Annotated in this window: 116 protein-coding genes, 3 pseudogenes and 2 other annotated features (2 of these 121 running past the window's edge); of the genes and pseudogenes, 34 read left to right on the forward strand and 85 right to left on the reverse strand. The window is 46.9% G+C overall.

What is annotated here, in order from left to right:
- Together citZ and MHH91_RS14560 are read right to left on the reverse strand one after the other, a co-directional pair.
- Window positions 1-798: the 5' portion of a citrate synthase gene (citZ, locus tag MHH91_RS14555; RefSeq protein WP_013353157.1), read on the reverse strand. It extends 321 nt beyond the left edge of the window; only the first 798 of its 1,119 coding nucleotides appear in the window; its start codon is at window positions 796-798; its stop codon lies off the left edge, out of view.
- Between the two features lie 335 nt (window positions 799-1,133).
- Window positions 1,134-1,598: a DUF441 domain-containing protein gene (locus MHH91_RS14560; RefSeq protein ID WP_007408072.1), complete on the reverse strand. Its 465-nt coding sequence runs from the start codon at window positions 1,596-1,598 to the stop codon at window positions 1,134-1,136.
- Window positions 1,599-1,695: 97 nt separating this feature from the next.
- On the opposite strand from MHH91_RS14560, the gene ytvI reads away from it, so the two are divergent.
- The gene (ytvI, locus tag MHH91_RS14565) at window positions 1,696-2,811 is read left to right on the forward strand and encodes a sporulation integral membrane protein YtvI (RefSeq protein ID WP_013353158.1); all 1,116 of its coding nucleotides are present in this window, start codon (window positions 1,696-1,698) and stop codon (window positions 2,809-2,811) included.
- 31 nt (window positions 2,812-2,842) lie between these two features.
- Here ytvI and MHH91_RS14570 read toward each other — a convergent pair whose 3' ends face one another.
- The 7 genes from MHH91_RS14570 to dnaE form a co-directional block, all read right to left on the reverse strand.
- Window positions 2,843-3,226, reverse strand: a complete 384-nt coding sequence (locus tag MHH91_RS14570; protein ID WP_013353159.1) for an FxsA family protein — start codon at window positions 3,224-3,226, stop codon at window positions 2,843-2,845.
- A 110-nt stretch (window positions 3,227-3,336) separates the two neighbouring features.
- Window positions 3,337-5,094 carry a pyruvate kinase gene (gene pyk, locus MHH91_RS14575; RefSeq protein WP_013353160.1) on the reverse strand — a complete coding sequence of 586 codons (1,758 nt, stop codon included), beginning with the start codon at window positions 5,092-5,094 and terminating at the stop codon, window positions 3,337-3,339.
- A 39-nt stretch (window positions 5,095-5,133) separates the two neighbouring features.
- Complete coding sequence (pfkA, locus tag MHH91_RS14580) at window positions 5,134-6,093, reverse strand: 6-phosphofructokinase (protein ID WP_013353161.1); 960 nt, start codon at window positions 6,091-6,093, stop codon at window positions 5,134-5,136.
- 192 nt (window positions 6,094-6,285) lie between these two features.
- Window positions 6,286-7,263 carry an acetyl-CoA carboxylase carboxyl transferase subunit alpha gene (gene accA, locus MHH91_RS14585; protein ID WP_007408067.1) on the reverse strand — a complete coding sequence of 326 codons (978 nt, stop codon included), beginning with the start codon at window positions 7,261-7,263 and terminating at the stop codon, window positions 6,286-6,288.
- Complete coding sequence (accD, locus tag MHH91_RS14590; RefSeq protein ID WP_013353162.1) at window positions 7,248-8,120, reverse strand: acetyl-CoA carboxylase, carboxyltransferase subunit beta; 873 nt, start codon at window positions 8,118-8,120, stop codon at window positions 7,248-7,250. The genes accA and accD overlap by 16 nt, the downstream gene beginning before the upstream one ends.
- A gap of 327 nt (window positions 8,121-8,447) precedes the next feature.
- The gene (maeB, locus tag MHH91_RS14595) at window positions 8,448-9,680 is read right to left on the reverse strand and encodes an NADP-dependent malic enzyme (RefSeq protein WP_013353163.1); all 1,233 of its coding nucleotides are present in this window, start codon (window positions 9,678-9,680) and stop codon (window positions 8,448-8,450) included.
- Window positions 9,681-9,819: 139 nt separating this feature from the next.
- On the reverse strand, window positions 9,820-13,158 hold the full coding sequence (gene dnaE / locus MHH91_RS14600; protein WP_014470817.1) for a DNA polymerase III subunit alpha: 3,339 nt from the start codon (window positions 13,156-13,158) through the stop codon (window positions 9,820-9,822).
- A 144-nt stretch (window positions 13,159-13,302) separates the two neighbouring features.
- Between dnaE and MHH91_RS14605 the strand changes: the two genes are divergently transcribed.
- From MHH91_RS14605 to MHH91_RS14615, 3 genes are all read left to right on the forward strand, one after another.
- The gene (locus tag MHH91_RS14605; RefSeq protein WP_013353165.1) at window positions 13,303-13,644 is read left to right on the forward strand and encodes a YtrH family sporulation protein; all 342 of its coding nucleotides are present in this window, start codon (window positions 13,303-13,305) and stop codon (window positions 13,642-13,644) included.
- Window positions 13,641-14,144, forward strand: coding sequence for a sporulation membrane protein YtrI (ytrI, locus tag MHH91_RS14610; RefSeq protein WP_013353166.1), 504 nt, complete (start codon window positions 13,641-13,643; stop codon window positions 14,142-14,144). Before MHH91_RS14605 ends, ytrI begins: the two co-directional genes overlap by 4 nt.
- A 105-nt stretch (window positions 14,145-14,249) precedes the next feature.
- Window positions 14,250-14,441, forward strand: a complete 192-nt coding sequence (locus tag MHH91_RS14615) for a hypothetical protein (RefSeq protein ID WP_013353167.1) — start codon at window positions 14,250-14,252, stop codon at window positions 14,439-14,441.
- 17 nt (window positions 14,442-14,458) lie between these two features.
- On the opposite strand, the gene MHH91_RS14620 is transcribed toward MHH91_RS14615, so the two are convergent.
- On the reverse strand, window positions 14,459-15,400 hold the full coding sequence (locus MHH91_RS14620) for a DHH family phosphoesterase (protein WP_013353168.1): 942 nt from the start codon (window positions 15,398-15,400) through the stop codon (window positions 14,459-14,461).
- A 116-nt stretch (window positions 15,401-15,516) separates the two neighbouring features.
- Between MHH91_RS14620 and MHH91_RS14625 the strand changes: the two genes are divergently transcribed.
- The gene (locus MHH91_RS14625; protein ID WP_013353169.1) at window positions 15,517-15,819 is read left to right on the forward strand and encodes a YtpI family protein; all 303 of its coding nucleotides are present in this window, start codon (window positions 15,517-15,519) and stop codon (window positions 15,817-15,819) included.
- 28 nt (window positions 15,820-15,847) lie between these two features.
- Here the strand turns inward: MHH91_RS14625 and MHH91_RS14630 are convergent, their stop codons facing one another.
- The 14 genes from MHH91_RS14630 to sppA all read right to left on the reverse strand — a co-directional run bounded on the left by MHH91_RS14630 (window position 15,848) and on the right by sppA (window position 28,403).
- Window positions 15,848-17,164, reverse strand: coding sequence for a CBS domain-containing protein (locus MHH91_RS14630; RefSeq protein ID WP_013353170.1), 1,317 nt, complete (start codon window positions 17,162-17,164; stop codon window positions 15,848-15,850).
- 137 nt (window positions 17,165-17,301) lie between these two features.
- A complete protein-coding gene (locus tag MHH91_RS14635; protein WP_013353171.1) occupies window positions 17,302-17,988 on the reverse strand; it encodes a metal-dependent hydrolase in 687 nt (228 codons plus the stop codon).
- Between the two features lie 60 nt (window positions 17,989-18,048).
- The gene (locus MHH91_RS14640; protein WP_013353172.1) at window positions 18,049-18,816 is read right to left on the reverse strand and encodes an SDR family oxidoreductase; all 768 of its coding nucleotides are present in this window, start codon (window positions 18,814-18,816) and stop codon (window positions 18,049-18,051) included.
- Window positions 18,817-18,952: 136 nt separating this feature from the next.
- Window positions 18,953-19,081 (reverse strand): hypothetical protein, encoded by a 129-nt coding sequence (locus MHH91_RS14645; RefSeq protein ID WP_013353173.1) that lies wholly within the window; start codon window positions 19,079-19,081, stop codon window positions 18,953-18,955.
- Window positions 19,082-19,154: 73 nt separating this feature from the next.
- Window positions 19,155-20,531: an argininosuccinate lyase gene (argH, locus tag MHH91_RS14650; protein WP_013353174.1), complete on the reverse strand. Its 1,377-nt coding sequence runs from the start codon at window positions 20,529-20,531 to the stop codon at window positions 19,155-19,157.
- Entirely contained in the window at window positions 20,528-21,739 is a 1,212-nt protein-coding gene (locus MHH91_RS14655) for an argininosuccinate synthase (protein WP_013353175.1), read from the reverse strand. Before MHH91_RS14655 ends, argH begins: the two co-directional genes overlap by 4 nt.
- Before the next feature lie 151 nt (window positions 21,740-21,890).
- On the reverse strand, window positions 21,891-22,403 hold the full coding sequence (locus MHH91_RS14660) for a MogA/MoaB family molybdenum cofactor biosynthesis protein (RefSeq protein WP_013353176.1): 513 nt from the start codon (window positions 22,401-22,403) through the stop codon (window positions 21,891-21,893).
- 100 nt (window positions 22,404-22,503) lie between these two features.
- A complete protein-coding gene (locus MHH91_RS14665; protein ID WP_013353177.1) occupies window positions 22,504-23,691 on the reverse strand; it encodes an acetate kinase in 1,188 nt (395 codons plus the stop codon).
- A 313-nt stretch (window positions 23,692-24,004) separates the two neighbouring features.
- Window positions 24,005-24,991: a class I SAM-dependent methyltransferase gene (locus MHH91_RS14670; protein WP_013353178.1), complete on the reverse strand. Its 987-nt coding sequence runs from the start codon at window positions 24,989-24,991 to the stop codon at window positions 24,005-24,007.
- Window positions 24,992-25,052: 61 nt separating this feature from the next.
- Window positions 25,053-25,556, reverse strand: coding sequence for a thiol peroxidase (gene tpx, locus MHH91_RS14675; protein WP_007408050.1), 504 nt, complete (start codon window positions 25,554-25,556; stop codon window positions 25,053-25,055).
- 114 nt (window positions 25,557-25,670) lie between these two features.
- The gene (gene ytfJ, locus MHH91_RS14680; protein ID WP_013353179.1) at window positions 25,671-26,111 is read right to left on the reverse strand and encodes a GerW family sporulation protein; all 441 of its coding nucleotides are present in this window, start codon (window positions 26,109-26,111) and stop codon (window positions 25,671-25,673) included.
- A gap of 12 nt (window positions 26,112-26,123) precedes the next feature.
- Complete coding sequence (locus MHH91_RS14685) at window positions 26,124-26,813, reverse strand: DUF2953 domain-containing protein (protein ID WP_013353180.1); 690 nt, start codon at window positions 26,811-26,813, stop codon at window positions 26,124-26,126.
- Between the two features lie 77 nt (window positions 26,814-26,890).
- Window positions 26,891-27,382, reverse strand: coding sequence for an RDD family protein (locus MHH91_RS14690; protein ID WP_013353181.1), 492 nt, complete (start codon window positions 27,380-27,382; stop codon window positions 26,891-26,893).
- Window positions 27,383-27,395: 13 nt separating this feature from the next.
- Window positions 27,396-28,403, reverse strand: coding sequence for a signal peptide peptidase SppA (gene sppA, locus MHH91_RS14695; protein ID WP_013353182.1), 1,008 nt, complete (start codon window positions 28,401-28,403; stop codon window positions 27,396-27,398).
- 183 nt (window positions 28,404-28,586) lie between these two features.
- Here sppA and MHH91_RS14700 point away from each other — a divergent pair, with 183 nt between their 5' ends.
- Complete coding sequence (locus tag MHH91_RS14700) at window positions 28,587-29,393, forward strand: NAD kinase (RefSeq protein WP_014470819.1); 807 nt, start codon at window positions 28,587-28,589, stop codon at window positions 29,391-29,393.
- 16 nt (window positions 29,394-29,409) lie between these two features.
- On the opposite strand, the gene MHH91_RS14705 is transcribed toward MHH91_RS14700, so the two are convergent.
- From MHH91_RS14705 to MHH91_RS14725, 5 genes are all read right to left on the reverse strand, one after another.
- Window positions 29,410-31,005 (reverse strand): amidohydrolase, encoded by a 1,596-nt coding sequence (locus MHH91_RS14705; RefSeq protein WP_013353184.1) that lies wholly within the window; start codon window positions 31,003-31,005, stop codon window positions 29,410-29,412.
- A gap of 22 nt (window positions 31,006-31,027) precedes the next feature.
- Window positions 31,028-32,614 carry an acyl-CoA synthetase MbcS gene (mbcS, locus tag MHH91_RS14710; protein ID WP_014470820.1) on the reverse strand — a complete coding sequence of 529 codons (1,587 nt, stop codon included), beginning with the start codon at window positions 32,612-32,614 and terminating at the stop codon, window positions 31,028-31,030.
- Between the two features lie 148 nt (window positions 32,615-32,762).
- Complete coding sequence (locus MHH91_RS14715) at window positions 32,763-32,984, reverse strand: alpha/beta-type small acid-soluble spore protein (protein WP_013353186.1); 222 nt, start codon at window positions 32,982-32,984, stop codon at window positions 32,763-32,765.
- Between the two features lie 80 nt (window positions 32,985-33,064).
- Window positions 33,065-34,270 carry a tRNA uracil 4-sulfurtransferase ThiI gene (gene thiI, locus MHH91_RS14720; RefSeq protein WP_013353187.1) on the reverse strand — a complete coding sequence of 402 codons (1,206 nt, stop codon included), beginning with the start codon at window positions 34,268-34,270 and terminating at the stop codon, window positions 33,065-33,067.
- A gap of 3 nt (window positions 34,271-34,273) precedes the next feature.
- Window positions 34,274-35,419, reverse strand: a complete 1,146-nt coding sequence (locus MHH91_RS14725) for a cysteine desulfurase family protein (protein WP_013353188.1) — start codon at window positions 35,417-35,419, stop codon at window positions 34,274-34,276.
- Between the two features lie 194 nt (window positions 35,420-35,613).
- Here MHH91_RS14725 and brnQ point away from each other — a divergent pair, with 194 nt between their 5' ends.
- Window positions 35,614-36,954, forward strand: a complete 1,341-nt coding sequence (gene brnQ, locus MHH91_RS14730) for a branched-chain amino acid transport system II carrier protein (protein ID WP_013353189.1) — start codon at window positions 35,614-35,616, stop codon at window positions 36,952-36,954.
- 113 nt (window positions 36,955-37,067) lie between these two features.
- On the opposite strand, the gene ezrA is transcribed toward brnQ, so the two are convergent.
- A complete protein-coding gene (ezrA, locus tag MHH91_RS14735; RefSeq protein WP_013353190.1) occupies window positions 37,068-38,759 on the reverse strand; it encodes a septation ring formation regulator EzrA in 1,692 nt (563 codons plus the stop codon).
- A gap of 195 nt (window positions 38,760-38,954) precedes the next feature.
- On the opposite strand from ezrA, the gene hisJ reads away from it, so the two are divergent.
- Window positions 38,955-39,767, forward strand: a complete 813-nt coding sequence (gene hisJ / locus MHH91_RS14740) for a histidinol-phosphatase HisJ (protein WP_013353191.1) — start codon at window positions 38,955-38,957, stop codon at window positions 39,765-39,767.
- On the opposite strand, the gene refZ is transcribed toward hisJ, so the two are convergent.
- Entirely contained in the window at window positions 39,757-40,380 is a 624-nt protein-coding gene (gene refZ / locus MHH91_RS14745; protein WP_013353192.1) for a forespore capture DNA-binding protein RefZ, read from the reverse strand. The genes hisJ and refZ overlap by 11 nt on opposite strands.
- A gap of 124 nt (window positions 40,381-40,504) precedes the next feature.
- On the opposite strand from refZ, the gene MHH91_RS14750 reads away from it, so the two are divergent.
- Window positions 40,505-40,987, forward strand: a complete 483-nt coding sequence (locus tag MHH91_RS14750; protein ID WP_013353193.1) for a GAF domain-containing protein — start codon at window positions 40,505-40,507, stop codon at window positions 40,985-40,987.
- Window positions 40,988-41,022: 35 nt separating this feature from the next.
- On the opposite strand, the gene MHH91_RS14755 is transcribed toward MHH91_RS14750, so the two are convergent.
- Window positions 41,023-42,771, reverse strand: a complete 1,749-nt coding sequence (locus MHH91_RS14755) for a sensor domain-containing diguanylate cyclase (RefSeq protein WP_013353194.1) — start codon at window positions 42,769-42,771, stop codon at window positions 41,023-41,025.
- Between the two features lie 294 nt (window positions 42,772-43,065).
- On the opposite strand from MHH91_RS14755, the gene rpsD reads away from it, so the two are divergent.
- Complete coding sequence (gene rpsD / locus MHH91_RS14760; RefSeq protein WP_003152406.1) at window positions 43,066-43,668, forward strand: 30S ribosomal protein S4; 603 nt, start codon at window positions 43,066-43,068, stop codon at window positions 43,666-43,668.
- Window positions 43,669-43,840: 172 nt separating this feature from the next.
- On the opposite strand, the gene hmpA is transcribed toward rpsD, so the two are convergent.
- Complete coding sequence (gene hmpA, locus MHH91_RS14765) at window positions 43,841-45,031, reverse strand: NO-inducible flavohemoprotein (RefSeq protein WP_014470822.1); 1,191 nt, start codon at window positions 45,029-45,031, stop codon at window positions 43,841-43,843.
- Between the two features lie 269 nt (window positions 45,032-45,300).
- Here hmpA and MHH91_RS14770 point away from each other — a divergent pair, with 269 nt between their 5' ends.
- The 3 genes and pseudogenes from MHH91_RS14770 (at window position 45,301) to MHH91_RS14780 (ending at window position 46,155) form a co-directional block, all read left to right on the forward strand.
- The gene (locus tag MHH91_RS14770; protein ID WP_014470823.1) at window positions 45,301-45,450 is read left to right on the forward strand and encodes a hypothetical protein; all 150 of its coding nucleotides are present in this window, start codon (window positions 45,301-45,303) and stop codon (window positions 45,448-45,450) included.
- A gap of 163 nt (window positions 45,451-45,613) precedes the next feature.
- Window positions 45,614-45,742: pseudogene (locus MHH91_RS14775) on the forward strand (cysteine protease); the annotation flags it as partial.
- A gap of 284 nt (window positions 45,743-46,026) precedes the next feature.
- A complete protein-coding gene (locus MHH91_RS14780; protein ID WP_014470824.1) occupies window positions 46,027-46,155 on the forward strand; it encodes a hypothetical protein in 129 nt (42 codons plus the stop codon).
- Between the two features lie 15 nt (window positions 46,156-46,170).
- Here the strand turns inward: MHH91_RS14780 and MHH91_RS14785 are convergent, their stop codons facing one another.
- From MHH91_RS14785 to MHH91_RS14795, 4 genes and pseudogenes are all read right to left on the reverse strand, one after another.
- Complete coding sequence (locus MHH91_RS14785) at window positions 46,171-46,926, reverse strand: SGNH/GDSL hydrolase family protein (protein ID WP_013353197.1); 756 nt, start codon at window positions 46,924-46,926, stop codon at window positions 46,171-46,173.
- Between the two features lie 165 nt (window positions 46,927-47,091).
- A complete protein-coding gene (locus tag MHH91_RS14790; RefSeq protein WP_014470825.1) occupies window positions 47,092-47,313 on the reverse strand; it encodes a hypothetical protein in 222 nt (73 codons plus the stop codon).
- A gap of 13 nt (window positions 47,314-47,326) precedes the next feature.
- A pseudogene (locus MHH91_RS20855) lies at window positions 47,327-47,401 on the reverse strand (hypothetical protein); the annotation flags it as partial.
- 187 nt (window positions 47,402-47,588) lie between these two features.
- The gene (locus tag MHH91_RS14795; protein ID WP_013353198.1) at window positions 47,589-48,461 is read right to left on the reverse strand and encodes a cation diffusion facilitator family transporter; all 873 of its coding nucleotides are present in this window, start codon (window positions 48,459-48,461) and stop codon (window positions 47,589-47,591) included.
- A 218-nt stretch (window positions 48,462-48,679) separates the two neighbouring features.
- Between MHH91_RS14795 and MHH91_RS14800 the strand changes: the two genes are divergently transcribed.
- The 3 genes from MHH91_RS14800 to MHH91_RS14810 all read left to right on the forward strand — a co-directional run bounded on the left by MHH91_RS14800 (window position 48,680) and on the right by MHH91_RS14810 (window position 50,610).
- Entirely contained in the window at window positions 48,680-49,486 is an 807-nt protein-coding gene (locus MHH91_RS14800) for a TrmB family transcriptional regulator (protein ID WP_013353199.1), read from the forward strand.
- A gap of 72 nt (window positions 49,487-49,558) precedes the next feature.
- Entirely contained in the window at window positions 49,559-50,290 is a 732-nt protein-coding gene (locus MHH91_RS14805; RefSeq protein ID WP_013353200.1) for an AzlC family ABC transporter permease, read from the forward strand.
- Window positions 50,287-50,610 (forward strand): AzlD domain-containing protein, encoded by a 324-nt coding sequence (locus tag MHH91_RS14810; RefSeq protein ID WP_013353201.1) that lies wholly within the window; start codon window positions 50,287-50,289, stop codon window positions 50,608-50,610. The genes MHH91_RS14805 and MHH91_RS14810 overlap by 4 nt, the downstream gene beginning before the upstream one ends.
- 41 nt (window positions 50,611-50,651) lie before the next feature.
- On the opposite strand, the gene sr7p is transcribed toward MHH91_RS14810, so the two are convergent.
- From sr7p to acsA, 3 genes are all read right to left on the reverse strand, one after another.
- Window positions 50,652-50,777, reverse strand: coding sequence for a small protein SR7P (gene sr7p, locus MHH91_RS14815; protein WP_014470826.1), 126 nt, complete (start codon window positions 50,775-50,777; stop codon window positions 50,652-50,654).
- A 120-nt stretch (window positions 50,778-50,897) separates the two neighbouring features.
- A complete protein-coding gene (gene tyrS, locus MHH91_RS14820; protein ID WP_013353203.1) occupies window positions 50,898-52,163 on the reverse strand; it encodes a tyrosine--tRNA ligase in 1,266 nt (421 codons plus the stop codon).
- Window positions 52,164-52,213: 50 nt separating this feature from the next.
- Window positions 52,214-52,450 (reverse strand) — a binding site (T-box leader).
- A gap of 53 nt (window positions 52,451-52,503) precedes the next feature.
- The gene (gene acsA / locus MHH91_RS14825) at window positions 52,504-54,222 is read right to left on the reverse strand and encodes an acetate--CoA ligase (protein WP_013353204.1); all 1,719 of its coding nucleotides are present in this window, start codon (window positions 54,220-54,222) and stop codon (window positions 52,504-52,506) included.
- Between the two features lie 158 nt (window positions 54,223-54,380).
- On the opposite strand from acsA, the gene MHH91_RS14830 reads away from it, so the two are divergent.
- From MHH91_RS14830 to MHH91_RS14840, 3 genes are read left to right on the forward strand one after another with little or no spacing between them, the layout of a single operon-like run.
- Window positions 54,381-55,013, forward strand: coding sequence for a GNAT family N-acetyltransferase (locus tag MHH91_RS14830; RefSeq protein WP_013353205.1), 633 nt, complete (start codon window positions 54,381-54,383; stop codon window positions 55,011-55,013).
- 24 nt (window positions 55,014-55,037) lie between these two features.
- Window positions 55,038-55,685, forward strand: coding sequence for an acetoin utilization AcuB family protein (locus MHH91_RS14835; RefSeq protein WP_014470827.1), 648 nt, complete (start codon window positions 55,038-55,040; stop codon window positions 55,683-55,685).
- The gene (locus tag MHH91_RS14840) at window positions 55,682-56,848 is read left to right on the forward strand and encodes an acetoin utilization protein AcuC (protein ID WP_014470828.1); all 1,167 of its coding nucleotides are present in this window, start codon (window positions 55,682-55,684) and stop codon (window positions 56,846-56,848) included. The genes MHH91_RS14835 and MHH91_RS14840 overlap by 4 nt, the downstream gene beginning before the upstream one ends.
- Window positions 56,849-56,857: 9 nt before the next feature.
- Here MHH91_RS14840 and motS read toward each other — a convergent pair whose 3' ends face one another.
- The 12 genes from motS to MHH91_RS14900 all read right to left on the reverse strand — a co-directional run bounded on the left by motS (window position 56,858) and on the right by MHH91_RS14900 (window position 68,449).
- The gene (gene motS, locus MHH91_RS14845; protein ID WP_041481663.1) at window positions 56,858-57,547 is read right to left on the reverse strand and encodes a flagellar motor protein MotS; all 690 of its coding nucleotides are present in this window, start codon (window positions 57,545-57,547) and stop codon (window positions 56,858-56,860) included.
- On the reverse strand, window positions 57,537-58,352 hold the full coding sequence (motP, locus tag MHH91_RS14850; RefSeq protein WP_013353209.1) for a flagellar motor protein MotP: 816 nt from the start codon (window positions 58,350-58,352) through the stop codon (window positions 57,537-57,539). Before motP ends, motS begins: the two co-directional genes overlap by 11 nt.
- Window positions 58,353-58,421: 69 nt before the next feature.
- On the reverse strand, window positions 58,422-59,426 hold the full coding sequence (gene ccpA / locus MHH91_RS14855; RefSeq protein ID WP_013353210.1) for a catabolite control protein A: 1,005 nt from the start codon (window positions 59,424-59,426) through the stop codon (window positions 58,422-58,424).
- Between the two features lie 277 nt (window positions 59,427-59,703).
- Window positions 59,704-60,780: a bifunctional 3-deoxy-7-phosphoheptulonate synthase/chorismate mutase gene (locus tag MHH91_RS14860; protein ID WP_013353211.1), complete on the reverse strand. Its 1,077-nt coding sequence runs from the start codon at window positions 60,778-60,780 to the stop codon at window positions 59,704-59,706.
- Window positions 60,781-61,015: 235 nt separating this feature from the next.
- Window positions 61,016-61,342, reverse strand: a complete 327-nt coding sequence (gene ytxJ / locus MHH91_RS14865; protein WP_013353212.1) for a bacillithiol system redox-active protein YtxJ — start codon at window positions 61,340-61,342, stop codon at window positions 61,016-61,018.
- 25 nt (window positions 61,343-61,367) lie between these two features.
- On the reverse strand, window positions 61,368-61,781 hold the full coding sequence (locus MHH91_RS14870) for a YtxH domain-containing protein (protein ID WP_013353213.1): 414 nt from the start codon (window positions 61,779-61,781) through the stop codon (window positions 61,368-61,370).
- Window positions 61,782-61,813: 32 nt separating this feature from the next.
- A complete protein-coding gene (locus MHH91_RS14875) occupies window positions 61,814-62,236 on the reverse strand; it encodes a DUF948 domain-containing protein (protein ID WP_013353214.1) in 423 nt (140 codons plus the stop codon).
- Between the two features lie 156 nt (window positions 62,237-62,392).
- On the reverse strand, window positions 62,393-63,691 hold the full coding sequence (gene murC, locus MHH91_RS14880) for a UDP-N-acetylmuramate--L-alanine ligase (RefSeq protein ID WP_013353215.1): 1,299 nt from the start codon (window positions 63,689-63,691) through the stop codon (window positions 62,393-62,395).
- A gap of 239 nt (window positions 63,692-63,930) precedes the next feature.
- Complete coding sequence (locus MHH91_RS14885) at window positions 63,931-66,513, reverse strand: DNA translocase FtsK (protein WP_013353216.1); 2,583 nt, start codon at window positions 66,511-66,513, stop codon at window positions 63,931-63,933.
- 167 nt (window positions 66,514-66,680) lie between these two features.
- A complete protein-coding gene (ytpR, locus tag MHH91_RS14890) occupies window positions 66,681-67,286 on the reverse strand; it encodes a YtpR family tRNA-binding protein (RefSeq protein ID WP_013353217.1) in 606 nt (201 codons plus the stop codon).
- A 14-nt stretch (window positions 67,287-67,300) separates the two neighbouring features.
- Window positions 67,301-68,110: a DUF1444 domain-containing protein gene (locus tag MHH91_RS14895; RefSeq protein ID WP_013353218.1), complete on the reverse strand. Its 810-nt coding sequence runs from the start codon at window positions 68,108-68,110 to the stop codon at window positions 67,301-67,303.
- Window positions 68,111-68,125: 15 nt separating this feature from the next.
- Window positions 68,126-68,449, reverse strand: coding sequence for a thioredoxin family protein (locus tag MHH91_RS14900; RefSeq protein ID WP_013353219.1), 324 nt, complete (start codon window positions 68,447-68,449; stop codon window positions 68,126-68,128).
- Window positions 68,450-68,641: 192 nt separating this feature from the next.
- On the opposite strand from MHH91_RS14900, the gene MHH91_RS14905 reads away from it, so the two are divergent.
- Entirely contained in the window at window positions 68,642-69,088 is a 447-nt protein-coding gene (locus MHH91_RS14905; protein WP_014470831.1) for a YtoQ family protein, read from the forward strand.
- 33 nt (window positions 69,089-69,121) lie between these two features.
- Here MHH91_RS14905 and MHH91_RS14910 read toward each other — a convergent pair whose 3' ends face one another.
- Entirely contained in the window at window positions 69,122-70,195 is a 1,074-nt protein-coding gene (locus MHH91_RS14910) for a M42 family metallopeptidase (protein WP_013353221.1), read from the reverse strand.
- A gap of 158 nt (window positions 70,196-70,353) precedes the next feature.
- Between MHH91_RS14910 and MHH91_RS14915 the strand changes: the two genes are divergently transcribed.
- A complete protein-coding gene (locus tag MHH91_RS14915) occupies window positions 70,354-70,671 on the forward strand; it encodes a PepSY domain-containing protein (protein ID WP_003152366.1) in 318 nt (105 codons plus the stop codon).
- Window positions 70,672-70,726: 55 nt separating this feature from the next.
- On the opposite strand, the gene MHH91_RS14920 is transcribed toward MHH91_RS14915, so the two are convergent.
- From MHH91_RS14920 to trmB, 3 genes are all read right to left on the reverse strand, one after another.
- A complete protein-coding gene (locus MHH91_RS14920) occupies window positions 70,727-72,424 on the reverse strand; it encodes an NAD-dependent malic enzyme (RefSeq protein ID WP_014470832.1) in 1,698 nt (565 codons plus the stop codon).
- Window positions 72,425-72,503: 79 nt separating this feature from the next.
- On the reverse strand, window positions 72,504-73,349 hold the full coding sequence (locus MHH91_RS14925; RefSeq protein ID WP_014470833.1) for a YtnP family quorum-quenching lactonase: 846 nt from the start codon (window positions 73,347-73,349) through the stop codon (window positions 72,504-72,506).
- 58 nt (window positions 73,350-73,407) lie between these two features.
- Window positions 73,408-74,061, reverse strand: coding sequence for a tRNA (guanosine(46)-N7)-methyltransferase TrmB (trmB, locus tag MHH91_RS14930; protein WP_013353223.1), 654 nt, complete (start codon window positions 74,059-74,061; stop codon window positions 73,408-73,410).
- Window positions 74,062-74,246: 185 nt separating this feature from the next.
- Here trmB and MHH91_RS14935 point away from each other — a divergent pair, with 185 nt between their 5' ends.
- Window positions 74,247-74,525: a YtzH-like family protein gene (locus MHH91_RS14935; protein ID WP_013353224.1), complete on the forward strand. Its 279-nt coding sequence runs from the start codon at window positions 74,247-74,249 to the stop codon at window positions 74,523-74,525.
- On the opposite strand, the gene MHH91_RS14940 is transcribed toward MHH91_RS14935, so the two are convergent.
- The 4 genes from MHH91_RS14940 to thpR form a co-directional block, all read right to left on the reverse strand.
- Window positions 74,526-75,323 (reverse strand): phosphotransferase family protein, encoded by a 798-nt coding sequence (locus MHH91_RS14940; protein WP_013353225.1) that lies wholly within the window; start codon window positions 75,321-75,323, stop codon window positions 74,526-74,528.
- Window positions 75,324-75,594: 271 nt separating this feature from the next.
- Window positions 75,595-76,524: a YegS/Rv2252/BmrU family lipid kinase gene (locus MHH91_RS14945; RefSeq protein ID WP_013353226.1), complete on the reverse strand. Its 930-nt coding sequence runs from the start codon at window positions 76,522-76,524 to the stop codon at window positions 75,595-75,597.
- Between the two features lie 52 nt (window positions 76,525-76,576).
- Window positions 76,577-77,509, reverse strand: a complete 933-nt coding sequence (locus MHH91_RS14950; RefSeq protein ID WP_013353227.1) for a hypothetical protein — start codon at window positions 77,507-77,509, stop codon at window positions 76,577-76,579.
- A 26-nt stretch (window positions 77,510-77,535) separates the two neighbouring features.
- Entirely contained in the window at window positions 77,536-78,087 is a 552-nt protein-coding gene (gene thpR / locus MHH91_RS14955) for an RNA 2',3'-cyclic phosphodiesterase (protein ID WP_013353228.1), read from the reverse strand.
- Window positions 78,088-78,163: 76 nt separating this feature from the next.
- On the opposite strand from thpR, the gene cysK reads away from it, so the two are divergent.
- Window positions 78,164-79,147 (forward strand): cysteine synthase A, encoded by a 984-nt coding sequence (cysK, locus tag MHH91_RS14960; protein ID WP_014472174.1) that lies wholly within the window; start codon window positions 78,164-78,166, stop codon window positions 79,145-79,147.
- Window positions 79,148-79,183: 36 nt separating this feature from the next.
- Here cysK and pepV read toward each other — a convergent pair whose 3' ends face one another.
- Window positions 79,184-80,578: a dipeptidase PepV gene (pepV, locus tag MHH91_RS14965; protein ID WP_013353230.1), complete on the reverse strand. Its 1,395-nt coding sequence runs from the start codon at window positions 80,576-80,578 to the stop codon at window positions 79,184-79,186.
- A 95-nt stretch (window positions 80,579-80,673) separates the two neighbouring features.
- Between pepV and MHH91_RS14970 the strand changes: the two genes are divergently transcribed.
- On the forward strand, window positions 80,674-81,978 hold the full coding sequence (locus MHH91_RS14970) for an NCS2 family permease (RefSeq protein WP_013353231.1): 1,305 nt from the start codon (window positions 80,674-80,676) through the stop codon (window positions 81,976-81,978).
- Window positions 81,979-82,012: 34 nt separating this feature from the next.
- Here the strand turns inward: MHH91_RS14970 and MHH91_RS14975 are convergent, their stop codons facing one another.
- Together MHH91_RS14975 and MHH91_RS14980 are read right to left on the reverse strand one after the other, a co-directional pair.
- Window positions 82,013-83,173, reverse strand: a complete 1,161-nt coding sequence (locus MHH91_RS14975) for an ABC transporter permease (protein WP_014470836.1) — start codon at window positions 83,171-83,173, stop codon at window positions 82,013-82,015.
- On the reverse strand, window positions 83,170-83,874 hold the full coding sequence (locus MHH91_RS14980) for an ABC transporter ATP-binding protein (protein WP_013353233.1): 705 nt from the start codon (window positions 83,872-83,874) through the stop codon (window positions 83,170-83,172). The genes MHH91_RS14975 and MHH91_RS14980 overlap by 4 nt, the downstream gene beginning before the upstream one ends.
- Window positions 83,875-84,153: 279 nt before the next feature.
- Here MHH91_RS14980 and MHH91_RS14985 point away from each other — a divergent pair, with 279 nt between their 5' ends.
- Entirely contained in the window at window positions 84,154-84,375 is a 222-nt protein-coding gene (locus MHH91_RS14985; protein WP_003152337.1) for a DeoR family transcriptional regulator, read from the forward strand.
- A gap of 128 nt (window positions 84,376-84,503) precedes the next feature.
- Here the strand turns inward: MHH91_RS14985 and MHH91_RS14990 are convergent, their stop codons facing one another.
- Together MHH91_RS14990 and MHH91_RS14995 are read right to left on the reverse strand one after the other, a co-directional pair.
- Window positions 84,504-85,223 carry a pseudouridine synthase gene (locus MHH91_RS14990; protein ID WP_014470837.1) on the reverse strand — a complete coding sequence of 240 codons (720 nt, stop codon included), beginning with the start codon at window positions 85,221-85,223 and terminating at the stop codon, window positions 84,504-84,506.
- A 56-nt stretch (window positions 85,224-85,279) separates the two neighbouring features.
- On the reverse strand, window positions 85,280-86,917 hold the full coding sequence (locus MHH91_RS14995; protein ID WP_013353235.1) for a putative polysaccharide biosynthesis protein: 1,638 nt from the start codon (window positions 86,915-86,917) through the stop codon (window positions 85,280-85,282).
- A gap of 207 nt (window positions 86,918-87,124) precedes the next feature.
- Here MHH91_RS14995 and MHH91_RS15000 point away from each other — a divergent pair, with 207 nt between their 5' ends.
- Both MHH91_RS15000 and opuD read left to right on the forward strand, forming a co-directional pair.
- A complete protein-coding gene (locus MHH91_RS15000; RefSeq protein WP_013353236.1) occupies window positions 87,125-88,390 on the forward strand; it encodes a BaiN/RdsA family NAD(P)/FAD-dependent oxidoreductase in 1,266 nt (421 codons plus the stop codon).
- A gap of 179 nt (window positions 88,391-88,569) precedes the next feature.
- The gene (gene opuD / locus MHH91_RS15005) at window positions 88,570-90,108 is read left to right on the forward strand and encodes a glycine betaine transporter OpuD (RefSeq protein ID WP_013353237.1); all 1,539 of its coding nucleotides are present in this window, start codon (window positions 88,570-88,572) and stop codon (window positions 90,106-90,108) included.
- 34 nt (window positions 90,109-90,142) lie between these two features.
- Here the strand turns inward: opuD and MHH91_RS15010 are convergent, their stop codons facing one another.
- The gene (locus MHH91_RS15010) at window positions 90,143-90,325 is read right to left on the reverse strand and encodes a sporulation protein Cse60 (RefSeq protein WP_013353238.1); all 183 of its coding nucleotides are present in this window, start codon (window positions 90,323-90,325) and stop codon (window positions 90,143-90,145) included.
- A 199-nt stretch (window positions 90,326-90,524) separates the two neighbouring features.
- Here MHH91_RS15010 and MHH91_RS15015 point away from each other — a divergent pair, with 199 nt between their 5' ends.
- The 5 genes from MHH91_RS15015 to melA are packed head-to-tail and all read left to right on the forward strand — an operon-like array spanning window position 90,525 to window position 95,919.
- Window positions 90,525-91,550 carry a LacI family DNA-binding transcriptional regulator gene (locus MHH91_RS15015; protein ID WP_014470838.1) on the forward strand — a complete coding sequence of 342 codons (1,026 nt, stop codon included), beginning with the start codon at window positions 90,525-90,527 and terminating at the stop codon, window positions 91,548-91,550.
- Window positions 91,551-91,591: 41 nt separating this feature from the next.
- Window positions 91,592-92,869, forward strand: coding sequence for an ABC transporter substrate-binding protein (locus MHH91_RS15020; protein WP_013353240.1), 1,278 nt, complete (start codon window positions 91,592-91,594; stop codon window positions 92,867-92,869).
- Window positions 92,866-93,780 (forward strand): carbohydrate ABC transporter permease, encoded by a 915-nt coding sequence (locus MHH91_RS15025; protein WP_013353241.1) that lies wholly within the window; start codon window positions 92,866-92,868, stop codon window positions 93,778-93,780. The genes MHH91_RS15020 and MHH91_RS15025 overlap by 4 nt, the downstream gene beginning before the upstream one ends.
- A complete protein-coding gene (locus tag MHH91_RS15030) occupies window positions 93,777-94,598 on the forward strand; it encodes a carbohydrate ABC transporter permease (RefSeq protein ID WP_013353242.1) in 822 nt (273 codons plus the stop codon). The genes MHH91_RS15025 and MHH91_RS15030 overlap by 4 nt, the downstream gene beginning before the upstream one ends.
- Before the next feature lie 22 nt (window positions 94,599-94,620).
- Entirely contained in the window at window positions 94,621-95,919 is a 1,299-nt protein-coding gene (melA, locus tag MHH91_RS15035) for an alpha-galactosidase MelA (protein WP_013353243.1), read from the forward strand.
- 38 nt (window positions 95,920-95,957) lie between these two features.
- Here the strand turns inward: melA and MHH91_RS15040 are convergent, their stop codons facing one another.
- The 4 genes from MHH91_RS15040 to MHH91_RS15055 all read right to left on the reverse strand — a co-directional run bounded on the left by MHH91_RS15040 (window position 95,958) and on the right by MHH91_RS15055 (window position 100,127).
- A complete protein-coding gene (locus MHH91_RS15040; protein ID WP_172800830.1) occupies window positions 95,958-96,437 on the reverse strand; it encodes a GNAT family N-acetyltransferase in 480 nt (159 codons plus the stop codon).
- Between the two features lie 87 nt (window positions 96,438-96,524).
- Entirely contained in the window at window positions 96,525-96,836 is a 312-nt protein-coding gene (locus MHH91_RS15045; RefSeq protein WP_007613212.1) for a rhodanese-like domain-containing protein, read from the reverse strand.
- 116 nt (window positions 96,837-96,952) lie between these two features.
- Window positions 96,953-99,367: a leucine--tRNA ligase gene (gene leuS / locus MHH91_RS15050; RefSeq protein WP_013353245.1), complete on the reverse strand. Its 2,415-nt coding sequence runs from the start codon at window positions 99,365-99,367 to the stop codon at window positions 96,953-96,955.
- Between the two features lie 108 nt (window positions 99,368-99,475).
- Window positions 99,476-99,689 (reverse strand) — a binding site (T-box leader).
- A gap of 102 nt (window positions 99,690-99,791) precedes the next feature.
- Entirely contained in the window at window positions 99,792-100,127 is a 336-nt protein-coding gene (locus MHH91_RS15055; RefSeq protein ID WP_015418038.1) for a DUF4257 domain-containing protein, read from the reverse strand.
- A 389-nt stretch (window positions 100,128-100,516) separates the two neighbouring features.
- Between MHH91_RS15055 and MHH91_RS15060 the strand changes: the two genes are divergently transcribed.
- The gene (locus tag MHH91_RS15060) at window positions 100,517-101,302 is read left to right on the forward strand and encodes an STAS domain-containing protein (RefSeq protein WP_013353246.1); all 786 of its coding nucleotides are present in this window, start codon (window positions 100,517-100,519) and stop codon (window positions 101,300-101,302) included.
- A gap of 37 nt (window positions 101,303-101,339) precedes the next feature.
- Here the strand turns inward: MHH91_RS15060 and MHH91_RS15065 are convergent, their stop codons facing one another.
- From MHH91_RS15065 to MHH91_RS15135, 15 genes and pseudogenes are all read right to left on the reverse strand, one after another.
- Window positions 101,340-102,524 carry an MDR family MFS transporter gene (locus MHH91_RS15065; protein ID WP_013353247.1) on the reverse strand — a complete coding sequence of 395 codons (1,185 nt, stop codon included), beginning with the start codon at window positions 102,522-102,524 and terminating at the stop codon, window positions 101,340-101,342.
- A gap of 193 nt (window positions 102,525-102,717) precedes the next feature.
- The gene (locus MHH91_RS15070; RefSeq protein WP_014470840.1) at window positions 102,718-103,437 is read right to left on the reverse strand and encodes a YwaF family protein; all 720 of its coding nucleotides are present in this window, start codon (window positions 103,435-103,437) and stop codon (window positions 102,718-102,720) included.
- A gap of 106 nt (window positions 103,438-103,543) precedes the next feature.
- Window positions 103,544-105,484: an ABC transporter permease gene (locus MHH91_RS15075; RefSeq protein WP_014470841.1), complete on the reverse strand. Its 1,941-nt coding sequence runs from the start codon at window positions 105,482-105,484 to the stop codon at window positions 103,544-103,546.
- Window positions 105,477-106,236, reverse strand: a pseudogene (locus MHH91_RS15080) (ABC transporter ATP-binding protein); the annotation flags it as partial. The pseudogene MHH91_RS15080 and the gene MHH91_RS15075, both read right to left, overlap by 8 nt.
- Before the next feature lie 103 nt (window positions 106,237-106,339).
- A complete protein-coding gene (locus MHH91_RS15085; protein WP_014470842.1) occupies window positions 106,340-107,344 on the reverse strand; it encodes a sensor histidine kinase in 1,005 nt (334 codons plus the stop codon).
- Entirely contained in the window at window positions 107,337-108,032 is a 696-nt protein-coding gene (locus tag MHH91_RS15090; RefSeq protein ID WP_013353252.1) for a response regulator transcription factor, read from the reverse strand. The genes MHH91_RS15085 and MHH91_RS15090 overlap by 8 nt, the downstream gene beginning before the upstream one ends.
- 67 nt (window positions 108,033-108,099) lie before the next feature.
- Window positions 108,100-109,413: an ABC transporter permease gene (locus MHH91_RS15095; RefSeq protein ID WP_013353253.1), complete on the reverse strand. Its 1,314-nt coding sequence runs from the start codon at window positions 109,411-109,413 to the stop codon at window positions 108,100-108,102.
- Window positions 109,403-110,098, reverse strand: a complete 696-nt coding sequence (locus tag MHH91_RS15100) for an ABC transporter ATP-binding protein (RefSeq protein ID WP_013353254.1) — start codon at window positions 110,096-110,098, stop codon at window positions 109,403-109,405. The genes MHH91_RS15095 and MHH91_RS15100 overlap by 11 nt, the downstream gene beginning before the upstream one ends.
- Window positions 110,099-110,113: 15 nt before the next feature.
- Window positions 110,114-111,094, reverse strand: coding sequence for a hypothetical protein (locus tag MHH91_RS15105; RefSeq protein WP_014470843.1), 981 nt, complete (start codon window positions 111,092-111,094; stop codon window positions 110,114-110,116).
- A 36-nt stretch (window positions 111,095-111,130) separates the two neighbouring features.
- On the reverse strand, window positions 111,131-112,117 hold the full coding sequence (locus MHH91_RS15110) for an ABC transporter permease (RefSeq protein WP_013353256.1): 987 nt from the start codon (window positions 112,115-112,117) through the stop codon (window positions 111,131-111,133).
- Window positions 112,118-112,132: 15 nt separating this feature from the next.
- The gene (locus tag MHH91_RS15115) at window positions 112,133-113,113 is read right to left on the reverse strand and encodes an ABC transporter permease subunit (RefSeq protein WP_014470844.1); all 981 of its coding nucleotides are present in this window, start codon (window positions 113,111-113,113) and stop codon (window positions 112,133-112,135) included.
- Window positions 113,107-113,985, reverse strand: a complete 879-nt coding sequence (locus tag MHH91_RS15120; RefSeq protein ID WP_013353258.1) for an ABC transporter ATP-binding protein — start codon at window positions 113,983-113,985, stop codon at window positions 113,107-113,109. Before MHH91_RS15120 ends, MHH91_RS15115 begins: the two co-directional genes overlap by 7 nt.
- The gene (locus MHH91_RS15125) at window positions 113,978-114,370 is read right to left on the reverse strand and encodes a GntR family transcriptional regulator (RefSeq protein ID WP_013353259.1); all 393 of its coding nucleotides are present in this window, start codon (window positions 114,368-114,370) and stop codon (window positions 113,978-113,980) included. Before MHH91_RS15125 ends, MHH91_RS15120 begins: the two co-directional genes overlap by 8 nt.
- Window positions 114,330-114,524, reverse strand: a complete 195-nt coding sequence (locus MHH91_RS15130) for a hypothetical protein (RefSeq protein WP_014470846.1) — start codon at window positions 114,522-114,524, stop codon at window positions 114,330-114,332. Before MHH91_RS15130 ends, MHH91_RS15125 begins: the two co-directional genes overlap by 41 nt.
- A 191-nt stretch (window positions 114,525-114,715) precedes the next feature.
- On the reverse strand, window positions 114,716-114,988 hold the full coding sequence (locus MHH91_RS15135) for a YtzC family protein (RefSeq protein ID WP_013353260.1): 273 nt from the start codon (window positions 114,986-114,988) through the stop codon (window positions 114,716-114,718).
- 237 nt (window positions 114,989-115,225) lie between these two features.
- Between MHH91_RS15135 and MHH91_RS15140 the strand changes: the two genes are divergently transcribed.
- Window positions 115,226-115,343, forward strand: partial view of a TIGR01212 family radical SAM protein gene (locus MHH91_RS15140; protein ID WP_013353261.1) — the 5' portion only. It continues 851 nt past the right edge of the window; 118 of the gene's 969 nt are visible here — the first part of the coding sequence; it begins with the start codon at window positions 115,226-115,228; its stop codon lies beyond the right edge, outside the window.

Genomic DNA, 115,343 nt, shown 5'->3' on the forward strand with positions numbered 1-115,343 from the left:
GCGCGGGTCCCCATGCTTATACACGCGGTGCCCAAAGCCCATTACTTTTTCCTTTTTCTCCATTTTGCTGCGGATATAAGGCTCGGCATTTTCCACTTCGCCGATTTCTGTCAGCATTTTCATGACGGCTTCATTGGCTCCCCCGTGAAGCGGCCCTTTTAAAGCGCCGATGGCGGCTGTGATGCCTGAGTAAATATCGGATAAGGTGGCGACGCATACTCTCGCCGTAAATGTTGATGCATTCAGCTCATGATCCGCATGAAGAATGAGCGCTTTGTTAAACGCTTCCACTTCGATCGGAGAAGGCTCTTCACCGTTTAAAGTGTATAGGAAATTCTCCGCGATTCCGTACTCTTCCTTCGGTTCAACGGGATCAAGCCCTTTACGGATTCTTGAGAAAGCGGCGACAATGCCCGGCACCTTCGCCTGCAGGCGGATGGCTTTTCTGTAGTTCGCTTCCGGATTCATGACATCGGCTTCACTGTCAGTCAGACCGAGTAATGAAATCGCTGTCCGAAGCGCCGCCATTGGATGTACGTTATTGAGGGGATAGGATTTGAAGTGCTCAATGATTTCTTGTGGAACGGCAGCTTCTTTCGCAAGCTGTTTTTTCAATTCAGCAAGTTCCGTTTTATTCGGCAGGCGCAGATGCCACAGCAAATAAATGATTTCTTCAAAACTTGCATTCTCTGTCAAGTCGTCAATATCGTACCCTACATATGTAAGGGTATCGTCGATAATAGAGCTTACAGATGATGTTGTTGCTACAACCCCTTCAAGACCGCGTGTTGCTGTCATATTCAACCTCTCCTTTTCAATCAAAATTCCCCTTTAAAGAGTATATAAAACATACGGCTTACTTAAAATGAGTCATGCAAACAATCCCTTTCCCCTTTAAGAAAATGCTTACATTTCACTGGTTGCGGTTACATAACCGATATGCTTATAGAGGAACATAACAAATTCTTATAAGCTTATTTAAGTTTAAGCCTATTCTTATTATAAACAATAATCAGACATTTGTTAAATGTTTACCTATAATTTTTTTTTCTTTCTCGCACATTTTCTTGATTTTACGCGGTTTTTTCATCTTTTTCCGCAAAAAAAAAGCAGCTTTCAGCCGCTTTTTTACTTTACGAAGTGAATATTTTAACGATTTGCATGGCCAAGTAGGCGATTCCGGCGCCGATTAACGGACCGACGGCGACGCCTCCGAAAAGCGCGACGGCAAGTATCGTGCCGATGACCAGCGCCGTTGTAATATGAGGATCGTTTTCCAATAGGGTGAGACCGTTTTTGGCGATTAAGGCAACGGCGATCCCGGCACCGAGCGCGATCCACGCGTAATACGATTTCATCGCTTCTCCGAGCTGTTTAAAACCGATATCACCCGTAGCAATCGGCACTAAAACGGCGATTGTAATGACAGTAACCCCCCAGTTGATTCCTTTTGACTGAATAACCGGAAACAGTTTCTGGTCAAGACCGACAGCTTTTATCACGATAAGAAAGCCGACGGCAAAAAGCAATGACTGATTTTTGGCTATCAATGCGATGGCCAGCAATAATAGTAAAAATAAATTCGCCTGTGTAAACATCCTGAAAGCACCATCCTTTATCATAACTGTATTCATATCCTTTTTTTTGACGAATAAACTAATGTAATAGGACGTGCCGACCGAGAGGAGGATCGATGTGAATCCGCACTATGCAACTGTTTTTTTCCGCGCGCTGTTTGTACTCGCTGCGGCCGGCGGCGCTTTAGCGGCCGGTTACGCCTCATTCCCGTTAACTTATCCGTTTCTGATCGCCCTTATTCTGTCATCGGCGATCATACCGGTTGTTGACTGGCTGGACAAACTGACGGGTCTGCCCCGGTCAGTCAATACAGTCATTGTCCTGGTCTTCTTTTTGCTGATCCTTCTTGGCGCGGCGACCTTTCTGGTTGCGGAAATCATTTCGGGAACCGCTTATCTGGCTAAAACGCTCCCTCCCCATATCAGCGCCTTTATGACATATTGCGAAGAGCTGTTCACTTCCCGCATTCAGCCATTGTACCACGAGCTGACCGTCTTATTTAACGGGCTGGAAACCAATCAGCAGGCATCAATCGTGACGCATATCCAGACGCTCGGTGATACAGCCGCTAAAAATGCGGGGCTGATGCTTTCACATCTTTTGGAACTGGTGCCGAAATGGATTGCCTTCCTTCCCAATACAGCAGCCGTCTTCGTTTTCGCAATGCTGGCCACCTTTTTTATGACAAAGGACTGGCACAAGCTGAAAGCGCTGCTTTATTCCATTCTTCCGGAACGGGTTTCGGCAAACGCCAAGGCCGTATCGGGAGAGCTGAAAAAAGCGATGGCAGGTTTCATTAAGGCGCAGGCCGTGCTCATCCTTTTTACGATGATCATTGTCTTTATCGGACTTTTTCTTTTAGGGATTGAGCATGCGGCAACCATTGCCTTTTTTATCGGACTGGTGGATCTTCTCCCGTATCTCGGCGCCGGATCGGTATTTGTTCCTTGGATTATGTATTTGGCCATTGCCGGACAGCTTCCTCAAGCGATCGGCCTCGGTATTTTATATATTGTGGTTCTCATTCAGCGCCAGCTGACGGAGCCGAAAATTCTAAGCAAGTCGATCGGTCTTGATCCGCTTGCGACCTTAATCGCCCTGTTTGCCGGCTTTAAGCTGTTCGGAATTTTAGGACTGGCTGCGGGGCCTGCACTGCTTGTTTTCATTCAGGCATTTATCACAACGGGCGCTTTAAAAGAAATATGGGCCTATATTACTGTTCAGTCCAAATAAAAACAGCAGCCCTGTAAAAAGGCTGCCGTTTTTATTTGATAATGATCCGCTTGTTTTTTGACATTCCTCTCAGCCATTTGAACAAAAGCGGCTTCATGCGGTTCCGAGTGAACGGAATCAGAAGACAGGCCCCTGCAATATCGGACAAAAAACCCGGAAGCATCAAAAGCAGGCCTCCGATAAAGACGCATATCCCGTCCAGAAGCGCTTCCCCCGGCATTTTGCCGTGCTGCAGATCGCGCATCACCCGATGATACACATCAGTTCCCTGTCTTTTTGCCACCAAGGCGCCTAACACACCTGTCAAAATGATGAGAAGGACGGTCGGAAAAACGCCGAGCCATTTTCCCGCCAGCAGAAACAAGCCGATTTCAATCGCCGGACACACGATAAACAGTAAGAATAAAACTCTCATTTTTCTGCCCTCCTGCCCTTCTAAAAAGCGTGTCACCGCCCGCATGGGAATAGGAAAATCAGCCTAAAGACAAAAGAGAAGGGCAAATCCCCTCTCTTTTTTAAAGCTGTTTAAAGAACGCTTGCGCGGCCTTCATACACAGCGCCGCGGGCAGCGTCAACTGTGATAACCTGTCCTTCTGTTAAAACTGAAGTTGCGTTCTCCAGGCCTACGATAACCGGAATGCCCAAGCTTAAACCGACCACGGCAGCATGGCTTGTCAGACCGCCTTCTTCAGTGATGAGCGCGGATGCTTTTTCAAGTGAAGCGATCATGTCGCGGTCAGTGCTTGAGACAACCAATACCGCGCCGTCTGTCATTTTTTGTTCAGCTTCTTTCGCATTTTTTGCAACTACGACAGGACCGAAAGCGGATTTGCGTCCGATGCCCTGCCCTTTTGCGACAATGCTGCCGACAGTGTGGACTTTCATCAGATTCGTCGTGCCTGATTCACCGACAGAACCGGCTGTAATGACAATCAGATCACCGCGTTTCACGATGCCGCTGTCAAGTGATTTTTGTACCGCATCTTCAAGCATTTCATCTGTTGAATTTGCGTTTTGTCCGCTTGCTGGGAATACACCGAATACAAGACCGAGTTTGCGTGATACAGACTCGTTCACCGTAACGGCTACAATCGGAGCCTGAGGACGGTATTTCGCGATCATACGCGCCGTATGGCCGCTTTCTGTAGGCGTAACGATAGCTGCTGCATTCAGGTTGATCGCCGTATGCGCAACTGATTGGCCGATCGCATCGGTAATCGTCATGCCGACCTGATCTCTGCGTTTAGACAGAATTTCTTTGTAGTTCAGAGATTCTTCCGTGCGTGTGGCGATGTTAAACATTGTTTGAACCGCCTCAACAGGATATTGTCCCGCAGCTGTTTCACCGGAAAGCATGATAGCATCTGTGCCGTCGAAAATGGCGTTGGCAACGTCACTTGCTTCAGCGCGTGTCGGACGAGGGTTGCGCTGCATGCTGTCAAGCATTTGTGTCGCAGTGATAACCGGTTTGCCGAGCGCGTTGCATTTTTTGATCATTTCTTTTTGCACGAGCGGCACTTCTTCAGCCGGAATCTCAACGCCGAGGTCTCCGCGCGCTACCATTAAGCCGTCAGAAACTTCCAGGATCGCATCCAGGTTGTCCACGCCTTCCTGGTTCTCGATTTTAGGGATGATTTGAATGTCAGACGCGTTGTGCTCTTCAAGCAGTTCGCGGATTTCCAGGACATCCGTAGAACGGCGCACAAATGACGCAGCGATGAAATCTACGCCTTGCTCAATACCGAATACGATATCTTTGGCGTCTTTTTCAGTAATTCCCGGAAGGTTGACGCTGACACCCGGAACGTTTACGCCTTTTTTATTTTTCAGCGTGCCGCTGTTTAAGATTTTTGTTTTGATTTCGTGTTTTTCCGGATTTGATTCAAGCACTTCCAATCCGATTAAACCGTCATCCAACAGGATGATAGATCCTGCTGACACGTCGTCTGCCAGGCCTTCATAAGAAACAGAGAACTTTTCAAGTGTTCCCAGCACCTGTTTCGTAGAAACGATAATTTCATTTCCCGCCTGAAGCTCAAGCTCGCCGTTTTCCATATCGTGCGTGCGGATTTCCGGGCCTTTCGTATCAAGAAGAATTCCCACGTTTTTGCCGAGCTTTTTGCTTGCTTCTCTGATGTTTTTGATTCTTGCGCCGTGCTCTTCGAAATCACCGTGTGAAAAATTCAGACGAGCAACGTTCATACCCGCTTCCATCAACTTTGTCAGCATTTCTACACTTTCACTGGCCGGACCGATTGTACAAACGATTTTTGTTTTTTTCAACTCGTTCACTTCCTTCTGAAATCTTCAGCTTCTACCGTCTTAAATAGACAGTTCTTTTGAAAGCTGATACATGTTTGGTTCAACAGTATGTTTTGTCTCTAAAATTTCTATAATATCATGGTCTACAAGCTTGTTGTTTTGTATACCTACGCAGCGTCCGCCTTTTCCTTCAAGCAGAAGCTCAACCGCGTAAGCGCCGAGGCGGCTTGCAAGAACCCGGTCAGAAGCGCTTGGAGATCCGCCGCGCTGGATGTGCCCTAAAACGGATACCCGTGTTTCAAGGTTCGTCTCTTCTTCGATGCGTTTTCCGAATTCAACCCCGCTGCCTACCCCTTCTGCAACGATGATGATACTGTGTTTTTTGCCGCGGTCATGCCCTCTCTTCAAACGGCCGATAATTTCCTCCATATCGTAATCCGCTTCAGGAATTAAAATTGATTCCGCTCCGCCTGCAAGCCCTGCCCATAAAGCAATGTCGCCTGCATGGCGCCCCATAACTTCAATAACGTATGTACGCTCATGCGACGTAGCGGTGTCACGGATTTTATCAATCGCATCAATTACGGTGTTTAACGCCGTATCAAATCCGATCGTAAAATCAGTTCCCGGGATGTCATTATCTATCGTACCCGGTACACCTACACATGGAAACCCGTGTTCCGTTAATTTTTTCGCACCCATGTATGAACCGTCTCCGCCGATAACGACAAGACCTTCGATGCCGAGTTTCTTTAAATTTTCGATTCCTTTTTCACGGCCTTCAACTGTTTTGAATTCAGGACATCTGGCCGTGTACAGCTTTGTTCCTCCGCGATGGATGATGTCGCCGACCGAACCCAGCTCCAGTTTCTCTATTTTTCCGCTGATTAATCCTGAATAACCGTTATAAATTCCGTATACTTCTACATCGTGGTAGATAGCTTTCCGCACAACCGCGCGCACCGCTGCGTTCATCCCCGGGGAATCCCCGCCGCTCGTTAATACTCCTATACGCTTCATTTTCCTATTCACCTCAGCAACATATATATGTTAAACATATCATGATCATTGCCCTAAAACAATGAAAAGGGACGCCTGAGCTCCCATGAAACCTTACCTATTATACAATTAAATAAATTGTTTTTAAATAAAATTTAAGGAATATCACAAAAAACACAAAAAATAAACGTGAGCCATAGGCTTCACGTCTATTCAGTTTACCCCGATATATTGATCCTCAACCGAAACTTTTCCGATTGCTTTATATTTTTCGTAGCGCTGTGAGATCAATTCTTCGGCGTTCAATTGAAGAAGAGATTTTAATGTTTCTTTAAGAATGCCGTCAATGTAGCCCGCCTGCTGCTTGATATCATGGTGAGCTCCGCCCTTCACTTCTTTAATCATATCATCTATAATTCCTAATTCTAATAAATCGGGCGCAGTAATCTTCATGGTTTCAGCCGCTTTTTTGGCAAGGCTGGAATCTTTCCACAAAATGGACGCGGCTCCTTCAGGAGAAATAACGGAATACGTCGAGTTCTCAAGCATCAGCATGCGGTTGCCGACACCTAATGCAAGCGCGCCTCCGCTGCCGCCTTCCCCGATGACGATACAAACGACAGGCACTGTCAGGCCGGCCATTTCGAACAGGTTCTTGGCGATGGCTTCACTTTGTCCCCGTTCTTCCGCCGCTTTGCCCGGATACGCTCCCTTCGTGTCGATGAAGCAGATAATCGGGCGGTTAAACTTATCCGCCTGCTTCATGAGGCGGAGCGCTTTACGGTAGCCCTCCGGATGAGGCATCCCGAAATTGCGGACAAGGTTTTCTTTCGTGTCTTTTCCGCGCTGATGACCGATAACGGTGACCGGCATGCCGTGATATTTGGCAACTCCGCCGACAATCGCCGCATCGTCTCCGTACGTTCTGTCTCCGTGGCACTCAAAAAAGTCAGTAAACAGGTATTGAATGTAATCAAGCGTCGTCGGCCGGTCGGGAAGGCGTGCGATCTGCACTCTGTCCCACGGTTTCAGGTTTTTATAAATCTCATCCTGGAGCTTGCTGAGCCGGTCTTCAAGCCTTGCGATTTCAGCGCTTAAATCCATCTCCGAATCCTGGGTGAATTTTTTCAGTTCGGCGATTTTCGTCTGGAGTTCAATTACCGGTTTTTCAAATTCTAATCTTGCAGCCACTCATGCTCACCTCCTGTTTGGTGCATGTCCAGCAGAAATGCGAGTTTGTCTTTCATGTCGTTTCGGTGAATCACCGCATCAAGCTGGCCGTGCTTTAATAAAAATTCTGCCGTCTGGAAATCTTCCGGCAGTTTTTCCCCGATCGTCTGTTCAATAATACGTCTTCCGGCAAATCCGATCAAGGCGCCCGGTTCAGCGAAATTATAATCACCGAGAGACGCGAAACTCGCCGATACGCCGCCTGTCGTCGGGTGGGTCATGACCGAAATAATCAGGCCCTGCTCCTCACTGAACAGTTTCAGCGCAGAGCTTGTCTTTGCCATCTGCATAAGGCTTAAGACCCCTTCCTGCATACGTGCGCCGCCGGAAGCGGTAAAGATGATGAATGGGACTTTTTCCTCTTTTGCTTTTTCAATTGCCAGCGTGATTTTTTCGCCGACAACCGATCCCATGCTGCCCATACGGAATGTCGAATCCATGATCGCGATCACGGCAGGGAATCCGCTGATGGTTCCTTTTCCGGTAACAACCGCTTCATTCAGCGATGTTTTCTCGCGGTCTTTTTCGACTTTTTCTAAATATCCCGGGAAACCGAGCGGGTTTTCAGATATCATTCCCTGGTTGAATTCTTCGAATGAATCTTCATCCAGGAGGCTTTCAATGCGCTGCTTTGCATTCATCGGGAAATGGTGCCCGCAGTTCATGCAGACGCGCAGGTTTTTATCTAACTCTTTTGTGAGCATGATTTTTTTACATTTCGGGCACTTTGTCATAATGCCTTCCGGAACATCATGTTTTGCCTGCTCAGACGGCACGGAAGCATATTTTTTCTTTTTTGTGAATATATCCTTTAACAAATGATTACCTCCCTTTTGTGAAGGGTTCTCTTCACTGCATGTCTTCCGATTAGATAGACTTAATAATAACTTTACCGAAACTATTGTACTTTTTTTGTCAAACGGTGTCATCCTCCATTCGACATTTTTTGCTGTAAAACAGACGGAAACAGGAGGATTCCGGACCGCAAAAAGCGTTGCTCAGCCTTATCTGTCAGCGTTTTCAAAAGAAATAAGGATTCTGCTGAATTTTTTTTAAGACCTGCCCTTAAAAAAATGCCAGCAGTCCGTATATTGAACAGCAGCGCGTTGTTTTTCCCAACGCGCTGCCATTTCATTTTTGTGTTATTATTCGCCGATGACCGTCAGCTGTCTTGTTTTTTCAGCCACTTCCTCAGGGTCGACCGTAATTCTGGCGACACCCGTTTCCATCGCTGCTTTCGCAACAGCTTTCGCAACGGCAGGAGCCACGCGTTTGTCAAATGGAGCCGGGATGACATAATCCGCGCTTAATTCATCCTCTGAAACGAGGGAAGCGATCGCTTCAACCGCAGCAATTTTCATTTCTTCGTTGATGTGAGTCGCGCGAACGTCAAGCGCTCCGCGGAAAATGCCTGGGAATGCCAGTACATTGTTTACCTGGTTCGGGAAATCAGAACGGCCTGTTCCGATTACGCTTGCGCCGGCTGCGCGCGCGTCTTCAGGCATGATTTCCGGATTCGGGTTGGCCATTGCGAAAATAATCGGATCTTTCGCCATGCTTTCCACCATTTCTTTCGTTAGAGCGCCTTCGACTGAAACGCCGATAAAGACGTCTGCATCTTGGATGACATCCTTCAGCGAACCGTCTTTGCGGTCTTGGTTTGTAAACTTCGCCACTTCGTTTTTCACCGCGTTCATGCCGGCCGGACGCCCTTCGTAAATGGCTCCTTTAGAGTCGCACATTACGATATCGCGTACGCCGAAATGGTAAAGAAGCTTGATGATCGCGATGCCTGCCGCTCCCGCTCCGTTTGCAACGACTTTAATGGATGACATGGATTTTCCTGATAATTTCAGCGCGTTTACAAGTCCGGCAACGGTTACGATGGCTGTGCCGTGCTGATCATCGTGGAACACAGGAATGTTAGTTTCTTTTTTCAGGCGTTCTTCAATGATAAAGCAGTTCGGCGCCGCAATATCCTCAAGGTTGACACCGCCGAATGTCGGTTCAAGCAGCTTCACCGTGTCAATGATTTTGTCCACATCGTTTGTGTCAAGCGCGATCGGGAATGCATCCACACCCGCGAAGCTTTTGAAAAGCACCGCTTTCCCTTCCATAACAGGAAGAGATGCTTCAGGTCCGATATTTCCGAGACCGAGAACGGCTGATCCGTCTGTTACGACTGCTACCATGTTCCCCTTCATTGTATAATCATATACTTTATTTTTATCGTTATAAATTTCTTTACAAGGCTCAGCTACCCCCGGAGAGTAGGCAAGGCTTAAATCGTCTGCATTTCTGACTTCTACCTTTGCTTTTGATTCGAGTTTTCCTTGGTTTACTTTGTGTAAATGTAATGCTTCTTCTCTTAATGACATTCTAAACACTCCTTTTAAGTACTTTGTTACATATTCTGCCGCATAGACTGGTACAATCTCTGGAGGTGAAAAATTTCAGAATCTTTAAATAAGATAGCACAATTGTTTCAATTGTATAACAAAACTATTGTTGTTACCACTATTTTAACACGACGTTTTCGCGGCCCAGCAGCTCTTTTAAACGGTATAACGCCTGATGGTCGGCCTGAATATGAAAAGTATCGGGCAGCCTGATGGTCTGCTTGTCCTTTTCGTAATAAAGATAAACGCCGGTTTCCCCTTTATGCTCCAGTAAAATACGCTTCATCTTTTCCAGAAACTCCTGATTGTGCCGGCTGCCTTCGATTTTGATGTAAACAGACGGCGCTCTGTCTGCCTCCGTCTGCTCAAGGAGAGAGGCGGATGACATAATAAATTGTATCTTCTCCTGCCGCTCTTCCATTTTTCCGGACGCGAATAAAAGCGCGCCTTCTTTTAACAGCGGAGACAGCCTTCTATATTGGTCAGGAAACACGACGGCTTCCATTTCTCCCGTTTCGTCGCTTAATGTGAGAAACGCCATATGCTGACCTGTCTTTGTCCGAATCGTTTTGATGCCTGCGAGCAAAGCGCCGATTGACAGCTGTCCTTTCGGCATCTGCAGCGCTGTTGCGATCGCTTGCGCCCCCCGTTTTTTCAAGAGATTCCTGAAAGCTGACAAAGGATGGCTTGAGAAATAAACACCGAGAGCTTCTTTTTCAAACCGAAGCTTGTCCACGAGCGGAAATTCCTCTGCCTCTACATATTTTGGCTTAATGGAGAACGATTCTTCCAAAAACAATCCCATTTGGTCATCGTCTGCACGAAAAAGCTCAGCGTGCTCTAAAGCCACATCAACGGAGGCCAGCAAGGCGGCGCGATTTTGATTGAATTCGTCCATGGCGCCAGAAAATATAAGGGCTTCGATTGTTTTCCGATTAACGCTTTTGGCAGGAACGCGAAAGCAGAAATCGAAAAGATCCTCGAACGGTTTATGTGTTCTTGCTTTATAAATATCTTTCACTGCCGAGACGCCTACGTTTTTTATGGCCCGCAAACTGTATCTGACGGCGCCGTTTTCAGGTGCAAACGGAAAACCGCTCTTATTGACAGACGGCGGAAGGACTTGGAGCCCGCTCCCCTTTGCTTCGTGCAGATATTGCGATATTTTGTCCTCATTGCCGATGACGCTCGTCAAAAGCCCGCACATAAAATATAAAGGATAGTGAGCTTTTAAATAGGCGAGCTGATAGCCGATCATGCTGTATGCGACAGCATGGCTTCTGTTGAATCCGTAGTTAGCGAATTTGACAATCAGATCGTAGACCTCGTTTGCAGTGACTACAGAATACTCCTTTTTTAAGCACCCTTCAACAAAATGGCTTCGCTCTCTGTCCAAAATGTCCTTTTGCTTTTTGCTGACAGCCCGTCTGAGCAGATCCGCTTCACCTAATGAAAAACCTGCCATGCGCGAGGCGATCATCATAATCTGCTCTTGATAGACGATGACGCCGTACGTGTCACTGAGAATATTTCTTACATCCTCGTGCGGGACTTCCACACGCGCCCGCCCGTGCTTCCGGTCGATAAATAGCGGAATATTTTCCATCGGCCCCGGCCTGTAAAGCGCGTTTACCGCGACAATGTCTTCAAGCCTTGACGGCTTCAGACGCTTCAGCACATTCCTCATTCCTGATGATTCCAGCTGAAAAATCCCCGTCGTATCGCCATTTGATAATAGCGAGAACGTTTTTTCATCCTGATAAGAAATCTCGGAAAAATCAATTTTCGTATTTGTCTCTTTTTCAATCATCGTCTTAATGGATTCGATAAGCGTCAGGTTGCGCAAACCTAAAAAGTCCATTTTCAAAAGGCCGAGATCTTCCAAGTGATCCATCGCATACTGCGTTAAATACACGCCGTCATGCCCTTCCTGCAGAGGGACAACTTCAGAAAGCGGCTCTTTGCTGAGAACAACGCCGGCCGCGTGTGTAGACGTATGCCTCGGAAGACCTTCGATTTTCCTTGCGATCTGAAACACTTTATGAAGAACGGCGGATTCAGACAGCCGCCTGTTCAGCTGAGCGGACTGCCGTCTCGCCTCCTCAAGCGTCATTCCCGGCTTAGACGGAATCAGGCGGGCAAGCTGGTCGGCTTCTTTCGGGCTGATTCCGAACACTCTGCCGGTATCCCTTAACGCCGCCTTTGCGGCCAATGTTCCGAAGGTGATAATCTGGGCGACGTGCATGCTCCCATACTTATTTTGCACATACTGAATGACCTCATCCCTTCTCGTATCAGGGAAATCGATATCAATATCGGGCATGCTGATCCGCTCGGGATTAAGAAACCTCTCGAATAACAAAGAATGTTTAAGCGGGTCCACGTCTGTAATGAAAAGGGAGTAAGCGACAAGCGAGCCTGCCGCAGACCCCCTTCCCGGACCTGTCACAATGCCCTTTTCATGCGCGTACTTCATAAAGTCCCATACGATGAGAAAGTAATCACTGAATTTCATGCGCCTGATGACATCCAGCTCATATTCAAGACGGCGGACAGCACGCTCATCAGGAGTGCCGAAACGGAGACGAAGCCCCTCATGACAGACTTCCGCCAAATAGTCATCAGCTGATTTGCCGTCCGGCGCCGGGAAAGACGGAAGCTGTGTCTGTCCGAGGCTGACATCGACTTGGCATTGCTGAGCGACACGTGCGGCTGCTTTGACCGCTTCCGGATTCTTCATATAAATATTTTCCATTTCTTCAGGCGGCCTCAAGTATAAGTCCGGCAGGTCCCCGCTCTGATCCTCCCATTTCTCCCCGGCTTTAATGGCGCACAGACAGCGGTACGCATCTTGATCTTCTTTCTTGATATAACGGACATCCCCCGCCGCGCAGACAGCGATTTCCGTCTCGGCTGACAGGCGGAGAATTTCTTCTGATAATGTCTCATGTCCTTTAAACGGCTGGTACCCTAAATAAAAACGGCCTTCTCCGAACAATTCCCGGAATCCTTCGGCAACCCGAACCGCTTCTTCAAACTCTCCTGCTTGAAGCAGGCTTTCAATGTACCCGTTTTCACCGGGCGTAATGGCGATCAGCCCTTCATGATAGCTCTTCATCCATTTTCGCTTCATGCCGCCCTTTGCTATGGATTGCAGCGCACTTGAGATTTTCAGCAGGTTCTGATATCCGGTGTTTGTCTCCGCCAAAAGAACAAGCGGGCGTGCTTCAAGCTCAGTTTCGTCCGTGTATATTGAAGCCGTCAGACCGATAATCGGCTTTATTCCGTGTGACTTGCATGCTTTATAAAACTCAATGGCGCCGTACATCACATTTTCGTCCGTGAGCGCCAATGAAGAATATCCGAGCTCCTTCGCTTGTGTAACAATCTCTTTTACAGAAGCGGCGCTGTTTAACAGGCTGTAGCCGCTACGTACTTGAAGGTGAACAAAAGACAATGCCGCCACTCCTTTCCCGTATACGTTCAATTTGCCTTTCTACATTATAAGACGGGTTTTCTTAAGAAACAAATGTTCTTTTTTGACTCATCATCATACTTGTCCGTTTCGCTCAATATGATAGAAAAGTGAGGTGGTGTATATATGGATCAGGAAGCCGGCTTTATGGCGAATTTTATCAGCAGTTATTTTATCGCCCTCGGTGTTTTGCTCGGCGGAGCGCTCATCGGCGGCGTCGGAGCTTATTTATCAGGCGAGCCTCCGCTTACAGCGATTACAAAATTGGCGAACAGGCTGAAGATCTGGGCGCTTGTCGCGGCCATCGGAGGAACGTTTGACGCGGTATACAGTTTTGAGCGGGGGCTGCTTGAAGGCAACACACGCGACATTTTCAAACAGCTTCTTTTAATTATTTCAGCAATGGGCGGCGCACAGACCGGGTGGCTGATTGTTTCATGGCTGGCACAGGAGAATATTTCCTCATGAGAATTCCCGAGTATTATAAAAAACCGGGATGGCAGCGTTTTTTTGCGGGAATGATGTGCGGAGCCATCGTCAGCTGGCTGTTCTTTCTGTTTACATACGGAACGTTTCAGGAAGAACAGGTGACGTTAATTCAAAAACAGCGGGAGCACGCACGGGATTTGAAAAACCAGATCTCCATCTATCAGAAGGATCTTCATAAATTAAATGAGGATAATAAGCAAAGACTGCTTATCCAAAGCGTCGATGTGAAGCTGATCAATGGAGAAAAATACAGAATCGCCCAGCCCGATAAGATGAAATTTGAAGAACAGGTGAAAGATAATATTTCGGAAGTCATCACAAAGGATATTGAAAGTGTGTATAAAACAAAGGAACTTTTAAAACGGACGATTGAAAACAAGGTGTACACCATAAATGAGAAGGAATATAAAGCTGAAGTAAAGGAACTGACGATTTATACGAGATTGTCTGTCGAAATTCATATTTCTTTTGCGACGTAATTATGTCATTTTTAAAAATTTTCCATAGATCTGTCGCTTTTTTCTCCGCTTTTTTATAAACTGTAAATGAGACATTTTCAATGATTCTGAAGGGAGGAAGGGAAAATGGAGGTTTTTAGTGAACGCCGCTTGGCAAAAGATCATGCAGACCGAATCAGAAAAGGCTATTCCGCATATGCAGAAACAGACACACTCGCTTCCCTCATAAAAAAAGAACTCCAAATCTGTAATCTCCGCGTCTACGAAGACCTGACTGAATTCGGCTGCTGGTTCATCCCCGTGACAGATGAACACTAAGAAAGAGGGTCTCCCCTCTACTTGTGTTCGTTACATACCTCTTCAAGATCAGCAAGAATCGGACCGGTTTCATCCCAGCTGTAGATGGATGCGCCGGCCGCCAGCGGATGTCCGCCGCCATTGTATTTCCGGGCAATTCCATTGATGACCGGACCTTTTGAACGGAACCGGACTCTGATTTGATCGTCTTCTTCTATGAAGAATACCCAAGCGCGAATACCCGAAATATTTCCGAGTGTTCCGACAAGCTGCGATGCTTCTGAAGCGGTGGTTCCGTATGTCTCCAAAATGTCTTTTTTAATGAAAACGGAAGCGACGCCGTTGTCAGACAATGACACATTTTGATAAATAAAGCCATTCAGCTTCACCACATTTAATTTTGTTTCATACAATTGATTGAAAAGCTCTGACGGTGAAAAAGGGAACTCAATGAGCTCTCCCGCGTATTTGAATGTCTTTTTTGTGGTGTTCGGGAATAAAAAGCGTCCCGTATCACTGACGATACCCGCGTAGATCAGCTTAGCCGCTTTCGTATTCAGCTTCCAGCCGTGCTCTTTTCCTTCCAGGTACAGCTCATAGATCATTTCGCTTACGGAGCTTGCATTCGTATCGACCCATAACAGATCGCCATATGGATCTTCATTTGGATGGTGGTCTATTTTCATGAGCTTTGCGCCGGAATGATAGCGCTGATCGTCGATCCGTTCTTGGTTTGCGGTATCGCACACGATGACAAGAGCATCTTTATAGGTTTCGTCATCCACCTCATCGAGGGAATATAAGAAAGACAAGGACGGCTCAGGCTGTCCGACGGCAAAAATATTTTTTTCGGGATACGTTTCCCGCAGGATTTCCGTAAGGCCGCACTGTGATCCGTAAGCGTCTGGGTCAGGCCTCACATGTCTATGTAAGATAATGGTGTCATATAATGATATGGTTCTGATCAGTTCGGATTTCATCGTTTTCTCCTTTTTGTTTTTATTCATTTAATCATACTCTTTATCCGCGGAAAAGGAAAATCTTTCAGGAACGGTATAAACAGTTTTGCAAACTCATATAATGGAGGATTTCATTTATGCTGGTTTTTGTTTTTCTCATCGGGCTTTCTGCCTGCTTTTACGTGTATTACAAAGTAAAAGGCATCCAGACGAAACGGGCGCTGGAGAAGGAATTCTTTTCGGCTAAATCAAGTATGGCGTTAGGCGCGCTGGTGCTTTTGTACGGAGTAAATCAAATGATTCTGTTTCACTCCGTCCTCACCCTTGTCATCGGCGGCGTTTTCATTTTAATCGGAGCAGGCAGCGCATGGGCCGGGTATAAAGCCTATAAGCATTATGAACCCATCCATGCAAAGGAAGCGGAGAGGGACCACGCATAATGAATGTCAAGGGACCGAGATGCGTCCCTTAGCTTCTCTCCATCAGCTGCACCATCAGCATCGCTTTTGAAACGATGCCGCTTTGGCTTGACACTTCCACTTCCATTTTCCCGAATTTCCGGCCCGCTTCTAAAATGCGCGGTTTCACTTCAATGACCGATTCCATCTGAACGGGTTTTAAGAAGAAAATCGTAATGCTTTCAATGACCAGCTCGCCGCGTTTGCGGGAACGTAAAAATCGGCTGGCGGCCTGGGTTAAAATCGTTGTAAACACCCCGTAAGAAATCGTCCCGAGCTGATTGGTCATCTGCGGCGTGACTTCATATTGATAAACGGCCGGCGTTTTATCATCTTCCTCTTCTTTAAATCCCCTTGAAACGATATCATCAAGCTTCTCCCCGACCTGAGGCTGCTTTTGAACCATTTGAAGCGCTTTTAAGACATCCTGGCGGCTGATCATCCCGATCAGTCTGTGGTGCCCGTCTGTCACCGGAAGCACTTCGATTCCTTCCCAAACCATCATTTGAGCCGCTGAGGCGACAGACGTTTTCCCGATCACCGTGACAGGGTTTTTGGTCATTACTTTTTCAATCGGAACTGATCGGTCATGCCCGGCGATATCTTTCGATGTGAGGATTCCGTGGATTTTCATCTGCTGATCGATGACCGGAAAGCGTCCGTGTCCGGTTTCATAGTTTTTTTCGTACCATTTCTCCAGCTTATCCTTAGGAGACAGCGTCACTGTCCGATCTGCGGGCGTCAAAATGTCCTCCACGAGCACAATTTCTTTTTTTATGAGCTGATCATAAATCGCCCGGTTGATCATTGCGGCTACCGTGAAGGTATCATAGCTCGTGGAGAGAATCGGAAGCTCAAGCATATCGGCCAGCTCGATAATGCTGTCATCGGTATTAAACCCTCCGGTTACCAAAACAGCCGCACCCGCTTCAAGCGCCTGGCGGTGAGCGTTGATTCTGTTCCCGACGATTAACAGGTTCCCCGCCGCTGTATAACGCATCATCGCGTCAAGCTCCATCGCGCCGATCACAAACTTGTTCAACGTTTTATGCAGACCGGCTTTTCCGCCGAGCACCTGGCCGTCTATCACATTGACGACTTCGGCGTATGTCAGCTTTTCAATATTTTCTTTTTTCTTCTGCTCAATTCGGATCGTTCCCACACGTTCAATAGTGGAAACAAACCCTTTATTTTCGGCTTCCTTAATGGCTCTGTAAGCCGTTCCTTCACTGACTTTCATTTCTTTCGCAATTCGTCTGACCGAAATTTTTTCACCGACAGGAAGCGAATCTATGTATGATAGGATTTGTTCATGCTTTGTTGCCAAGCGTTTCACCTCTAAGGACAGTCTTCTGCTTTTATTATAAGGGCACGGGGGATTCATTCGCAATGAGACGCCCGAAAAAAGACGGCACCGCAAAAAGACCTTCTGAATGCGTGATTCAGAAGGTCTTTGACATTATGTCAGGCAAGCTCAATGGTCTCGCCGACCGCCATGACTTTGCCGACGCCACCGGGCAGACTTTCGGCGAAAGCGTCAGGGTCCTGTTCAATGACAGGGAATGTATTGTAATGAACGGGAACGACTTGTTTCGCCCTCAGCCATTCAGCCGCGAGTTTCGCATCTTCAGGGCCCATGGTGAAGTTATCACCGATCGGCAGAAACGCCAGGTCAATGTGATTCAGTTCCCCGATCAGTTTCATATCTGAGAACAGCGCCGTGTCCCCGGCGTGGAAAATCGTTTTGCCGTCAATCGTCAATAAAATCCCTGCCGGCATCCCTGTGTATGTGATGGTTTTGTTTTCTTCATCAGTGACTGCCGATCCGTGGAATGCCTGTGTCAGTTTCACTTTGCCGAAATCAAATTGGCGCGCCCCGCCGATATGCATCGGGTGGACGTTTAAACCTTTAAAGCCGAGATAAACGGCCAGCTCATTCGGCGCAATAACGAGCGCATCGTTTTGTTTGGCGATCTGCTCTGTATCTCCGACATGGTCATTGTGTCCGTGAGTAAGCAGGATGACATCCGCTTTCACTTCTTCCGGCTTCAGATTTGTCAGGCTGTTTCCGGTAATAAACGGATCGAAAATAATGTTATGGGTTTTCGTTTCCACATGAATGACAGAATGTCCGTGATAAGTCACTTTCATCGTTTTCACCTCATAAAAAGTTAATATTTATCAAGTTCCCTTTTCGACAAACGAAAAAACTTACAGGGATTGATGCCTGTTAATCACATTCAGCCCGCCTGTTGCTTCTATGACCGTTCCGGTTACAAGATCGGAATCTTCTTCACATAAAAAGGCGATGATTCTCGCAATGTCCTCTCCGGTTCCGGACCTGCCGATCGGCGTGTTTTCTTTGCCGATCTTCCGTCTTGCTTCTTCTATAGACGCTTCTTTCATATCTCCTACAATATCACCCGGGCAGACCATGTTGGCCGTAATGCCTGATTCGGCTTCTTCAATCGCAATGGTTTTGGTTAGCGAAGCCAATCCGACTTTAGCCGCTCCGAAAGCGGAACGGTGCAGCCAGCCCGGAGCATGGTCAGCTCCTTGAAAGCCGTATGTAATAATCCGGCCGAACCGCTGCTGTCTCATTACCGGGATAACCGCTTTAAACAGATGAAAAACGGCGCTTAAATTCCCTTCAAGCATGTCATACCATTCGTGATCGGAATAATCGGCAAGCTTTTTGCGCTCAAATATGTACGGCCCGGCATTGTTAATCAGTATGTCAATCCTTCCAAACCGCTGAAGGGCTGCATCGGCGATCCGCATGAGATCTTCTTTTCGGGTTACATCGCCCTTAACGAATTGCAATCTGTCATGGCACCGGGGATAATCGGCCTTCAGACAAGCGACCGCTTCTTCGTCCTGTCTGTAATTCACTGTGACCGAAAAGCCTTTTTCCAGCAGCATTTCAGTCACTTTTCGGCCCAATCCCTTCGTACCGGCAGTGATTAGAGCATGTCGCACATTGAATACCCTCCCCAGGCAACGTTGCCGCTTCAATAGAATAAAGTCGTTTCTCCCTCTACTTTACTATAAACAAGCGGCAATATCACTTTTTTGCACTTCAATCGCACGAAAAAAAGCCGTCTTTACAGACAGCTTAATTTTCTGAAGGGGCTGAGGCTTCCTCCAGGCCGATATAACCGCTTTGATATGCCTCTGAGATGAGCCGGGCCGTTTCTTCACTTTCTTTTTCATCATAAATGTAACGGTCTTGTTCTTTGCGCATTCCTTCTACCTCCCATCATTATAGATGTAGGGTGTCTGATATGACGGGAAAATATGAAGGTAATTTTAGCAAATTAAACGCCGGCGCAGGCTTTTGCTTTTACAAGTGCCTGTTTTACCTGCTGAAAACCCGTTCCGCCGGCGCTCATTCTTTTTTCAACCGCGTGATGCGGATCGAGCACGGTATAGATATCTTCTTCAAAGAGACTGCTGGCTTGAAGGAATTCTGCAAACGCCATATCACTTAAATAAATTCCTTTTTCAATGCAGCTGTACACAAGCTTGCCGACCACTTCATGCGCTTCTCTGAACGGCATGCCTTTTTTGGCTAAATAATCGGCAAGTTCGGTGGCGTTTGAAAAATCTTGTTTTGTCGCCTGTTTCATGATGTCTTTGTTTACGGTCATTGTCTCAATCATGCCCGTGAAAATCTGAAGGCTTCCTTCAACGGTCTTCACCGTGTCAAACATGCCTTCTTTATCTTCCTGCAGGTCTTTGTTGTAAGCGAGCGGGAGCCCTTTCATAATCGTGAAAAGACCCATCATATCGCCGTATACGCGACCGGTTTTCCCGCGGATCAGCTCCGCCATGTCTGGATTTTTCTTTTGCGGCATCATGCTGCTTCCCGTCGCGTACGTATCATCCAGTTCAATGAATCTGAATTCCTGCGAGCACCAAAGGATGATTTCTTCTGAGAAACGTGAAAGGTGCATCATGAGCATGCTGCTGCTGCTTAAAAACTCGAGAATAAAATCTCTGTCGCTGACTCCGTCAAGACTGTTCTCATAAATGGAATCAAAGCCGAGCAGCTCCGCCGAATAATTACGGTCTATCGGAAACGTAGTTCCGGCAAGCGCCCCGCATCCGAGCGGCGATATATTTATCCGCTTCATGGCGTCACGGAAACGCTCTTTATCCCGTTCAAGCATCCAAAAATAGGCGAGCAGATGGTGGGCGAAAGAAATCGGCTGGGCCCGCTGCAAATGGGTGTACCCCGGCAGAATTGTCTCGACATTGGCCTCCGCTTTTTCGATCAGCGCTTTCTGAAACTGTTCAATCAGCACGATGATATGCGAGACATGGTCTTTCAAATATAAATGCATGTCGGTCGCCACCTGGTCATTCCGGCTTCTCCCTGTATGGAGCTTGCCGCCGAGCGGTCCGATTTCTTCGATCAGCATTTTTTCAATATTCAAATGGATATCTTCATAATCAACAGAGAATTCAAGCGTTCCTTCCTCTGCTTTTTGCAGGAGGGTCTGCAGGCCCTGACGGATGGCGCTTTCTTCTTCTTCCGTCAGAATGCCGCATTTTTTCAGCATTGCTGCATGAGCGAGAGACCCTGTAATATCCTCTTTGACTAAGTTTTGGTCGAATGTGATGGATGCGCCGAACTCATCGACCCACTTTTCCGGTGTTTTTTGAAAACGGCCTCCCCAAAGCTTTTTCATGCTTCAATCTGCTCCTTCTTTTTCACAATGCTGTTTACTTTTGTCGGCAGCCCCCAGAGCTCGATAAAGCCGATTGCCGCGTGATGGTCAAAAGCATCGTCTTTTGTATATGTGGCAAGTTTTTCATCATAGAGAGAATATTCCGACTTACGTCCTTCTACAATGGCATGGCCTTTAAACAGCTTGACGCGCACAACGCCGGTGACGTGTTTTTGGGTTTCTTTCAGGAATGCAAGCAGTGCGTCTTTTAACGGTGAGAACCATAAACCGTTATAAATGATTTCAGACAGTTTTTGTTCAATTGCCGGTTTGAAATGAGCCACTTCTTTCACCAACGTCAGATCCTCAAGCTCTTTGTGAGCCGTAATCAAAGTCATTGCGCCCGGGCACTCATAGACTTCCCGGGACTTAATGCCGACCAGGCGGTTTTCGACATGGTCAATCCGGCCGATTCCGTGCTTTCCTGCAGTCTCGTTCAGCTTGAGAATTAAATCAGCAAGCGGGTAGGATACGCCGTCGATTGAAACCGGAACACCGGCTTCAAATGCGATTTCGATGATTTCAGGAACGTCCGGCGTGTTTTCAAGAGATGCTGTCAGGTCATATGCCCCTTCAGGAGGCGCCGCCCACGGGTCTTCTAATATACCGCATTCATTGGCGCGGCCCCACAGATTCTGGTCGATGGAATATGGGCTGTCAAGGTTGATCGGAATCGGGATGCCTCGGCTTGCGGCATATTCGATTTCTTCTTCACGTGACCACTGCCACTCACGGACCGGAGCGATGACCTCCAGATCAGGGTTTAATGATTTGATGGATACTTCGAAACGAACCTGGTCGTTGCCTTTTCCCGTGCAGCCGTGCGCTACGGCCACCGCGTTTTCTTTTTCCGCCACTTCGACGAGTTTTTTCGCGATTAATGGACGGGATAATGCAGATACGAGCGGATACTTGCCTTCATACATTGTATGAGCCTGCATAGAAATGAGCGCGTACTCCCGGGCGAATTCTTCTTTCGCATCAATCACATAGGAGTTCACGGCGCCTACTTCCAGCGCTTTTTGCTGAACGAATGCCAAATCCTTTCCTTCACCTACGTCTAAGCAGCAGGCAACAACATCGTACCCCTGCTCTTGCAGCCATTTTATCGCTACAGAAGTATCAAGTCCTCCTGAGTATGCCAATACAACCTTTTTTTGTTCTGCCATGTTAAAAGCTCCCTTTGTATAAAAATTAGTTTTAATTAATAAAAATGCATTTTGTATGTATACACTGTAACAAGTAACTTTTGTTTTTTCAAGCCTTTTATAAAAAAAACTCCACCCAATTTTTTGAGCGGAGCAGAGCCTTTTTATACGTTTATAAATCTTTTCGGATTTCCCGGAGCACATGAGGCAGTTCAGGAATAATCAGTTTACTCATTGCAAGCCTGACGGCGCCTGAGGAGCCCGGTGTGCAGAAGACCGCGGTATTTTGGATTACACCCGCCGCGGCTCTGGACAAAATGGCGGCGGAACCGATGTCCTCTGTATAGCTCAGCATGCGGAACAGCTCGCCGAATCCCGGGAGCTCTTTTGAAAACAGCGGCGTGACCGCTTCAATCGTGACATCCCTTTCGGCAATGCCCGTCCCTCCGTTTAACAGCACCGCATCTGTATATTCATCCATACAGCCGGATAAAACGGCTTTCTGCAATTCATCTTTTTCATCTTTCACAATGTCATAAGCGACCGTTTCAAATCCAGCTTCCCTGATGAAATCCATCATGACGCGTCCGCTTTTATCGGTTTCTTTCGTTCTCGTGTCGCTGACCGTGATCACCTTGCAGCGAACCGCTGACGGGGCTTCTTGTTTATGTTCATGCACACTCATTGTTTCACCTCATCATTTATGTAATAAACATATCGTAACGTTTGATTGTGCGGCATTCAATAAAAAAGCACACCCCTTGGGATGTGCTTTCTTTCGATTATTACTGTGCAAGGCGGACAACGTCGCGTGCGATCATGACCTCTTCATCAGTCGGAATGATGATGACTTTGACAGGAGAGTGAGGATAGCTGATAAACGCTTCCTCGCCGCGCACGTTGTTCAGCGCAGGATCCCAATAAACACCCATGAATTCTAAGCCGCGAAGTACGCGTTCTCTGACTTCAACGCTGTTTTCACCGATACCGGCCGTGAAAATAATGGCGTCAACGCCGCTCATTCTCGCCGCGTAAGAACCAATGTATTTATGGATTCTGCTTGCGAACACTTCAAGAGCCGTTTCCGCTCTTTCGTTGCCTTCTTTTGTAGCTTCTACAATATCGCGAAGGTCGCTTGAGAAGCCGGATATGCCAAGCAGTCCGCTCTTCTTATTTAATGTATTTAATACTTCATCCGCCGTCTGATCTGTTTTTTCCATAATATACGGAATCAAGGCAGGGTCGATGTTTCCTGAACGTGTTCCCATCGCCACACCCGCAAGCGGGGTGAAGCCCATTGACGTATCAATGGATTTTCCGCCTTCAACGGCTGCGATACTTGCTCCGTTACCCAAGTGGCAGGAAATCAGGCGCAAATCTTCAAGCGGACGGCCGAGAAGCTCAGCTGCGCGCTCTGTCACGTATTTATGAGACGTGCCGTGGAAACCGTATTTGCGAATGCCGTATTTCTCGTAGTATTCATACGGAAGGCTGTACAGATAAGATTGCTCAGGCATCGTTTGGTGGAACGCCGTATCAAACACTGCAACCGCAGGCACATTCGGAAGCACTTCTTTAAAGGCTTTAATGCCGACGATGTTTGCCGGGTTGTGAAGCGGCGCAAGTTCTGAAATCTCTTCAATCTCACTGATTGTTTCATCTGTAAGCAAAACAGAATCGCTGAATTTTTCTCCGCCGTGCACAACACGGTGGCCGATTCCGTCAATTTCATTTAAATCCTTTATAATACCGAATTCAGTCAGCTTGTGAAGCAGCATCTTCACCGCAACCGCGTGATCCGGAATATCTGTGACTTCTGTATTTTTTTCGCCGTTAACAGAGATAGTGAAAACGCTGTCGGCGATACCGATCCGTTCTACTAAACCTTTTGTTAGCACCTTTTCTGAAGGCATTTCGAATAACTGAAATTTTAAAGATGAGCTTCCTGCGTTAATTGCAATAATTTTAGACATAAATGACGCTCCTATCAAAATTCTTCTTCGTTTGTTTCGTTCTTTTTTCCCAGACCGTAACTGCAGTCCAAAAAATATCTGACTTTTCCATTTAAACATTGTCAACTCAGCATTTCAAGTCAACATCCATATTGGTACCGCTTACAATATGAAGTCGTTATTTTCTGATAAATTCTTCTTGTGCCAAATGGACGGCACGGACTTACGGAATTTTATTTTCTTTCCTTAATTTGTGTTATTTCCCTGATTTCCATTCATTTTAAACAGCAAAAAGGCAGCGCGGATTCTGGGTCACGCGCTGCCTGTTCGGCCATTATTTTTCTTTTTGAATCCATTGATCCAATTTTGCCATCATCTCCCGCATCGCCTGCTGGTTCGCGAAGGAAGGAAGATTCGCCAAAAGCGTTTGTTTCGGCGGGTTTGCGTCTCCGCCTTTTTTCTGCAAAATTAAAATGCTCTTTGCCTGCGCTTCGTCTTTAAACAGAGTAGCCGGCAGCTGAAGAAGAGCGTTAATATACACTTTTTCCGCCAAAAACTGCTTCAGTTTATCGCTTTGGGCGCTGTCAAACAAATGATTCGGGATCATAAAAAATAAGTATCCGCCCGGTTTTGTATGCTTGACGCTCTGCTCAATAAATAAGTGGTGGGCAAATGAGTGGCCTTCATCTGCTTTCAGCTCAAACGCTTCAGCGCCTTCGTCATTCGGATAGTAGCCGACCGGCAGATCGCAGATGACCGCATCAGCCTGTTCGATAAATAACGGCTGAAGACTGTCCTGGCAGAACAGCTCCATTTCTTTTTCCTGCAGATTCGCTTGGGCATAAGCAATCTTCAGAAGGACATCATCAATATCAATGCCGAAGCTTTTTGCCGCTTTGTCAGAAAGCTGGTTTGCCGCGGTCAGCAGAAGATTTCCGGTGCCGCAGGCGGGGTCCAGCAATGTCAGGCCTTTTTGGCTGCCCGTAAATTTATTCACGAGGTAACTGATGAAAAGGCCGATCGTATCAGGCGTCATCTGTCTGTTCGGATGGGATTTATCTTTCAGCCCTTTTAAAATGGCGAGCTGGAACGCCTTGCGGATCCATTCATGCTCCCATTTTTTGAAGTCTGCTTTCGCAAGCAGGCTTTTAAGCTCGCCGGTTTGCTTTTCCTGAAGCGGCAGCTGTTCGGCCGTTTCGAGAAAATACATCTCTCCCGCTTCCGCAAGCCCCTCAATATAGGACAGCTGAAGGCCTTCTGCTATCACTTTGGCGGCTTCATCTAAAAGTTCATAAATCTGACCGACATGGTCGTGTTGCATACTGTTTCCTCCTTGCCATGAAAAGAGCTCCGCGGCAGCACCCGGAGCTCTTTCTCACTCTTTACTTGATTAACGCTTTTGCAGCTTCGATAGGCTTTTCATAATTCGGGTGGTTTGTCGCTTCACTTACATATTCAGCGTAAACGACTTTTCCGTCTTGGTCGAGAACGAAAACGGAACGTGCCAAAAGACGAAGTTCTTTGATGTAAACACCGAATGCTTCACCAAATGACATCTCTTTATGATCCGATAATGTTTCAACTTTATCAATTCCGTTCGCTCCGCACCAGCGCGCTTGTGCAAACGGGAGGTCGGCACTGATTGTATAAACGTTCACATCACCGAGTTTTGCTGCTTCTTCGTTGAAGCGGCGCGTCTGTGCATCACATACGCCTGTGTCAATGGAAGGAATAACAGATATGATCGTTACTTTTCCTTTCATATCTGCTAATGTCTTCTCTTCTAATCCGTTTGTCAAAACCGTAAAGTCAGGAGCTTGGTCACCCGGTTTCACTTCTTGTCCGATCAGCGTCACGGCTCCGCCTTTAAATGTAATTTCAGCCATTCTGATTCCTCCCTTATCTATGTATAGCTCTATCATAGTCGAGTTTCAGGCAAACTGCAAAGGTTATGCCGCATCGTAAAAAAAGCTAACTGCGGGCGGCAGTTAACTTTTCTCTTATAAATCGATATCCGTTCTTTTTTGGTTCCGGCCTTTTTCATTCTTTTTAAACATATGCTGGATGCGTTCAATCGTTTGAGGCGCGGAGTCTAACAATTTATCAATCAGATGGGTGTTTTCGTCTAAATGAAGCATACGCACGCCGTTTGTTCCGACAATCAGAAACGCAATCGGCGTAATGGATACTCCGCCGCCGCTTCCGCCGCCGAACGGGAGCTTCTGCTCTTTTCTTTCATCGTCCTCGGTTCTTTTTTCAGCCGGCTTTCCTCCAAACTCGCTTCCGCCCGCCGCAAATCCGAAGCCGACTTTTGATACCGTTAAGATTACGCTGCCGTCAGGCGTTTCAACCGGATCGCCGATGATTGTATTTACGTCAATCATTTCTTTTAAATTTTCCATAGCGGTTTTCATTAAACCTTGAATGGGATGGTCTGCCATATGCGCTCCTCCTTAAACTGATGAATCATTCTTTGAAGCAACCGGAACCGGCTGTTTCTTTCGTATGATAGAAAGTCCGTTCCGCCCGTATTTGAGCAATTTGAAAGCTGCACCTATAAGATGTCCAAAACGAAAAAAGAATATACACTGCAAATGCGTCTTGGAAGCAGGCACTTGAAAAGACGGAATGACTTCGCACACCGGTTTATGTATAAAACGCAGATGGTCGTACAGCATCGCCGTAAGGCCCCCCTTTACGGCCCACACGCCTCCGGCGGCGATTCCCGTAACGGCAGCGTCCTTTATTCCGATAACCGTCACCCATTCGAACTTCGTCACACGGACTCCCGCAAGAAACGAAGCACCGATTTGGCGCATCCTGACGACCTGTTGCAGAATCATTTCTATTCTGTCAATGGTCTGTTTGACATCTTCAAATGTGATTTTTTTCTTCTTTTTCTGCTGGCCTTTCATTTCGGATTTCGTGTCCTGTTTAACATCAATTGACGCATCTTCGCTGTTTATTTTAATGACGGGCCACGTTTTTTTTATACGGATCAGCCCGTATAAGGCCGAGAGTTTAAACGTCATTTTGTCGTTATCTTTATCATGCAGATATTCGAAAGTCAGATGGATTTTCATCCTCATGAGCAGCCAGGCCAAAATGAGAATGAGAATAACAGCTGCTGCGGCATATCCCATAAGCTTCACTTCCTTAGCTGCATTATCGCCAAATCCAAAAAAAATAAACCCGGACGTTTCTCCGGGTTTACTGCTTTTTATTTACGGTACAGCGCTTCGTGAATCACCGTGGTGTCAGCAATCAGATCGTGAATTCCCTGCTTTTTGGGCGTAAACGCAATGACGATGTAAAGAATCCAGATTTTATCGATATAACGCCCCACCGCTTCTCTGAAAATGACGGTGCCCCATGTCAGCGGCTTTCCGGGCGCCAAAGGAGTGACCTTTAACCCGAAAACCATTTTGCCGAGTGTCTGATGAAACCATTTTGTCATGAACACAAAATAGGCGAGGTAGACGATCAGGGTTGTGACGGAATAGACTGAGATTGTAAACATTCCGCTTGTTTTCGGGAGATTCATCAGCGTGAAAACCGGTGAAACGATGAGATGGTTAAGTCCCCAGATCACCAGCCAATCGAGAAGAAACGCCCAAAATCTGATCCAAAAGCCCGCGTATGCCGGCTCGAGCGCCTCCTGTTGTGCGGCTTCCTCTTCTTTGCCTTGAAAGCCTTCGTAAATCGCGTCCATTCTTTCTTCCCCCCTACTTTGCATAGAGATACATCATCCGCGGCGAACCGGATTGCGAAATAAGCTCTTTCATATTCAGAAAATCAATTTCGCTTTTAAACATTTTCGCTGCGCTCATCGAAAAGAGCGAGCCTAATCCGAATCCTTCTTCGTATGTGATGACTGAAGCGTTTTTCATATTTTTATGATCCTTTTTCATCGCGCTGATCGTATCATCGTAAAAACCGAGTTCATCAACAAGGCCGATTTTTTTAGCCTGTCTGCCGTCATAGACACGGCCGTCGGCAATTTTTTTCACATCAGCTTTTGACATGTGCCGCCCTTTTGAAATGACATTGACAAATCCTTCATAAGAATCGTTGACCATCGTCTGCATGATCTTTCTTTCTTCCTTCGTCATGTCGCGGGTCGGAGACATGATGTCTTTATGCGCGCCGCTTTTAATCGTTTCAAATTTGATGCCGAGTTCATCGGCAAGCTTAGAGTAATTGACGCTTTCCATAATGACGCCGAGTGAGCCTGTGAGCGTTTCCGGTGAAGCATAGATCTTATCGGCGGCGGTTGAGATATAGTAGCCTCCCGATGCCGCCATGGAGCCCATGGATACGTATATCGGTTTCTTCGTTTCTTTCTTTAGTTCTTCCAGTTTTTTATGTATTTCCGCGCTTTCGTATACGCCTCCGCCAGGGGAATTGATTTTCAGGACAATTCCTTTGACGTTTTTATCTTCTTTCGCACGCTCAATATGTTTTAAGAACGATCTGTGATCATACCCGCCTGAGCTGAGCAGGCCTGCGGACTCGCCGCTGTCCTCGATCGTGCCGTCCACTTCAAGCACGGCGATTTTACTGCCGGGGCTGCCCTCATCAAGCGTCACTTCCTCTGAGTCATCTGTCAGCGAGGCAAAGCCACCCCCTGTATCTCCGACATTTTTCAGCACCCCGACGGTCACACTTGCGATTACTGATACGCCGAAAATGCCGATGGCGATGACGAGCGCAATCCATCTTTTTGCATTCATTCTGTTCTGCCTCCTTTTCTGTCAATATTCGTACGTTCCCCCGTAAAAAAAGATTCATTTTTTTCATGAAGCGCTTTCACTTAACGGATAAACAGGAAACATGTTACACTATTGCCACAGGTATTTTAACACAATACCTGATGGGAGAAAAACGTAAATATGACAGCAAAGGGGAATGGAGATATGACCGATCTTCGCCGCAATGTTTATTTTTTTCACAAACAAGACAACGAAACAAAAGAACAAGTCAGCTCTCTTATGCAATTGGCTGAATCGCACGGTTTTACAGTTGCGGCTCACCCGGAGGATGCGGGGATTATCGCCAGCATCGGCAGCGACGGCTCATTTCTGCAGGCCGTCAGAAAAACCGGATTCCGTGACGACTGCCTGTATGTCGGCATCGCTAAAAAAGGAAAAGCCCATTTGTACTGTGATTTTCACAGCGATGAGCCTGAAAAAATGGCGGACAGCATGACCGCGGAACAGCTTGAGGTCAGAAAATACCCTCTTATTCACGTAACGGTGGACGGCAGCAATCATTTTCACTGTTTAAACGAGGTTTCCATCCGTTCAAGCATTATTAAAACGTTTGTGATGGATGTGTTAATTGATGATCTTCACTTTGAAACATTCAGGGGAGACGGCATGATCATTTCCACCCCGACAGGCAGCACAGCCTACAATAAATCCGTATCAGGCGCGGTTGTCGATCCTTTGATTTCCTGCATGCAGGTATCCGAACTGGCCTCTTTGAACAACAACACATATCGAACACTCGGATCTCCGTTTATTTTAAGCTCGGACAGGAAGCTGACACTGCAAGTGGTGCAGGACGGCAATGAGCATCCGATTATCGGACTTGATAATGAAGCGCTCAGCACGCGGAATGTCAAAAAAGTTGAGATTACACTTTCCGATAAAAAGATCAAGACGGTGAAACTGAAAGACAACTCTTTCTGGGAAAAAGTAAAGCGCTCATTTTTATCATAAAAAAAGAGGACGGGCATTAACGCCTGTCCTCTTTTTCATATACAATACGGCCGCCGACGACGGTTTTGACAGCTTCCAGTTTATGAAGACTTTTCGGGTCCATTTTAAACGGATCACCACTGAGAATGGTAAAGTCGGCATCATAGCCGGGGGCTATCCGTCCGCGGCTATGTTCTTTATGGATGATTGCCGCGCTTCCCTCCGTGTAAAGCTGAATGGCTTCGTACACGGTCAGACACTCTTTTTCATAATAGGCCGGACCTTCAGGGTGCTGCTTGCTAGTACGGAGCACAGCCGATTGAATGCCCAGAAGCGGATCGGCCGGTTCTATCGGGGCATCTGAACCTCCGGCGCACAGCAGCCCTTTTGACAGCAGTGTTTTCCAGGCAAAAGCCGTTTTCATCCGCTCTTCGCCGAGCCGGTCAATCACCCACGGAAAATCACTGGCGACAAAATGCGGCTGAAGATCAAGGCCGATCGGAAGCCGGGCGGCTCTTTCAATCAGACCGTCATCTAAAACCTGCGCATGAATGAGCCTGTCAAGCTGTCCGGGCTTTGCCGGATATCTTTCGATAACATCCAGCACCTTTTCAAATGCGAGGTCGCCAATCGCGTGCACGGCGATTTCCATCCCTTTCTCTCTCGCTTTAGAAACAAGAGAGGCAAGTGTTTTGTCATCATGCACCTGAACGCCGGAAACAGACGGATCATCATGATAAGGCTGTTTCAATAGGGCTGTTCTGCCGCCGAGCGCGCCGTCTGCAAAGATTTTCATCGCTCCGTATTCCAGATACGGGCCGGTCGACTTGTCCAGAGTGCTCCACCTGTCGACGGCTTCGTGATGAACGAGCAGATGGGCGCGAAAAGGAAAAAGGCCGCTGCCGGTTATTGACTCGTACGCGGCAACGGGAACGGACGCGTCTCCGTAGTATGCCAGATCCTCTGAATGCCCGCCGGTCAGGCCTTTTGACCAGCAGTCCGTGACCGCCGTTTGAAGAGCGCGTTTGACATAGTGAAGTGAGACGGGCGGAAGAGCCTGTGTCACAAGCTCTTGGGCTTTATCCAGCAGAAGGCCTGTCGGACCGGCGCTGTCCCGGGCGATAATCCCGCCGTTTGGATCAGGTGTTTCGTTTGTAATCCCAGCAGCTCGCAATGCGGCCGAATTGACCGCAACGGCGTGCCTGCATACCCGCTTCAGCAGGACGGGACGGTCGGGAAAGAGCGGGTCAAGGTCATGCTTCGTTACGTAAACCGGCCGCTCAAACAGATTTTCATCCCAGCCTTCGCCGATCAGCCATTCACCATCTTCCAATTCACGCTCTGCTTCTTTAACGGCTTGCAGTATTGCTTCTTTTGATGTCAGCTGCGACAAATCAAGGCGAAGCTGTTTTTCACCGTGTCCGATTAAATGCATATGACTGTCCGTAAACCCGGGAAACATGACTGCTCCATGTAAATCGATTTCCTCCGTATCAGGCGAACCGTATGTTTCACGGAGCTCCTGAAAGCTGCCCGTCTGTCTGATGACGCCGCCTTCAGTATAAACGGCTTCAGTGACATGGTTCTCCTCAAGCATTGTATAAATGGTGCCGCCGTGCCAAATCGCTTTCATCCCCGCTCACCCTTTTTTTATATTATGCTTTTTTATCCGCCTTCAGCCGTTCTTCGCGCTGTCTCAGCTCCACCCGTCTGATTTTTGCAGACGCCGTTTTCGGCAGACTTTCGACAAATTCAATTTCTCTCGGATATTTGTAAGGCGCCGTAATCGTTTTTACGTGGTTTTGCAGTTCTTTGACAAGTCCGTCACTGCGCTTTTCATCGTTTTGCAAAACGACATAGGCTTTTACGATTGAACCTCTGATTTCGTCCGGACTCGCCACGACGGCGCATTCTTTCACTTCCGGATGCTTCACGAGCGCGTCTTCTACTTCAAAAGGCCCGATTGTATATCCGGAGCTGACGATAATGTCATCATTGCGGCTTTCAAACCAAAAATAGCCGTCCTCATCCTTTTTCGCGCGATCGCCGGTAAGAAAGTAATCTCCGCGAATCTGCTTTTTCGTTCTTTCAGGGTCTTTATAATATTCCTTGAATAAGGCCGGTGTGCTCAAGTGCACGGCGATATCACCCGTTTCGCCTGTTTCGCATACTTCGCCTTCATCGTTTATAATTTCAACTTGATTTCCCGGTGTCGGTTTCCCCATGCTGCCCGGCTTAATATCCATATTCTTCAGGACGCCGACTAACAGGGTGCTCTCCGTTTGGCCGTAGCCGTCTCTCACTTTAATGCCGAAATGTTTCTGGAATACGTCAATGACTTCCCGGTTTAACGGCTCACCCGCAGAAACTGCGCTGTGCAGAGCAGAAAGATCATATTTGTCCAATTCCTCCACCTTTGCCATCAGGCGGTATTCAGTCGGCGTACAGCAGAAGACATTAATCTGATGGCGCTCAAGCAGTTCTAAATACGTTTTGGCGTCGAACCTGCCGTGATAAATGAAGCCTGTTGCGCCGCTTCCCAGAACGGCAAGCAGCGGGCTCCACACCCATTTCTGCCAGCCGGGCGCCGCGGTGGCCCAGACCGTATCGTCTTCAGAAATATCCAGCCATGCGCCGGCGGATGTTTTTAAATGGGCAAAGGCCCATCCGTGTGTATGTACAACGCCTTTAGGCTGGCCGGTCGTGCCTGAAGTATAGGATAAAAATGCCATATCCTCTCTTGTTGTATCTGCTGTTTGAAAACTGTCTCCGTCCGCTTCAATGGTTAAGAGGTTTTTCCAGCCGGCATCATTTTCACCAATAGACAATGTCACGAGCTGATCGGTGTTCACCTCGTCAAACGCGTTTATAAATGAAGGATAAACGATAACGCCCTTAACATCGGCGTGTTTGATCCGGTATTCAAGATCTTTAGCACGAAGCATCTCCGAGCAAGGAATGACGACCATCCCCGCTTTTAAGATCGCTAAATAAACGGCATACGCTTCAAGCACTCTAGGAACCATGACAATCAGCTTATCGCCTTTTTCAAACCCGAAACCTTTCAGGCGGGCTCCGATTTTATTCGTTTCTTCCATCAGTTTTTCATACGTCCAGACTTTCTTGCTGCCTGTTTGATCCTCCCAAATAAGCGCGTTCTTCTCTTTGGAACGGCTGAACTTTTCGATTTCATTCACAAGGTTATAGTTCTTTGGGGCGATTAAATCTTCTCGTTTTAACACGAACAACTCCTCACTTTCTTTCCCCATTATACATAAACATAGGACGTTACAATAAAGATATGCATAAATTGCTTCCCGCCTTCTATCTTTATTCATGAAAAAAGAGCGGGGAATTCCCCGCTCTCTTAGCCATTATGTGAAGTTGTGATTAAAACTGTTGCTGGTTGCTTCCGCCCATGCTTTGCTGAGCAAAAGAAACAAGACGTTTTGTGATTTCTCCACCGACAGAACCGTTGGCGCGAGAAGTTGTTTCCGGTCCAAGGTTTACACCGAATTCAGAAGCGATTTCATACTTCATTTGGTCGATAGCTTGAGCAGCTCCTGGCACTAAAAGCTGGTTGCTGTTTCCGCTGTTTGATTGTTGTGACATGTGTATCACCTCCTTGTGAGTATAGAATGTGATAAAACACATGTCCTCATTCAAAAAAACTTTGGTAATTGTATACAGTTCTAAAACAGGTCCGCGAATTTATCGTGAGCTTCTTGTTCTGAGTAAACAGTTATCGTTTCGATGCCGGCAGCCGCCTCTGCAATCAGCGGTTCAAAGTCAACAAAGCTTTCGAAGTGCTCGATTTTTTCTTTTTTCGGGCGTGTTTTCGGACTTGGCGGCGTAAAGATGGTGCAGCAGTCCTCAAACGGCTGAATGCTTGTTTCATAAGTGCCGATTTCTTTTGATTTCTCGATAATTTCTGTTTTGTCCATTCCGATTAAAGGGCGCAAAATCGGTGTTGCCGTCACGGCATTGATCGCATACATGCTTTCAAGCGTCTGGCTCGCCACTTGGCCGAGGCTTTCCCCCGTAATGATCGCGAGCGCTTTTCGTTCTTCTCTGATTCTGTCTGCGATTTGCAGCATGAGACGCCGCGTCGCCGTCATCGTATAGTTTTCCGGAATTTGTTTTTGGATGAGTTCCTGCGTTTTTGTAAACGGCACGATATGAAGCGTCATACTGCCTCCGAACCTTGCAAGGCATCCCGCAAGATCTATGACTTTCTGCTTTGCCCGTTCGCTCGTATACGGCGGACTGAAGAAATGCACGGCTTCCACTGATAATCCCCGTTTCATCGCGTAAAACCCGGCGACCGGACTGTCAAAACCGCCGGAAAGCATCAGCATCGCTTTACCCGCAGAACCGACGGGAAGACCTCCGGCGCCTTTTTCATCACGAATGGTCAGGAATGTCGCTTCCTCCCTGATTTCAATCCGAAGCGGAATATCGGGATTCTTCACATCGACGGTTAATCCTTCCGTGTTTTTCAAAATGTGGCCGCCGATCTCAGCGTTCATTGCGTTCGTATCTAACTCAAACTGCTTGTAAGCCCGTTTGGTCGCGACCTTAAAAGTATTTCCCGGTGTATATTGGCCTTCCATCGCGGCTAATGCCGTTTTTTTAATGTCTTCCAGCTTACTTTCGCATTTAATTGCGAGACTGAAGCTCTGAATGCCGAATATATTCTTTAATAAGGAACATATTTCCTCCGGGTTTTCTCCATTAAGAGTAATTGACATCCGGTCCCGGTTGGAAAAGTATTTTACTTTTTTATAATCCTTTAATACCAGGCGGATATTCTGTTTTAATCTTTCTATAAAACTGCGTCTGTTTTTTCCTTTTGTGGATATTTCACCAAAACGGATTAAAATATGATCGTAATTCATATGCTACCTCATCATTTTTTTTAGTTTTTGAACAGCCGGCACCAGCGCGGCCATAAACGGCTCTGTGATGTCAGCCGTGTGGCTGAAGTTCAGGCTGACTCGGATGCTGCTTGATGCAATCTGTTCGCCTTTATTCATTTGCAGGAGGACACGGCTCGGTTTGTGCTCTCTTGCTGAACATGCCGCGGTTGTGGAGACGTATATTCCTTTTTCCTCAAGCATGTGCAGCAGCACTTCTGCTTTCACACCCGGAACGGAAAAATTAATGATATGCGGCGCGCTGTTTTCAGCAGGAGTGTTGATGACGACCCCGTCCGTCCTGCAAAGCCTTTCCATAAGCGCATTCTTAGCAGCTTCCACTGAAGAAAGCCGCTCGTTCATGTCACGTGCGGAAAGATTGACCGCTTTTGCAAGGGAGACGGCACCCGCTGTATGTTCTGTTCCGGCACGGACGCCTTTTTGCTGCGAGCCGCCCGTAATAAGGGGAATGAGCCGCGTTCCTTTTTTGACGATGAGCGCCCCGGTCCCTTTTAAGCCGTGAAATTTATGCCCTGAAATGGTACACAGATCAATGCCCGCTTCTTCTATAGACAGGGGGACTTTATGAATGCCCTGTACATGATCAACATGAAACAGAATATTCCCATGCTGTTTCAACAGTCCGCCGATTTCCTTTATAGGCTGAATGGAGCCGACTTCGTTATTGACATGCATGACGCTGACGATTATCGTGTCCGGCCTGATAGCCGCTTTTACGTCTTTTAAAGAAACGAAGCCGTCTTGATCGACCGGAAGATATGTGACTTCAAAGCCAATCAGCTCTGTCAGCTGATCAAGCGTCTCCGTCACAGAAGGGTGCTCAATCGCTGAAGCAATGATATGTCTTCCTTTATTCATGTTGGCCCAGGCGGCTCCCTTTAACGCAGCGTTGTTCGCTTCAGTCGCTCCTGATGTAAATACAATATCATAATTTTTTAAACCCAAGGTTTTTTTTATTTGCTGAGCGGCCGCTTCAAGGAGCTGCTCCGTCTCAGTTCCTAGCCGGTGCAGAGACGAAGGATTGCCGAAATAACGGCTGCTCGTCTGTTTATACACATCCAAAACCTTTTCATACGGCTCGGTCGTTGAGCTGTTATCTAAATATATCATTTTTTTTTACTCCTTTTATGAAAACGGTACATCGTATGATATTTATGCTACCATAACAAAAGTAAATATAAATTCGCAATAAATCGAGTATTGACTTCTCTGGACATTGCAATATAATAAGTAATGTTCGTTTTGTTATATTATCTGACAATTAATTGACAGAATATTTCAACATAGTATTTAGGAGGACTTTTATGAAACACTCACTACCTGTCAAAGATACCGTGATTATCGGTTTCATGCTTTTCGCACTTTTTTTCGGGGCAGGAAACATGATATATCCGCCGGAGCTCGGGCAAGCGGCAGGACATAATGTCTGGAAAGCGATGGGCGGTTTCTTACTGACCGGCGTAGGTCTGCCGCTATTGGGTATTATCGCCATCGCATTAACGGGAAAAGATGCAAAAGGACTTGCCGATAAAGCTCATCCGGTATTCGGCACGATTTTCACCGTTGTGCTTTATTTATCAATCGGGCCGCTTTTTGCGATTCCGAGAACCGGAACCGTTTCATATGAAATCGGTGCAGTTCCGTTCTTAAGCGGTGTTCCGGAAAGATTATCTTTATTTATTTTCACTTTAATCTTTTTTTCCATTACGTATTATTTAGCTCTTAATCCGTCCAAAATCGTGGACAGAGTCGGGAAGATTTTGACTCCCATTAAATTCGGTATTATTTTAATCATTGTCATTAAAGCCATCGCCACTCCGATGGGCGGGCTGGGCGCCGTACATCAGGAATACTCCGGAACGCCGGTGTTCAAAGGATTTTTGGAAGGCTATAAAACAATGGATGCGCTCGCTTCAATCGTCTTCGGTGTTGTTGTGGTCAATGCTGTTAAGAGCAGGGGCGTCACCCAGCGAAAAGCGCTTGCGGCCGCTTGTATTAAAGCGGGACTTATTGCAGCGGCAGGTTTGACATTCATTTATTTATCTTTAGCCTATTTGGGAGCGACAAGCACAAACGCTGTAGGGCCGCTCGGCGAAGGCGCAAAGATTTTATCAGCTTCATCCGATTACCTGTTCGGTTCATTAGGAAACATTGTTCTCGGTGCCGCCATCACCGTTGCGTGCTTAACGACGAGCATCGGGCTTGTCACATCTTGCGGCGAATATTTTTCAAAATTGATTCCCGCTTTATCATACAAAATGGTAGTTACGATTGTCACGCTGTTCAGCCTGGCGATTTCAAATTTCGGGCTTGCTGAGATCATTGCATTTTCAGTTCCTATTCTATCAGCCATTTACCCGCTGGCGATTGTCATTATTGTCCTTTCCTTTATTGATAAAATCTTTAAGGAAAGACGGGAAGTCTATATCGCCTGCCTGATCGGAACGGGGCTGTTCAGCATCTTGGACGGCTTGAAGGCAGCCGGCATTCCGCTCGGATCACTAGATTCATTCTTAAACGCGAACCTTCCGCTTTACAGCATTGGAATCGGCTGGGTGCTTCCGGGCATTGCCGGAGCGATCATCGGCTGTATCATCACGTTTTTTACCAGCCCGCCAATCGAATTGAATAAAGCGAAATCGTAACATTCAGCGTCTGCGGCTTGACGTATATCAGCCGCAGGCGCTTTTTTATATTCCGGGAGAAACAAAAAAACTGCACCTCTGATTTCCATCAGGGTGCAGTTTTTGCTTGTACGCTATGAAGCAGATTGATCAGCTTTAATTTTTTTCACGGCGCCGGGAGCCGCTTTTTCAACCGCAGCCGCCGCCATCTCGTAAGCTTCATTGTAGCTGTAAGCGTAAAACAGCCGTTCCGCTTCTTTCAGCTGTTCGGATAAAATGTGATTCTGGCTTCGGAAACGGTTTCCGTACTGGATGATCCGCTCAATAAGCTTCACCTGAATCACCAGTTCTTCCGCCTCTTCACTGACTTCCGCAACCATCTTTTCAGCTTCATTCAGATGTTTGGCGGCTTCCTCCATGTTTAACGGCAGCTCTTCCAATTGGCTGACGGTTTTTTCTATATGATGATTTGCCGTCTCGAGCTTGTCCTTGACCTGTTCAGGAATACCCGGCACATTGCTTTTTTGCAGCATTCTCGCTGTGTCAGAAATGGTTTTCCGAAGGTGCATCAGCGTTTCACGCGCCTGCAGTTCTTCTTTTCTGAGCGCTTGCAGATTTTCACGGTATTCGGCATGTTCTTTCTGAGCCTCTTCCATCTGCTTTTCGATGGCCTCAACTTCTTCAATCAGCAGAGAGTAAGCGACATGCTCTCCGTCAAGTTTTTCTCTCGCCTGCTCAAGGAGCCGGCCGATCGTTTCCATCTGTTTTTCAAACGCATGCTGTCTGCCGATTTCTCCCGCCGTCAGCTGATAGCTTTCCTTGACGAGCTCTGTTTCGGTTTTTGTGCGGTCTTTTTCTTCCTCAAGCTTCTCATACGCGATGATCAGTTCAGGCATTTTGCTTAAGACGGACTGTCCGGCTTCCACTTCGCCTTCCAGCTGTTCATACATCGATTGAATTGTTTCATCAATCAGCTGAAGAATGGCGGACGCTTCGTCGACATCCAATTCTTCCAAAAGCGCGTGTTCTGCCCGTTTCACTTGATTTGTGAGTGTCTCCAGCTCTTTTTCGATTTGAATATGTTCCAGTTTGTAGCCTTTTTCCGTCATTTCCCGGTAGCCGTCTTTCAGCTTGGCAATTTGGTTCGGCACGGTCTGTTTACAGTCCGCGAGCAGTTTCGGAACGTCATCTATGTATGTTTGAAGCTGATCCAGCCTGCGGTCCTGTTCAAGCAGCACTTTTCTCGCTTTGATGTAATTGCCGCCTTCCGTCTCTTCTTCGAACTCTTTTATGCCGCTCCAGATTTCGTCGAGATCCGTCTCCAGGCTGTTATAAAGCTCTCCGTAGAGATGGCTGTACGCCAGAAGGTTCTTCCGCGCTTTTGAATACCGCTCACGCACCTGTTCAATCTCTCCGCGGCTTTTTTCCTCGCTCGTCACAAGGTCGCTGATCTCACGCAGGATGCCTTCTATATTTGATTCGGCGGCGGTGAGGAGATCGTCGATGTGGACAAGCACCTGATTCGCTTTTTTAAACCGGTATTTGTCGGCGTTCTCTTCGGCATCATAAAGGAGCTCTTCTACTTTCGGCAGATGGGCTGTGACAATTTCATCCCACTCCTCGCGCCATCTTTCAAAGAACTCTTCCGTCTCTCCGGTCATTTTCAGATGTTTGATCTTGGACATTTCTTCCACAATCGAACGGTTTAAAATTTCAATCTTCCATGACTCCAGCCGGTCAATTTCCGTATAAATTTTTTTCCTGAAAAAGTAGCCCGCCGCAAAGAGTGCGAGCAGTATAACCAATAATCCGATGACTAACTCCATAATGAGCCCCCTTGTTGTTCTCATAATCTGTCAGGGTGTTTTATGTATTCAGAAAGATTTCAATATATGTATTGAGAAAATCTGTCGTTTTCATTGTTATTATGATACCATGTAACCAACATTTTTTGACCAGAAATCAAAAACTTTTTGCATAATTTCGGCAGGATTCTGCAATTTTTTAATGGAGTGACAAAAATGGAAAAACGAGACGCTCATATCCACACGCCTTTTTGCCCTCACGGCTCGAAGGACGCGCTGAAACAATATGTCGAAAAAGCCCTGGAAAGAGGCTTTACATCTATCACATTTACTGAGCATGCCCCCCTCCCTCCGTCTTTTCAAGATCCTACACCGCTTCGAGACAGCGCAATGGCTCTCAGAGAGATGGAGGCCTATTTGGACCGGGTCTCACAATTAAAAAAGGTATACATGGGACAAATCAGCATCCTGACAGGGCTTGAAACCGATTTTATCTCAGGGTATGAGGAGGAAACCGCGGCGTTTCTGAATACATACGGCCCCTCACTGGATGACGGCATTTTATCTGTTCATTTTTTGAAGGCCGGCCCGTCTTATATATGCCTCGATTATGATGAGCACGCGTTTCAGCGGCTCGCCGCGCACTTCGGAAGCATTGAAGCGGTATATGAGCAATACTATGAAACTGTGTATTCTTCCATTGTAACACCGCTCGGCCCCTTTAAGCCAAAACGGGTCGGCCATATCACACTCGTTAAAAAATTCGCGCGCCTTTTCCCTTACAGCATGTCACCTCAAATAAGAGAGCTTGTGACCCGCTGCCTTGACGCTGTGAAGAAGCACGGAATGGAGCTGGATATTAATACATCCGGGCTCAGAAAGAAGTTTGCCGGGGAAGTATACATGGAGGATTGGATGGCGGAGACGGCGAAGCAAAAAAAAATCCCGCTCATATTCGGGTCGGACGCCCATCAAGCGGAAGATGTCGGCAGTTTCTATGAAACGTACAAAAGCATCATTACTTCATAAGCACCGCATCAGGCCGGCGAAACACGCTTTCGATCCAAATCTTCACCTCTTCAAAATACTTTTTATAAAAATACGGTTCATGAGGCTGCATATAGAGCACCTCCGTAATATATTGTGGCTGAAGATACGGCATCATCAAGAGGGATTTCAATTGCAGAATAAAATGCGGCACGGGCAGCGTCAGACGCCTATCGCGTGACTGCCCTTCTTCGATCACCAGCTGGAAAATATATTTTTCTTTCATTAAATAAGTAGACATAATTTCCCTGATAAGCACAGAATCAATCGTCACTTCCCGGTACACAAACCGCGTTAATTGACGATGATCGTGCTGATAGGATAAAATATCAAAAATCACCCGCAGGATGCGTTCCTGTGCGTCTTCACCGTTCATACTGACGGCGGCGTTTTCCAGCGCCTCAGTGTAGCCTTCGTAAAACTCGGAAACTAAATGTTCCATTAATCCGCCTTTCCCTTTAAAATAGTAGGAGATGTGCGCAACATTTACATCAGCTGACTTTGCGATTTCACGGACGGACGTGCCGGAATAGCCTTTTTGGTTAAACAGCTGGACAGCGGCGTTAATAATTTTGTCTTTGGTGCTTACTTTCATACGGCTCACCCCTTTATGTTACCAATTCAAGCCGAAGGGCGCCGTTCCTGTAAGAACTTCTCGACAAATGCCGGCAGAACGGCCGGAACTTTGTTTGATATTATAGAAAAAGTGAGGGTTTTCCATGTTTCATGTCGAAAAACAATCCGGAGATAAAGAAAAAAGTTATCAGCTTCTGCTTAAACAGCTCGAAGCCATGACAGAAGATGAAACAGATGCGATCGCAAATTACGCGAATGCGTCAGCGCTTTTATACCATTCCTTACATGAAGTCAACTGGGCGGGGTTTTACTTTGCTAAAGAGGGCGAGCTTGTGCTCGGACCGTTTCAAGGGCTTCCTGCCTGTGTGCGCATTCCGTTCGGCAAAGGCGTATGCGGCACTGCCTACTCTAATGGCGCAGTGCAGCGGATTGCCGATGTGCATGCGTTCCCGGGACATATCGCCTGTGACGCGGCTTCCCAGTCAGAAATCGTTCTTCCGATCCGCGTAAACGGTGAAGTGATCGGTGTGCTGGACATTGACAGCCCCGTGAAAAACCGTTTTGATGAAACAGACGAATCCTATTTAGCACAGTTTGTTGAAACGCTTGAAAAACGATTAGGATAAAAAAAAGGAGTTCGGCCCGCGGGCCGGCTCCTTTTTTACGTCGCCGTGCTGTTTTGATGGATGATCAGCCGGTTTTTACCGTTCCGTTTGGCGGTATAAAGCGCCTCATCCGCTTGCTGAACGAGCATTTTCAACGGCATCGGGTCAGTCTTTGACCAGCAGGAAACACCGCAGGAAATCGTCACGCGCGGTTCGGTGTTTTCCCGGATGGCGCGGACCAGCCTTCTGGCGATGCGTTCCCCGGATGATACGTTGATATTCGGCAGATAGACAGCCAGCTCCTCGCCTCCCCATCTCGCAGCGACATCGTGCTCCCGGATATGGTTTTTCATAACGGAGGCCACCTGTATCAGGATCGAATCCCCCGTTTGATGACCGTATGTATCATTAATGTTTTTGAAATTATCGATATCAACGAGGATGAATACACCCCGTTTATGAATTTTCATGCTGTATTGAATTTTCTCATCCAAATAGGTTCTTGAATACAGCTCCGTCAGCTGGTCTGTCTGAACAAGATGCTCAAGCCTGTCGCGCAGCATGGAGTTCGTGACCGCCAATGTCGCATGGTGAATGAGCGCCTGAAAAAGCTTATACATTTCAAACGTAAAAGCGTATAAATCCTTTTTCAATAAAATCGCGAATCCGAAGACGGTGTCATTTTCGATCATCGGCACCGCCATCAGCGAACCGTAGCCATTTTCGCCGAATACAGTCTTTCCGCTGCCGATAAACACACCTTTTTCTCCTTCGAACAGCTTTTCTTTCACAATGCTGATGTATGCGTCCGCGCGTTCTGTCTTAAAAAAGGCGGTATGCCCGGGAAGCAGATTTTGCGCTTCAAAATGGTCAATATGAAAAAAAGCCACTTCTTCCGCATGAAACGATTGAATCATAATAGCGGCGAGCTCCCGCATCGTATCAGTGAGCCTGAGACGCTGATTCAGCTGACGCGATGTTTCATTGATGAGCTCAAGATTCGCAATGCTTTTTTTCGATTGCTCATACAGCTGCGCATTTTCAAATGCTTTTCCCGCTGCGCCCGCAAGCAGCATCATTTCACTCAGAGAACTGCACGAAAGCGCGGCATCCTGCAGCCCCTCAGCCTTCAGAACCCCGTAAGTCCCCTGCTGGCCTTTAATCGGCAGGTAAGCAGATGACCTGCCTTTCCTGAGCATTCTGCCTGACAAATAAACCTTCAGGGCAAACGGATCGGCATCTTCTCCGTCCATATGCAATTCTTTTGCGGGGAGCTGTCTGTCCGTATCCTGATCCTGCGAGATAAACAGTAAAAAACGGAAAGACTGGAAAGCCTTCCTCAAACTCGCCTGCAGTTTTTCCAATACTTCATCCTGATCTAAAAGCGAATGGAACATTTCTGTCATTTTGTGAATTTTCCGCTGATGCTTTGTTTTGTCAAACAGCCCGCTTTGTCTCACAGATTGATTGATAAATTGAGTAACGAGCTCAGGCAATGATTCCGGGATCGGAAGTCCGCTTTCCGAGCGCAGATAAAAGGATCTGCCGGACGTCTGATTCCTGATCATAAAACGGCCGTCACTCTCTTTCAGCGGAGCATAATTCGGTTCCTCTTCTGTTTTTATGGTGAAACGTGTTGATTCAGCCGGTGAAAGGGTCAATGAAAGAGATGTAAAGCAGGATTCAAGAGCTGAGGCCAGCCATAACAGCGAGTCGGATAATGAGACGGATTCAGATTTCGTCAAGAAAAAAGAAAGCATTTTCTGATGAAAGGCCGTAACTTCATCGATTGTTTGTTTTTTCATTTTTATCACCTAAACATGTACTACTCATTTTTGTACATTATATCATAAACCGACAGTCTTCATGGAGAAATGGTTGACGGCGGCCGGGAAAAATCATATAATGTTCTTTGTGTGAAATATTGCAGCCTTTTTGTTCAGCTTCTGTGTTTTCATTTTGTTCCTTAGCTGTAAGGTGTATCGTGTAACTCTCTGCTGCTGGAGCGAGGATACATGAAAACAAAATGTGCACGGTCGGATCGAACAGACGGTTTTTATTTTCCACAAAATAAAACCAAACAAAGGAGGAGTCACATTATGGCTCGCTATACAGGTCCATCTTGGAAACTGTCTCGCCGTTTAGGAATCTCTCTTAGCGGTACAGGTAAAGAATTAGAAAAACGCCCTTACGCACCAGGTCCTCACGGTCCGGGACAGCGTAAAAAACTATCAGAATACGGTTTGCAGTTGCAAGAAAAGCAAAAACTTCGTCACATGTACGGTGTAAACGAACGTCAATTCCGCACATTGTTTGACAAAGCTGCAAAAATGACTGGTAAACACGGCGAAAACTTCATGATTCTTTTAGATGCACGCCTTGATAACGTTGTGTACAAGCTTGGTCTTGCGCGCACTCGCCGTCAAGCACGCCAATTAGTTAACCACGGTCACATCCTTGTTGACGGAAGCCGCGTTGACATTCCGTCTTACCAAGTAAAACCTGGTCAAACAATCGGTGTTCGCGAAAAATCAAGAAACCTTTCTATCATCAAAGAATCTGTAGAAGTAAACAACTTCGTTCCTGAGTACCTTACTTTTGACGCTGAAAAGCTTGAAGGTACATTCACTCGTCTTCCAGAGCGCTCTGAGCTTGCTCCGGAAATTAACGAAGCGCTTATCGTTGAGTTCTACTCTCGTTAAGTAAAACGCTCTTTAAAGAGCATTGGATTAAACCCCGGAAATGTTGTGATGACAATGTTTCCGGGGTTTTTCTTTTGGTTGTGTAAACTGCCCCCGTACTCAGCCGTTTATCCCGGAGAATATAAAAAGCACCCGTTCATCCGGGTGCTTTTTATCGTATTTCATTCTTCCATCACACCATACTCAGCTGCGGTTCGAATAATTCGTAGTGGATCGATTCTGGCGGTGTATTGAATTCAGAAATCAGCTTTTTCATTGCTTTAATGAATGACGGTGAGCCGCACAGGTAAAAATCAGCATCTTTATCTGTCATCACTTCTTCTAAAAGCCGCTTGTCAATCCGGCCTTCCCGAAAACGAATGTTTTCTGAACGGTCTTGTTCGGACGGCTCGCTGTAAATAAAGACAGTGTCAACGGATGAATGTTCCGCAGCTTCCTCAGCTTCATGCCGCAAAGCATGATACTCTCCGCTCCTTGCCGCATGGATGAAAAGAACATTTCGCTGCGGCTGGGTTTTCACAACCGTTTTTAACATGCTGATCATCGGCGTAATCCCGACACCGGCACTGATGAGAACCAGGTTCTTCTTTGAGGCAGGGTCCAATATGAAGTCACCGGCCGGGGCGCTGATCTCGATTGAATCTTTTTCATGTAATTGGTCATGCAGATAAGAGGAAACAACCCCTTCTTTTTTAACGGAAATCCGGAAATAATCCTTACCGGACACGTCCGATAAGCTGTACTGGCGGATATGCGTATAACCCGTGTCCGGAATGTATACTTTTACACTGATATACTGTCCTGCTTTGAATTCAGGCAGCGGCTGTCCGTCTTCCGGTTTTAGATAAAATGACGTTATCTCTTTGCTTTCTCTTACCTTTTTATCAATTTTAAACGGCTTATAGTCTTTCCATCCGCCTTTTTGCGTTGCCGCTTGTTCATACATGTCCTTCTCAATTCCGATAAATGCGTCTGCAATTGCGCCGTATGCTTTTTCCCACGCCTGAATGACCTCAGGAGTAGCCGCGTCCTGTAACACATCCTTTATCGCTATTAACAAAAACTTTCCAACGATTGGGTAATGCTCGGGCTTAACTCCGATACTCCGGTGTTTATGGCTGATTTGTTTAACGACGGGAATTATGTTTTCCAAGCGGTCAATATTGGCGGCGGCTGCAATCACGGCATTCGATAAGGCTGTACGCTGGGTTTTTTTCTTTTGATTCGTCTGATTAAAAATATTCAACAGCTCAGGGTGATGCTGAAACAGCAGGTCATAAAATCGTCCTGTGATTTCTTCACCATGCTCTTCCAATACCGGCACGGTGCTTTTAATGATCGCGATTGTTTTTTCATCGAGCATTCTGAAATCCCCCCAAGATGTATGCATCTCGATTGACTGAAAAGAATCATTTTGAATTCTTTTTTATAGATTTCCCCGGTCAAAAAGAATTAACCATTCCGATTTGAAGCGAATTCAGGAAAACCCTGTAGATACTATAAGGATAAAAACAGCAGATAAATGCATTATAAAAACCAAACCTGCGGCCCTAAAAAATACGGACTTTTCTCAGTGTACTTGTCCGGTGCAAAATCCTCCTTGTCAGCTATTTAGTACGGGAGGTGAGATAAATGGGGAAAGAATCGAAAGTGTATTACTGTGACCCTAAGTATGTTGTGGCTGACACGTATACTGACAGCGAAGCGGTGTACGTCCATCCCATCAAACACATTAACAGAGAGCATATCCGTTATGCTCCCCGTCACGTTTATCATTCATGAGATCGTTGATCCGGGCGGTCCTGGGAAATGTGAGTGTAAAAAAAATAAAAAAAGACACAGATGGTAATTGGCTCGCCTTATCTCAGGTTAAACACGCAAGCTAAGCAGACCTCCGTCTTTTCTTGTGCCTGATACCGTTGTTATATACAAACAGGCATGACGTATGAGCAAAAAAATCGCAGTTCTGGTGACAGACCAATTCGAGGATACAAGCCCGGCAGAAGCAGAAAAAGAAGTGACCGGCAGGCACGGTGAGAAAGTAAAGGTCGATCAAGCGATCTCAGACGCAGATGAATTCGCAGCTGAACGCCCGGATGGATTTACTAAAGCATCCGCAAAGATTTAATAAATACCGGCACAAATTTTATAAAGGTGAAGAAGCCGGAAGCCATCATATTTTAACGAGCAGAAATGAATCGTGAATCATTGAAGCTGCTGAAATAAGCGAATAAAAAATGCACAGACAGTTCAGTCTGTGCATTTTTTATGGATATTTAAACTGGACCTATTCTCTTTACCATCCAAAATAAGTAAAATAGAGAGTGGGTTTTTCAAAACTCGACGGGAGGTTCACTTATGTGGATAATCATTTTGCTGCTTATTATTTTAATCGGCTTTACCGGAAATATTGTCTCGCTTTTGAGAGCGCAACGACGCGCATCTCAAAGAATTATTGAGCTTTTAGAAGAAAAAAGCCGAAAATAACCTTTTCGTGCTGTTTCATCCGTAATAGTAATAATAATTTCGGCAGATTTCCTGAAAAATGATTTGATGCCCTGTCTCGTTCGGATGAAGACCTTCTGACATGCACATTTTGCGGAAAGCAGGATTATACGGGTCAATGAGATCTGTATCAAACAGGTCGGCATACGGTACAGAGAGGAGTGTGCAGGCTTCTTTTTGGGCTTTTACATAGTCCGCCAGCTTCAGGCCCAGTTTATTTTTATCAGTATCACGGCGGACGATTTTTCCGTTTGAGATTTTCACCTGCCTTGTCGGGGTCACCACAATGATGCTGCAGTCTTTATTTCTGCTTCGCAGCTGCTGAATGACCTGACAGAAGCCTCCGTAAAATGTGGTGATATCCTTTTCATCTGTGCCGATGGGAATATGGCCGCACCAATCATCATCTGTTCCCTGCACAATAATGACATCATGGCCCGACGTTTTAAGCGATTGCTGATAAATGTTATCGGTTCCATTGTTGCTCATATTGACGCCGCTGACAGACAGATTGGTTATTGCAGCGTTTGTCCGGTCTTTCAGAATGTCACCAAAGCCGTATTTCGCACGCAGCCCCCGGGCGACGCTGTCACCTAAGATCGCGATTTTCGAAGCCTTCCGGAGCCTGCTTATGCTGATGAAGTCCACGCTGACATGTCCGCTGTCCGTGATATGTAACTGCTTGCTGCTGATGTTCTGCGAATATACCGTTTTTCCTTCAGATTCTTTATAAAAATCCTCATTCAGCTTCATTCGGTGTCATCCCTTCCTTTTTATCCTTCGGCATCATGTTCAGACATCAAAAACGGACACGAACAAACAGCGTCATGTTGTCAGTTCAGTGTCCGCAGATGATGATACTGGAGTTTTTCCAGTTCTTTCTATTGCCATTATAGCAGATCCCGGTTCTATACGCATTTATTGCACATCGTAGTTTTTATAGTCAGCATTTGAAACAGCGCTTGCGGGAAGAGCGGTGCTTTTGATGGGACCGTCTTGTGCGATGCGTACGACGTGTCCGGCGCGTCCGTCTTCTGCTGCGTGAGCGGTGTGAACGGTGCGTCCGTCTTTTGCTGCGTGAACGATGTGAACGGTGCGTCCGTCTTCTGCTGCGTGAACGGCGCGTACATTTTCCGGCAACCGGTTCTTGGTGTAAATACTCCCCTAAACCTTCTCTTTCAGCAACGGCAACTCCATGTTCAATTTCTTTAACAGAAATAGCGTTCAATTGTATTCACCTCCCTTTTTCTTTACAACAACTTATGAAATGAACCTTTCACTTGTATAAGCTTCTCTCTCATATTGGTGAGAAATAGTCATTTACATATCAAAAAAGCCCCGTTTTACACGGGGCTCTCAGTTAAAGATCACGATTATCGCTGTCAGAAACTTGCCGGTGACAAAGGCAAGATCATTTATTTCTTCCTTTCGCTCTCCGGCTCAGGATGAATCATCACCTGTGCTTGTTTAAATTCATCCGTAATATCCCTTTCAATGCGGTCACACAAGTCGTGCACGTCTTTAATCGTCACGTGAGACGCCACGACCATATGAAAATCAATATACTCCTGCGGGCCTGAGCGCCTTGTACGAAAATCGTGGATTTCAATAAATTCCTGATGAAATGTATCGATAATCTTTAAAATTGTTTTCTCTTCTTCTTCTGACAGACGGGTATCAATCAGCGGCGGAAATGCTTCTTTCATTAACTTAAATGCTTCATATATGATATACACCGCAAGCACCATACCTATAATGGGATCAAGTATATACCACTCCGTTAATGTAACAACCAAAAGGCTTGCCGCTACGCCTAATGATGTGTATACGTCAGTCAGTAAGTGCAGAGCATTTGATTTCATTGCTACGGAATTAACCTTTTCAGCTTCTCTTTTTACTAATTTCGAGACGATCAAATTAATGAGAGCCCCTAAAAGCATCACAATAATTCCCAATACCGGCAGATGAACCGGCTCTGGATTCACCAATTTTTGAACGCATTCATATATCATCCAAATCCCTGCCGCAAAAATCAGAATCGTCTCAATGGTTCCGGAGAGATTCTCGACTTTTCCATGTCCGTACGGATGCCCTGTATCAGCCGGCTTTTTTGATATCCTGACGGAAATAAAGGCGATGAAGGCGGCGATCAAATCTAAAAAAGAATGAATGGCTTCGGAAAGTATCGCGACAGACCCTGTTATAATGCCCACCGCTATTTTGAGCATGACGACAAGAGAATTGCTTATAACTGATAAAAAAGCGATTTTAGAGGTGTTTTCCACCATGATCCTCCTCTTTTGACTTCTTGAATTTATCGTATCAAACAGCATTCGTGTGGGTCTACGGCAACGTTTTTCACAAGAGCCATACAAGTAACTCGCTCTAAAATAAGTTGGAAAGCGACAAAACAGCTGTGCCTTTCATTCAGCACTCAAGTCCCATTGACAACATATAACCGCTTAAATTATAGTAGTTTCATGAATAACCACTACGGAGGATGTTTATGGAGGATGTTCTGAAAGAATTACAAAAATTTGGATTTTCTCAATATGAATGCAAAGCATATATCGGCTTGTTAAAACACTCGCCTGTTACCGGGTACGAAGTCAGTAAAAGGTCAGGCGTCCCCCGCTCAATGATCTATGAAGTATTGGGAAAATTAGTTGATAAAGGCGCTGTCCATATTGTGCCGTCTGATCCGGTTACATATGCCCCGCTGGCCGGAAAGGAATTAATTGACCGGCTGCGGCACGATTTCGAAAGCTCCTTCGGCTATCTTGAGGAGAAATTATTGGCGCTTGAAAGCGAGCAGGAGATGAATGTCATCCTCCGCATCAGCACAAATGATCATGTCATCAATGAATTGAAGGATATGATTGAAAAAGCCGAGGAAGAGTTGTGGCTGTCTGTCTGGGAACAGCAGATTCCCTTTATTCAAGAAGCCGCTAACAAACGCGCGGCCGAAAAATTGCCCGTCTTTTCGATTGTGTTCGGCCCTCCGGAAGTAAAGCTCGGAAATACGACACATCATAATATGTCGCCTGAAGTGGCGGAAAAACGCATGGGCGGGAGATTAACGATAGCGGCACGCGATAATAAAGAAGTCTTAATCGCCAATTTTTCTCCGCAGACGAATGCCTGGGCCATTAAATCAGAAGATCCCGCTCTTGTTCTCGTGGCCATGGAATATATGAGGCACGACCTTATGTTCGCGGAGCTTGTAAAAGAAGTAGGGGCTGAAAAAGTTGAAGGCCTGATGAAACAAAACCATTCGTTATTTCATGTCGTCACCGGAAATCGGTTCATATAAATGTGAACCGTATTTTCTTTGATTTTTTCATTAGTCGTTATCATTATAATCTCTAAGGAAGGAGTATAAAAAATGATTAACACAGAAGTGCAAAAAACCGCCGTTTCCCGGGAAATGAACGATACATTTTTACAGGGGGTCCGGGATTGTGTGCCTACCTTGCTTGGCTATATGAGTATCGGTTTTGCTTTTGGCATTGTCGGCGTGGCCTCACATCTCAGTATTCTTGAAATTTGTTTGTTATCCGTGTTTGTCTATGCCGGCGCCGCCCAATTTATTATTTGCTCGCTCCTTGTTTCCGGGAGTCCGATTTCCGCCATTATTTTAACGACGTTTATCGTCAATCTGCGGCACCTTCTGCTCAGTCTGACCATCGCACCTTATTTCACGAAATACTCTTTGGTGAAAAATATCGGCTTCGGTGCTTTGCTTACCGACGAATCTTTCGGGGTAGCGGTAAACAAGGCGGCTCAGAACGGCAGGCTTAACGATAAGTGGATGAACGGCCTTAATGTAACAGCTTATGTGTGCTGGGTTATTTCTTGTGTGATGGGCGGGCTTCTCGGACAATGGATATCTGATCCTTACGCCCTCGGCCTGGACTTCGCTTTGCCCGCTATGTTTGCGGCGCTGCTGGTGCTGCAATTGCAGGCGTCTGCGTCGGAAAAGCTGAAGCACAATCTTTCCTTAATCGTCTATATGATCATCTTTATGGTCTTGTTATCCTATATCGTGCCGTCACATATCGCAGTCATCGTCTCAACCGTGATTGTGGCAACCATCGGGGTGGTGACGGACAAATGAGCATCAGTACGCAAATGATCTGGATTATACTCGGCTGCATGATTGTTACACTTGTGCCGCGTATCGTTCCGTTTATATTTGTCCGGAACATTCAGATGCCTGAATTGGCTTTAAAATGGCTCTCCTTTATTCCGCTCTGCATTTTGACCGCTCTGGTAACGGAGAGCATGATCGTGAAAACAAATAGCGCTTTGACCTTTGATTGGAAAGCAATGATCGTTCTCATCCCGACATTGCTTTGCGCGATGTGGACAAAAAGCTTATCAATTACGGTCATCACGGGAGTCGTGCTGATGGCCGCCGTCAGGCTGATCTGGTGACAAATAAAAGCCTCCATTCCGCAGAATGAAGGCTTTTTCCTTTATGATGGCGGATTTTCTTCTTCCGCCTCAGGTTCCTCGGCTTTGACTTCGGCGTTCATGCTTTGCTGCTGTTCCCAATGATCCCGCTGCAATCTTTCCTTCGCGATGGTGAACATGAAATTCACGGCGCAGCGCCCCTTCCCTGTTTTGCCTTATACTATGTACTGTACTCATTTCCCGGTGCAGTATTCACAAAACCTAAAAAAGCAGCCTGCCGCATAAAGCGGCCGGACTGCTTTTTATTTTCAGTACGTGATCAGGAAGTATTTTTTCTTTCCGCGGCGCAGTACGGTAAATTGATCTTCGATGCGGTCTTCTGCTGTCAGAAGATGGCTGATGTCCGTCTGGCGCTCGCCGTTAATGTAGACGGCCCCGTTTTGAATGTCTTCGCGGGCCTGCCGTTTTGAAGGCGACAATTTAGATTCCACAAGCACGTCTACTAAAGACAGCTCTTCAGAGCGGTCTTTTTCAAACGAAGGCACGTCTTTAAACCCTACCTTGACGTCTTGAGCGGAAAGCTCTTTAATATTGCCGCTGAAAAGCGCCTGGGAGATATGAACGGCCTGCTCCAGCGCTTCGCGGCCGTGTACAAGAACAGTCACTTCTTCAGCGAGACGTTTCTGCGCTTCCCTTTTCTCAGGAGCCGTCTCCGTTTTTTCAGCATAAGCTTCAATTTCCTCTTTTGACAGGAAAGTAAAGTATTTTAAATATTTGACGACGTCGCGGTCATCTGTATTGATCCAGAATTGGTAGAATTCATACGGCGATGTTTTTTCTTTATCAAGCCAAATCGCGCCGCCTTCCGTTTTGCCGAATTTCGTGCCGTCCGCTTTTGTGACGAGCGGAATGGTAAGACCGAACGCTTTCGCCCCTTCTTCTTCCGATTTTCTGATCAGTTCAAGACCGGCCGTGATGTTGCCCCACTGGTCACTGCCGCCGATTTGGAGTTTGCAGTTCTTTTCTCTGTACAGATTCAGGAAATCGTAGGATTGCAGGATCATGTAGCTGAATTCCGTGTAAGAAATCCCGGTTTCAATTCTTGAGCTTACAGTATCTTTCGCAAGCATGTAGTTGATTCCGAAGTTTTTTCCGACGTCGCGAAGAAATTCAATGATGCTCATTTTTCCGATCCAATCAAAGTTGTTCGCTATGACAGCGGGGTTTTCTCCGGCTTCGAAATCTAAAAATCGGGAAAGCTGATTTTTAATTTTTTGCGACCATTCGACAACGATATCCTGAGTGTTTAACGTACGTTCCGCTTTTTTGCCGCTCGGATCGCCGATCAGTCCCGTTGCGCCGCCTACAAGCGCAATCGGATGGTGGCCTGCAAGCTGGAAACGGCGCAGTGTCAATATCGGCAGAAGGTGTCCGATGTGGAGGCTGTCAGCCGTCGGGTCAAACCCTGAGTATAAACGGATTTTTTCTTCGTTCAGCTGTTTATTCAGTCCTTCTTCATCCGTCATTTGCTGGATTAAGCCGCGGAATGATAAATCTTCTAATAAATTAGTCATTTTGTCTTCTCCTTTGTTTATAGAAATAAAAAACGCCCCTTCGTTTAAAACGAAGGGACGATATAATCGCGGTACCACCCTACTAATAAAAGCCTAAAAAAGCTCTTATCACTCTTCCTGATAACGGACCGTGTCCGTTCTTTCACTACTGAAAGCCTTCCTTTGAAGTACTTTGTTCGCAAAAGCGGTTCATGAGTGTATTCGGCATATCTTATGTACTGATTTTCACCGGCCATCAGCTCTCTGGAACAATCAGATATCCTACTTGTCTCAATCAAAACCTTTTCGTATGAAGCTTACTCATTTTTAACATAAATTAGATGCAATGTCAACGCCGGCTTTAATCTTCCATTGTGGACAGGTCGCCTGCCGGCAGGTTCAGCTCCCACGCCTTCAGGACACGTCGCATGATTTTTCCGCTTCGTGTTTTCGGCAGTTTATCTTTGAACTCAATTTCACGCGGTGCGGCATGCGCGGCAAGCCCTTGTTTTACAAAGAGGCGAATGTCCTCCTTCAGCTGATCGGATGGTTCATGTCCTTCTCTGAGGGCGATAAACGCTTTAATGATTTCTCCCCGGACAGGATCCGGCTTTCCGATGACACCGGCTTCGGCAATCGCCGGATGTTCAACAAGTTTGCTTTCGACTTCAAACGGGCCGACACGCTCGCCGGATGTCATAATAACATCATCGACTCTGCCTTGGAACCAGAAATAACCGTCTTCATCCATATAAGCTGAATCTCCGGAAACATACCAGCCGCCCGGCATGAAATAAGAATCATATTTTTCTTTGTTATTCCAAATGGAATCCATCATGGACGGCCAGCCCTTTTTAATGGCGAGGTTCCCCATCCGGTACGGCGGAAGTTCATTTCCTTGATTGTCAACGATCGCCGCTTCCACTCCCGGAATCGGTTTCCCCATTGAACCCGGCTTGATCTCCATGCAAGGATAATTGCAGATAAGCTGTCCGCCGGTTTCCGTCATCCACCACGTATCATGGATGCGCTTGCCGAATACTTTATGCCCCCACTTGATGACCTCAGGGTTTAAAGGCTCTCCGACACTCAGGACGTGACGAAGTGAGGTAAGGTCAAATTTGGACGCCATTTCATCTCCGGCGCCCATAAGCATTCTGAAAGCGGTCGGAGCGCTGTACCAGACGCTGACACCGAGCTTTTCAATTGTGCCGTACCAGTTTTCCGGACTGAATCTGCCGCCGACGATTACGTTCGCCGCTCCGTTCAGCCACGGCGCAAAAATCCCGTACACCGTCCCGGTCACCCAACCTGGGTCCGCAGTGCACCAGTAAATATCGTCTTCTTTGAGATCAAGCACCCACTTGCCGGTCTGGTATTGCTGAATCATGGCTTCATGAACGTGAAGCACGCCCTTAGGCGTTCCGGTAGAACCTGATGTGTAATGAAGCAGGTAGCCGTCTCTTCTGTCCATCCATTCAATGTCAAGTCTCGTGCTTTCCCCTTCAGCCGCTTTATCGTAATGGATGATTTTATCTCCCGTTTCTTCGCTGCCGCCGACAATGAAAATATGCTGCAGGTCGGGGAGACTCTCTGCCGGAATCCGTTCGGCCAGCTCAGGTGTTGTCACGACAACCTTTGCCTGGCTGTTCAGCAGACGGTCTTTGACGGCGCCTTCCATAAACGCTTCAAATAAAGGACCGGCAATCGCACCGATTTTAATAGCGCCGAGCATGATAAAATACAGCTCCGGCGAACGAGGCATGAAAATAAAAACGCGGTCTCCTTTTTCCACGTTTCCATACCGTCTCAGCACATTTCCCGCCCGGTTCGATTCCTCCATCATTTCTTTAAATGTGTATTTTTCTTCTCTGTTTGCGTCCTTGTAATACAGCGCTACTTTGTTTCTGCGAAATGACTCGGCATGGCGGTCAATCGCTTCGTATGCGGCATTCAGCTTCCCGGTCTGATGCCAGGAAAACTCGGCCTCTGCTTCTTTCCAATCGAAGCTGCGGTATGTTTCCTCATAATTTTGCAGATGATAATTCCCCTTTTCTGCTGGCAACGCTTTCAAGTTCATGCAACATCCCCCTTTGCTGATCTATAGACTAATTATAGTAGAAGTTCACAGTTTTCTCAATTTTTAAAATATAAATTACTGTACTATTGAAAACGCTTTATAATTTGTTATGCTTAAAGGAGATGTGTTTTTATTAAGAACCGACAGGCGGTGAATCAGTGAAACATCATAAAACGTACCATTCTACATCTATTCAGACAGCAGCCGGCCCTCTTTTAGTAGAAGGGCCCGTTCCTCCAGAGGACTTAGCACAGTATGAGTTTCATGAAGGCCTGACAGCCTTTCGCCTTCCTCATGAACAGCACAAAGCGTTAATCGAGATAGCCGGGCTTCCCGAAGGGCGGATCATTATCGCCAGGGACGGACAGACGATTATCGGCTATGTGACGTATTTATATCCCGATCCGCTTGAACGGTGGTCTGACGGAAATATGGAAGACCTCCTTGAACTCGGGGCGATCGAGGTCGCTCCCGGCTACAGGGGCTGTTCTGTCGGAAAAACTTTGCTGACAGTCAGCATGATGGATGAACAGATGGAACATTACATCATCATGACGACGGAATATTACTGGCATTGGGATTTAAAAGGAATGAAAAAAGACGTGTGGGAATACAGAAAGATTATGGAAAAGATGATGAATGCCGGGGGTCTTGTCTGGTTTGCAACGGATGAACCGGAAATCAGCTCTCATCCGGCCAATTGTCTGATGGCCCGCATCGGCAGGCACGTCAGTCAGGAGTCAATCGAACAGTTCGACAGACTTCGTTTTTATCAGCGATTTATGTATTGACTGACATACAAAGGGGATAAAAAAATGATTGCAGAACAAATCATGAAGCGGGATGTCATCACCGTCACAAAAAACGACTCCATTGAAACAGCCGTACGCAAAATGAAGGCCTATCATATCCGTCATCTCCCTGTCACCGACGAAGACCTGCACGTCGCCGGTATCGTCACAGACAGGGACATTAAACAGGCCGGCCCGGACAGCAGCTTTGAACAAGAAGACCGCGGCGCGTTTCTGACAAACAAAGTGGAAACCATTATGAAACGGAATGTCATCTGCGCCCATCCGCTTGATTTCGTGGAAGAAATATCCGCTTCTTTTTATGAGCATGGCATCGGCTGTCTGCCGATCACGGTAAACAATAAGCTGACAGGCATTTTAACCAAAACCGATGTACTTCGGACTTTCGTCAGCCTGACAGGCGCAGCCCAGCCGGGATCACAGGTGGAAATCCTGGTGACGGATATGACCCAAAGCCTTGCTGATCTCAGCTGCATGTGCCGTGATCTTCAGCTGCAAATCCTGAGTGTGCTCGTCTATCCCCATGATTCAGCCGGCTCGAATATACTCGTCTTTCGGGTGAAGACGATGAATCCGCTCCCTTTCATCCATGCCGTTCATGAGGCCGGATACAATGTCTTGTGGCCGAAACATTTGAGGGATCAGTCATGAGAGACAGCGTTTTTGTTTACTCGCCTTCTTATCAGACATATCAATTTCACCAGGAACATCCGTTCAATCAGCAGCGCGTGCTTTTGACATACGATCTGCTTCAGGCGGCGGACGCGTTTGAAGAGGGAGATATCGTCGCTCCCCGCACGGCCTCTAAAGAAGAGCTGGCTCTCGTTCATACGGAGGATTACATACAGGCTGTGGAACTGGCGGGTGCGGGCCGGCTCCCTGCCAAAGAAGGAGAAAGCTACGGGCTCGGAACGGAAGACACCCCCGTTTTTGCCGGCATGCATGAAGCCGCATCGCTTCTTGTGGGCGGCACCTTAACAGCGGCCGATTATGTCATGACGGGACAAGCAAGGCATGCCTGCAATTTAGGAGGCGGCCTTCACCACGGCTTTCGCGGCAGGGCATCGGGCTTTTGTATCTATAATGACAGCGCCGTGGCCATCCAATACATTCAGAAAAACTACGGGGCAAAGGTGTTATACATTGATACCGACGCCCATCATGGCGACGGCGTTCAATTTACATTTTACGACAGGTCTGATGTCTGCACTGTGTCTTTTCATGAAACCGGGCGTTATTTATTTCCCGGGACGGGACAGGTACTGGAAAAAGGAAGCGGCCAAGGCTACGGCTATTCTTTTAACATCCCGCTGGACGCCTTCACAGAGGATGATTCCTTTCTTCACGCTTACAAAACGGCCGCCTCGGAAATCGCGGCTTTTTTTAAGCCGGATGTGATTCTGACTCAGAACGGAGCAGATGCCCATTATTACGATCCATTGACACACCTGTCCAATACCATCTCCATTTATCAAGAGATCCCGCGGCTCGCTCACTCATTGGCCCATCAATATTGCGGCGGCAGATGGATCGCGGTCGGCGGCGGCGGGTACGATATTTGGAGAGTCGTCCCGAGAGCATGGAGCCGCATATGGCTTGAGATGAAAGGGATTGATCCCGGGGAGCGCATACCGCAGAAGTGGATTCAAAAATGGCAGAAACACTCTCCCTATACCTTGCCCGCTTTTTGGAGTGATCCTGACCAATTATATCCTCCGATTCCCCGAAAAGAAGAAATCTCAGAAAAAAATGCCCAAACCGTGGAAAAAGCGCTTTTTGCCATCCGGTCTGAGCAGCGGTATAAAACAAAATAAAAAACGACCTTACGAGGAGGTCGTTTTTTTTATGACAATTTCTACACGGCGGTTTTCTTTCATATGTCTGATGCTTTTGTTGTCCTTCACAGGTTTCGTATCCGCGTAACCGACAGAAATAAACCGTTTGGCGGAAAAGTCTTCTTTTGCGGTAAAATAACGGATCACACTCGCCGCTCTTGCAGATGACAGCTCCCAGTTCGACGGAAATTGATAGGTGGAAATCCGGCGGCTGTCCGTATGGCCTTCAACCTGTATGGCATTCGGAAGTGTTTTCAAAAGCACCGCGATCTGATGCAGGACTGGCTCAGCGTTTTTCAGCACATCCGCTTTTCCAGTCTGAAACAGAACGGCCTCCTGCAGCACAAGAACCACTCCGCGCTCATCGCGCTTCGCCGTCATTTTGGAACTTAAATGGTGCGTTTTTATGTATGTCTTCACGTTCTGCAACAGCAAATCCTGTTCACTATTTTCGTTTGCTTTGCTTGATGACGCTGGTTCACCCCCGCTGCCGTTTGTATGAATCGAAGTAACGGCTGATTGAAATTTTTCCGCGTCTATTTGCGACATCGAAAAAAGCAATATAAAGAACACGAGAATAAGCGTGATCAAGTCGGCAAACGTCACCATCCATCTTGGTGAACCTCCTGTATTTCCCGGTTTGTTCCTTCGTTCAAAACGCTCTTTTCTAAGCTTCATGGACAGCGCCCTTTTTCTTGTTCGAAGGCTGTCCTTTACGCCAGTCTTCTCTTGAGCTGAAAACGACGAGCTGACTTTCGAGATTGCGGGGATTTTTTCCCGATTGGATGCCGACAACACCTTCGATGATAACCTGCTTGATGAAAATTTCACTTTCGGTTTTTTCTTCAAGCTTTGCCGCGATAGGGATAAACACCAAATTGGCAAGCAGCGCCCCGTACAGCGTCGTCAATAGCGCAATAGCCATATTCGGCCCGAGTGTATGCGGGTCATTTAAGTTTTTAAGCATGAGCACGAGTCCGACAAGCGTCCCGATCATTCCCCAGGCGGGCGCAAAATCACCGGCTTTTTCAAAAACGCGTCTGCCTTTTCTGTGCCTTTCTTCCATCGCGGCGATCTCTGAATCCATCACCAGCCGGATCGTTTCCTCGTCCCAGCCGTCTATCGCAAGCAATAACCCTTTTTTTAAAAACGGGTCTTTGATTTCACGCGCCTGATCCTCCAGAGACAGCAGCCCTTGCCTGCGCGCCTGCTCCGCAAGGCTGACGAATACTCTGACAAGCTCCTTCACATTATCATCCTGACGGGAGAATACCTGTTTTAAAACAGATGGGGTTTTCTTTAAATCCCGCGGCGGAAAACTGATAAACACCGCTGCGGCAAGGCCGCCTGTTACGATTAAAAAAGAAGTCAGATCTAAAAATGAGCTGATTCCCGCCAGTCCCGTTCCTGACAGAATTCCGATTGCGACAATAATACAGCCTAACATAAATCCAACGGGTGTCAGATAATCAAAACGTTTCATATCTTCTCCTTATCAAGTAAAAAAGCAAGATTCCACTCAGGCAGAGTGAAGCTTGCTTTTCCGTTTTTCTTATGACTTGGTTGATTGTCTTAATTCGATGCGGTGAGGCAATTCAACGATATGCTCTTCAACCGGCTCTTTGTTCATCAGTTTTGTCAAAAGTCTCATCGCCACGGCGCCGATATCGTACGTAGGCTGCACGACTGTTGAAAGCTGAGGGCGGACCATCAGGCTCAATCTCGTATTGTCAAAACCGATAATGTCAAGATCGTCAGGAATCGACATACCCTGATCCTGGGCCGCATGAATAATGCCGAGAGCCATTTCATCCGTCGCAGAAAGGATCGCCGTCGGTTTCCGGTCAAGGCCCATCAAGCTTTGAAGCGCCTCCATCCCGGAATCATAGGTGTAATCGCCTTCCGCCACGAACTGCTCGTTAAACGCAATGCCCGCTTCTTCAAGCGCCCGTTTGTACCCTTGCAGTTTTTTCGAACGGTTGATCGGCTCTGCCATCGGTCCGGAGACAAATGCGATATCGCGATGCCCCTTATCAATGAAAAGCTTGACGGCATCATAAATCGCCTGTTCATAATCAATGGCGACAGAAGGCGTCTCGCCCTGTTCTTCAACTGACGCAGCCAATACGATCGGAACGGGAGAGCGCTTAAATTCTTCGACATGCTCGTCCGTAATGTTGCCGCCCATAAATACGATACCGTCTACTTGTTTACCGAGCATCGTATTTAACAGGTGCAGTTCCTTCTCGAGATTTTGGTCTGAATTGCTTAAAATAATATTATATTTGTACATCGTCGCGATATCTTCAATTCCCCGCGCAAGTTCCGCGTAAAAAATACTTGAGATATCAGGGATGATGACGCCGACCGTAGTCGTTTTTTTGCTTGCCAGTCCTCTTGCCACCGCGTTCGGGCGGTAGCCGAGGCGGTCAATGGCTTCCAATACTTTTTTTCTGGTCGTCGGTTTTACATTCGGATTGCCGTTTACGACGCGGGAAACAGTCGCCATGCTGACATTTGCTTCTCTGGCCACATCGTATATCGTAATGTTGCTCACTGAAACCACTCCTTTTACTGGATACACTTATCCTTATCTATAGCATAAACACTTTATGTAAAGAAATGTCGTACGTTTTCGCATTCTGTCGTTTATGGTTGTAAGCGTAAGTCAGTAGTGTACATTATTTTTCATTATTCATCAAATTTAAATACTTCTCATGAAATTATACACGTTTTTCCCAATGATGAAAACGTTCACTTTCATTTTATAATTAAATAAAATGAAGAAACGAAAAAAGGCCGCACACGGCGGCCTTAAAGAGCGGAACACTGTATTATGCTTTTACTTTCATCATCGGCTTTAATTCGTTCAGCCATTTCTCGAATTCAGGAATATCCATCTGCTGCGCAGAGTCTGAAAGGGCAACGGAAGGATCAGGGTGAACTTCAGCCATAACGCCGTCAGCGCCGATCGCAAGCGCCGCTTTTGCTGTCGGAAGCAGGAGATCGCGGCGGCCTGTTGAATGTGTTACGTCAACAAACACCGGCAAGTGAGTTTCCTGCTTCAAAATCGGCACGGCAGAAATGTCGAGTGTATTTCTCGTTGCTGTTTCGTACGTTCTGATTCCGCGCTCACAAAGAATGATTTGGTCGTTTCCTTGTGACATGATGTATTCAGCTGCATTGATGAATTCTGAAATCGTTGCGGCAAGACCGCGTTTTAACAATACCGGCTTTTTAACGGAACCGGCGGCTTTCAGCAATTCAAAGTTTTGCATGTTCCGTGCGCCGATCTGAATGACGTCAATGTAATCAATCGCTTGCTCAATGTGGGCAGGCGTTACGATTTCACTGATCACCGCGAGGTCATATTCATCAGCGACGCGTTTGAGAATTTGCAGGCCTTCTACGCCGAGACCTTGGAAATCATACGGGCTTGTGCGGGGTTTGAACGCGCCTCCGCGCAGGATTTTAATGCCTTGTTTTTTCGCTGCGGCAGCTACTTCCGCAACCTGCTCATAGCTTTCTACGGCACAAGGTCCGACGATGAATCTCTGATCGCCGTCACCGACTTTTTCGCCTTTAATATCAACGATTGTATCTTCTGCTTTTTTCTTCCGGGAGACGAGCAACGCTTTGCTGTGATCCTCTTCTTGAAGCTCGAGGCCGGCTTTGAAAATTTCTTTGAAAATATGCTGGATTGTTGAGTTTTCAAATGGGCCGTCATTGCTCTCAATAATGCGGTTAAGCATTGTACGCTCTCTGACAGGGTCAAATCGGTTGACACCCTGTGCTTCTTTTGCTTTACCGATTTCTTTTACAACGGCTCCGCGTTCATTGATTAATTTAAGGATTTCTAAGTTTAGTGCGTCTGCCTGCTGTCTTAGGTTCTCTAATTCCTTGTTGCTCATCTTTTTCATCCCTTCTATGCTATGTTTTATTTTAATAGTTAACATGCATCTTACTACAGTTATGCGAAAATAGGAATATGAAATAATAAATTTTTTCACATTCTGCTTTATCACAAAAACGCTTTTAAGCTTTTATGCGTTGAAGTAACGTATAATGTTATCCTACATGATATGTCTGAAATGATCAATAGTTTTTTTCAAAAAAAAACCGCCGGTATTATCCGGCGGCAAGCAATTATGAAAGATGCTGTTCTATTGCGTTTTTTGTAATTTGTGAATGAGACGCGTGCCATTTCACTTCGCCGTTTGTAATGACGAATACTTGCGGGCTTTCATGTTTCACGCCGTAGGTCTCGGCGATATAGTTTGAAAGCGGCCGGCTGTCCTGCACCTGCAGGTAATAAGAAGGCACTTCTGTATGCTCCGATGCAAAGGCGTCAAACTCTTGAAACGCCGCTTGGCTGATCGGGCAGGTTGTGCTGTGTTTCAAAAACACGAGCGTATTTTCTTTCTCAGCGGCATTTTTGAACTCTTCTTCTGACGATATCAGCTGCTTAGTCATGTCGGTTATCTCTCCTTATTGAAGATCAGCGATTTGCCTGACCGGCTGTTTCCGCGGCTTCTTCCGCTTCGTTCTTGATGCTTTGAGCCGTATCCTGCATTTCGCTTCTCGTCTCTTCGGCTTTCTCAGTTAGTGTGCTCTTAGAACGGTCTTTTAAATCCTTCACTTTATTCATAATCTGGCCTGACTGATCAGCTACCAGCTGGGTGATGTTAGATGTTTTGTCTTTGGCGATGCTGACATATTGAGAGCCTTTTTCTTTCGCGTCGGCCGTCATTCTGTCCGTCTTATCCTTTAATGCAGAGGCCTGGCTGCCGAGATCGTCGCGCAGCTCCTTGCCTGATTTAGGCGCCAGAAACAAAGCTGTTGTCGCGCCGATAATTCCCCCGATCAGCGTTCCGATTAAAAAATCCTTACTATTGATTCCATCTTTGCTCATTATGATTCCTCCTTAGTGGATTTTTCTTATGATTAAAGCGATGTTTTTTTCTTTTGCTTCCACTTGTCCCATATTTCCATAGCCGCCTGGCTCCAGGTGACAACCTGACTGATCTTGTCCTGGTTCTCTCTTACAGAGGCCGAAACGGAACCGGCTGCCTGCTTTATGGATGTATTAAACTGCTGGACGGAAGTTCCCACTTCCTGCACAGCATGGACAACCGTATTTAATTTCTCTGATTTTTCCTGAATATCCTCCGCGAGACGGTTTGTCTTATGTAACAGCTCGGCGGTCTCTGCGGTGATGCCCTTCATCTGCCCTTCAAGGCCGTTTAAAGTCGACGCAACGTTTGTTAAGGTCATCTGCACAGACTTTAATGTTTTGGACAGATAAATGACGAGGATAAGAAATGCTACGGCAATGAGTGCGACGCTTAAGTAAAGAATGATAATCATCTAATACCTCCTTATTGCAGGATATAATGGTATATACCCAATTATGAAAATGATAAACATATATGAAAGGGGCTGTCTGTATACTATTTCTCCGTTTATCGGAAAATCCCTTTACAGCACGCGCAAAAAAGCAGTGAGAGCCCCACTGCTTTTTTGTTACGCTATGACGTTTTCATAAGCTCTCATATATTTTTGAATGTCTCCGGCGCCCATAAAGATCAGCACTGCGTTTTCATGCGCTTTTAACACGGATGTGTCATTCTCTTCAATGAGTTCTGCGTTATCGATTTTTTCCTGCAGATCCGTGATGGTGAGCTTTCCGACGTTCTCGCGGGCTGAGCCGAAAATGTCGCACAGATATACGCGATCGGCGGCGCTTAAGCTTTCTGCGAATTCATCAAGGAAAGATTGCGTCCGTGTAAACGTATGCGGCTGGAATACCGCGATGATTTCACGTTCAGGATATTTTTGACGGGCCGCCTCAATCGTGACTTTAATTTCAGTCGGATGGTGGGCGTAGTCGTCTATCAGCACCTGGCTGCCGATCACTTTTTCATTGAATCTGCGTTTGACGCCGCCGAATGATTCAAGTCCGAGCTTAATCATGTTCACGTCTATCTCTTCATAGTGGCAGAGCGCAATGACCGCTAATGAATTGAGGACATTGTGATGGCCGTATGCCGGGATGTAGAACGTATCGTAAAACGTATTGCGGACAAAGACGTCAAATGTCGTGCCTTCGGTATTTTTTACGATGTTTCTCGCTTGAAAATCGTTTTCTTCTCCCGTGCCGTAATAAACGACAGGCACATTGGCGTGAATTTTCGGCAGGTACTCGTCATCACCGCAGGCAATGATGCCTTTGTTGACTTGAAGCGCCATGTTTTGGAAAGCATCAAACACATCGTCAATGTTGGCGAAATAATCAGGGTGGTCAAAATCAATATTCGTCATGATCGCATAATCAGGCTGATAGCTTAAGAAATGACGGCGGTACTCGCAGGCTTCAAATACAAAGTATTCGCTGCTTTCATTTCCTTTGCCCGTTCCGTCCCCGATAAGAAACGAAGTCGGCTTCGCTTGCTGCATCACGTGTGCTAAGAGGCCCGTTGTGGACGTCTTTCCGTGTGCGCCCGTTACCGCGACACTTGTATATTTTTTCATGTATTCAGCTAAAAATTTATGATATCTGATAACAGGAATCCCCTCAGCAAGCGCCTTTGCGATTTCCGGATGAGAATCAGGGAATGCGTTTCCGGCGATTACCGTTAAGCCGGGTTTGATGTTATCGGCGCTGAACGGATAGATCGGGATATTTCTTTTTTCAAGGGCAGCCTGAGTAAAAATCTGCTTCTCGATATCCGATCCCTGCACCTGATATCCTGTATCATGCAAGATTTGAGCAAGCGGGCTCATACCTGTCCCTTTTATTCCAACAAAATGATAAACAGTCATAATCGTACCTCCAACAAACGTCTATCTGTTCCCCAGTATATGACGCTCATTTCATTTTGCGACCGCCGCGGGCAAAAAGCCCAAACAGCGGCGCTTCCATTTATTTTTACGTTATCGTCAGTATCTGTAACTTTCTTTTTGATTAAACCTGCCGCATGATATTTCAGCGCGTGACAGTGATGCAGTTTGATGGTCCATCCACTATCATACCATGTTTGTGAGAAAAATGAACGATATTCTTATTCTTGAGAAATGTCAGCGGCCGTAATCAGCACTTCGCGGGGTTTGCTGCCCTTCGCTTCTGAGATCATGCCTTCAGCCTCCATCATGTCAATCAGCCTCGCGGCGCGATTATAGCCGATTCTGAACCTTCTTTGAAGGCTTGAGGTGCTGGCGCTGTTTTGTTCCACGACGAATTGACACGCCTCAGGAAACAGCTCGTCCTCTTCCTTGAGGGCGGTTCCCTGCCTGATCAGTTCTTCCTGTTCAAACAAATAAGAAGGCGGCAGCTGCTTTCTGACATGGGAGACGACGCGGTCAATCTCTCTGTCGGACACAAAGTTGCCCTGCAGGCGCACCGGTTTTCCGGTGCCGTTTTCCCAGTAGAGCATGTCGCCTTTTCCGAGAAGCTTTTCCGCTCCCGCCATGTCGATAATCGTTCTGGAATCTACCTGGCTTGAGACGGAGAATGCAATCCTCGTCGGTATGTTCGCTTTGATCATTCCGGTAATGACATCGACAGACGGACGCTGTGTCGCGACAAGCAGATGAATGCCGCAGGCTCTCGCTTTCTGCGCGATTCTGGCAATGCTTTCTTCCACATCGTTCGGCGCCACCATCATTAAATCAGCAAGCTCATCAATGACCACAACAAGGTAAGGGAGCTTTTCGCCGGTCTTATGATCGGCCGTTAATTCATTAAAGCGGCCGATATCTCTTACACCCGAATGGGCAAACAGTTCATACCGCCGTTCCATCTCTTCCACAACCCATTTTAATGCGGCGGTCGCGGCTTTGGCGTCTGTGATGACGGGGCTGACCAAATGCGGAATTTGGTTATAAGGCGCAAGCTCCACCATTTTCGGATCAATCAGAAGCACTTTGACATCGCTCGGATCCGCCTTATAAAGCAGACTTACCAAAATGGTATTGATGCAGACGCTTTTTCCCGATCCCGTGGCACCCGCAATCAATCCGTGCGGCATCTTTTTCAAATCAATGACGACCGGGTTTCCGGAAATATCGACGCCGAGCGCGGCTGTAAGCGGAGACGGATTCTCCCTGAAAGCGGCGCTTCTGATCATCTGCCGTAAATCGACGACCTTGCTTACGCGGTTCGGAACTTCAATGCCGATCGTGTTTTTACCGGGGATCGGCGCCTCAATCCGAATATCCTTGGCAGATAAACTCAGTTTTATATCATCTGCTAAATTTGTAATTTTGTTCACTTTCACTCCGGGCTCAGGATGCACTTCAAATCGTGTGACAGATGGGCCTTGTGTGACATGAACGACTTGGGCGCGCACATTAAAGTTTTTCAGCGTAACGTTTAAAAGCTCGCGCTGTCCTTCAATCCATGATTGGTCGTCCTGTCTTTGCGCCGGCGGCACGTCCAGAAGCGACAGATTAGGAAAGACATAGCCCGCACCGCCTTCTGGCGTCTTCGTCTGCTTGTGTTTATCGCTTTTAAGCATCATGACGTTAAACGGCACATTACGCTCTCTCGGCCGATCCGCTCTTCTCGCAGGCTGTGCGGTGTGATCGGTTTTTTCTTCAGCAGGCCGGGCCGGGGCATCGGCCGTCTCAATGTTTACAGGCTCAAGCTCCGGTTCTGATTGCTGAGGGGCATCATTGTACTCAGGCTGAGGATCTGCTTCCTGTTTCACGTCAGCTTCAGGCAATTCAGGCCGGTCTTCAGACTGCGGCTGAACTTCTTCTTGTTCTTCTGAGTATGTATACACCGGTTCTTCCGCGGTTTCAAAAGGCCGGGCTTTTTCCGGCTCAGGCTGCTGATACTCCTCCTGCGGCGGCGCTTGGTCTTCTGTGTGTTCAGCCGGCAGGGGTGCTTCATACTCAGGTTCTTTTATAGATGGCTCGGTTTGTTCATGCTCTTGTTCTTCCGGATAGCCGGCAGGCACCGCGCTTTCCGTTTGCTGCGAGTCTTCAGACTGCGGCGGTTCGGACGCTCTGTACACCTGCTCTTCCGCTTCAGTCTCAGAGTGCAGCTGCTCTTGTTTGGCGGCCGGGTATTCGTCCGTTTCCTGTTTCGTTAACGGTTCCGGCCGGGTATTTGTCTGTTTAGTTAGGCCGGATGCTGTGAATACGGGCTCTTTTTCCGTTTCCTGACCGGACTTTGGCGGATCAAACTGCTCCTCTGACAGCAATGTTACGCTCTCTTCACGCTGTTTTTGGGGATTAGGCGCTTTTTTAATGCTGTGCTGAGATTGAAAGCCGTAGACCGGTGAAGGAATGGATGACGGTTTAAAGGGCTTTTTCACCGTATCCGGCTCTTTATATGTATGCTCTTTCCTTTCCGTATGCTCCTTCGCGGCGGCATAACCCCGTGAAGGCTGGCGGCGGCGTTCGTGCCTTTCCTGCTGTCTTTGTTCCGTCCGCTTATAGCCGTCCGGAACGACAGGGAAGCGGAAATTCCCTTTCGGATATTCATAATATATTTTAGGATCTTCCATGCGCGTTAATTTGCCTTCTGGCTGATCCGGTATATGCTCTTTCGGGACTTGTGCATGCGTGTTCGGTTCAAGTTCATGCTCTTCTTCTTTTTCACCTAAAAATAAGTCAAAAAATTTATTCAGCCAACTCATGTTTAATCACTCTCTAACTCCCTTTTTAGTAGTCTGGGACGATATTTAGTATACCATTGCCGGGCGGCTCAGAAAAGATTAAGCTCCCAACAGAAGAAAGCCGTTAAGCAGACATGCTTAACGGCTTTCCCTCACATCATTCGATTCTGTGCGCTTATTTATGGGAGTTAGAATTGAAATGCTTCGCCGGCCTCGCGGCTGTCTTCAAGAACAAGAATGCCTTTTTCCTGCGGCGCATCCGGCAAAGCGAGTTCTTTCGCGGAGCAGATCATGCCGCTTGACGGAACGCCTCTTAGTTCAGCGTCTTTAATCACAAGCCCGCTCGGCATCACCGCGCCGACTTTAGCGACGACGACTTTCTGTCCTTTGTCCACGTTCGGAGCGCCGCAAACGATTTGAAGGGTTTCTTCTCCCACATTCACTTGGCAGATGTTCAGTTTATCCGCATTCGGATGTTTTTCTTTCGATTCTACGTGACCGACAACAAATTTCGGAGAAAGGTCAACCGTCAGTGTTTCTGAAACGCCGTTTCTGTTCAGTATTTCATTCACGTCCTGAACGAATGTCTCAGACAAAGCGACGGGGCCGTTGTCTTCAATCTGTAAATAAGAAGACACGTTAAAAATGTTAAAGCCCGTCGTTTCTTTTGTTTCTTTGTTAAAGATTCTTGCGACATCGCCTTCTCTTTCATAGCTGATTTCTTCGCGTGCTGCATCTTTAAGAGAGATCAGAAGCGTATCTCCCACACCTTCTTTATTGTAAAAAGCGTTCATAAGAAAAATCCTTTCTAATCCTTTTTCGGCCGGCTTTTCGCCATGATAAACACAGGTTCCAGTCTGCCTTCATTGTACAGAAATGAAAGGGCCGTAATCGGCACCGTGCCGCTTGCAAAGAAGCTCATGGACATTTGCCCTAAAATATCATAACCCGATTCATTTCGAATGTCAGCAAGTATTAATACATCCTGATGCGGGACAGAAATCGCTAATTCACCTTCAGCGGCCTGCTTGTATTCATGAAGAATCGAATCATTGAGAATCCGGCTGGCGTCATAGCCGTCATTCGCCCTGAAAAAATAAAAATAATTGCCCGCAACCGTATCCTTTTTGACGACGGAAGGGAGAGAGCGGAGATTGAATGACGCCGTCTCCCTGATCCGTTCTTTTGTCCAGTTTTCTTTCTCAAGCATCCGGCTGTCAATTAAGCGGTACGTTTTGCCGAGGTCAAGCGCGTAGTAGATTCTGGTTTCGGCCGTATGGTCATCATACACGAGCGGAATGCCGTCGCCCGTTTGATCGGGAAATGATGTGGAGCGGATCACCGGATAGATTCCGGCTTCCTTTCCGGTCATCTCCTGTCCGCTGCCGCCCATCGCCTCCATCGCTTCTGACACATAGTAGACGATCTCGTCGATCGCTTCTTCTTTTTTTGTCTCCCACTTGGCGATGATCGGCGGGAGCTCCAATGTAATGCCTTTTTTAGTCGTTTGATCCTCAACACGGAGGGTGTCTTTTTCTCTGTCAAAAAAGAAGGATCGGTTCTCGTGCTGCAGGCGCTGTTTTAATAGATCCGACAGCTTCCTTGACGTCATTTTCAAAGCCTGTGGCCTCCTTTACGCTTTAGCGAGGGAATCGGTTAAAAATTGCTCAATTTCCTCTTTCGTTTTGCGGTCTTTGCTGACGAAGCGGTTCACTTCTTTTCCTCCGTTAAACACCACAAAGCTCGGAATGCCGTAGATTTCCCATTCCGCGCATGTATCAATAAACTGATCGCGGTCTACGTAGTAATACGTGAATTCAGGATAGTCCGCTTCCAGCTCAGGGAGAAACGGCTCCACAAAGCGGCAGTCCGGGCACCAATCCGCTGAAAACATAAATACCGCCCAATCGTCCTGTACCGCTTTTTGCAATTCTTCCGTGCTTTCAATTTTTTTCATTGTGATTCCTCCATTTGGATTTTGAGTTTTTTGTATGCTGAGTCCAATTGGATCATACCAGACTGCTTACAGCAAGACCAACTATATGCAATATCATTATCATATTTCATTTGCATTATCAAGTAAGTTTCGTTTACCATTTTGTTTATAGCCGTACGAAAATCTGAATATGTATAAAAGGAGGAGCAAAAGATGCAGTTTGTCGTGTACTTAGCCGGTGAAATCCACAGCAATTGGCGGGACGAGATCAAGAACAAAGCAAAAGCGCTGCACCTGCCGATTACATTTGTTGGCCCGATGGAAAACCACGAGCGCTCAGACAATATCGGAGAAGAGATTATGGGCGAGCAGCCTGATTCTGTTTTAAAAGACGCCAGAGCTTCTGATATCAACAATTTCCGTACAGAGGTGCTGATGGAAAAAGCCGATTTTGTGATCGCCCTGTTTGGCGAGAAATATAAACAGTGGAATACCGCGATGGATGCTTCTTATGCCATCGCAAAAGGAAAGCCGCTCATTCTTATCCGCCCGAAAGAGCTGCATCATCCTCTGAAAGAGCTTTCCGGAAAAGCGAATATAACGGTGGAAACCGTAAATCAAGCGATGAAAGCACTCTCTTATTTATTTGAAACAGAATAAGCAGGCCGCCTTTATGAGGGCCTGCTTATTTTTTTACACATTTTCTCTGATCGTTTCGACCGTCTGTTTGTCACTCGCCATGACCAGCTTAATGAGCATTTCTTTCGCCGCGGCATAATCGTCGACATGGATGATGGCGGCATTTGTATGGATGTATCTTGAACAAATGCCGATGACGGCAGACGGAACCCCGCTGTTTGAAATGTGGACCCTTCCGGCATCCGTTCCCCCGCCTGAAGCGAAGTATTGATAAGGGATATTATGCGTTTCCGCCATATCAAGGACGAACTCTCTCATCCCGCGGTGCATGACCGTCGTTCTGTCGAGAATGCGGAGCAGCACTCCCTCGCCGAGACGGCCAAACAGCTCCTTATCGCCGCTCATATCATTTGCCGGGCTGGCATCAAGTGCGAAGAAGAGATCAGGCTGAATCATGTTGGCTGCTGTCTGCGCCCCTCTCAAGCCGACTTCCTCCTGAACGGTGGCTCCGGCGTACAGGTTGTTCGGCAGCTCTTTTCCGTGCAGCTCTTTTAATAATTCAATGCTTAATCCGCAGCCGTAGCGGTTATCCCACGCTTTGGACAATATTTTCTTCTCATTGGCCATAGGAGTAAACGGGCATACCGGCACGACCTGCTGACCCGGTCTGATCCCCATTCTGACCGCGTCCTCTTTATCATCGGTACCGATATCAATCATCATATTTTTGATCTCCATCGGCTTGGCGCGCTGGGCATCCGTTAAAATGTGGGGCGGGATGCTAGAAATGACGCCGATGACAGGTCCGTTATCCGTCTGCACCTCGACGCGCTGGGCAAGAAGCACCTGACTCCACCAGCCGCCGAGCGTCTGAAATCTCAGCATGCCGTTATCCGTAATCTGCGTCACCATAAATCCGACTTCATCCATATGGCCGGCTACCATAACGGTGGGCGCATCTTCAGCGCCCCGCCTTACGCCGAAAACACTTCCGAGTCTGTCCTGCACGATGTCATCCGCATATTTCGCAAGCTCCCGTTTCATAAAGGAGCGGACCTGGTGTTCATTTCCCGGTGCGCCGGGAAGCTGCGTCAGCGTCCGGAAAAGCGTTTTCGTTTCCTCATTCATATTTTCCCCTCATTTCTATGTAGTGCTTTTATTTTATTAGAAAAACAACCGTTTTCCAAGTTCTCAAATTGAATGGGCTGTAAAACCGCCGCTTTACTTAACACCGTCTGGCATCTTCTGTATAATAAAAACTACGACATAATTGGAGGTGCTTCATATTGAAATTACGTCATTTTCTCTTAGGTGCGGGAGTCGGATTATGCGCTGCCATCGCAGTGAAAAAGTATGCAATGAAACCTTATATCTCTTCAGAAAAAGCGCTGCGCATCGTGAAAGCGGCTTTTAAACAGCGCGGGCCGATAGATGGATCATGGATATACACAGAGCCCGAGCCTTACCAGGTAAACGGAGAAACCATCCAGGTATACAAAACTGGCGTGACACGTTCGGCATTTGGCGAGCTGGAGCAATATGAAGTTATGGTCAATGCAAAAACAGGCCAGATTGTCGATGTCATTGATTCTGTCGCCTCATAATTCGGACAAGCAAAAAATAAAGCCCAAAACCATCAGCGTTTTGGGCTTTATTCGGTTACATCGGCCGAATCCGTTTGTATACAGGGTGCCACATCGCGTCTTGCACCGTTTGGATCAGATCCTCGGGTTCCGTTTCCGCTACACCGTCCTGAATGGCCGCTTTCGCTACGGCTACCGCTACTGTTGCTGATACCGTCCTGAGATCCTCCACTTTCGGGAGCATCGGCGCCCCCGGCTTGCCGACGTCGACCATACCGGCAATGGCATTCGCGCAGGCAACGAACATATTGTCCGTAATCAGCCTTGCTTTCGTCACAATCGTGCCGAGCCCGAGTCCCGGGAATACGAGCGCGTTGTTCGCCTGTCCGATATGGTAGGTAACGCCGTTATACGCAACAGGAGGGAACGGACTCCCCGTTGTGACAAGCGCACGGCCTTCTGTCCATTTTATTAAATCTTCTGGTTTTGCTTCTGATAAAGTGGTCGGATTTGACATCGGCAAAATAGCGGGCCGCTTGACATGAGAGGCCATTTCTTTGACGATTTCTTCCGTAAATGCGCCTGATACAGTGGACGTGCCGATCAGAATCGTCGGCTTCGCCTGGCGCACCGTCTCCGCCAGATCAATTGATCCGCCTTCACCGCTGCGGCTGTACTCTTTCACTTCATCAGCAGGCCGGGCGTACGGAACCTGAAAATCACGCAAATCCTTCATGTCATCCGTTAACAGTCCGTTTCTGTCGATACACCAAAAATGGCTGTATGATTCTTCTTGGCTTAATCCGTCATGCACCATTGCTTCACGGAGCTGCTCAGCAATTCCGATGCCGGCCGTTCCCGCGCCGAAGACAACGACTTTATGTTCTTTTAAAGGCACTTTTGATGCTTTTGCGCAGGCTAACACTGCTGCAAGCGACACCGCGCCCGTTCCTTGAATGTCATCGTTAAACGTACAGACTTTATCTTTATACCGTTTTAATATGCCGCGGGCGTTAGCCGTACCGAAATCCTCCCAATGAAGCAGCGCATTCGGGAACGTTTCCCGCGCAAGCGAGACATATTCATCAATAAAACGGTCATATTTCTCGCCGCGGACTCTTGAATGCTGGTTTCCGACATACAGCGGGTCATTTAAAAGACTTTCTTGATTTGTCCCGGCATCTAATACGACCGCAAGCACTCTTGACGGGTCAATTCCCGCCGCTGCCGTATACACAGCGAGTTTTCCGACAGAAATGGCGATGCCGCCGACACCCCAGTCACCGATTCCCAAAATGCCCTCGGCATCCGTCGCAACGATTAAATCAATATTTTCATTTTTTCCGAACTGCTGAAATGCAGTGCGCATTCCCTCAGGATCATCTATTGATAAATACAGACCGCGGGGTTTTCTGTACTCATGGCTGTAACGCTGGATCGCTGTGCCGACGGTCGGCGTATATACAATCGGCAGCATTTCGCCTAAATGATCATTTAGCAGCCTGTAAAATAACGTTTCATTCCGGTCATGGAGAGCGGTCAAGTACACATTTTTGCTCAGCTCATCAGGCTGCGAACTGAACTGTTCGTAAGCCCGTCTCGCCTGCTCTTCGATTGTCAATATTTTCGGCGGCAGAAATCCCTCGAGTCCGAGTTCTTTTCTTTCCTCCTGTGTAAAGGCCACCCCTTTATTTAAAAAGGGCGTAGAAAGCAATTCTAAGCCGCGCAGGGTTGTTTTGATTTCTCCATCTTTCGTCACTTGAAATTGATTCACCTGTCTCTTCCTTTCAAAGCAATTTGTCTTAGGTTTGCTTTTATTCCCGAAATTCATACAGGTAAATCATTTGGCCCGCTTATTTTTTCTCCCGCTTGACAGACGCAGCCACTTCACCGTCTTCGCCCCATTTTACCGCTCTGTAAATCGCGTCGTGATAGAAAATCAGCCAGGCGTCTTTCTCCGCTGCGAACGTCTGCCATTTCTGCTTTTGCGGAATCGAGGTCATCGGATAATCATCATACGCCAGCACCCATAACGGATTTTTATGAGCGTTTGTCGGCATCAGGTCGGCAAAATGCACAGCCGTTTCCCCTCCGTCTTCTAAGACAATTACGCTGTGTCCGTTACTGTGGCCGCCGGTGTGGTGCATCGTAATGCCTTCTGTCAGCTGATACCCGTTATCAAAGGTTTCGACCTGATCTTGTACCGCCTCCCAATTTTCTCTCCAATATGTATTTTTCGATCTGATATTAGGGTTTCTCATTTCGTGCCACTCTGTCGCAGAAGTGATAATACGGGCATTCGGAAAAACAGAGACAAGCTCATCTCCGCTGTATTCCGTCAGACCGCATGCATGGTCAAAATGAAGATGGGTCATCGCCGCAATATGAATATCCTCACAGGAAAGCCCCAGCTCACTGAGAGATTTTTTCAGATTGGATTCCTGTGTTACGCCGTAATTTCTTTTCTGCTTATCGGAGAATTTCCCACTGCCGATACCCGCGTCAACCAATATATTCAGGCCGTTTTTTCTGATGAGAATCGGATCTGTTCTTAATTCAATCTGGTTCTTGTCATTTACGGGGTATTTTCTCGACCATAAAGGCTTCGGGACAACGCCGAACATCGCTCCCCCGTCCATATGCGTCACACCGCCGTCCAGCCACGTTAATGAAATATTCCCAATATTCAATGTCTCCATCTTCATCCCTCCTGATGTAATGGTAGCAAATGGCGGCATAAAAAAACAGACTCCCGCATCAGAGTCTGTCTTTTGTTCTCCATTTGGCTTCCGCCCGGTAAATCGGCTGGCCGAGCGCGGAGAATTTTTCTTCGTATTCTGTCATAATATTGCCCTTCGGATCGCTGTTGTGCAGATCGAGACTGACATCCGTCAGGAGCAGGCCGTATTCGGAAAAGCTCTTCAGGGAGTATTCAAATAGACCGCGGTTATCGGTTTTGAAATGAATCTCACCTGTTTCGCCCATTACTTCTTCGTATTTTTTCAAGAACGTTTTAAACGTTAAACGGCGTTTTTCATGACGGTTTTTCGGCCAAGGGTCAGAAAAGTTTAAATATACGCGTTTGATTTCTCCCCGTTCAAATACATCATTCAGTGTTTCCGCGTCTATATTTAACAAGCGGACATTGTGAGCTCCGCTGTCCTTTACTTTTTGGACGGCAGTGACGATGACGCTTTTAAACAGTTCGATACCGATATAGTTGATATCCGGATTCTGCTTGGCCATTCCTGAAATGAACTGCCCTTTTCCCGTACCGACTTCAATATGGATCGGGTTGTCATTGCCAAAGACCGTGTTCCACCGCCCTTTATACTGAGCCGGATCACTGATGGCGATGTCAGCGTTTTCTGCCAGAAAATCATTCGCCCAAGGTTTATGGCGCATTCTCATATGATTGACACCTCTATCTATAATTTCGAGTAACAACATACCATGAAACAAAAAGAGCCGCAAGCGCCTTTTAAAGACCCCGGCTGCATAAAAAAAGAGGCTCCCCGGTCCGGAACACTCATGTGATGCATAAAACCGCACCGCTTTGCACAATGTATGACACAGAAAGGATGTGTATATGAATCATGGGCTTAACAAGCGAACATCAGGTCCGGTTATTAAAGGACATATTGGCCGACCATCAATTGGATTGCTGCGGGACCGTTGCCGAATATGAACAGCTCGAGCGCGTCATCAAATCACTGATGGCCAACACCGGGCTTGATTCAAATATAAAAAACGTGCTCGAGGATGTATACCGCTACAGCCAGTCCGGCATCACGGCCGATTCCATCGACACGCATATTCAGGAGCACCAAAACCATTTGTCCCAATGGGTGGAGCAGATGAATTCGTACTCCTGACTACTTGACAATCCGCTTCATCAGGGCATGAAGCTCTTCCATGGCATCATGATACGCTTTGTCGTTTCCTTTTGATTTGTGCCAGGCAATGAAGGTGAGGGTCTCTGATAACATGTACCATGCCATCCGCAGCCGCAGCCCTTCCGTGAGCTTCATGCCGTACATTCCAAGCCAGCTGTCCCACGCTGGCTCTTCGACGTAATGATACAATAAAGGGCCGAGATCCATGGCCGGATCGGCTATCATGGCGCCGTCCCAATCTATTAAATACAGCTGGTTGTCTTCAGACAGAAGCCAGTTATTATGATTCACATCACAATGGCAGACGACTTTTTCACCGAATTGAACCTGATCCACATGCGCTTCCAAATAAGCAAGGCCTTCCTGGATAAGAGGCGAAAATTGCCGCACGGCAAAGACGGCCTGCTTCAGCTGCGACAAAAGGGCGCCCGGATCGAGCGGTTCTTTTCCCAATCTTTTCAGCATGTCGAGCAAGGCTTTGGATGTGTGGATTTTGCGAAGCAGCTCAGCCACCGGGCGTCCGCTCATATCCTTCGGCTTCAGCTCTCTGCCCGCCATCCAATGCTGAGCCGTAATAACGTCTCCGTTTTCCATCCGTTTCGTCCAAACCAGCTTCGGAACAATGCCTTCGGCGGATAACACGGCTAAAAAGGGTGAGCTATTACGTTTTAAAAAAAGCTGTTGGCCGTTATGTTTCGCATAATATGCATCTCCTGTAGCTCCTCCGGCGGGGAAGATCTCCCAATCGCTACCTAGTAATTGTCCCAACCAGTTCATATCAATGTTCAACCCATCATTTCTTAAAATATTTTAGAATAGGCCTCCAGCCTTTCTCTTTTCGGCGGAGCAGCCTGTCATAAACAATTTCTTGAGAATAAAAAAGACAGCTATTGAGAGTCTCATATGCTAATCAATAGCCGTCTTATAAATTTTAGCGCTACAGCACAAACTTCGTCAAGCAAAACTAGCAAGAACACCTGTGAATTCTGAAGATTTATGTCGTGAACCGCTCTTTGCCGAGATAGATTTGACGGGTTTTATTTGTTTATTATGTTTTTATTTTTAACGGCGCTCCGCCTGGCATAAGCCGAAACGGCGTCGTTCCGACAAGCTCGCCGTCAGCGTGAAGCGGAATTTTCCCATCCGTTTCAAAAATGAATTCCTTCCCCTTTAAAATCGTCACTCCGTCCATTTTGGTATGCCGGCCAAAGCTCATCGCCCATAGAAAACGGTACAGCGGAAAAAAGGACAGGTTTTCTGCAATGACAATATCAAAATGGTTTTCGCGGGGATTTGCAGAAGGCGCCGCTTTCATACCGCCTCCGTAATAAGGATGATTAGCCGCAATGACAAACCAGACATTGCGGAATTCATGCCTTTGGCCGTCTGCGGTGCAAGCAAATCTGAACGGCTGAAACCCCGAGGCCGTACGTATATGCGCAAGCGGGTAAATCACAAAACCGAGACGCAGAAACCGAAGAACGCGCGAAAACGGAAACTCCGCGGCAGTCTTCAAGACCGAGGCATCGAAGCCGACAGACAGATGGTTAATAAAATAAAGAGATTGGGCTTTGTCATGAAAAAAGTTGATGTTTCCCGCAAAAAATTTCCGTGTGAGCGGGCGGTGCAGGCCTTTGATTTCATGGAGGAGCGCCGACTTCTTAATGCCGAGGCCTTTGGAAAAGTCATTGTACGAACCGGCAGGCACAAAGGTCAGCTCAATCTGATCCATTCCTTTCAGCCCGTTAATGACTTCATGCATCGTGCCGTCCCCGCCGATAACAAACAGCCGCTTCAGCTTATGATCCTGCATCGTTGAAATCTGTCTCGCCAGCACTTCCGCATGTCCTGGATGCCCGGTCAAAAAGGAGCGGTGGCTAATCCCGCGCCTGGTCAGCTCTTTTTGAACCGATTTCCAGACACGCCGGCCCCGCCCGCCTCCTGAGACCGGATTAATGATAAAAAACCATTGACTCATCGTTTGTTTTCACCTGCTTCATAGATGAAGAGACATCTGGCAAACGTCCGTTTTAATCAAGCCATTCCTGTCTCCTGCTTGATTGACTCAAGCCGTAAGACAAAAGAGCCTTCGCCGCCCTCAGCTGGTGGTGCTTGATCGGCGCCGTATTTTTCTGCTGCTTTTCCAGCCACTCTGCGGCAGTCCGTTTATCAGCTATATCCAGCCCGTACGGCGGCTCCGGATAATCAATATAAGACGTTCTGCTGAACAAAAGCTTCCTGACGGGAATGTCGGCCTGCTTTTCTTTCATGATTTGCGAAACGACCGAACCCGTCCGATTCAGGCTGAGAGACGGATTTAATACTTGGCGGGTGCTGCCGGAACCCCTTTCTTCCCAGAAACGATGTTTTGATCCGATATATACACTGTCTTCTTCAGCTTCCATAAAAGCAGCGCAGAAAATCTCCAGCGGGGAGATGATGACGATGCTCAATTCGACGGACGCCTGCTGAATTTGAAGAACCGGATGATACATCACAAAATAGGAATCGGGCAGCTTTTGAGCCAGCATTCTTAACATCCCGTCCCGCTTGACTTCCTGCGAAAGCTCAGACTTTTGAGAAAGCGTGGAGCTCGCCCATTTTAATTGAAAGTCATACAGCTGGGCTTTGAAAAAAGATGCGAGCTCAGACTTTTGAGACGGAAGATTCCCGAACAGCGCCTCATCTTCCTCCGGCTCATCAAACCATTGGTGCCTCTTTTCATTTATATCGGCCGGATTTTCTTCTTTTCTCTTTTTTAAGAAAAATTTTTTTCGGGCCGGCGCTTGATCGGTTTCACCGCCGGCAGCCGTTTCTGTTGCTTTTTCTTCTTTTTTCCGGTCAAACTCTTCAAGAAGGGTCTCCCAGCGTTCCTTCTTCAGCCGGATATACTGGTTCATATAGTGATATGGATCAAGCTCATATCTTGATATGCAGTCATGAATTTTGATGATTTGTGCCATGTGATTTCCCCACTCCGAATATTTGTTTATGTCAATTGAAACTGTGCGATTTCTTCGTATTTAGGCGATCTGTCAAGGTGGGTCTGAAACAAGGAAAACCGGCTGACGGCACTTTGCACCCTGCCGCTTTCAAACGGCACATCTTCCGGAAACGGCCGGTCTCCCGCCCACTTCCGCGCCATCGTCATGTGAGGATGATACGGCCGTTTTTCCACTTGAAAACCGGCTTTCAAAGCAGCCTGTTTTGTTTTTTCCCGCAAATCAAAGAGCAGTTCATTGTGTTCTGGCTCAAGGTGAAGCACTCTTGGCTGTCTGCGGTCGCCGAAAACGTCCAGATGCTGAAACTGTACGGTAAACGGCTGCACTGCCGACGCAGCATCTGCGAGCAGAGCCGATAGTTTTGCAAGCCGGTCTTCATCCGCGGCTCCGAGAAAAATGAGTGTAATATGATAGTCATGCGGATGCACCCATTTTTTGAATGTTAATGCCGGCTCCTTTCTGGCTGCTTCCCAAATCGGTTCAGCAATGTCAGCCGGAATCGGAATGCCGATAAAATAATGCGGCAATGAAACTTTCATGCGAGGATCTCCCCCTCTTTGGTTATGGTGTTATTATAAAACGGATAAGCGGAGAGGAGAACCCTGTCCGCTTATTATGATAGGATATTATGTACCGAACGTTTTATACAGAAAGGATGAGCCGGCCTTGAAAATAGTAAACAGCACGGCGGAACTGATCGGCAGCACACCGATCGTAAAACTCAATCGCCTTCAGCCAGAAAATGCAGCACAGGTCTATTTAAAATTAGAATCTTTTAACCCAAGCGGCAGTGTCAAAGACAGAGCGGCTTACAATATGATCATTGAAGCGGAAAAAAGCGGACATCTAAAACCCGGCTCTGTCATCATTGAACCGACAAGCGGCAATACAGGCATCGGCCTGGCGATGAACGCGGCGGCGCGCGGCTACAGGGCAATCCTCGTCATGCCTGACACGATGACGAAAGAACGCATCAACCTGCTGAAAGCGTACGGTGCGGAGGTTGTGTTAACACCGGGGGCGGAAAGAATGCCCGGCAGCATTAAAAAAGCGAAAGAACTTGCCGAACAGATCCCCGGAAGTTTTATCCCGATGCAATTCGATAACAGCGCAAACCCCGATGCCCACCGAAAAACGACCGCCATTGAAATCTATCAGGCCGTTTTGCAGCTCAACAAACCGCTCGGTGCTTTTGTGGCAACGGCGGGGACGGGCGGAACCATTACCGGAACCGGAGAAACGCTGAAAGAGCTTTTCCCGGATTTGACCGTCCATGTTGCCGAGCCGGCGGGTTCCCCCGTATTATCAGGCGGAAAACCCGGCACCCATAAGCTTGTCGGGACAAGCCCCGGGTTTATTCCAGACATATTGAATCAGGACGTTTACGATGAAATTATGAAAATTTCTGATGAAGATGCGTATACGACAACCCGGCGTCTGGCCCGAGAAGAAGGAATACTCGTCGGGCCGTCTTCAGGCGCCGCCTGCTTCGCCGCCATTGAAACCGCAAAACGCCTCCCTTCCGAGCAAATCGTCATCTGTATGACGGCCGATACGGGAGAACGTTATTTATCAACGGATTTATGGTCATTTGAATGATAAAAAGGGATGCCGCTTTCGGCGTCCCTTTTGTTATCACTTGGCAAGCTCATAAATGGCTTGAGCGTATAAGGCGGTTGACCGGAGAAGGTCATCAATCTCAATGTACTCATCCTTTTGATGCGCGCTGTCAGGCCTGTCGGGAAACAGCGGCCCGAATGCGACGCCAGCCGAAAGGGATCTCGCATACGTTCCTCCGCCGATTGAAATCAGATCCGCTTTCTTTCCCGTCTGCCCTTCGTATACGTTCTGAAGCGTCTTTACGAGCGGATGGTCGGCAGATACGTGGTGCGGTTTGCTGTCTTTAAATTCTTCAAGCCGGAATTCTTCAACAGACATAAAGGCATCACGGATGACTTTGCTGTCTGAAGTGACAGGGTAACGAATGTTGATGCCGAGTTCCCCTTCCTCACCCTTATTGTATGTAAAGGTGCCGACATTCAATGTAAGCTCTCCGCTGATGTCATCCCTGCAATCAATTTTCAGCTTTTTGCCTCGTGTATCATTAGAAAAATAGTCACTGACAGTTTTGACAAAGTGCTTTCCGGCCTCATCCAGTTCCGCTCGCTCAAGGCATTCAGCAAGCTTTAAGCCGGCATTTATGCCATTATCCGGCTCCATTGCGTGGCATGATTTCCCGTACACCCGAAGCGTCAGTTTTCCATTTTCTGAAACCGCTTCACCTTGTGTTTTTGATTGCTCCAGCCAGTTGCTGAAATAGGCGTGTACGGCATCAAGACCGTCCCCTTCAATGACCGCTTCAGCCGCATCCGGCACCATGTTCAAGCGCAGTCCTGAACGGAATGACAGAAGCCCGTTTTTTGCGTCTTCTTTATCAGAAGCGCTTTTTGCAATGCGCAGTGATGCGTCTATAATTCCTTTTTCTGCGTTAATGATCGGAAAATCTGCGTCAGGGGCAAATCCGACATCAGGCATTTTTTCGTGTTTGAAGTAGTGGTCCACACATCTCCAATCACTCTCTTCATCCGTTCCGATGATGATTCTCACGCGTTTGGATAAAGGCAGCTGCATGTCTTTGACGATTTTCAGCGCGTAAAACGCCGCCATTGTCGGCCCTTTATCATCAATGGCACCTCTGGCATATATCCGGCCATCCCTGATGTCGGCTGAAAACGGATCGCTCGTCCAGCCGTCTCCGGGCGGAACGACGTCGACGTGGCACAGAACACCGACGATTTCGTCACCCGTCCCCCACTCAATATGGCCCGCATAGCCGTCAAGATTTTTTACGGTGAAGCCTTCTTTTTCACCGAATTCCAACAGTGAAGTCAGGCAGTCACCTACGCCTTCTCCAAACGGCCGGCCGGGACCGGCTGTTGATTCGTCCATTACGCTGTTGATTTGCAGAAACTTCTGCGTGTCACGAATCAGATCTTCTTTGTTTCTGATCACTTCAACTTCCCAGTTCATCACAAATCCCCTTTCTTGATAAAGACTTGCAAAATGTTGATAAAACGAATAATATAGATGATGTTTTGAAAAAATGTTCGTCATTGGAGGTACTTATGTTTCATCTCGACAAGCATCAAACGACAATAAAAAGAGAAATTACCGCGGGATTGACCACCTTCTTTACAATGGTGTATATCATTGTCGTCAATCCGGTGATCCTTTCAAATGCGGGAATTCCGTTTGACCAGGTGTTCACCGCGACGATTATCGCTTCCATTGTCGGAACTTTATGGATGGCTCTCGCTGCGAATTTTCCGATCGCCATTGCCCCCGGCATGGGCTTAAACGCGTATCTCGCCTTTCATGTCGTCGGCGCAGGCAGCGGAATTACGTATCAGACAGCTTTCAGCGCTGTATTTATCGCGGGAGTCATCTTTATTATTTTATCGTTAACGCCTTTAAGAAAACAACTAATAGAAGCAATTCCGGGCAATTTAAAATACGGAATTACGACCGGCATCGGCTTATTTATCGCTTTTATCGGCTTACGCCAATCCGGAATTATCACAGCTGATAAATCTAATTTAGTCGCACTCGGCGATCTTCATTCGCCCGCCGTCATTTTAACGCTTATCGGGCTTATCATCAGTATTGTACTGATGGTGCTGAATGTAAACGGCGCTCTGTTCATCGGCATGGCGCTGACAGCCGTCATTGCCTTCTTGACCGGCCAGATCCATTTTACAAAAGGATTCCTTTCATTCCCGCACCTGCCGGAGGGGCTGTTGATAACAAATCCGTTCGGAGCCCTCGGGGATGTCGTACATCACGGTCTGTATGCCGTTGTGTTTTCTTTTCTTCTCGTTACGATTTTTGACACGACCGGCACTATGATCGGTGTCGCCGAACAAGCGGGATTGATCAAAAACAATCAGCTTCCGAATGCCAGAAGAGCGCTTTTGGCTGATTCGACCGCTACGACAGTCGGAAGCATCTTCGGCACCAGCCCGACAACCGCGTTCGTTGAATCTTCAGCAGGGGTGGCCGCCGGCGGAAGAACGGGTCTGACGGCGCTGACGATTGCCGTTATGTTTGCTGTTTCCATGTTTTTCAGCCCGCTTGTCAGCGTCTTATCGGAAGTGTCCGCGATTACGTCACCGGCTCTGATTATTGTCGGCAGCCTGATGATGGGAGCGGTGTCGAATATCCGCTGGAATGAACTTGATGAAGCGTTCCCGGCCTTTCTCGTCATTTTGGCGATGCCTTTGACGTCCAGTATTTCAACCGGAATCGCACTCGGGTTCATTTCATACCCGCTTGTGAAACTCGCTAAGAAAAAGTGGCGCGAAATCCATCCTTTAGTCATCATCTTTGCCGTGCTGTTTTTTATTCAGCTTTTTATTTTAAACGGGCATTAAGAAAAATCCCTTTCCTTTTTCGGAGAGGGATTTTTCACATATAAAGGGCGGAAAGAATCGCGGCAATGAGGCACCAGGCGGAACAGATGACTTGAATGAGAGTTAATGCGCTGTTTCTCGCCCGAAAATAGTCATCACTCTCTCTCTTGATTCCGCTTAAAACCGGTTTGTCCGTAATCCGGTCAAATAAAAGCGAAGCGGCGTACCGGCTGACTAGCATACATAAAATGAGGGCGGCCGGTTTCAGCAAAAGCGGAAGAACGAGAATAAGAGCCGTAAAAGCCGCGGTTAAAAGGTAAAGCTGCCGGAGATACCCGCCATTACGGATCAGCACTTTAAAAAACAATTCTTTCCACGCCGTATACGCCGACCGTTTTGAAAAGATATGCTTTGAGCCGGGATAAAAAAACGGCTTGCTCCGTCCTTTATTTTTCACATTCGGCAGCTGCACATCATGACTGAGCATCAAAACAGAGGCCGCAAATGAAAGCTTGCGCTTATTCTCCTCAAGCACTTCTTCCTCAAAAGCTGATAAAGAATCTGCCTCTTTCCAAGTAACAAGAACGGAGCAGATAAACAATATACAGCCTGCCGGCCAAAGCCAGTACCACTCGGCGGCAAAGCGGATCATGAAAAACGCGCCCGCCATCATAACGATCACTTTCAGCCAGCCTGACGTCTGATTCCCGAATGTCTGCCTGCTGTTTTTTCTTTGCCGGTGCACCGCTAATATCGCGGTATGGAAGCCGAACAGACAGCAAAACATACCTGAATATGCCGAAAAAGTACAGTCACCGTACTGGCGCCATAAGGGAAATAACAGCACCGCAAGCACTCCCCATTTGATGAAAGATAGGAACATCGAATACAAGAGCGCGTACCGTTTCAGCTGTTGCATCAAATGTTTTGCATGCACCAAAAACACGTGATCCGCTTCCAGCAAAAAGGTATGAATAAACCCCGTGCACAATAGCAGGACACTGAATACATACAGCCAGTCCCAGCCCAATACGCCGGCCGCCCCATCAAGAAGCCCCTTCCCGTTCAGCCATTCAGCATATTGGTAAACGACGAATGCGGCAGCTGGAAGAACGATATACAGCGCGACCGTCCAATCAATGATCGTCCGGAACACCTTCCATTGATACCGCCAATAATGAAACATCCTTTGAAAAAACAAAGCCCGCCCGGTCATCGCTGACTGCCCCGAACCGCTGAATAAAAGCAATCTAACAATGAACGGCCCCCTGTTCTTTCCTGAAGCTCTTCTAACGCGCCTTGAAGAAGCAGAGCGCCTTGATCCAGCAAATAAAAACGGTCGCAGATTTTTTCGGCAGTATCCAGAACGTGGGTGCACATCAGAATACCCGCGCCCCTTTCTTTCTCAGCAATCAGCATGTCGGTAAACAGCTTCGTTGAGATCGGATCAAGTCCGATAAACGGTTCATCAATGATGTAAATATCCGGTTTCGCCAAAAACGCCTGCATGAGCATCAGCTTTTGCTGCATCCCTTTTGAAAAACCGGAAGGCAATTCATGTTTTACCGCCGTCAATGAAAATTCATCAAGCAGCCGCCCGGCCCGCTCACGCCATGCTCCGCTTTCTATGCCCCGTAATGATCCGGTCAGCTCGAGATGCTCCCAGAGCGTCAGTTCATCATAAAAACTCGGCCGCTCCGGTATGTAAGCATAAGATGAATCATTCCACTCAATACACCCTTCCATATCCCGGGACAGCCCGAGAATCGCCTTTATCACTGTACTTTTTCCCGCGCCGTTCGCCCCGATTAACCCGGCAATTTCTCTCGAATTGACCGTAAAAGATACATTTGAAATCACCTTCGGCCTGTCAGCATAGCCGGCGGATACAATGTTTGCATTCAATAAGTCTCCCAAGCTTCTCACTCCCCCATTTTCATACGGACACGTATAAAAAAAGTTTCAGTTTCCATACTAATAAAAGCGGGCCAGGCATAGTAATGCACAAGGCGGCACCCAATTGGAAAAAATTATCGGCGCTTATTCCTAGATTCGTGTCCTCCATATCGTGTATAATGGAGGCAGTTAAAAGAGAAAAAACAGAATGTCTGCCTTTGTTGCTTATTCGTACGAAGTTTTAGAGTCGTGAGTTGTGGTATATCAAGTCCATCCGATCTTATGATAGGGAGTGGTTTTTTGAAACCTTCAACAAATCGTATGCTGACTCGGATTAAATCAGTTTACATGTTCATTCAGGAAAAAGGCCTTGTGACAACACAGGAACTGGTTGATGAATTCGGCATTACACCTAGAACCATTCAGCGAGACTTAAATGTGTTAGCATACAATGATCTTGTTCATAGTCCTAGCCGAGGCAAGTGGGAGACAACACGAAAAAAAGTGAAAATTACATCTTAAGCGAACAATTACATAGGGCCCTTTTCGGCCTGACATGCTGCAAGGCAAAGGCAGCGTCTTTGCCTTGCTTTTTGTTCCTCTATATAAAAAACCCAAAACAAATCTGTTTTGGGTTTTTCTGATTTCGATTACATTTCAGCATCTTTCAGCGCTGCGAGCTCTTCTTCTGTCAGCTCGCGAAATTCTCCCGGCTTAAGCTCCGGGTCAAGAGAAACAGCCCCCATCGAAAGCCGCTTTAAATAAGCCACTTCATTTCCGACGGCCTTTGCCATCAGCTTCACCTGATGATACTTGCCTTCTGTAATAGTCAAATGAATGACCGTTTCATCCGGACTTTCGGTAATCGTTTTAACGGCTGCCGGCTTCGTCTTATAGCCTCCTTCAATCACAACGCCTCTTTCCAGATCGATGATGTCTTCCGGAGACAGAGGTGATGTTAGCCGAACCTCGTATGTTTTGGGTACATGCTTTTTCGGCGAAAGCAGACGATGAGCGAGCTGCCCGTCGTTAGTCAGAAGCAAAAAGCCTTCCGTATCCTTATCAAGACGTCCCGCCGGAAACGGTTCGAACCGCTGTTCTTCAGGCGTCAGCAGATCAACCACCGTTTGCTGGCGGCTGTCTTCTGTAGCGGACAGCACTCCTTGCGGCTTATTCATCATGACATAAATAAACTCACGGTACTCTGCCGGCTCTCCGTATACCGTGATGTCCTGTTTATCGGGATCGACATGGATTTTCACATCTTTCGCCGGCTCTCCGTCAATCATGACAGCCCCTGCCTTGACGATTTTTTTCACATCTTTTCTTGAGCCGAATCCGCTGTTGGCAAGCAGCTTATCAAGTCTCATCATGATCCTCTCCTTTAAAAAGAAAAGCCCGCGATAAGCGGACTATTCATTATTCCTCAATGGGCGGAATGCCTGCCTCTTCTCAAAACGCGGGGCAGACGGTTTCCAAACATTTTCTGCAAAAATCCGATTCGGTACGCGGCAAACATGTACACCGCACCGCCGACAGCAGCACAGACAAAGACGACAATCGCCGCATGCAGCTGGCCGCTTTGGTACGTGACGAAAAAGCCGAGCAGCCATTGAGTCAGCTTGACCGCAACTCCCATCACGACGGATAAGACCGCAATTAAAATGACCCGTTTCATAAGCACTGTATACGAATAGCCCGCATGGCGCTTAATCATGATAAAACCGTACAGTAGAGAAGCGATATAACCGAGCGCCGTTGCCAATATGGCCCCGTCTCCCTGAAACAGCTTGATCAGCGGCACGTTCAGCACCACTTTTATAATGACGCCGATGAAAAGGCTCACGACAGCAAATTTCTGCTTATTAATCCCTTGCAGAATCGCGGCGTTTACGGTAAACAGAGAAAACAAAATCGCGACAGGCGCGTACCAGAACAAAATATCCTGTCCGATATCCGGGCGAAGGCTTTCAGAGCCGTAGAAGAACGTATAGGCCGGCCCCGATAACACGGACATCCCGACAACGGCGGGAATAACCAAAAACAGAATGATCTGCATCGTCTGGTTAATCTGCTGGTTCAAAAGCTTATAATTCCTGCTCGTAAATGATTCGGTAATCGTCGGAATCAGTGTCAGGCCGAATGCGGTCGCCAGTGAAACCGGAATCATCACAAGCTTCGGCACATAAAGAGTGACAATTGCCAGCATGTCCTGGCTGATGTCCTTATGGCCCGCCGCAATCATCGCTTTATTAAACGTATTCGTATCGATATAAGAATACAAAGGAATCGCCAGGCCGACAAAAACGTAAGGAGCTGCATAGCTGAAAAGCTCAATAAACATTTTTTTATAGCTTAAGTTTGCGGACGGGACGAGGTTCGGCTTCATCGCCAGAAGATCGCCCTTCCGCTTATTCCAGTAAATATAAAGGACGACAAGCCCTCCGAATGATCCGATCAGCGCTGCGAAAGTCGCATATCCGACTGCGATGACAAGGCCGCCGTTAATCACTCTTAAAATCAAATACGTCGCGCCCAATAAAAAGATGATCCGGGCAAGCTGTTCCACAACCTGAGAAACGGCTGTCGGCCCCATCATCTGATGGCCTTGGAAAAAACCGCGCACAAGACTCATAATCGGCACAACCAAAAGTGCCAGACTGACCATCCGGATGACATAAACGACGTGGTCAATCGTAAGTCCGTTATTACTCGTGCCGCCGAGAGATGTTTCCGCAAAAAACGGCGCCGAAATATAAAGAATCGAAAAAGCGATCATCCCGGTAACGAGCATAACCGACATTCCCGCTCTCAGCATACGCCTGCTCGTTTCATAGTCTCCTTTGGAATTATATTTCGAGACAAACTTTGAAACCGCGGCGGGAAATCCCATCGTGGCAATGTTTAAAAACAGTGTATATTGATTATATCCGTATTGAAACAAAGCTCCGCCCGTCGCTCCGACCATCGCTCCGAACGGGATCAGATAAATCATCCCTAAAATCCGCGATATATAGGTGCCGAGCGTCAGCACGAACGTGCCCCTTAACAATTTGCTTGACATGTTTCCTCATCACCATTTTCTACGAAGATTCAACTTTTCTATTTTAACACAACTGGGCAAATAGACGGTAATAATTACAGCGGAAAACTTCTTGGGAAAGCTCTAAAAAAACAAAATACGTTTAAGGAATCCCCTACTTTCGCTATAATAGCAGGAAGCGGACATTTCCGCCTATTATTACGCGAAAAAGAAAGTTGTTGATGAAATATGAAACATTTTGACGTGATTGTGATCGGCGGCGGCCCGTCCGGTTTAATGGCTGCGATTGCCGCAGGCGAAGAAGGGGCAGATGTCTTATTAATTGATAAAGGAAACAAGCTGGGACGGAAGCTGGCGATTTCCGGCGGCGGGCGCTGCAACGTAACCAACCGCCTCCCCGTTGAAGAAATCATCAAACACATCCCCGGAAACGGCCGCTTCTTATACAGCGCGTTTTCCGAATTTAACAATGAAGATATCATCGCCTTTTTTGAGAAACTCGGAATTCAGCTGAAAGAAGAAGACCACGGGCGCATGTTCCCGGTGACAGACAAAGCGCAAAGCGTTGTCGATGCGCTTTTGAACCGTTTAAAAGAACTGAATGTCACCATCCGCACAAATGAAAAAATCAAAGAAGTGCGGTACGAGAACGGCAGGGCTGCGGGCATTACGACAAACAATGACGAACACATTTCCGCCGGCGCCGTCATTATCGCCGTCGGCGGAAAGTCAGTCCCCCACACCGGCAGCACCGGAGACGGCTATGCATGGGCGGAAGCGGCCGGCCACACCGTGACGGAACTCTTTCCGACAGAAGTGCCGGTTACGTCCTCAGAGCCGTTTATTAAACAAAAAACACTTCAGGGGCTGTCCCTTAGAAACACGGCCGTCAGCGTCCTGAATAAAAAAGGCAAGCCTATCGTCACACATGTGATGGACATGCTGTTTACCCATTTCGGCTTGTCAGGCCCCGCCATTCTCCGCTGCAGCCAGTTTGTCGTCAAAGAACTGAAAAAGCAGCCCGAGGTCAAGCTCCGCATCGACCTGTTCCCCGGCATCAACGAGGAAGATTTATTTCAGCGGATGCATAAGGAGCTGAAAGACGCACCGAAAAAAGCGCTCAAAAATGCGCTGAAGCCGTGGATGCAGGAGCGGTACCTGCTTTTCCTTCTGGAACGGAACGGTCTTGATCCGCAAATCAGCTTTACGGAGCTGCCGAAGGATCAATTCAGGGCGTTTGTCAAAGACTGCAAACAATTTACGGTTGCTGCTGACGGAACGCTTTCTCTGGACAAAGCGTTTGTCACAGGCGGCGGTGTTTCCGTAAAAGAGATTGAACCGAAACAAATGGCGTCTAAAAAAATGGAAGGCTTATATTTTTGCGGAGAAATCCTCGATATTCACGGCTACACGGGAGGCTACAATATCACCTCAGCCCTTGTCACGGGGCGCCTCGCCGGCTTGAATGCAGGACGTTTCTCACACTCGCTGTAAGATGGTCTAAAGCACATTTACCTGAGCGCCCCCATTGAAAATTGACCAAAAACATGATAGAGTTTTCTGCGTTTTGTTTCACCTGATTGAGGGAATAGGAAGAAAGGAATGATCTGCAATCGTACGACCATACTAAAACAAAATGGCGTATCGAAAAAATAGTCAGAGGGTGAGAACGTTTGAAAAAGAAGAATATCTCCAGTGTTTTTTGGATTGTGATTGTTATCACAGCCGCTGCGGTTTTATGGGGTGTCGTTTCTCCGGACAGCCTGCAGCAAGTCACTGAAACAGCGCAAAATTTCATTACGGATTCTTTCGGCTGGTATTATCTGCTGGTCGTTTCTATATTTGTCGGTTTCTGTCTCTTTCTCATTGTGAGTCCGATCGGCAACATAAAACTCGGAAAACCCGGGGAAAAACCGGAATTCGGGTTATTATCATGGTTTGCCATGCTTTTCAGCGCGGGCATGGGAATCGGTTTGGTATTTTACGGGGCTGCGGAACCGATCAGCCATTACGCCATCAGCTCTCCCTCAGGTGAAACAGAAACGCCCCAAGCTTTTCGTGATGCGCTCCGGTACACATTTTTCCACTGGGGGCTGCACGCTTGGGCCATCTATGCGGTTGTCGCTTTATGTATCGCATATTTTCAATTCAGAAAAGACGCGCCCGGTTTAATCAGCAGCACACTGACACCGCTTTTAGGCGATAAAGTAAACGGGCCGATCGGCAAGGCAATTGACTGTATCGCCGTGTTTGCGACCGTTGTCGGTGTGGCGACAAGCTTGGGTCTCGGAGCGACTCAGATCAACGGCGGTCTGAATTATTTATTCGGCATTCCGAAGACATTTTCCGTTCAGCTGATCCTGATCGTTGTCGTGACCGTGCTTTTCTTGATTTCTGCGTGGAGCGGAATCGGCAAAGGAATTAAATACTTAAGCAATACCAACATGATACTCGCGGGTATTTTGATGATCTTTATGCTCATTGCAGGCCCGACGGTTTTGATTATGAACTCATTTACTGATTCTATCGGCCAATACATCCAAAATATCGTGCAGATGAGCTTTCGCTTGTCACCGAATGATCCCCAAAAGCGCGAATGGATTAACAGCTGGACCATTTTCTATTGGGCCTGGTGGATTTCCTGGTCGCCGTTTGTCGGCATATTTATCGCCCGGGTTTCAAGGGGCCGGACCATCCGGGAATTTTTAATCGGTGTGTTAGTGACACCTTGTATATTGGCTTTCTTATGGTTTGCAATCTTCGGTGTATCCGCTATGGATCTTCAGCAAAAAGGCGTTTTCAATGTCGCCGGAATGACAACGGATACGATGCTGTTCGGCGCACTCAGCCACTATCCGCTCACAATGGTGACATCCGTATTAACACTTGTTCTGATCGCTGTTTTCTTTATTACATCAGCAGATTCAGCGACATTTGTGCTTGGAATGCAAACGTCTTACGGCTCATTGGACCCGTCAAATCGGGTAAAAATCACTTGGGGCATCATCCAGTCCGCCGTAGCAGCGGTTTTATTATATTCCGGGGGTCTGGCCGCACTGCAAAACACGGCCATTCTCGCTGCGGTCCCGTTTTCAGTCGTGATCCTTCTGATGATCGTGTCTCTGTATAAATCATTAGTGAGCGAAAGAAAAGGAATCAAACAAGCGGAGAAATACCAAAAGCCGAGAAGTCCCCGCGTCAAAAAAGCATAATGCACAACGAAGCCCGGCATTCGCCCGGGCTTCTTTACTTTCGGTATAAAATGAGAGCGGAAAAACAATAAAGCTGCTCCCCTTCAGGATCACAGGCAGCCGCTACCGTATATTTAATATCGACGAGCTGTTCTTCGGAAATTCCTTTTAAAAATGAATTGACTTCAGTCTGCAGATCCTTTTCATGCTCCTCATCAAAAACAGCTATCTTCAGCATGTCACCCTCTCCTTTCTCTATCAATTTATTCCGGTTCAACTGAAATATGATAGAGAAAAACAGATTTCCCTTTTTACTGATTTTTACTAAAAAACTCCAAAAAAGTTGTTGAAAACGCTTACTAACATGTGATAATATCACTCTAACAATAACCAGGTCATTTCTATTTAGTAAATTTTTAGTAAAAAGGAGATGCGAAATGGTCCGTCTCAAAGATATTGCCTTACAGGCGTCTGTATCCAGCGCCACAGTATCGAGAATTTTAAACAGAGATGACTCTTTAGCCGTGACTGAAGAAACAAGAGAAAAAGTCCTGCGGATCGCCGATGAGCTGGGCTATCAGCCGTCGGCAAAAAAACGAAAAAACCGCAGCCGCAATGATTCTGCCCCCCTGATCGGCGTTGTCAGCTGCCTGTCACCGGAGGAAGAACGGCAGGACCCTTATTTTTCGGCGATCAGAAAAGGCATTGAAGAAGAATGTTTTCAGCAAAAAATTTTCATCACTTCTTCTATCCATCTCGGTTCTTTTCAAGAGCATATGTTTCACGAATTGGACGGTGTGATCGTAATCGGCAGCCTCCAAGACGAGGCGCTCACGAATATCAGCACCTCTTTCAGACACGCCGTATTTGTTAACGGCATACCTGATCCCGCCCGCTACGACTCCGTCAGCGTAGACTTTTATGCCGCAGCGCAGAAAGCGATAGAACATCTGCTGTCGCTCGGTTATCGGCGGCTTGGTTATATCGGCGGCCGGGAGCGGGAGCATACCGTGATAGACGGTGTAAACAGCAATCAAACAATTGAAGATAAGCGCCTGACCGCTTTCTTACAAATGGCCGGCGCCGAGCCGGAGCACGTGCTGGTCGGCGAATACAGCATGCACGAAGGTTTCCGGCTGATGAAGGAAGCCATCAAAGGCGGCAGTCTGCCCGACGCCTTCTTTATTGCAAGTGATTCGATGGCCATCGGCGCTTTAAAAGCCCTGCAGGAAGCCGGCCTTCAAGTCCCGCGCGATACAGCGATTGTCAGCTTCAACGGCATTGATGAAGCGGAATACGCCAGCACGCCTTTATCAACGGTAAAAGTATATACAGAAGAGATGGGCCGGACGGGTGTCAAATTGCTTCTTGACCGTTTGAACGGCAGGACCGTCCCGCTGGCCGTGACGCTCCCCACTTCACTGATTGTCAGACAAAGCTGCGGATCACAAGAAAGGAGGTGACGTTTCCCGCAGCATTTATATCATATTTAAAGGAGGAAAAGATGAAACGCTTACTGGTTTTGTTTCTTTCTTTTATTTGTATGATACTTCCCGGCTGTTCCGCGGGACAGAGCAGCGCAGGAGAAAAGCAGAAAACCTTGACCGTCTATTCCACTATATCCTCAGACAGCGAACGCGCCGTGTTCAGAGAATTGGCTGATTCATTCCAAAAAGAACATCCGGGCATTCAAGTAAAAGTTCATTTCCCAGGCAATGACTACGAAAATATGATGAGAGTCAGAATGGCGGCCGATGACATGCCCGATCTATTCGACACTCACGGCTGGGCCAAAATCCGCTACGGAGAATATACAGCCGACCTCAGCGGCATGTCTTGGACGAAGCGGCTCGATCCGAATTTAAACAGCATGCTCAAGGACGCCAAAGGCAGGATATACGCCTTCCCTCTGAATCAGGCAAAGGACGGGCTTGCTTACAACCGCACCCTTTTGGAAAGATACGGAATTAAACCGCCGGACACGATGGACGATTTCATGAAGGCGCTGAGACAGGTTAAAGAAAAAAGCGGCGGAACAGTCACTCCCTTCTGGTTTGCCGGCTATGAGAAAAGCTCATTTGCCCAATATTACGATCAATTCGCCGCACCGCTTCTCATCACAGATCCCGCTCACCGTTACAAAAAGCAGCTGTTAAACGGAACCTTCCGCTGGACACACTTCACCTATTTATCTGACAAACTGAAAGAGATGCAAAAAGAAAACCTGCTCAATACGGATGCCGTGACGGCAAAACGTTCCCAGCTGATTGATCTGATGGCGCAAAACAAAATCGCCTTTACGCTGCAGAGCGGCACCCTCGGCCAAGACGTCGCTCAAATCAATCCGAAGGTAAAAGTCGGCATCATACCGACCCCGGCAGTCCACAAAGGAGACGCACCGGTATGGATCGGGGGCGAACGTTATACGCTGGCGGCATCCAAGGATTCCTCTCGGCTGAAAGAAGCGAAACAGTTTATCGCATTTATGGCCCGTCCAGAACATGCAAAATCAATTGCCGAAGCGACCTCGCTTCCGGCAGGATTAGTGAATGTAAAGACGGACATTTTTTACGCAAATGACTATAAACGCTATCAGCATATTAAGGTGCAGCCTTATTTCGACCGCCTTTATTTGCCGAACGGAATGTGGGATGTGATGGGCACGGCCGGGCAGGAGCTGATGGCTGATATCTTAACTCCCTCAGAAATTTCGGCGAAACTCGGCAGGGAATATAAGCGGCTCCGTCTTCAATCTGATTCACAGGGAGCTGAAGAAGAATGAGTGATCTTGCAAGAGAAACCGCCGGATTTCAAAATAAAAAGCCGATTAAACCCGCGTCATTATGGTGGATGTACGTCCCTGCTCTTGCCACGGTTTTTATTTTCATGATTTTTCCGTTTGCCAAAGGCGCTTTTATCACATTTACAAACTGGAACGGCTTCTCACAGACATATCAATGGGTGGGGGTCACCCAATATAAAAGGCTTTTGACAGACCCGGACACATGGCTCGTTGTGAAAAACACTTTGCTTTACGGGCTCGGAAGCACTTTTTTTCAGAATATGCTCGGGCTTTTATATGCGCTGCTTTTGAATCAAAGCTTAAAAATGAAGGCGCTCACAAGAACGATCGTCTACCTGCCTGTCATTATCAGTCCGCTGATCATGGGATACATTTGGTATTTTATTTTCTCGTATGACGGGGGCGCGCTGAATGATGTGCTTGGCGCGTTGGGTATCGGTTCTGTCAACGCCTTGGCAAGCCCGGCGGCAAACCCGTGGATCATCGTCATGATTAACACCTACCAATACGCAGGCATTGCGATGATTGTATATTTGGCGGGCCTGCAAAGCATTCCGAAAGATTATTACGAAGCGGCAAAAATAGATGGCGCGGGAGGCCTTCAGCCGTTTTTCACCATTACCCTGCCTTTATTGATGCCGGCTGTCACCATCAATATGGTCATCAATATCATCGGAGGACTCAAGCTGTTTGATGTCATTTTCGCCCTGACCGCAGGCGGGCCGGGCAATTCCTCCCAATCGATGTCGACATTTATGTATGATTTATATTTTAAACGGCAGGATGCGGGATATGCCGCCGCCCAAGGCGTGTTTATGTCCGTCATTATTCTTGTCATCAGCTTTTCGGCTCTCGTGTATTTCAAACGAAAGGAGACGGAAATGTCATGAAAACAGTCCGAATGCGGATCTTTACCCTCTTGGCTGCCGTCATCTCATGCGTTCATATTGTCCCCTTTTATATATTGCTGACCACGTCATTAAAAGCAAAAGGAGACTACAGTTCAAAATGGTCGCTGCCCTCCGCTTTTTCATTTCAGAATTTCCGTGAAGCATGGGAGCGGGCCTCTCTCGGGCAATCTTTTCTGAACACGATCATCATTACAGCCGTTTCCGCCGCTTTGTTAATTTTCATGGGTTCGCTTGCCGCATATCCGCTCGCAAGAAGAAATACGAAGCTGAATAAAATCGTCTTCGGCCTTTTGATTTCAATTATGATCATCCCGCCTTTGACTTCCATGGTTCCTTTATACAAGATGGTCGCTGATGCGGGACTGATCAATACGCATGCCGCAGCGATTCTCATTAATACGGCTGCATATATGCCGCTGACCGTTTTCTTATATTCAGGATTTATCCGCTCTTCCATTCCGAAAGAGCTTGAGGAAGCGGCCAAGATGGACGGCGCCGGATTGATCAGGACTTTTTATACGATCGTGTTTCCCCTGCTGAAACCGATTACCGCAACGGTCTGCATTATTTCCTGCGTGTTTATCTGGAACGATTATCAATTTGCGATTTTCTTTTTACAAGATCAAAAGGTGCAGACGTTGACCGTGGCCATGGCGGGATTCTTCGGCGAAAACGCGAACAATCTTCACTTAGTCGCCGCAGCCGCAATTATGGCGATGCTGCCGATGGTCGTTTTGTTTTTGGCCCTTCAAAAATATTTTATCTCAGGGCTGTCCTCCGGGGCAGTCAAAGGCTGAGAAGAAAAGGGAGGAATTTCTGTTGAAGAAAATTACGTTTATCGGAGCGGGAAGCACGATATTTGCGAAAAATGTACTGGGAGACTGTTTACTGACTGAAGCTTTAAACGGATTTGAATTCGCGCTTTATGATATTGATGCTGTACGGCTGAAAGAATCCCAGCTCATGCTGGAAAACATGAGAGACCGCTATAATACGAGCGTATCCATCATTTCTTACGATGACCGAAAACAGGCGCTAAAACAGGCCGGCTATGTGATAAACGCCATTCAGGTCGGCGGTTATAAACCCGCGACGGTCATTGACTTTGACATCCCTAAGCGGTACGGCCTGCGCCAGACGATTGCCGATACCGTCGGAATAGGCGGCATTTTCCGTTCCCTTCGCACCATCCCCGTTTTATTTGACATCGCTAAAGACATGGAAGAGGTCTGTCCGGATGCGTGGCTGTTAAACTATACAAATCCGATGGCTTCTCTGACCGGCGCGATGCTCAGACATACAAATGTAAAAACGGTCGGCCTGTGCCACAGCGTACAGGTCTGTACAAAAGATCTGTTTGACTCACTCGGCATGGATCACGAAGGTACGGAAGAACGCATTGCCGGCATCAATCACATGGCTTGGCTCTTAGAGATCAAAAAAGACGGAATTGATTTGTATCCGGAAATTAAAAGACGCGCCCGCGAGAAACAAAAGACGAAACATAATGACATGGTGCGGTTTGAGCTGATGGATAAGTTCGGCTGCTACGTAACGGAATCATCTGAGCACAATGCCGAATATCACCCGTATTTTATAAAAAGCCGGTATCCGGAGCTGATAGATGAACTCCAGATCCCGCTAGATGAATATCCGAGAAGATGCGCAGAACAAATCAAAAACTGGGAAACGATAAGAGACGGCATCATCAACAATCAAAACCTGACGCATGAGCGCTCGAATGAATACGGTTCGAGAATTATAGAAGCGATGGAGACGGGCCGTCCGTTTATGTTCGGCGGCAATGTGCTGAATACGGGACTCATACCGAATCTGCCGGCGAAAGCAGTCGTTGAAGTGCCTTGCGCAGCCGTTAAAAATCAAATTATGCCTTGTTATTCAGGCGAACTTCCGGAACAGCTCGCGGCGCTTAACAGAACAAACATTAATACACAGCTTTTAACCATCGAAGCGGCCGTTACTTTAAAAAAGGAAGCCGTATATCAGGCGGCCATGCTTGATCCGCATACGAGCGCCGAGCTTTCCATGAATGACATCATCTCTTTGTGCGATGATTTATTTGAAGCCCATAAAGACTGGCTTCCGGCGTATCACTGATCATTCGCGATCCGGCCCCGGAGGGGGCTGGATCGCTTTTATATGTTCAGCACCAGTTTGACCGTCTGCAGGGTGTGTCCTTTAAAGTCTTCTTCAAATTCACATACCCGGTGAAACCCTTTCGCTTGATAAAAGGACAAGGCGGTGCGGTTCTCTTTTTCTGCATGGACATAAAGCTCTTTTATTCCGGCAGACTGTCTGATACATTCTTTAAGGAGTGACGTGCCTATCCCGTTTCCCTGAAAACCCGGATCAATATAAATAGCGGTCAGCTCCGCTTTTCCGTCTTTTTGAACCGGAGTGACATTTGCAAAGCCGAGTACTTTTCCCTCTTTTCCTTCTGCAACAAAGAACAGAGAATGCTGAAGCCGGCGTTCCATCATTTCATCCTGATAGGCGGATTTGAGAAACTGATCCTGAATGTGTCTGGGGATAATCCCTTCATACGTATGATGCCAGCTTCGTTCTGCGACTTGCCGGACCTGTTTGATATCACTTGCTTTCATAGCACGGATCATCGGTTTCACTTGATTCGCCTCCCGTTTTTTTCTATTAAAAAAGAAGAAAAAGACGTACGTTCCTTTTTCTTCTTTCACTACAAAACGTTATTTCTTCGGCTTTGTTTCGCCTTCCCACTCCAGCATGCCGCCTTCAACATTAACCGTACGGAAGCCCTGCTCATGTAAATACATGCAAACATTCATGCTTCTTTTTCCGGAACGGCAGATAAATACATATTCTTTGTCCTTGTCTAACGCATCCATCTTCTCAGGGATGTCTCCCATGCGGATATGAACAGCCTGCGGAATCATTCCTTCGGCTACTTCTTCATCTTCTCTGACATCAATCAGATACAGCTCTTCTCCCGCTTTTAATTTCTCTTCCAGTGCGGCTGTGCTGATTTCATTTATTTTCAATGTGTGACACTCCCATTCGTCTTAATGATTTTAAGTATACCAAAGCCTGCGGGGCAATTTCTATGCTAGAGGCCTGATAAAAAAACCCCTCTTTTTATGAGAGGGGCTTCGCCCGGTCAGTTTGCCACAATATTGACAAGCTTGCCCGGTACGGCAATGATTTTTCGGATCGTTTTTCCTTCAAGCTGCTCTTTCACTTTTTCGTCAGCTTGTGCGAGCTGTTCTAATGCCGCTTTATCGGCATCAGCCGGAACCATTAATTTCGCTTTTACTTTTCCGTTCAGCTGGACGACGATTTCCACTTCATCATCAACCAGTTTTGATTCGTCATAAGCAGGCCAAGCTTCATATGCAATCGAACCTTCGTGGCCGAGTTTTTCCCACAGTTCTTCCGCCAAATGCGGGGCAACAGGAGAAAGCAGCTTCACAAAGCCTTCCATATATTCTCTCGGCAGTTCATTCGCTTTGTAAGCTTCATTAATGAAGACCATCAGCTGAGAAATGCCTGTGTTAAAACGAAGGGCTTCGTAGTTTTCCGTCACCTTCATGACTGTTTCATGGTAGACGCGTTCAAGAGTTTCTCCCGCGCCTTCTGTCACTTTGCCGGTAAGCTCTCCGTTTTCCTCGATAAACAAACGCCATACGCGGTCAAGGAAGCGGCGGGCTCCGTCAAGGCCGGATTCAGACCAGGCGATAGATGCGTCAAGCGGACCCATAAACATTTCGTACAGGCGCAGCGTATCTGCTCCGTGAGACGCCACAATTTCATCCGGATTGACGACGTTTCCGCGGGATTTACTCATTTTTTCATTATTTTCCCCGAGAATCATTCCTTGGTTATACAGCTTTTGGAACGGCTCTTTCGTCGGCACGACACCGATATCATAGAGGAATTTATGCCAGAAACGAGCGTACAGAAGGTGAAGCACGGCATGCTCCGCTCCTCCGATGTAGATATCGACAGGCAGCCATTTATCCAGTTTCTCAGGTGAAGCGAGCTGATCCGGATTTTTCGGATCGATAAAGCGAAGGAAGTACCAGCAGCTTCCCGCCCATTGCGGCATCGTGTTTGTTTCCCTTCTGCCTTTTCTGCCCGTTTCAGGATCAGTGACTTCCACCCACTCTTTAATGTTGGCAAGCGGTGATTCACCGGTTCCGCTCGGTTTGATCTCATCGGTTTTCGGCAGAATCAGCGGCAGCTCTTCCGCAGGAACGGCTGTTGACGTGCCGTCTTCCCAATGAATGACCGGAATCGGCTCGCCCCAATAGCGCTGACGGCTGAACAGCCAATCACGCAGACGGTATGTCACTTTTTTCTCACCGTTTTTCGTTTCTTCAAGCCAGGCGATCATTTTTTCAATCGCTTCCGCTTTATTCAGTCCGTTCAAAAAGCCGGAATTGACATGCTCTCCGTCTCCCGTGTACGCTTCCTCGTCTGTGTTTCCGCCTTTTACGACTTCTTTGACAGGCAGGCTGAACACTTTGGCGAATTCAAAATCGCGTTCATCATGCGCCGGCACGGCCATAACAGCGCCCGTTCCGTAAGTAGCAAGAACATAATCAGCTATCCAGATCGGCAGCTTTTCACCGTTTGCCGGGTTTACGGCATATGCGCCCGTGAAGACGCCCGTTTTTGTTTTCGCAAGATCCGTCCGTTCCAGATCACTTTTCGCCTGAACTTCTTTAATATAAGCGTCTACCGCTTCTTTTTGTTCAGCCGTCGTAATGGCTTCAACAAGCTCATGCTCAGGAGCCAGAACGGCATAAGCCGCGCCGAACAGCGTGTCAGGTCTTGTCGTAAACACCGTGAACGTGTCATCAGTGCCGTCGATTGCGAAATGCACGTTTGCGCCTTCAGAACGTCCGATCCAGTTGCGCTGCATGTCTTTAATGCTTTCAGGCCAGTCCAGATCTTCTAAATCTTCAAGAAGCCTGTCCGCATAAGCGGTGATTTTCAGCATCCATTGTTTCATCGGGCGGCGTTCAACCGGATGTCCGCCCCGCTCGCTTTTGCCGTCAATGACTTCTTCGTTTGCAAGCACCGTTCCGAGTGCCGGGCACCAGTTGACAGGCACTTCGTCTACATAAGCGAGACCTTTTTCGTACAGCTTGGTGAAAATCCACTGCGTCCACTTGTAGTAGTCCGGATCAGTCGTATTGATTTCACGATCCCAATCATAAGAAAAGCCGAGCGATTGGATCTGGCGGCGGAAATTATCTATATTGTGTTTCGTGAACTCAGCCGGATCATTCCCTGTGTCAAGCGCGTATTGCTCGGCAGGAAGCCCGAACGCGTCCCATCCCATCGGATGAAGCACATTGTACCCCTGCATGCGTCTCATACGTGAAAGAATATCGGTTGCCGTATAGCCTTCCGGATGCCCGACATGAAGGCCGGCTCCTGAAGGATACGGGAACATGTCAAGCGCGTAAAACTTCGGCTTGTCATTCTCTTCACTGGCGGCGAATGTTTTATGCTCCAACCAGTAATTCTGCCATTTCTTTTCTATTTTTTCGTGCTGAAAACTCAACGCAAAAACCTCCTTCTGATTGAATACGGCGTATGTAGTCCAAGTATTGACGGGATGAGAAAGATTATATTCAGATTATTCTAAAACTAAAAAAACTCCCTCATCCCAAAAAGGGACGAGAGATTTTTGTTTCCCGCGGTACCACCCTCGTTAGCGCGGTTTTTAGCCGCACTCACTTGATACTTTTAACGCAGTTATGCGTCAGCGGTTTTGCCGCTGCAACTCTGAGGCGAGTTCGGAAACAGACTTGATTGACTTGCACCGGCCGTCAACTCTCTGACTGCAAAATCTGCTTCTTACTGCTCCTCTTCACTGTTCTTATCGCTACCGTAATCTTACCTGTATTTTATAGAATTCTGTTCATAAGTGCAAGCAGGTTTGTATACAATGGGAATGTACCCAGAACGGGTCATGAGCGGGGATATTATTTTGATGGAGGATTTTTTTGCTGGTGTGGTTTTGCTTCGGCCGAATCACTGTTTTGTTCCCTGACAAAATCAAAGCTTCTGAGAACAGCTTCTCCGCCGTAGCCTGCGATTATGGATAAGATGACGAGTTGAATTCCTGAATCGGGGTCAGCGGATAAGACAAGTAAGATGGAAGCAGCCATTCCGATAAAACCATCTTCCAAAAAACCGAGATAGATAAACCGCTTTGTCATTCTGGGTTTCTCCAGCCTGCCTCTCTTTTTCACATGACCGAGAACCCCCATGATTCCTCCAATTACACAAGCAATAATTACCTGATGCAGCATCTTCATCACCTTCCTAAAGCCCTTATTTAGTAAAGCGACTTCAGGCCATCCAGCCCCCTTACGAATACGATGATTTTCGATATCTACATACCGGCGAATGAGCAGGAAAGTAAAAAGCTTGTTTCTTCCATTATATGTGAACACATGATCGGTAAGCTTGATGCATTAGATTCATTTTTCACCCAGTGACAATGACCTAGTCACTTACTTAGCGGCGATATACCTTCTCCTTATATCTTCAGTGTATATGAGGACAAGCCCGAATGACAAATCGCAAACTTCGGCTGCTTGAATCAGAACATATGTTATGCTACGGTTACTGTAGATTCATTTAAAAAGGGGAGAAACAACGGCTGAAAAAAGCGCACAGCTTTACGGCCAAAAGGGGGTTTTATATGGCTGACTCAAATGTATTCGGAAAACTGGAGCAGCTGGAGCTTATCAAAAAGGCGCTTGATCACGCACGCATCGGCGTGGTGATTACAGACCCCTCTCTTGAGGACAATCCCATCATATATACGAATCAGGGATTTATGGATATGACTGGCTATTCTTCCGAAGAGATATTAGGTAAGAACTGCAGATTTCTGCAAGGCAAAGAAACCGACCGAAAACAAGTCGCGAAAATAAGAAAAAGCTTAAAACATAAAGAAAAGATCACGGTGCGGCTGAAAAATGTAAAAAAAGACGGCACCCCGTTTTGGAATGAACTCAATATTGATCCTCTTTATGTTGAAGACAAGCTCTATTTTGTCGGTTTTCAAAAAGACATCACAGAGCAGAAAGAATACGAAAAACTCCTTGAGGATTCCCTCGCAGAAATTACGATGCTGTCAACGCCGATTGTTCCGATCAGAAACGGCATCTCCGCCTTGCCGTTAGTGGGGAACTTAACAGAAGAACGATTTGACTCAATTGTGACAACTTTGACGGACATATTAACCGCATCTAAAGATGATTACTTAATTATAGACTTATCAGGTTTGGCCGAGGTGAACGAACAGACCGCGGACCGGATTTTCAAATTGCACCACCTGCTTAAATTAATCGGCACAGAATTAATCATCACCGGTATCAAGCCATCCCTTGCCATGAAAATGAATCAGCTTGATGCCAATTTTTCTTCATTTAAGACCTATTTAAATGTTAAGGACGCAGTCAACGTGCTTCCTGTCGTATAAACAAAAATCCCGCCGAAACGGCGGGATTTTTTTGACGTCATCGCACTTGGACGTTTTGTTTATGAACAGCTTTCAGGCGTTTGTCGTAAAGCACCGTCGCTGCGATGCTGACGACAAGAAGCACCATCAGGATCAAGAGCAGCACGCTCATGCCGTACTGATCAACCAGCACGCCGCCAAGGAGCGGGCCGATCATTCTGCCGCCCGTCGCAGCGCTGTTGACGAACCCTTGGTAAAACCCTTCTTTTCCCTTAGGCGCAAGCTGATTGGCAATAGTGGGAACGGCAGGCCAGACAAGCATTTCTCCGATCGTTAAAATCACCATCGCGGTGAGGTACATCGGAAATTGCTTGGCGCCGAGAAGCACGCCGAACGAGACGATAAAAATACAAAAGCCGATGACCATCTGCGTTTTTAACGCACCGGACCATTTTTTCAGAACAACTCCTATAAGAGGCTGTCCGGCGACAATTAATATTCCGTTTACGGTCCAGAGCACACTGTATAATGAAAGCGGCATACCGATGCTTTGAGTATGTGACGCAACGGTTGTGGACCATTGCGAATAGGCAATCCACCCGAGAACATACCCGCCGCTCAGTATAAGGAGCGCCGTAAATTTCGTTCTGCTGCTGACAGGCTCGTAGTCCAGAACAGAGACCTGGCCCGCATTTCCGGTTTTGATATTTCGAAAACCGAAAAATACAATAAGGAAAAACAGCACATACAGCAAGGCATTGGCTAAAAACACGTACGTAAACGAGTACGCCGCAACCATTCCTCCCAGTGCGGAACCGACAGCGACACCTGCGTTCTGAGCTACATATATCGCATTAAAAGCTCTCCGCCCGCCTTCTTTCCAGACCGCTCCCGCCATGGCGTAGCTGGCCGGGAACACGATGCCGGAACCGAACCCGACAATGATGAGCAGCCAAATATAAACGGGCCATTGGTGAAACAGTACAAGTCCGAGAAGACTTGCCAAAGTGATCATAATGCCCAACATAATGGATTTGAATCCGCCGATTTTATCAAACAAAAATCCGCCGCATAAATTCCCCGCTACACTGGCTCCGGAATTCAGCATCAGAACAATCCCCGCAACAGTCAGCGATTTCCCTAAATGATTATGAATATAGATCGTATTCAGCGGCCACAAAAAAGATGCGCCCGTCACATTGATAAACATTCCGATGATTAATATCTTCAAAGCGCGCGGCATACCGATCCCCCTTTCTCTATAAAAAAATCCATGAAAAAACGGAAACCGCAAGCTGCAGCTCCGTATCGGTCGTTATCATAGCACATTCATTCTATCCCCGCGGACGCCTTTTTTCAACATAAGAATCTGAAAAAAATAATGCCGGAATGTTGAAAAAATTACAAATGATTGGATTCACAAAAACAGCCCGCCATCATGCTCTTTTCTTCAGCAGCCAAAACGGGATATACAGAATGAAAAAGCTCAATATCACCGCCGCTTCCATTGAAAGAAGATACCACGGCCAAGGCCCGAAAACATTCAGAAGCGAAGCGGTCTTCGGTTTTTTCATTAAATAAAGGTAGTTCGCATTCAGCACACGATCAATAAAAAAGACACACGCCCCGTACAGATTGACGATCAGCACTGACACCCAAAGTGCGTGCACCGACGGTCTGTACTTTTCTGCACTGGCCATAAATAGACAGGCAAGAAAAACACAGCCGTGAGAGACGAAAAACACGATATACCGAAAATGAGGGAAGGTATACGCCCCTAAATCAGGCGTAGCCATCGCCTGTATGGCGCTGCCCAAACCGGCAAAATAGAGGAAGGCGAACAGCTTTTTGCTTTTTGTCATAACCATCAGCATCGCCAAATAGACGGATAGGTCGCTCAGCTGCAGCGGCAGAGATGTTTTCAGCGACCAGGCATGATGAAAGAGCAGCCATATATGGTAGCAGATCTGCGACACGGCAAGAAGAATGAACAGCACATATCGGAAAACGCGATTCGGCCGGCCGTGATTGAGCTTTTTCCGTAATATGATCACGAACACTCCCAGCAATCCGATGATGAAAAGCGTGAAAATGTGTTCCGCAGAAAAAAGATGAAAGGCCCCTGTTTCAGATTTCAATTGAAAATATTTCTGCATAAGGCTCCCCCGCGCGAATAAATGACGTATGTCTATTCTTTTAAAAATCGCTTTCTTCTATTCATGCAAAAAAAGCCTCCGCTGTGCGGAGGCTCCTCAACTTATTTTACAATGCGGATTGAATGACTTTTTTATAATAAAGCACCGACAATATGCCAAATATGGAATACAGCAACGTATACAGCGCCATGACCATGATCATCGGCGTCCACACCTCGGTTCCGAATAAAAACCATCCTGACTGAACGGCGAAATAGCTGTGGAAAAGCCCGAGAACGAGCGGAATGCCGAAATGATACGCCTGCTTCCGGCGGATGCCTTTCAGCAGATCTCCCGTTGTGAAACCGAGCTTCCGCAATATCGTGTAATCAGCCTTTTCATCCTCGCACTCGCCCATTTGTTTAAAATAAAGGATACACCCTGAGGTGATCAGAAAGGTTAAGCCCAAAAACCCGACGATAAACATGATCAGCCCCATGTTTTTCTTTTGGGTGTCAGCCGTTTCAAACTGTGAAAGCGCGCCGTCTGAATAGCGCTGCGCCTGAAACAGGTCATCAGCTTTTTGGACGTCCTCTTCATGTTTGAGTGTAATGCCGAAAAATTGATTTGATTTTCCCTGGATGGATGGGTCGATATCTTTCTCAATCCGGTCAAATACATGCTGCGTGACAATAACGGTCGGCAGTCCTCCGCTTGTGAATGTATAAGACAGGATGAAGTCGTTCTTCAAGCCCTTATACGCGAGCGGTATTTTATCCGTTTTGCCGTTTACTTCAATGGAACCCGACGTTTTTAGGTCGAGAAATTTTTTCATCATATCATTATATCCGGTAAACACAGCTTCTCCGTCAGAAAGTGCCACCCCTTCCGCGTCTTTCTCACTTACAATCGGCAGCGCCAAGTGGGATGGGTCTTGTTTAAAACTTTTCATATCACCGTTTATGATGTTCTTCATATTGACACCGGCCTGAATGGTCTTGATTGTCTTCACTTGATACCCAATTCCGTTTTTTTTCAATAAGGCGGTAAATGAGTCAGCCTCCTTTTGGTTATCAAACGCAAAGTCAGCCGCCGTATTTTGCTCGGCTGATTTTTCCGCAGAGTAATACGAAATATAGCTTAAAGACAGTAAACCGATTGACAGCGCCGAAAGAGTCGTAATAATCGTCAGCAGTACGGCGTTAGACTTCATCCGGAACATGATGGATGACAAAGACAGCACTTCACTGACATTCAGATACCCGCCCTTTGATTTTCTGATAAGGTTAGCCAGAAAGCTGACCGAACCTTTATAAAACAAATAGGTTCCGATAATCACAGATCCGAGAATAAACACCATTGCCGAAAACAGTTCATTCATGGTCGTAAAACTGCCCCCGAATAGTTGAGCGGACACCGCATAGCCTGCGATGATGGCCGCAATACCGATAACGCCGATTGTCATCTGCAGCCAAGAGAGCCGCCTTATGCCGCTTTCTGACGATGACGCAGCTTTAAATAAAGACAAAATGCTTTGCCGTTTAATAAATAAGTAATTCATCATCATAATCAGCACATAAACGGCCCCGAACACAATCAACGTCTGAACGAGCGCCCTGCTTGAGAAAAACAAGGAGACAGCGGCTTTTACACCGACTGTATGGAACAGCATCATCATACATAATTTCGAAAGAGAAAAGCCGGCAAAAATACCGATCCATATCGACCCGAAATACAAAATAAAATTTTCTGTGCTGAGTATGCGGAAAATGTGCATTTTCGTCATGCCGATTAATCGGAATAAGCCGATTTCCCGGCCGCGCCGTTTAATAAAAATAGTGTTGGCGTATAAAAGAAATACCGACACAATCGCCACAAGCAGAATGGAGGCGGCCCGGATCGCCGCCGCTCCTTTTATGGAGCTTTTCATTTCATCAAGCGCCGGATCGTATTGCATTGTGACAAAGGCGAAATAAAGGGCGGCGCTGAACACCAGCGCGAAAACGTAAAGATAATAGTTTTTCATATTCTTTTTCAGGTTCTGGAAGATCAAATGATGAATGCTCATGCCTGAACCCCGCCCAACACGCTTTGTGTTTTCATAATATCCTGAAAAAAGTCCGGTCTCTCCTGACCGCCTTTATTCAGCTGTGTATACACACGGCCGTCTTTAATGAAAACCACACGTCCGGAATAGCTGGCGGCAACCGGATCATGCGTCACCATCACAATGGTGGCGCGGCGCTTCTGATTCAAACGGCTCAGTTTATTCAGTAAATCCGAGGCAGCCTTAGAATCGAGCGCTCCGGTCGGCTCATCGGCAAAAATGATGCCCGGCTCATGGATAACAGCTCTTGCGGCAGACGTCCGCTGTTTTTGCCCGCCGGAAATTTCACTCGGATACTTATGTCTTAAATCATAGATGCCAAGCTCCTCTGCCGTCTCGGCAAATCGCAGATCCGCCTCTTTTTTAGACATTTTCGTAATGGATAACGGCAGGAGTATGTTTTCTTTCACGGTCAGCGTATCCAATAAGTTATAATCCTGAAAGATAAAGCCGAGATGCCGTTTTCTGAATTCGGCAAGCTGTTTTTCCTTCATGGACGTAATCTCCGTCTCATTCACTTTAATGGTACCCGCGCTTACTTTATCAATGGAAGAAAGCACATTCAAAAGGGTCGTTTTCCCTGATCCTGACGGGCCCATAATACTGACGAATTCCCCTTTGTGGATCTGAAGATCAATTCCTTTCAGCACCTCTTGTTTATTCAGCTTATTTCCATAGCTTTTGCGAATATTGCCTGCTTCTAAAATCACCACGTTACGATTCTCCTTTTTACATTGGTTATATTTATTGTAAGAACAGGAGCCGTTTTTTTCGTTTGATTAAGCGAACAAAAGAGAAAAGCATGTGACACTTTTGTCACACGCTGAACGTGCTGACGGCATCGTTCTGCTTCGGAAACACCAATGTAAAAACCGTGCCTCGTTTCGGCTCTGATCGTACACTGATGCGGATGAGAAGCGGGACCGCAGCTTTTTGAGCCAAATACAGGCCCATCCCGGTTGACGCGTGATCACGGCTCATTCGCGTTGAAGTAAACCCCTTTTCAAAAATGCGCGGAAGATCTTTAGGCTTGATGCCGATGCCGCGGTCTTCGATATCCACATGCACCCGGCCGTTGTGTTCATAGCTTTTTACGGTAATATCATCCGCTTCACTGTATTTGACGGCATTGCTTAACAGCTGTCTGATGATGAAGGACAGCCATTTCCCGTCACTGAGAACGTCTTGTGCCTCAAGCTGAATGTCAAACCCGATTCCTTTCTGTATACACCATGATTGCAGGTTTTTAATTTCGTTGAAAACGAGAGGACGGAGCTGAACGTGCTGAAATGATAAATCATTTTCAATAAAGGTCAATCGTTTCTGATGAAGCTGCTGGTCAAGGAGATGGTGAATCCGCAGCCATTCATACTGCAAAGGAGCTTTTAGCGGCTGTTCATCCAAGCGTTCGATCATAAGGTTCATCGCTGTCAGCGGTGTTTTGACTTCGTGAATCCACGACATCAGCTCATCTTTCTCATGCTCTGAGGCCGCCTGGAGATGAAGTGAGCTTTTTCTCAATTGCTCTGTCTGCCCTTCGATGCTTTCTTCAATGATGGATTCAAACGGACTGTCTGGCTTTTTCAGATAAGAAATGTCTAAATTGGCGTCCCATTCTGTTAAGCTTTTATAAAAAGCGGTCTCTTTGCGATAGCGGAACAAGAGAAACACAAGAAACAGAAGAAGCGATAGATAAATGAAATACAGCACCGATAAAAACGGAATGGATGGATCAATATATGCCGCAAAAAGGAGCACGGCCTGCTGAAAAAGAAACATCGCGATCCAGCTTTTTCTTTCAAGCAGAAATGATTTAATCATAAAGACCGTCTTCTTCCTTCGCGATGTACCCCTGCCCCACTTTGGTTTCAATCATCTTCCCGATGCCTAATTGATCAAGTTTTTTCCGCAGCCGATTGACATTCACCGTCAGCGTGTTATCACTGACGAAACGCTCATCATTCCACAAGCTTCTGATGAGTTCTTCGCGGCTGACGATTTTATTTTTCTGCTCGGCCAGCAGTTTTAAAATCAGCATTTCGTTTTTGGTCAGCTCAACTGAACCGTTTTCATGGCTCACCATGTTTGTTTCAGCATCAATGGCAGCCCCGCTCCACCTTTTGATGAGCGCCGGTTCTGCATTGTATTGATACACCCGCCGAAACACGGCTTGTATTTTAGCAATCAAGACGTCAAAATGAAAAGGCTTCTGAATGAAATCATCTGCTCCGAGCTGCATCGACATGACCATATCTGCGGGATGATCCCGCGAGGACAAAAACAGAATCGGCACGTTTGATTGGGAGCGTATCATTCTGCACCAATGAAAGCCGTCAAATTTCGGCAGCTGCACATCAATCATCACCAAATCGGGCTTGATTTCGGTAAATTCCCGGGTAACCCGGCTGAAATCCTTTATCCCGTGCACCGCAAATGACCAGCCCGTTAATCTCTCTTTCATCTCGTGAAACAAAGTGTTATCATCTTCTATTAACAAAATATGAAACATTTGTATACACCCTTTTTCTGTCTGATAGAGGAAAAACCGGCTGTTGTGTCCAGCCGGTTCTTTCTCTTTACAATTCTCTTCTTAACGCGGTCAGAACGTTGGTTTTTGTCGCTTTCCGGGCCGGATTCATACCCGAGATCACCGCGACTCCCGCACAAATGACAACTGCGATTACAACGAGGCTGAGCGGGATATAGGAGAAGGTATAATGAAGATCTTCAGCTCCGGTCTTTCCCCCTACCGCTTTCAAAATAACCGGCACAGCCAGATTGACGGCAAAACTCACTCCGTAGGAAATAATAATCCCGATCACAGATCCTAAAATCCCGATATAGGCGCTTTCCATCAGAAACATTCTGCGGATGATGGACGGGCTTGCGCCGATCGCTTTCATAATCCCGATTTCCTGCGTTCTTTCTGTAACCGCCATTGTCATCGTGTTGAAAATACCGATGGCAGAAATCAAGACGGCGATAAAGCCGACAAAGATCAGGCCGATTTTAAAGACGAGGAAAAATGTGTTGACGCCCTGCAGCTCGGTTGTGACGGACATGACTTTATAACCGTCATCACTCAAATCATTCGTTAACTGTTCAACATTGTCAAATTTGTCGGCGTAGACTTTTATGCTTTTTTCAGCATTTCCGCCTTTCAGATCTAAGAATTTCGAAAAGTCCTTTTTGAATTGATCACTGATAAAAATATTTGTATCCTCCATCCACTCTTGGGACGGTTTTTTTGTTATTCCGACTACCTTAAAGTCGTACGTTTTGGTTCCTTCCGTTTTTCCGGTATCATTGTTCGTTTTTGAGATGCTCAGCTGGATGGTTTTATTCAGCAGATCCTCCGTATAGCCTGTTGGCTTTTCCACATCCGAGACATTGTCTTGATGATCCTTTAATTCTTTGTTGTATTCATCTGCCTCTTTTTTCGTCCATAGGTTCTTCGCGAAATTATAGCCGACCACAATTTCATTTTCTGATTTGGCGACTCTTCCCCGATCAAGCTCCATATTGGCTTTGACTTCGTCTTTCATGTTTGTCAGCACTATAGCTGAATCTTCATTTGTTCTGTTTCCCAATGTCGCTTTATTCGGTTCATACACTTGGGTTCTTTCAACGACAGACTTGACATTCTTATATTTTTCCAAGTCTGATTTCTTTACGGCTTTTCCGTTCTCCTGGCCGAGCACATTGATTTCCGTCACAATCTGCTGGCTCATGGTAATGTCTGTAATCGTTTTTTGAATCCCGAATCCGACGGAGGACAAGACAACTAAAAACGCGCACGCCATTGTCGTCGCCAGCACCGTCATGAAAACACGCAGCCGGTTTTTCTTCATATTTCTTCTGATAAAGTGAACCTGATCCTTAAATCTCAACTGTAACGCCCCCTTTTAATACACCGTCATGCAGCTGGAATTTTGAATGAGCAATGGAAGCGACTTCATCGTCATGCGTAATGATGACAAATGTAATTCCGCGCTCCCGGTTCAGCTGCTGAATTAATGCAAGCACCTCAAGCTCCGTTTCTGAATCAAGGCTTCCCGTCGGCTCATCGGCTAAAATAATCGACGGATTTAAAATCAGCGCCCTTGCGATACTGACACGCTGCTGCTGACCGCCTGACAGCTCATTCGGATAATGATTCGCATGATTTTCAAGACCGACCCGTTTCAGCATATCCGCGACTTTCTGCTTGCGTTCAGAAGGTTTTACGCCTTTGAGGGCAAGCGGCATTTCAACATTTTCATAGGTTGTCAGACTCGGAATGAGCTGAAAACTTTGAAAAATGAAACCGAAATGCCCAAGGCGGAACTGCGCCCACTCTTTTTCACTGAAGCCTGTCACATCAGTGCCGTTAATGACGATACGGCCCTTCGTCGGTGCTATATAGCCGGAAATTAAATTCAGAAGCGTTGATTTTCCGGAACCGCTCCGCCCGACGATACAGGCGATTTCCCCTTTTTCAACGGTCAAAGAGACATCCTTCAGCACCGGAACCGCACTCTCTCTGCCTTTCCTGCCGATTTTAAATGAATGATCGATATGCTGTACATCTATCACGTAAACCACTCCCCTTTATATTTGTTTCGTTTTTTTATACATGAAGTAATAACTGATGAAAAACCCGATAACCGCACCGATAAGCATGCCGAATATGTAGCCGGAATATGAACCGTTATAAGCATATCCGCATACACCCGCACCTCCCAACATACTGATCACCATGACGAGCACTTGGAAGATGCGTTCTGTATGTTTGCTCAAGATAAAATGTCCGCTTCGTTCACTCGGCATTTTCAGGAAATTCACATAGCCGAAAAGATAGAAACAAAAACCCATTAATGCACATATAAGCAATGCATGTTTCATGTAATGAATCCATGACGTATGGATATAAGCGGCCGGCATGAAATAGATCAGAAACCCGCTCCAAGGGAAATCAATATCCCGCACAGCCTGCTTGCCAAAAAGGAACTCAGCGTTTAATAGATAAATGGTGAAAATCACGATTGGAAAGAAGGAGATCGTGAACGCTGTGATGAGCTGTGCTGCTAAATTGCCAGTTATTGTGCCGGCAGCTGTCACTAATGCATAAATCATCAAGCTGACGACCAGCATCCCTGCGCTGAATGAGTGAAAATGATGTACAGCGTCAGGTTTAAGCATAAGAAACAATATGTCAGACACTCCGTAAGAGACAAGCTGGGAACCGGCTAACACGGCTGCTCCCAGTAAAAACTTAGTATGGAATATCCGGCTTCTCGAATACGGAAGACTTAATGTATACATTTTTTCAGCCCGTCCTGCTCTTGTCAGAAAAAGCCCCATAATAACCGGAGGAATGAAATGCAGCCCAATTACATTCCGATGGCTGTAATCAATGCTGAATGTACAAACTGAACCCGGATATTGATGAAGTACACTCAAACAATCTTTATAATGAAAATACTCATTTATAATTGCCAAAGGGCCTATGATAAGTAAGAACCCCGCGGAAAGGAGCAGCAGCGTCTGCCGCTGTTTCCATTCTTTATAAAGCAAACCGTTAATCGGCACCTTGCCTTCCCCCAAACTAAACATGTTCATACAGACCTACATATGCTTTGTTTTCCTGTAAACCGTAAAATAACTGATGAAAAATCCGATAACGGCGCCGATAATAATGCCGGCTAAATATCCGAACATCGTGTCCGTGACCCCATATCCGAAAACTCCAAAACCCATAACCGCAAACGCGATTACCAATAGCTGCACCGGGCGTTCCAATTTTCTCCAAAGAAAGAATCTGCCGTTCCGTTCATTCGGATGTTTCAGAAAGCTGACGTAACCGATCAGATAAAAGACGACGCTCATGACTGCCGGAATGAGTAAGATCAGATGTCTCTCTCTGATCCAGTCGTTAAACACATATCCAATAGGTGTTACAAATATAAAAAGACGAGATTCGATATAGCTGCTGATGAAAGAGAATTCATTACCAATACTAAAATCGAAAACAACCTCCAAATTCGCGGCCGGCAGACCGATGAGTAAAAAGGGCAGAATCGTTACGGTAAACGCCGTTAACAGCTGAGCGAATATATGGCCCGTCAATGCTCCGGATGCCATTAACAGTGCGTAAGCCATAAAACTGATGACAATCATTCCGATTGAAAAATGATCAAAATCGTACGTATGGCTCGGTTTCAGCAGAGAAATCAGCAATGACGCCGCTCCGTAGCCTATCGCCTGGGGAACAACAATGACTGCCCCGCCAAGCCAGAATTTGGTCTGAAAGATTTGGCTTCTGCTGTAAGGCATGCTTAACAGGGCATCCATCGTTCCCTTTGTCCGCTCCAAGCCTAATAAGAAGACAGCAATGATGACACTCACAACCCAGTTGAAGGAAAGAAGCGACCCATTCGTATAACTGACGACGAACTCACAATCTTGCGGAGCCGGATCATTCAAACATCCCTGATATGTTACGTAATTGTTATAAACCATAAAAGGATTTGCCGCTATTAAAAAAATACTGCTCAATAAAAACAACCACTGATTTTTCTTCCATTCTGTATACAATAGCCCCCGCGGTATCATTCCGGTCCTCCTTTCTTACACATGCTTCGTTTTTTTATAAATCGCAAAATAACTGACCAAAAATCCGACCGCTCCTCCGACCAGCATCCCGGCCGCATACCCTGTCATCGTCTGTCCCGTCGAGTACCCCGCCAGGCCAAAACCGAGAACGGCGATAATGATTACCACAATCTGAATGGGCCGGTCAAGCTGTCTCCAGAGGAAAAAACGGCCGTTCCGTTCCACGGGCTGTCTGACATAGCAAAAGTACCCGATGGCATAAAATATAATGCTCATCACTGCCGGGATGATTAATATATACTTGCTGGCAGATACCCAATTCGTATCAATGTACGTAATCGGATTCAGATATTGAAAAGAATTGTTTAGGTAAGCATTGACTGGCGGCATCAGCTCATGCATGTCGATCCCGAAGATGACTTCCGCATTTGTCAACGGCAACGTAATAATCAGGTAAGGCGCTATCGATACAGCAAACGCCGTTAACAGCTGGGCGAACGTATTGCCCGTTAAGCAGCCTGCGCTCGCGACCAATGTAAAAGCCAAAACACTCACAATGATCTCTCCAACGCTGTAATGGTGGAAGAAATATACGCGTTCAGGCTTTAACAGAAGAATCAACAGCTCAGCCAGCCCGTAGCCGATGACCTGAAAGCCGGCAATGACCGCCGCTCCGAGCCAATATTTAGTGTGAAACACCTGAGCGCGGGAATAAGGCAGACTGAAAAGCGTATCAATCGTTCCCTTTGTGCGCTCCAGTCCGAATAAGCAAACCGCCAAAATCACAGCGGGCGCCCAGTTCAAGTTCAGCATTCTGCTCTCCAAAGAATTCACATAAAACTTACAATATGCTCCCGGGGTATCCAGACAGCCTTGGTAGACCAGATAGGTATTTAACACTTCAAAAGGATTGACCGCCGCTAAAAAAAGGCCGACCATAACGAGAACAGTTCGATTCTGCATCCATTCCCTGTATAGCAATCCCCGGTCTACCATCTCCGGTTCCCCCCAAACTTCGCGATGAAGACTTCTTCTAAGTTTACAGGAAGCTCGTTCCACACTTTCGGGCGCAGCTCTTGCAGAAATTTCTTTTTCTTCTCATCGTTCTTCGGAATCAGCACTGTATAAAACACACCGGCATGGTCGAGGATCGGTATGTTTTGTTCTCTGATCATCAAGTTGACATCCTCATCAAACGCCATTTGGATTTTCATGTAATCCTCTTTCATATCATCCAAATCCATCACATTCGTCAGCTGATTTCCTTCCAAAAATCCGATCCGGTTGCACATGCGCTCAATATCTTCTAAACGATGTGAAGTAATCAGAATGCTCGTTTCCCGTTCAGCCACTTCATCCACCATAAGCTGAAGCACGTCATGACGCGTTACAGCGTCAATCCCATCCGTCGGTTCATCCAAAAGAATCAATGCCGGACGTGAAGCAAAGGCAAGGACGAGGGCCAGCTGTTTTTTCAGCCCTGTGGATAATTCCCGGTATTTCTTCGTTTCCGGAATGCTGTACCTGTTCATGAGCTCATTGGCGTAAGTCACATCAAAATTCGGATAGATTCTGCTTACAATAGCAACAAGCTGTTTATATGTATATTTGTCATAAAAAGGATTTTCAACAGGCATATAAATGATATTCTGTTTTACTTTCGGATGCCGCTTTATTTCCACCTGATTAAATAAAACCGTCCCTTGATCCGGCAGCAGAATCTGCTGAATGAGCCGGAGCAATGTTGTTTTCCCTGATCCGTTTCGGCCGAGCAGCCCAAAAATTTCTCCTTTTCCGATGGTGAGCGAAATATCCTTGAGCACTTCTTTACCGTCAATCGTTTTTGAGAGATTGCGCAATTCAATCATGATCCCTGCCTCCTTTCACATCAGCGCTGATTTCCTTTATCCATTCCTGCAGCTTCTCCAGCTCAACTCCCGCGTAATGGGCATCGATGATGAGCTGTTTCAATTGCTCTTTTATCATCGTCATCTTCCCTTCAACCAATGTCTTTTTTGCATTCTCCGATATATACGTTCCTCTTCCCCTCAGCGTTTCAATGACACCATCGCGTTCAAGCTCCTTGTACGCTTTGCTGACTGTATTCGGATTGGCGATAATGATCGTTGCCAATTCCCTGACAGAAGGAAGTTTATCCCCCGGCTTCATGATCCCTTTTAAACAAAGCTCTTTCAATTGCTGTATGATCTGCTCATAAATCGGGGTTGAGCTTCTCGGATCGATTTGAATCATTTACTTCCCTTCTTTCTTTTACGAGCTGCTCTATTTCTTTAAATGTTCTGCCACTGAAAACCGATGACGCAAGAATGACAAACAGACTGCTGGCCAAAACCGAGGCGGCGATAATAAGAGGCACATCTTGTTTTACGGATCTTTTGTTTTTCATGAAGGCTCTCCTTTCCTATGCTCAACATTTATATTTCGATTTCATTTTTTGAGTGTTTGCAGTGTATTACATCAAGTAGTACACGTAATACAATAAACACACTCCGCCCTATTGTCAATTCTTTTTTAAAAAGAACTACAAAAAAACCCGCCGGGATTCCGGCAGGTTTTGCACCATCTAAAACGGTGCGGTCAGTAATCGAAATTACGCTGCAAAATCATATTGTTTTGCAGGGTCTGGAGCTGCAATCTCATTCGGTAAAGCTGCTCTCTTTGCTGATCATTCGCAGATAATGACAGCTTGTTTAATTCATTCACCGCGTTTTCAAGCATCATTTGCGCTTCACTGTACTCATTATCATTATAATGCTCTTGTTTGGAAGCGGTTTTAAATTGCTCATTCGCAAATTCATACGCCTGTTCGCTTCTTTGGAGATGTTCATCTACTGATTGTCTTGTTGCCAACGAAACCCCTCCTCAGTGAATGGGAAATCAAACTTAGTTTGAGCGGAGGAAAAATGATTAACACCCGAAGATTGCAGGAAAGAGAACCAAATTTTCCGTGAGTCAGGAAAAGGAATGAGAATCCTGCCCGCAGTTATACTAAACAAAAGAAAGCCGCATCTGTTTTCACATTGTGAACCCCCATCATTCATGCTACAATTTTAGGATGCATCTGATGTGAGGGAGGCTTTTTGAACATTGAACGAGAATAACCCTTTTCCTTATTCAAATACGGAAAAACGGTACCATACATTAAATTATCATCTGCGGGAGCATTTCGGGCATAAAGTGTTTAAAGTCGCGCTTGACGGCGGTT

Source organism: Bacillus sp. FSL K6-2819, from assembly GCF_038008305.1.
Classification (GTDB): Bacteria; Bacillota; Bacilli; order Bacillales; family Bacillaceae; genus Bacillus; species Bacillus amyloliquefaciens.

Bases quoted from the DNA above. Each gene is read 5' to 3' on its own strand.
- MHH91_RS14560 (WP_007408072.1), bottom strand. From the start codon at position 1,598: ATGTTTACACAGGCGAATTTATTTTTACTATTATTGCTGGCCATCGCA.
- MHH91_RS14570 (WP_013353159.1), bottom strand. From the start codon at position 3,226: ATGAGAGTTTTATTCTTACTGTTTATCGTGTGTCCGGCGATTGAAATC.
- pfkA (WP_013353161.1), bottom strand. From the start codon at position 6,093: ATGAAGCGTATAGGAGTATTAACGAGCGGCGGGGATTCCCCGGGGATG.
- maeB (WP_013353163.1), bottom strand. From the start codon at position 9,680: ATGTCATTAAGAGAAGAAGCATTACATTTACACAAAGTAAACCAAGGA.
- MHH91_RS14605 (WP_013353165.1), top strand. From the start codon at position 13,303: ATGGATCAGGAAGCCGGCTTTATGGCGAATTTTATCAGCAGTTATTTT.
- ytrI (WP_013353166.1), top strand. From the start codon at position 13,641: ATGAGAATTCCCGAGTATTATAAAAAACCGGGATGGCAGCGTTTTTTT.
- MHH91_RS14615 (WP_013353167.1), top strand. From the start codon at position 14,250: ATGGAGGTTTTTAGTGAACGCCGCTTGGCAAAAGATCATGCAGACCGA.
- MHH91_RS14620 (WP_013353168.1), bottom strand. From the start codon at position 15,400: ATGAAATCCGAACTGATCAGAACCATATCATTATATGACACCATTATC.
- MHH91_RS14625 (WP_013353169.1), top strand. From the start codon at position 15,517: ATGCTGGTTTTTGTTTTTCTCATCGGGCTTTCTGCCTGCTTTTACGTG.
- MHH91_RS14635 (WP_013353171.1), bottom strand. From the start codon at position 17,988: ATGAAAGTGACTTATCACGGACATTCTGTCATTCATGTGGAAACGAAA.
- MHH91_RS14645 (WP_013353173.1), bottom strand. From the start codon at position 19,081: ATGCGCAAAGAACAAGACCGTTACATTTATGATGAAAAAGAAAGTGAA.
- argH (WP_013353174.1), bottom strand. From the start codon at position 20,531: ATGAAAAAGCTTTGGGGAGGCCGTTTTCAAAAAACACCGGAAAAGTGG.
- MHH91_RS14655 (WP_013353175.1), bottom strand. From the start codon at position 21,739: ATGGCAGAACAAAAAAAGGTTGTATTGGCATACTCAGGAGGACTTGAT.
- MHH91_RS14660 (WP_013353176.1), bottom strand. From the start codon at position 22,403: ATGAGTGTGCATGAACATAAACAAGAAGCCCCGTCAGCGGTTCGCTGC.
- MHH91_RS14665 (WP_013353177.1), bottom strand. From the start codon at position 23,691: ATGTCTAAAATTATTGCAATTAACGCAGGAAGCTCATCTTTAAAATTT.
- MHH91_RS14670 (WP_013353178.1), bottom strand. From the start codon at position 24,991: ATGCAACACGACCATGTCGGTCAGATTTATGAACTTTTAGATGAAGCC.
- tpx (WP_007408050.1), bottom strand. From the start codon at position 25,556: ATGGCTGAAATTACATTTAAAGGCGGAGCCGTGACGCTGATCGGACAA.
- ytfJ (WP_013353179.1), bottom strand. From the start codon at position 26,111: ATGGCAGACCATCCCATTCAAGGTTTAATGAAAACCGCTATGGAAAAT.
- MHH91_RS14685 (WP_013353180.1), bottom strand. From the start codon at position 26,813: ATGGGATATGCCGCAGCAGCTGTTATTCTCATTCTCATTTTGGCCTGG.
- MHH91_RS14690 (WP_013353181.1), bottom strand. From the start codon at position 27,382: ATGGACGCGATTTACGAAGGCTTTCAAGGCAAAGAAGAGGAAGCCGCA.
- sppA (WP_013353182.1), bottom strand. From the start codon at position 28,403: ATGAATGCAAAAAGATGGATTGCGCTCGTCATCGCCATCGGCATTTTC.
- MHH91_RS14700 (WP_014470819.1), top strand. From the start codon at position 28,587: ATGACCGATCTTCGCCGCAATGTTTATTTTTTTCACAAACAAGACAAC.
- MHH91_RS14705 (WP_013353184.1), bottom strand. From the start codon at position 31,005: ATGAAAGCGATTTGGCACGGCGGCACCATTTATACAATGCTTGAGGAG.
- MHH91_RS14715 (WP_013353186.1), bottom strand. From the start codon at position 32,984: ATGTCACAACAATCAAACAGCGGAAACAGCAACCAGCTTTTAGTGCCA.
- thiI (WP_013353187.1), bottom strand. From the start codon at position 34,270: ATGAATTACGATCATATTTTAATCCGTTTTGGTGAAATATCCACAAAA.
- MHH91_RS14725 (WP_013353188.1), bottom strand. From the start codon at position 35,419: ATGATATATTTAGATAACAGCTCAACGACCGAGCCGTATGAAAAGGTT.
- brnQ (WP_013353189.1), top strand. From the start codon at position 35,614: ATGAAACACTCACTACCTGTCAAAGATACCGTGATTATCGGTTTCATG.
- ezrA (WP_013353190.1), bottom strand. From the start codon at position 38,759: ATGGAGTTAGTCATCGGATTATTGGTTATACTGCTCGCACTCTTTGCG.
- hisJ (WP_013353191.1), top strand. From the start codon at position 38,955: ATGGAAAAACGAGACGCTCATATCCACACGCCTTTTTGCCCTCACGGC.
- refZ (WP_013353192.1), bottom strand. From the start codon at position 40,380: ATGAAAGTAAGCACCAAAGACAAAATTATTAACGCCGCTGTCCAGCTG.
- MHH91_RS14750 (WP_013353193.1), top strand. From the start codon at position 40,505: ATGTTTCATGTCGAAAAACAATCCGGAGATAAAGAAAAAAGTTATCAG.
- MHH91_RS14755 (WP_013353194.1), bottom strand. From the start codon at position 42,771: ATGAAAAAACAAACAATCGATGAAGTTACGGCCTTTCATCAGAAAATG.
- rpsD (WP_003152406.1), top strand. From the start codon at position 43,066: ATGGCTCGCTATACAGGTCCATCTTGGAAACTGTCTCGCCGTTTAGGA.
- hmpA (WP_014470822.1), bottom strand. From the start codon at position 45,031: ATGCTCGATGAAAAAACAATCGCGATCATTAAAAGCACCGTGCCGGTA.
- MHH91_RS14770 (WP_014470823.1), top strand. From the start codon at position 45,301: ATGGGGAAAGAATCGAAAGTGTATTACTGTGACCCTAAGTATGTTGTG.
- MHH91_RS14780 (WP_014470824.1), top strand. From the start codon at position 46,027: ATGTGGATAATCATTTTGCTGCTTATTATTTTAATCGGCTTTACCGGA.
- MHH91_RS14785 (WP_013353197.1), bottom strand. From the start codon at position 46,926: ATGAAGCTGAATGAGGATTTTTATAAAGAATCTGAAGGAAAAACGGTA.
- MHH91_RS14795 (WP_013353198.1), bottom strand. From the start codon at position 48,461: ATGGTGGAAAACACCTCTAAAATCGCTTTTTTATCAGTTATAAGCAAT.
- MHH91_RS14800 (WP_013353199.1), top strand. From the start codon at position 48,680: ATGGAGGATGTTCTGAAAGAATTACAAAAATTTGGATTTTCTCAATAT.
- MHH91_RS14805 (WP_013353200.1), top strand. From the start codon at position 49,559: ATGATTAACACAGAAGTGCAAAAAACCGCCGTTTCCCGGGAAATGAAC.
- MHH91_RS14810 (WP_013353201.1), top strand. From the start codon at position 50,287: ATGAGCATCAGTACGCAAATGATCTGGATTATACTCGGCTGCATGATT.
- tyrS (WP_013353203.1), bottom strand. From the start codon at position 52,163: ATGACTAATTTATTAGAAGATTTATCATTCCGCGGCTTAATCCAGCAA.
- acsA (WP_013353204.1), bottom strand. From the start codon at position 54,222: ATGAACTTGAAAGCGTTGCCAGCAGAAAAGGGGAATTATCATCTGCAA.
- MHH91_RS14835 (WP_014470827.1), top strand. From the start codon at position 55,038: ATGATTGCAGAACAAATCATGAAGCGGGATGTCATCACCGTCACAAAA.
- MHH91_RS14840 (WP_014470828.1), top strand. From the start codon at position 55,682: ATGAGAGACAGCGTTTTTGTTTACTCGCCTTCTTATCAGACATATCAA.
- motS (WP_041481663.1), bottom strand. From the start codon at position 57,547: ATGAAGCTTAGAAAAGAGCGTTTTGAACGAAGGAACAAACCGGGAAAT.
- motP (WP_013353209.1), bottom strand. From the start codon at position 58,352: ATGAAACGTTTTGATTATCTGACACCCGTTGGATTTATGTTAGGCTGT.
- MHH91_RS14860 (WP_013353211.1), bottom strand. From the start codon at position 60,780: ATGAGCAACAAGGAATTAGAGAACCTAAGACAGCAGGCAGACGCACTA.
- ytxJ (WP_013353212.1), bottom strand. From the start codon at position 61,342: ATGACTAAGCAGCTGATATCGTCAGAAGAAGAGTTCAAAAATGCCGCT.
- MHH91_RS14870 (WP_013353213.1), bottom strand. From the start codon at position 61,781: ATGAGCAAAGATGGAATCAATAGTAAGGATTTTTTAATCGGAACGCTG.
- MHH91_RS14875 (WP_013353214.1), bottom strand. From the start codon at position 62,236: ATGATTATCATTCTTTACTTAAGCGTCGCACTCATTGCCGTAGCATTT.
- murC (WP_013353215.1), bottom strand. From the start codon at position 63,691: ATGACTGTTTATCATTTTGTTGGAATAAAAGGGACAGGTATGAGCCCG.
- MHH91_RS14885 (WP_013353216.1), bottom strand. From the start codon at position 66,513: ATGAGTTGGCTGAATAAATTTTTTGACTTATTTTTAGGTGAAAAAGAA.
- ytpR (WP_013353217.1), bottom strand. From the start codon at position 67,286: ATGAACGCTTTTTACAATAAAGAAGGTGTGGGAGATACGCTTCTGATC.
- MHH91_RS14900 (WP_013353219.1), bottom strand. From the start codon at position 68,449: ATGAAAAAAATTGAAAGCACGGAAGAATTGCAAAAAGCGGTACAGGAC.
- MHH91_RS14905 (WP_014470831.1), top strand. From the start codon at position 68,642: ATGCAGTTTGTCGTGTACTTAGCCGGTGAAATCCACAGCAATTGGCGG.
- MHH91_RS14910 (WP_013353221.1), bottom strand. From the start codon at position 70,195: ATGAATGAGGAAACGAAAACGCTTTTCCGGACGCTGACGCAGCTTCCC.
- MHH91_RS14925 (WP_014470833.1), bottom strand. From the start codon at position 73,349: ATGGAGACATTGAATATTGGGAATATTTCATTAACGTGGCTGGACGGC.
- trmB (WP_013353223.1), bottom strand. From the start codon at position 74,061: ATGAGAATGCGCCATAAACCTTGGGCGAATGATTTTCTGGCAGAAAAC.
- MHH91_RS14935 (WP_013353224.1), top strand. From the start codon at position 74,247: ATGGGCTTAACAAGCGAACATCAGGTCCGGTTATTAAAGGACATATTG.
- MHH91_RS14940 (WP_013353225.1), bottom strand. From the start codon at position 75,323: ATGAACTGGTTGGGACAATTACTAGGTAGCGATTGGGAGATCTTCCCC.
- MHH91_RS14945 (WP_013353226.1), bottom strand. From the start codon at position 76,524: ATGAGTCAATGGTTTTTTATCATTAATCCGGTCTCAGGAGGCGGGCGG.
- MHH91_RS14950 (WP_013353227.1), bottom strand. From the start codon at position 77,509: ATGGCACAAATCATCAAAATTCATGACTGCATATCAAGATATGAGCTT.
- thpR (WP_013353228.1), bottom strand. From the start codon at position 78,087: ATGAAAGTTTCATTGCCGCATTATTTTATCGGCATTCCGATTCCGGCT.
- cysK (WP_014472174.1), top strand. From the start codon at position 78,164: ATGATAGGATATTATGTACCGAACGTTTTATACAGAAAGGATGAGCCG.
- pepV (WP_013353230.1), bottom strand. From the start codon at position 80,578: ATGAACTGGGAAGTTGAAGTGATCAGAAACAAAGAAGATCTGATTCGT.
- MHH91_RS14970 (WP_013353231.1), top strand. From the start codon at position 80,674: ATGTTTCATCTCGACAAGCATCAAACGACAATAAAAAGAGAAATTACC.
- MHH91_RS14975 (WP_014470836.1), bottom strand. From the start codon at position 83,173: ATGACCGGGCGGGCTTTGTTTTTTCAAAGGATGTTTCATTATTGGCGG.
- MHH91_RS14990 (WP_014470837.1), bottom strand. From the start codon at position 85,223: ATGAGACTTGATAAGCTGCTTGCCAACAGCGGATTCGGCTCAAGAAAA.
- MHH91_RS14995 (WP_013353235.1), bottom strand. From the start codon at position 86,917: ATGTCAAGCAAATTGTTAAGGGGCACGTTCGTGCTGACGCTCGGCACC.
- MHH91_RS15000 (WP_013353236.1), top strand. From the start codon at position 87,125: ATGAAACATTTTGACGTGATTGTGATCGGCGGCGGCCCGTCCGGTTTA.
- MHH91_RS15010 (WP_013353238.1), bottom strand. From the start codon at position 90,325: ATGCTGAAGATAGCTGTTTTTGATGAGGAGCATGAAAAGGATCTGCAG.
- MHH91_RS15015 (WP_014470838.1), top strand. From the start codon at position 90,525: ATGGTCCGTCTCAAAGATATTGCCTTACAGGCGTCTGTATCCAGCGCC.
- MHH91_RS15020 (WP_013353240.1), top strand. From the start codon at position 91,592: ATGAAACGCTTACTGGTTTTGTTTCTTTCTTTTATTTGTATGATACTT.
- MHH91_RS15025 (WP_013353241.1), top strand. From the start codon at position 92,866: ATGAGTGATCTTGCAAGAGAAACCGCCGGATTTCAAAATAAAAAGCCG.
- MHH91_RS15030 (WP_013353242.1), top strand. From the start codon at position 93,777: ATGAAAACAGTCCGAATGCGGATCTTTACCCTCTTGGCTGCCGTCATC.
- MHH91_RS15040 (WP_172800830.1), bottom strand. From the start codon at position 96,437: ATGATCCGTGCTATGAAAGCAAGTGATATCAAACAGGTCCGGCAAGTC.
- MHH91_RS15055 (WP_015418038.1), bottom strand. From the start codon at position 100,127: ATGAAGATGCTGCATCAGGTAATTATTGCTTGTGTAATTGGAGGAATC.
- MHH91_RS15060 (WP_013353246.1), top strand. From the start codon at position 100,517: ATGGCTGACTCAAATGTATTCGGAAAACTGGAGCAGCTGGAGCTTATC.
- MHH91_RS15065 (WP_013353247.1), bottom strand. From the start codon at position 102,524: ATGCCGCGCGCTTTGAAGATATTAATCATCGGAATGTTTATCAATGTG.
- MHH91_RS15070 (WP_014470840.1), bottom strand. From the start codon at position 103,437: ATGCAGAAATATTTTCAATTGAAATCTGAAACAGGGGCCTTTCATCTT.
- MHH91_RS15075 (WP_014470841.1), bottom strand. From the start codon at position 105,484: ATGAGCATTCATCATTTGATCTTCCAGAACCTGAAAAAGAATATGAAA.
- MHH91_RS15085 (WP_014470842.1), bottom strand. From the start codon at position 107,344: ATGATTAAATCATTTCTGCTTGAAAGAAAAAGCTGGATCGCGATGTTT.
- MHH91_RS15090 (WP_013353252.1), bottom strand. From the start codon at position 108,032: ATGTTTCATATTTTGTTAATAGAAGATGATAACACTTTGTTTCACGAG.
- MHH91_RS15110 (WP_013353256.1), bottom strand. From the start codon at position 112,117: ATGATACCGCGGGGGCTATTGTATACAGAATGGAAGAAAAATCAGTGG.
- MHH91_RS15115 (WP_014470844.1), bottom strand. From the start codon at position 113,113: ATGGTAGACCGGGGATTGCTATACAGGGAATGGATGCAGAATCGAACT.
- MHH91_RS15120 (WP_013353258.1), bottom strand. From the start codon at position 113,985: ATGATTGAATTGCGCAATCTCTCAAAAACGATTGACGGTAAAGAAGTG.
- MHH91_RS15125 (WP_013353259.1), bottom strand. From the start codon at position 114,370: ATGATTCAAATCGATCCGAGAAGCTCAACCCCGATTTATGAGCAGATC.
- MHH91_RS15130 (WP_014470846.1), bottom strand. From the start codon at position 114,524: ATGAAAAACAAAAGATCCGTAAAACAAGATGTGCCTCTTATTATCGCC.